This window comes from Achromobacter spanius, from assembly GCF_002812705.1.
GTDB lineage: Bacteria > Pseudomonadota > Gammaproteobacteria > Burkholderiales > Burkholderiaceae_B > Achromobacter > Achromobacter spanius.
On record NZ_CP025030.1, the window covers coordinates 3,816,717 to 3,932,059 of the forward strand.

Sequence of the window (115,343 nt, forward strand, 5' to 3'; positions counted from 1 at the left end):
GACGAAGGCACGCTGTTGCCCGAAGCGGCGCTTAACCAACTGCGCATGCAGGTGGGCATGGTGTTCCAGGGCTTCAACCTGTTCCCGCATTTGTCGGTGCTGGACAACGTGACCGTGGGGCCGCGCAAGCTGCGTGGCCTGGGCCGCGACGAAGCCAATGCGCTGGCCGAAGACCTGCTGAAAAAGGTGGGCTTGTCGCAGAAGGCGGCGGCCATGCCGGCCAGCCTGTCGGGTGGGCAAAAGCAGCGCGTGGCCATCGCCCGCGCGCTGGCCATGCAACCCAAGGTCATGCTGTTCGACGAGCCGACGTCTGCGCTGGATCCCGAGTTGGTGGGCGAGGTGCTGCAAGTGATGAAGCTCTTGGCCCGCGAAGGCATGACGATGATGGTCGTGACGCACGAAATGGGTTTCGCGCGTGATGTGGCTGACGTGGTGGCGGTGATGGACGGCGGGGTCATCCTGGAATCCGGCCCGCCCGAGGTGATCTTCACCGAGCCGCGCGAGCCGCGTACGCGGGAATTCCTGCAGGCCGTGCTGAGCAAGGGGGCGGCGACATGAGCGCGCCGCAACTGGATAAAAGCGTGTGGAAGGCGCGCGACGACAGCACCGAGCAGGGTGACACGCGCCGGCTGGCGCATATTGTCGAATCCGCCTCGGGCCAGGTGGAAGCAGGCGAAGCCGTGCTGTTGGGCTTTGCCTGCGATGCGGGCGTGGCGCGCAACCAGGGGCGCGTGGGTGCAGCCGAAGGCCCGGCCGGCATCCGCAAGTTCATGGCGGGGCTTCCCGCGCACGGCCTGACCCGACTGCTGGACGCCGGCGACGTCGTCTGCCAGGGCGACCAATTGGAAGCCGCGCAAGAGCAGCTTGGGCTGCGCGTGGCCGAGCTTCTGGGGCAGGGCGCCCGGCCCCTGGTGCTGGGCGGCGGCCACGAAATTGCCTGGGGCAGTTTCCAGGGCCTGGCCCGCTGGCTGGAAGCCCGGGGCGACACCGACCCGGTCCTGGTGCTGAACCTGGACGCGCACTTCGACCTGCGTACCGGCCGACCCGGCAGTTCCGGCACGCCGTTCGATCAGATCGCGCGCGACTGCGAAGCGCGGGGGCGGGCGTTGCAATACGCTTGCCTGGGCGTCTCGCGGCTGGCCAATACGCCGGCGCTGTACGCGCGGGCCGCCGAGGTGGGCGCCGTGTGGGTGGAAGATCGCGACATGCAGGAACGCCATCTGGACGCGCGCCTGGCCAACGTCGACGCCTTGCTTGCGCGCGTGCGCCACGTCTACCTGACGATCGACCTGGATGTGCTGCCGGCGGCGGTCATGCCGGGCGTGTCGGCGCCGGCGCCCTATGGCGTGCCGATGGCCGTCATTGAAGAAATCGTGTTGCGCGTCAAGGCCAGCGGCAAGCTGCGCCTGGCCGACATGGCGGAATACAGTCCGCGCTTTGACGTGGACGGCCATGGCGCGCGAGCCGCGGCCCGGTTGGCCTGGCATCTGATGACGCCTTGAAGCGGTGGCGCCTGGAGGGGGGGCATGAGCCCCCACACAGGGGCAAGCCGGGGAAACCGGGGAAAGCGGCAAAGCTGGCAAAGGCAGGGGCAGTTCTCTATCGAGAGTGCCCCTTTTTTCATCGGTGAGCGGCAAGGCTTTGCGCGGTGCCGCTTGCGGTCGCTCGAGGCTGGACGCTTCCGGTTTGGCGGCTTAGGATAGGTCAGTTTTCGAGCCGGGCTTGTGACCCGTACGGTATCCACCACAGAAATGCGTCCCCATTTAAAATATTTAGTATTTAAATGGGGACGCTATAGTTTTAGTGGATAAAATGGCGCAACTTTGTCAGGAGATCATGCTCATGTCTCACACTCCCACCCATGTCTTGCCGTCTTATCTGAATGCCGATGACCTCGGTCCTTGGGGTAATTACCTGCAACAAGTCGACCGGGTCACGCCGTATCTCGGCACCTTGGGTCGGTGGGTCGAGACGCTGAAGCGTCCGAAGCGCGCCTTGATCGTCGATGTGCCGATCGAACTGGACAACGGCACCATCGCCCACTTCGAAGGCTATCGCGTGCAGCACAACGTGTCGCGCGGCCCGGGCAAGGGCGGCGTGCGCTTCCACCAGGACGTGACCCTGTCCGAAGTCATGGCGCTGGCCGCGTGGATGTCGGTCAAGAACGCCGCGGTCAACCTGCCTTATGGCGGCGCCAAGGGCGGCATCCGCGTTGATCCGCGCACGTTGTCGCACTCCGAACTGGAACGCATGACCCGCCGCTACACCAGCGAAATCGGCGTCATCATCGGGCCGTCCAAGGACATTCCCGCCCCCGACGTCGGCACCAACGCCCAGACCATGGCCTGGATGATGGACACGTATTCCATGAACGAAGGCGCCACCGCCACCGGCGTGGTCACCGGCAAGCCGATCGCCCTGGGCGGCAGCCTGGGCCGCGTGGAAGCCACCGGCCGTGGCGTGTTCGTCGTGGCGTGTGAAGCCGCCCGCGACCTGAACATCGACGTCTCCAAGTCGCGCGTGGTGGTGCAGGGCTTTGGCAACGTGGGCGGCACCGCCGCCCGTCTGTTCCATGAAGCCGGCGCCAAGGTCATTGCCGCGCAAGACCATACCGGTACGGTGCACAACGCCGCCGGGCTGGACGTCCACAAGCTGCTGTCGCACGTGTCGCAACACGGCGGCGTGGGTGGTTTTTCGGGCGGCGAAGCGTTCGACAAGGACGAGTTCTGGACGCTGGAAACCGAATTCCTGATCCCGGCCGCGCTGGAAAGCCAGATCACCGCAGAGAACGCCACCAAGGTGCGCGCGAAGGTCGTGGTGGAAGGCGCCAACGGCCCGACCACCCCGGAAGCGGACGACATCCTGTTTGAACACGGCGTGTATGTGGTGCCGGATGTGCTGGCCAACGCCGGCGGCGTGACGGTGTCCTACTTTGAATGGGTGCAGGATTTCTCCAGCTTCTTCTGGAGCGAAGAAGAAATCAACCAGCGCCTGGAACGCATCATGCGCGAAGCCTACAGCGCCGTGTCGCAGGTGGCCAAGGAACACAAGGTGACGCTGCGCACGGCGGCGTTCATCGTGGCTTGCACGCGCATTCTGCAAGCACGCCAGGTGCGCGGCCTGTATCCGTGATGAAGACTCAGCGATGCGTTCCTGACGTATCGCCGAGGAGGCAGAGGTAGACAAAACCGGAGATCGCCCCGCAAGGGGCGATTTCCATTTGGGGGCAAACTGCGGCGAATTGCGGCGAAACAACGCTTGACCCCAACGACTGTGACAGCGCTGTGGCACGCGGCAATTCAGTGCTAATGTGGAACGCACGCCACAGCCGCGCTTTTTTATTGCCAACCGACACCCCGGCCGCCCGCGTATAAATTTCTGACACATTGCGTCCCTAGAATTCGTTTCTGCCATGCGCCACGCGCCGCTTGCGATGCAGGCACACCCGCCGCGCATGCATGTTCAATCTAAGGAATAGGTAATGAAAAAGACTCTGCTCGCAACCGCGCTGTTCGCCGCCGCTTCCGGCGTGGCACAAGCCGAAACCTCGGTGACCTTGTACGGTTTGATCGATACCGGTATCGGCTACCAGCGCATCAAGGGCGACGGCTATCACGAATCGAAGGTTGGCATGGCCAACGGCGTGTCGAGCGGCTCGCGTTGGGGCTTGCGCGGCGCCGAAGATCTGGGCGACGGCCTGAGCGCCGTGTTCACGCTGGAAAGCGGCTTCAATTCGGGTAACGGCACATCGGGCCAAAGCGGCCGCCTGTTCGGCCGCCAAGCCACCGTCGGCCTGAAGGCCGATTCCTGGGGCCTGCTGGAATTCGGCCGTCAGACCAACATCGCCTCCAAGTACCTGGCAGCCATCGATCCGTTCGGCGGCAGCTACGGCCAAGCCAACGTGGGCGTGGCCTTCAGCGCCGCCAACACCGTCCGCTACGACAACATGGTGCAGTACTCGACCCCGTCGTTCAGCGGCTTCCAGTTCGGTGTGGGCTACTCGTTCAACGCGTCTGACACGACCACCGCGCAGACCGGCTTCCGCACTGCCGACAACACGCGCGCCATCACCACCGGCCTGCGCTACGTCAACGGCCCGCTGAACGTGGCCGCCACCTACGACCAACTGAACCCCGCCAACCAGTTGAACAACGACGCCACGCCCAAGTCGTGGTCGATTGCCGCCGCCTATGACTTCGAAGTGGTCAAGCTGGCGTTGGGCTTCGGCCAGACGCGTGACGGCTGGTTCACCGGCCAAAGCATCAACGCGCTTGGCAGCGGCAGCCCCACGGCCAGCAGCTTCGGCACGAACGTTGCCGTGTCGGGCTTCAAGGCCAATTCGTACCTGGTGGGCCTGACCGTGCCGCTGGGCGCCAGCAGCATCATGGCGTCGTGGCAGCGTGCCGACCCCAACGGCAACCCGCTGACCGCCGGCAATGAGTCGACGATGAACGTCTACAGCATCGGCTACACGTACAACCTGTCCAAGCGCACCAACCTGTACGCGCTGGGTTCGTACGCCACCGACTTCGCGTTTGTTGACGGCGTCAAGAGCACCGTGGGCATCGTGGGTGTGCGCCACCGCTTCTAAGCGGGCAAGGCAGGTAGCCGGCGGCAAGCAAAACGCGCGCTGCCGGCGCTTTCATGCCGCGGTTGTACTGAGCGGACTGGGCGTCTTACCCGGCCACAGACGCGAAAAAAGCGGCCACCTCCCTAGCTCCATCCTCAGTCCGCTCACCTGAACCGTGGTCTTCAGCAGGCCCTGCGCCGCCCGGCGCAAGTAATGACCGGCAATGGGCTGCCGCCCGTCGCCGGTCATCCGGTGTCAAAAGGGTGGGTGCGGCGCCGCCTACGAGGGCAACAACAGCTCCGGCTTCAACACCCCGCGCAAGTCGGCGTAAGGAATGCTCAGCTCCGGTTCGCCGTGCGAATAGGGCGCGATGGCATAGGCGTCGTACTTCACCACCATGCCATCACGGGTCAGCGCGAAATTGTCGCTTTCCTGGAACGGCCACATCTTGTTGTAAGCGGTGGGATCACGCTTGGCGTCGGGGTTTTGCGCCAGCCATTTGGCATGGGCGGTTTTCAGCGCCGCCACATATTCCGCGCGGCGGCCCGGTATCAACGCTTCGTCCAGGCTCATCACGCGGCCGCGTGAACGTTCCCAGTTCAGATATTGCGTGGCCGGAATGCCGTGCGCGGCGCCGGTCAGGAACTGCTCGGTGTGCAGTTCGATCGCCACGATGTCGCCCACCGTATCCTTGACCGAGGCCTTGAAAAACGTCGCGTCGCGCGGGCGCGCCGTGGACCAGAAATACTGCGTGTATTCCGACAGCGTGTTGTAGGGGCCGCGGCGGTTGGCGTCGGTGCCGGTCATGTAGGCCAGCACGTGGTCCACCAGCGCGGTCAGTTTGGGGATGCCGGGAAACGCCACGCTGTCGATTTCAATGCGCGGGCAATCGCCTTCGCAACCCGGCTTGTTCGACGCCCACTTGATGCGTTCGGTGGACAGGTCTCCCACCTTTTCGGGCGTGGTCGAGGCGGGCTCGGCCAAGGTGATGTTGGCCGGCGGCGTACTGCCGCAGCCGGCCAGGGCCAACAGGGCGGCACCCAGGATCAAACCGCTTATCGCGCCTTGCGGCGTGAACGTGCGACGCATTGAACTACCTCCACAAAATCTGACGCTTGCCGTCAAGGCACCACACCTGTCCATTCCGGCGTGGAGAATTTCTCGTCGGCCTGTTGCTGGGCGCGCGCCAGCGTGTCGCTGCCGATTTGCCCCGGAGTCAGACGATGCAGGCCGGCAAAAGTTTCCAGCATGCGGTCGATGATGACTTCGCGCGCCAGGCCCGTTTGCGTGCGCAGCGGGTCGACACGCTTCTTGGCGCTGGTGGTGCCCTTGTCGGAAAGCTTCTCGCGGCCGATGCGCAAGACTTCGACCATTTTATCGGCGTCGATGTCGTAGGACATGGTCACGTGGTGCAGCACCGCGCCGGCGCGGCGGGCCTGCGCGGCGCCGCCGATCTTGCCGATGTCGGAGGCGATGTCGTTCAGGGGCTGGTACCACGCCTTGATGCCCAGCCCTTGCAGCGCGGTCAGCACCCAGGCGTCCAGGAAGGCATACGATTCCTGGAAGCTCATGCCGTGGACCAAGGCCTGTGGCGCGCTGAGCGAGTAGGTGATGGAGTTGCCCGGTTCGATGAACATGGCGCCGCCGCCACTGACGCGGCGCACGACTTCAATGCCGTGGCGCTGCGCGCCGTCGGGGTCGACTTCGTTTTTCAGGGATTGGAAACGGCCGATGACGACGGCGGGGGCGGCCCATTCCCAGATGCGCAGCGTGGGCGGGCGTTGGCCCGCGCCGACTTCGTCGGTAATGACGGCGTCAAGCGCCATGTGCAGCGACGGGGCCTGCGGGCCTTCGTGGATCAGTTGCCAGTCGTAGTCGTTCCAGTCAGTGCGGGTCATGCAAGCGCCCTCCGCAGCACCACGGCCACGGCCTCGGCCGAAAAGCCGAACAGTTCGGCGTCGGAGGGCAGGGCGGATTGCACGGCCACGGCCAGTTCCAGCTCGCCGGCGTCGGCCGGCATGCCGTTCAAGCCTTCATTGATGGCCTCCAACGCTTCGGGCGGCTCCAGAAAGAAGTCGCCGCTGATGCGGACGTTGGCCAGGCGGCCGTCCTGCACATCGAGATCCGCGACGACCAGTTTGCCGCCGGGGACTTTGTATTCACCATGCATGGGGGGCTCCTTGCGAAATCAATATCAAAAACTAGAGGCTGAGCTTCATGCCGTCGTGGCTGGCCTTGAAACCCAGGCTTTCATAGAACCGGCGCGCATCGGGGCGCGCGCGGTCGGTGGTCAGTTGAACCAGGCCACAGCCCTGGGCGCGGCATTGTTCAATGGCCCACTCGAACATGGCGCGCCCCAGGCCCTGGCCGCGCGCTGACGAGGCGATGCGCACGCTTTCGATCTGGCCGCGCCACAGGCCCAGCCGCGACAGGCCGGGTATGAACGATAACTGCAAACAGCCGACCAGGTCTTGGCCTTGCAGAACCACGGCAAGGAATTGATTGGAATCCTGGGCGATGGCGGCGAAGGCGGCCGTGTAGCGGGGGTTGAGCGGCACCGAGGTGTCTTCGCGCGCGGCGCCCAGCTCGTCGTCGGCCAACAGGGCGACGATGTGCGGCAAATCTTCTTGCCGCGCGCGGCGAAAGACCAATTGGGAGGCGGACATGGTCGGGCTCCTGCGGGTCAGCGCGCGATATTCTGCGCGGTTTGGCCGAACAGAATGCGGCGTGACTCGTCGTCGCTGATGGCAGGTGCTGTGTTGACGCTATCGGCCAGCGCATAGGCACGCTGCGTGGCGGGGCGCGCGGCAATGGCGTTGAACCAGCGCTGCAGGTGCGGGAAGTCGTTCAGGTCTTGCCCCTGCTTGGCGTGCGGCACGATCCAGGGGTAGGCCGCCATATCCGCGATGGAGTAGTCGCCCGCGACAAATTCGCGGTCCGCCAGGCGCTTGTTCAGCACGCCGTACAGGCGGTTGGTTTCCTTCACATAGCGGTCGACGGCGTAAGGAATGCGTTCCGGCGCGTAGCCGGAAAAATGGTGGTTCTGGCCGGCCATGGGGCCCAGGCCGCCCATCTGCCAGAAGAGCCATTGCGAGACCTCGGCGCGGCCGCGCACGTCGGCCGGCAGGAATTGGCCGGTCTTCTCGGCCAGGTACAAGAGGATGGCGCCGGACTCGAACAGCGGGATGGGCGCGCCGCCGTCGGTGGGCTGCGTGTCGACGATGGCGGGGATGCGGTTATTGGGCGCGATGGCCAAAAATTCGGGTTTGAATTGATCGCCGCGGCTGATGTTCACCGGGTGGATCTTGTAGGGCAGGCCGGCTTCTTCAAGGAACAGCGTGATCTTGTGGCCGTTGGGGGTGGTCCAGTAGTAGAGATCGATCATGGGGTGCGTCCAGGGAATCAAGGCGCCGCCGGCCGTGCCGGCGGGTGGAAAGCCATGATAGCGGCAGGTCTTGGCCATGCCCCCGAATAACCGGGGCCGGAAGCGGGTTTCTTCCCACTACGCGGCCCCGGCGCCGGGGCGGGGCCGCCCGGGCAGGCGCCACGTCCAGTTCAGGCTGACGCCCGCGGCGGCCAGGAAAATCATTGCCACGCCCACCACTTGCAGCGGTTCCATGCGCTGCCCGTAGACCACCAGGTCCAGCATGATGGCCACGGCCGGGTAGATGAAACTGAGCGCGGCGGTGGATGTCGTCGGCAGCTTTTGAATGGCCGAATACATCAGGATGTACATCAAGCAGGTGTGGATCAGCCCCAGCGCCACCAGATAGCTCCATTGCAAGGGGGCGGCGGGCAGCGCGTTGAAGTCCGCCATGGGCAGCAGCATGAAGGCGCCCAGCGTCACCTGTACCAGCGCCAGCACTTGCGGCGGGATGCCCTTCAAGTGCTTGACGATGACCGCGGTAACGCCATACAGCGCGGCCGCGCCCAGGCCCAGCAGCAGCCCCGACAGATACGCGCCGCCCGGTGCCTGCGCGTCCGTCAGGCGCAGCACCAGCAGCAGGCCGGCGAACGCCACCACCGACCAGGCCAGCTTGCCGCGTGACGGGCGCTCACCCAGAAACAGCACGCCCAGACCGATCAGGAAAAACGGCTGTACGTTGTAGACGGCGGTGGCCAGCGAGATGGACGCCAGCCGGTACGCGGAAAACAGCAGTACCCAATTCATGACTAGCGCGGCGCCGGCCACCAGCGCCAGGGCCAACGTCTTCCCGGTGAACAGGCCGGGCTTGAGCAGGCCGCGCGCCCAGCAATAGAGGAACAAGGACAGGGCGCCGAACACGCAGCGGAAGAAGACGACGTTCCAGGCGCTTTGGCCGGACTCCAGAACAAACACGCCTAGCGTGCCGGATAAGGTCATGGCGGCGGCCATTTGCGCCAGGCCAAGGCGTTCGGATGCGGGGGACATGGGGACTCTCCGAGGGGCCACGTGTGGATCACGATGTTGGCCACGATTTCGATGGAGAAATTATCCCAGGCGGATCAAGCCGGCTATATGATCATCATGTGGTGCTTTGATATCCACGCCTTCATTTTGGTGAAATTTATGCAAAATGACCTAAAAAACGAAAGCCCTGTCCTGGATGGCATTGACCGCCGCCTGGTGCAGACCCTGTCGGCCAACGCGCGCACCACCACGGCAGACCTGGCGCGGCAGGTGGGCATGTCGGCGCCCAGCGTGGCGGACCGGCTGCGGCGGCTAGAGGAATCGGGTGTGATCCGCGCCTACACGCTGGATGTGGACCCGGAAGCGCTGGGTTATACCTTGCAAGCCATCGTGCGCATCCGGCCCTTGCCGGGGCAATTGCGCCACGTGGAAGGGCTGATCAATGACATCCCGGAATTCGTCGAATGCGACAAGGTGACGGGCGATGACTGCTTCATCGCCCGGGTGGTGCTGCGGTCGATCTCGCACCTGGATGGCATTTTGGAACGGGTAACGGAGTTTGCCGAAACCAATACCGCTATCGTCAAGGCGCACACGGTGCGCCGCCGCCTGCCGCCTTTGCGCTAGCGATTGCGCTGCCGGGCAGCAGCGCTGCAACAGTGGGGCAACGTCAGACGGGTGCGGACAGTGCCTGCACCACGTCGTCTTTCAGGCCGGCCGGCGTGTCGGTGGGCCCGTAGCGCTTGATGACCTGGCCGTCGCGGCCAACCAGGAACTTGGTGAAGTTCCACTTGATGCCTTCGGTGCCGAAGACGCCGGGCTTTTCGCCCTTGAGCCAGCGGTACAGCGGATGCGCATCGGCGCCGTTGACGTCGATCTTGGCGAAAAGCGGGAAAGTGATGTCGTACTGCGTTGAGCAGAAATTGCGGATCTCGGCTTCGTCGCCCGGCTCTTGATGGCCGAACTGGTCGCACGGAAAGCCCAGCACCGTGAAGCCGTCGTCGCGCAGCGACCGGTAGAGTTCTTCCAGGCCCGCGTACTGAGGCGTGAAGCCGCATTTGGACGCCACGTTGACCACCAGCAGCACACGGCCGCGATAGGCGTTCAGAGCTTGGTCCGCACCCTGGATGTCGCGGGCGGAGAAATCGAAGATGGTGCTCATGCGGGCTCCTGTATTGGTCGGCTTTACGCGGGCGCGTCAGCGTGCCAATCAACCGGTGAGTGTAGCGCTACGGGTACCGCCTTGGCCCCTTGTTGTCGCGCCGATGTTTAATCCGGGCGGTCGATGGGGCTATTGCCGGGGCCGGCGTGTGTGCCGACCTATCATGGCCGGTTTGAAGGCATGCAAGCGTGAAGGCATGCAAGCGATAGGAGCGCAGTGATGGAAGGAATGATCGAACGCCTGGAGGCAATGCTGGCCAAGGGCACCGACAACATGTTGCTGCGGTTTTCGCTGGGCAAGGCCTATGCCGAACAGGACAGTTTCCCTGAAGCCGAAACCCATCTGCGCGCGGCGCTGGCTTTTGACCCCACCTATTCGGTGGCATGGAAATGGCTGGGCAAGGTGTGCCTGGGGCAGGGCGACCAGGACGGCGCGCGCGCCGCCTGGAACAGCGGCATGGCGGCGGCTCAGGCGCGTGGCGACAAGCAGGTGGAAAAGGAAATGCAGGTATTCATCCGGCGCCTGGATAAGCAGGCGCCGGCGGAATCCTGATGGCCCGCCAGGGGCCCGTTATCACGCAGCAGGCAAGTTCCCGAAGGCTTCCAGCGCCCGCAGCCGGCTTTGGCCCAGATCCACGATGGGCGACGGGTAAGCGGCCGCCGCGCGCTCCATGGGGCTGGGGTCGTGGATGGCCTTGTCGTCCAGGTGCGCCAGTTCAGGCAGCCATTCACGCAGGAACACGCCGCGCGCATCAAAGCGCTGGGATTGCGACAAGGGGTTGAACACCCGGAAGTACGGCACCGCGTCGGCGCCCGTGGATGCGCTCCATTGCCAGCCGCCGTTGTTGGCGGCCAGGTCGCCGTCCACCAGATGCGCCATGAACCAGGCTTCGCCCAGCCGCCAGTCAATCAGCAGATTCTTCGACAGGAACATGGCCGTCACCATGCGCAGCCGGTTATGCATCCAGCCCAGCGTCAGCAACTGGCGCATGGCCGCGTCAACGATCGGGATACCCGTCTTGCCTTCCTGCCAGGCGCGCAGGTCGTCAGGCGCGTCGCGCCACGGCACGGCGGCGGTTTCCGGCTTCATGGGCTGGTGCATGGACAGCGACGGGTAGGCGGCCAGCAGATGCTGGTAGAACTCGCGCCACAGCAGTTCGTTGATCCACGTGGCCGCGCCCGCCTTGCCGCTGTCCAGTTCGCCATGATTGGCCGCCAGCGCCGCGCGCAGCGCCTGGCCGGGCGACAGCACGCCCGACGCCAGATAGGGCGACAGGCAACTGGTGGCGGGCAGCGACGGAAAATCGCGTTCGTCCTTGTAGGCGTCGATGACGCCGTCGGCAAAGGCGTCCAGCCGGTCGCCGGCCGCCGCCTCGCCCGCGGGCCACAGTGCCCGCACCGCGTCGCTGGGCGGAGCAAAACCGTCGAAGGCGTCGGGCAAGGGGTCCGCCTGCCAGTCGGGCGGGGTCTGCGCGCGGGGGGCGGGCAGCGCGGCGATGGGCGCCGTGCGCAGGCGTTCACGGCAGGTGCGCGCATACGGCGTGTAGACGCGATAGCACTCGCCTTTGCCGGTTTGCACGGTGCCGGGCCGCAGCAGCGTTGCGCCATGATGCAGCGTCCAGTCCACGCCGATCGCGTCCAGCGCGCCCGCCACGGCCGCATCGCGGCGGCGTTCGTTGATGGCCCATTCGGTATTGGCGTGCACCTGGGCGATGTCGTGCGCCTGGCAGAAGGCGGCGATGGCGGCGGGCGCCTGGCTCCAGTCGGCTACGGTCAGCAGCTTCAGGGGAATGCCGCGCTCGCCCAGGCTGCGTGACAGTTCACGCAGGTTGCGCAGCCAGAAGTCCACCTTGGCGGGCGCGTCGCCATGCAGGCGCCATTGCTCGGGCGCGGCCAGGAACAGGGCGGTCACCGTGCCGTTTTCGGCGGCGGCGGCCAGCGCGGGGTTGTCGTGCATGCGCAGGTCGGTGCGCAGCCAGAGCAGCGTATTCATGGATGGCGGGTCCAGGGCAAAAAAAGGGCGGCCAGCACGGCTGACCGTCGAGGCTGGCATTCTATATTGGCCGACGGCCTGGAAGACGATGTAAAAACTACGAGTAGATGTGACGGCGCGGCGCGGCTGCCGCACCCGTCAGAGCTGCGATAGCGGTCAAACCGTGAAACACGCTGCCCCAAGTCTTGTATTGACGCGCTTGGGCCGCCGCCTTGTAATCAGTTCAACGACTAAGAAAAGTTGAACGCTATGGGAAATCTGATGGACCTTCGCCCGTCCTTTCTTCGAGGACGCACATCCGCCGGCACGACCTCCCGCGACGCCCTGCAGACATTGTGGCGTTCACTTGATTTGCCCGGCGAGTCGCTGGACCACGTGGCGCTGACCGGCGCCGATCCCGTGTTTCCGTCTTCTTTCGCGGTGGGGGCGGCCGCGCAAACCAGCATGGCGGCCGCGGCGCTGGCGGCTGCTGAACTCTGGTTTCTACGCGGCGGGACGCGCCAGCAGGTCAGCATCGACATGCTGCACGCCGCGCAGGAATGCCGCGGCCACTTCACGATCAACGGCGTCACGCCCAACATCTGGGACCCCATCAGCGGCTTGTACCGCTGTGGCGACGGGGGCTGGGTTCGCATCCATGCCAACTTTGCCCATCACCGCGACGGGGCGCTGGCGCTGCTGGGCTGCCCCACGGGCGAAGGCACCACGCGCGAAACGGTGGAAGCCGCGTTGGGCCGCTGGAAAGCGCTGGACTTTGAACAGGTGGCCGCCGATGCGGGGCTGGTGGTGTCCGCCATGCGCACCTTTGACGAATGGGACCGGCATCCGCAGGGCCAGGCCATTGCCGCCCAGCCCTTGTTGACGATCGAACGCATCGGCGAGGCCGACCCCCGGCCCTTGCCCAAGTACGGCCAGGGCGCGCGGCCGCTGAAAGACATCCGGGTGCTGGACCTGACGCGCATCATCGCCGGCCCCGTCTGTGGCCGCACGCTGGCCGCCTATGGCGCCGACGTGATGTTGGTGAATTCGCCGCAGTTGCCCAATATCGACAACATCATCGAAACCAGCCGGGGCAAGCTCTCGGTGCAGGCGGACCTGGATACCGCCGATGGCCGTATCGCCCTGGGCAACCTGCTGCGCAGCGCGCACGTGTTCGTGCAGGGCTATCGGCCCGGCGGCCTGGCCGCGTTGGGCTTTGGGCCGCAGGACGCCGCGCGTATCCGCCCGGGCATTGTGTATGTGTCGCTGACCGCGTATGGAAACGAGGGCCCCTGGGCCAACCGCCGTGGCTTCGATTCCCTGGTGCAAACCGCCACGGGCTTCAACCATGCCGAAGCCCAGGCAGCGGGCCAGGAAGCGCCCAAGCCCTTGCCGATGCAGATCCTGGACTATGCGTCGGGCTACCTGATGGCGTTTGGCGCGCAGGTGGCGCTGGCGCGCCAGGCGACCGAAGGCGGCAGTTGGCACGTTCGCGTATCGCTGGCGCAAACCGCGCATTGGCTGCGTGGCCTGGGCAGGGTGGATGGCGGACTCAACGGCCGCATGCCCGGCTTTGATGGCTTGTTGGATACGGAAGCATCGGGCTTTGGCGAATTGGTGGCCGTGCGCCATGCCGCCCGCTTTTCCGAAACGCCGGCCCGCTGGACGCGCCCGTCGAATCCCCCGGGGTCGCATCCCACGGTGTGGCCGTTCAATTAGGCCGGCCTATCGTTTCAATGACAAGGCGCCTTCGGGCGCCTTGTTTTTTGGATGCTTATTTTTTGGCGGCCTGTTCCTGACCGCTTATTGCTTGGCCTTCCAGTCCCGCAGCGCGCGCATGGTGTTGGCCACGTGCGATTCGGGGCTCATGTCCGTGAATTCATACAGGATCTTGCCTTCGGGCGAAATCACGTAGGACACGCGCTGTGCGTATTCCGGACGCTTGTCGTGCACGGCGTCATAGGCCTTCATGATCTTGCCGTCGCCGTCGGCCGCCACGGCGAACTTGCCACGGCATTCGCTGACCGAGAATTTGTTCAGCGTGTCGATGTTGTCGGTGGATACGCCGATGACGGTGGCGCCCAGCGACTTGTATTCGTCGGTGGCTTCGGCGAAGTTGTGCGCCTCGATGGTGCAGCCTTGCGTGAACGCGGCGGGAAAGAAATACAGCACGACCGGGCCTTGCTTGAGCGCGTCGTTCAGCTTGAACGTGAAGACCTTTCCGCCCAGCGAGGCCTGCGTGCTGAAGTCGGGGGCGGGCGCGCCGACATTCAAGGCGGCCTGGGCGGACGCGGCGGCGAGCAGGCCGCAGAACATCAGGCAAGGTACAAGGCGCTTCATGGGAGTCTCCAATCATCAGTGGGGCGCGCAGGCGGCGGCCGCAAGAGGCCTACTGTAGTGCGAGCGCGCCTGGGGGTCCAGTTCAGTCCCGGTTCGGGCCGCCGCCTCGGCCGTCGCCCCTGCCTTCGCCGCCGCCTTGCTGGCGCTGCTGGGGTTGTTCACGTGCTTGCTGCGGACGCGCTTGCGCCTGCTGTCGGGGCTGTTCGCGCGCTTGTTGCTGACGCGCCTGCTGCTCCCGGGCTTGGTGTTCCCGTGCCTGTTGCTGGCGTGCCTGCTGTTGCTGTTCGCGGCCTTGCTGCTGGCGTTGCTCGCGCTCCTGCTGTTGGCGTGCTTGCTGCTGTCGATCTTGTTGCTGCTGCTGACGAGCCTGCTGATCGCGCTGCTGTTGTTGGCGCGTTTGCTGCGACGCAGCCTGTTGATCGCGCTGCGGGTCACGCTGCTGCGGACCACGCGGTTGCTCACGTTGCTGTTGATCACGCTGCTGCGGGCCACGCTGTTGATCCCGCTGCGGTTGATCCCGCTGCGACACGTCGCGTCCTTGCGACGGCCCCGGGCCTCGGGCTTGATCGCCGCGACCCGGGTTGTTGCCGCGATCGGCATCGGGGCGCTTGTTGTCGCCACCGGGGCGTGGCCCTTGCGAAGGACGCCCATCGTCGCGATGGTCCACGAACGCTTGCGGCGGGCGGCCCTTGTTGTGGTCGTAGAACTGCGCGCGGTTGCTGCCGGCATCGCGTACGTAGCGGCGTTGCATGTCGGTGGGCGGCGCGTGGCGGTCCTTGCGCGCGGCCAGTTCGCGCGGGTCTGCCGCGCGTCGGATGCCGTTGGGGCCGCCGTGATAGCTGACACGTCGGTTATCGATGTTGTTGACGACCACGGTGTGGTTGTACACGTTGGTGACGCGGGTGACGTTCACGTTGGTCACCGAGCGGTTGTAGTAGAAGCGGTCGCGCTTCCAGTAGCCGCCCACGTACCCCAGCCCCACATAGCCGAAGCCGTAGTTGATGCCGCCATAAAAGCCGACGTGGGGGCCCCAATAGCCGGCGTTCCACACATACAGGCCATTGGTGAAGCCCCAGTAACCGGGCGTCCAGAGCGCGCCGGCGTAGGGGGCGAGCACCCAGGCGCCGGGCACCCAGAAAAAGCCGTACTGATTGCGGCTCCAGTAGCCGGGCACCCACATATAGCCATCGGCCGGCGCGGGCGGCTGCACGTAGACGGGCAGGGGCGGAGGTGGTTCGGGGCTGCGGTCCACCAAGGCAAGATTGGCGCTGGCGGGGTCGCCGCCGTCATAGGCGGGCGCCGCGGGCGCGGGGGGCGGCGCGTAGGTTTGCGCCATCGCGCCGGCGCATAGCGTCAGCAGCGCAACGGCGGCCACGGCGGGCCGAAACAGGGAGATCCGGATAGAGGGCGTCATGGCAGCTCCTGGGACACGTCGCACGGGGCGATCTATAACGCGACGGTCGATAACGCAACGATCAATACCGCAACGATCAACAACGCGACGGTCAATATCCACGGTAGTAATAATGCGGCGCGGGATACGCGGGGTAGTAGTAGTGCGGCGTGTAATAGACCGGCGCGGGGCGATAGTGGGCCGGGCGGGCGGGCACCACGACGCAACCGGTCAGCGAACTGGCCATCACCATCATCAACAGAAGGCTCTTTTTCATCTCATGACTCCCAACCAGCGCCAGGCGTGGCTTACGCCCTGGTGCGCTGGTAAGGATTAGGCCATACCGGATGACGGCGGTTCGCCTTTGTAATCGATCCGAAACAGCTTTCGCGTGACCGATGTTTGCGCCTGCGTGACGGCGCATGTCGTTGGTATCAATCTTTGCCGCAAAAGCAACGGGGCCGCGTGAGCGGCCCCGTGTTGCGTAACGCCACGTCATGCGGCGTTACGGCGATGGCGCATGGCGCGCCTGGCGTCAGTTCCAGCGGCCGCCGTTGCCGGCCAGGCTGAAACGGCCGGCGCCCATGAAGGCCAGCGCCAGCGCGGTGAACAGGAACATGCCTTGCAGTTCCAGCGCCCAGCCGCCGTTATTGGACAGGCTGGCCAGTTGGCCGGTATGCGCCAGCAAAATGGCGACCACCATGTTGATGGCGATGATCAAGGCGCCCAGGCGCGTGTAGACGCCAATGATGAGCAACACGGGCGCGATGATTTCGCCCACGTAGACGCCATAGGCCAGAAAGCCCGGCAGGCCATGCGAAGACAGCATGCCGCTGATGCCCGTTACGCCGCCGCCCATCAGTTTGGACAGGCCGTGAAGCAGAATCAGAATGCCAAGGGTCAGGCGCAGGATCAGCTTGCCGGTATCGTCGGACTTGATCATGGTGAGTTTCTCTTGTGATGGTTAATAAGGGACAAGGCTTCGTTGGAACCCACCGCGAACCATTGGTTCCAAGTCCACACCGTCTCGCGCCAAGCGTGGCGGCTGCGTCAAGCGGCGCCATTATTGCAAATGCCCAGCGAAATCATCAAGTTTTCGTCACGCTGACATCGCGAGGCGGCGCGCGACGTCAGCCCAAACGTATCCGGTCAACCCCAGGATCAGAATTCCTCAAGAAAGCGCATGCGGAAGCGTCGGCCCTTGATGTTGCTGTTGGACACCCGCGAAAACACCTGCTTGGCAATCTGGCGGTCCAGCGCCACGTAGGCGTTGAATTCCGTGATGTTGATCTTGCCCACCTGTTCAAACGTCAGCCCGCCGTCGCCGGTGAGCGCGCCCAGCAGGTCGCCCGGGCGCAGCTTGTCTTTCTTGCCGCCCTGGATGCACAGCGTCACCATGGGTGCGCGCAGAGGGCGGTCGGCCTTGGGCTTGAGCGATTTGATGTCGCCCCACTTCAACGGCGAGCCCTGGTATTGCTCAACCAGGTTTGCCCAGCGCATCTCGTCGGGCGAGCACAGGCTCAGCGCCAGGCCCTTCTGGTCGCCCCGGCCGCTGCGGCCGATGCGGTGCACGTGCACTTCGGTGTCTTTCGTGACGTCCACATTGATCACGGCGCCAAGGTTCTGGATGTCCAGGCCACGGGCGGCCACGTCGGTGGCCACCAGCACGGCACAGCTCTGGTTGGCGAACTGGATCAGGATTTCATCGCGTTCGCGTTGTTCCAGGTCGCCGTTCAGGGCTTGCGCGCTGATGCCGTCGGCCTGCAGGCGTTCAACCAGGTCGTGGCTGCGGACCTTGGTATTGCAAAAGGCCAAGGTGGATACCGGGCGGAAATGCGCCAGCAGGCGGGCCACGGCGTCCAGGCGGTCTTTGCCGTCGATCTCGTAGAAGATCTGTTCGATGCGGCTGGAATCGTGCTGCGCTTCCACCTTGACTTCGGCCGGGTTGCGCAGGAAACGCGCGCTGAGCTTGCGGATGTTGTCCGGGTAGGTGGCCGAAAACAGCAGCGTCTGGCGCTTGGTGGGGCAGTGCGAGGCAATGGCGACGATGTCGTCGTAGAAGCCCATGTCGACCATGCGGTCGGCTTCGTCCAGCACCAGCGTGGTCAGGCCGTTCAGGTCCAGGCTGCCGCGTTCCATTTCGACGGCAAGACCGACAGCTACGAAGTAGAGCACCGCATCCGTTGCAAGGACGGCAGCTACAAGTGGATCTGCAGCCGCGGCAAAGTGATCAGCCGGGACGCAACGGGCAGGGCGCTGCGGATGATGGGCACGACCACCGACATCAGCGCGGTGCGCGCCATGTCTGAAAGGCTCAAGCGCACGGCGGACCTGGTCGTCAACCTGACCGACGCCGTGCCTGGCCTGGTCTTCCAGTGTCGGGCCGTGCCCGAGGGCGGCTCGTGGTTCTCGTATGTCAGCGCGGGCATCTGGGACATGTTCGAGCTCACCGCCGAAGACACGCGCGCCAGCACTATCGCTATCGAACAGCGCATCCACCCCGAGGATCTGCCGGCCTATCGCGCGTCGCTGCATGCGGCGGCCGCCGCGCTGACGCCGTGGCATTTGGAATTCCGCGTCTGCCTCCCGCTACAGGGTGTGCGGTGGCGGCAGGGAGACGCCAGCCCGCGCCGCGACGCTGACAATGGCGTGGTGTGGCACGGGTTCGTCACCGACATCACCGACCGCAAGCGCGCTGAACTCGAATTGCGCGAGCTTGCCGCCACGGACGCGCTGACGACCTTGCCCAACCGCCGCCACTTCATGTCGCGCATCGCCGCGGAGCTCACGCGGATCAAGGGCCTGGGCGGCCTGGGTTCCGCGGTGCTGATGTGCGACTTGGACCACTTCAAGCATATCAACGACACCTGGGGCCACGCCATCGGCGATGGTGTGCTTCAGCATTTTGCGAACATGTTGCGCGCCCAGTTGCGCGACACCGACCTGGTGGGGCGCATCGGCGGCGAGGAGTTCGCCGTCGTGCTGCCCGATACCGACATCGAAAGCGCGCACCTGTTCGCCCGAAACGTGCAGCGCCAGATCGCTGATACGCCGTACTTGTTGGGTGAGCGGCACATACCGCTGACGGTCAGCATCGGCATTTCCGCGCTGCATACCAAGGACGACGACGCCGAGCTGGCGCTTAGCCGCAGTGACCGCGCGCTCTATTACGCCAAGCAACGGGGGCGCAATCGGATCGAATCGGTGCCGTTCAGATAGGAAAATCCGCTGCACCCTTCGTCCGCGTCAACCGCGTGCGTGCTTGCTTTGCCAACCCGTCCCGCAACAACTGCGCGGGCGCGCTCATGGCGCGGTCCCGCGACCACACCACCGCAAGGACCGGATCTTCCAGCGATAGCAAATGCCGCGCCACCAATCCCTGGCGCTCCGCATACTGCGCGCCAAGACTTTCCACGATGGCCACGCCCAAGCCTTGCGCCGCCAGCGCGCAGGCAGCCGATGACTGCGCCACTTCGATGATTGGCCGATACGGCAGCCCGCGCGCCTCGAGCGCCTGGCGCGTTGCGCGGCCGGCGGGCAGGGCGGGGGCCAGCACGATCGGGCCGGCGTCGGCCACCTGTTCAAGCGTCAGCGCCGACTGCCGCGCCCAGGGATGATCTTGTGCCATGACCGCGTGCAGGCTCAACGGCGCCAGCCGCAGGCTGCTGACGCGGTCGATGTCGGACGGTGCGCCGATGATGATGCCCAGATCGATGCGATGGTCGACCGCCATTTCGATGATTTCCAGCGCGGTGCCGGCGCGTACCGTTACGGCCACGGTCGGGTGTGCCTGTCGCATGCCGGCCAGGGCGGGGGGCAGCAGGCTGGAGGCCGCTATCGCAACCGCGCCCACGTCCAAGCGCGCCAACGCCCCTTGCCGGATGTCGACGGCCAGCCGGTCGACAGCTTCGATGCCGGCCAATGCGTTGAGCACTTCGGGTATCAGCGCGCGGCCCTGGCTGGTGAGGTGCAGCCGGCGGTTCTCGCGGCTGAACAGCGCGAAGCCCAGGCGGGTTTCCATGTCGCGCAGTAGTGCGCTGGCGGCGGGCTGCGTCATGTTGACGGAAGCGGCGGCGGCGGTGACGGTGTCGTGCCGGTACATGGCGCGCATCAGCAGGAGTTCTCGCCGATTGAACATATGAATTTCATATGGAAATAGTTGATTCATCTATTTGACCATATGAAGCGGGCGCCGCCAGAATAGCCAGATCGCATTTTGCTTCTTCAGCTATCGCCATGCCCGCCAACACCATCGTTTCCGTCACTTGCGTCCCCTTGCGCCTGCCGTTTCATCATTGGAGCCCGTCGCCGCTGTTCGCCGGCCGTCCGCGCGACAAGCTGGACAGCGCGCTGGTGCGCGTGCAGACGGAAGACGGCGTGGTGGCCTGGGGTGAGTCGTACTGTGTGGAGCCGCGCGCCTTGGTCGCGATTTTTGAGACCCTGATCGCGCCGCTGGCCTGCGGGCGTGACGCGGATGACGACACCTTGCTGCCGGGCATGCAGCGCACGCTGCACAACCTGGGGCGGTCCGGCCCGGTCGTGCATGCGCTGGCCGGCCTGGACATCGCGCTGTGGGACCTGCGCGCCAAACGCGCCGGCGTGCCCTTATATCAATTACTGGGCGGCAAGCGCCGCGATCGCGTGCGCGTCTATGCGTCGCTGCTTCAGTACTACGGCAACGCCGAACGCCTGGACGCGGTGACGACGCGCGCCTTGAATGAGGGCTATACCGAGATCAAGCTGCACGAGCGCACCGCCGATGCGCTGGCCGCCGTGCGCCGCAGCACGGGGGCGGGCGTGCCCATCATGGTGGACACGAACTGCGCCTGGCTGCCGGGCGAGGCCGAGGCCGCCATTGCCGCCATGCGTCCGCATGATCCGTTCTGGATCGAAGAGCCGCTGTGGCCGCCGGAGGACGACCGCGCGCTGGCTCGCTTGAAGCGCGCCTGCGGCGTCCCGCTGGCCGTGGGCGAGAACGCCAGCAGCGTCGCTGACCTGGAGCGGGTGGTGGACAACGAAGCCGCGCAGTACGTGCAGCCCAGCGTCATCAAGCTGGGCCTGAGCGGCGCGTGGCGCATCGCGCAGAAGTGCGCGGGAACGAACGTTGTCTGCGCGCCGCAGGTGGCATTTTTTGGACCCGGGTATCTGGCCAGCCTGCACCTGATCGCGGCGCAGCAGGCCGAGGTGTCGCTGGAACGCCTATACGTGGAACTCGCGCACGTGCCGTATGGGCGCAGCGTGCCCATTGCAGACGGTTGGGTGACCGTGCCGGACGGGCCCGGGCTGGGCGCGGACCCGGAAGCGGAACTTGCCGAAGGCCGGTTCAGCGCCTGACACGAAGACAACGCGAGCCCAAAGAGGCCGTATCAAACATAAACCTGGAGACAACAATATGCACCCATCGCGCAGAGCATTCTTGATCAACGGCACGGCCATGGCAGTGGGCGCGGCCGCATTGCCCTGGAGCTTCGCGGCACGCGCCGCGCAGTATCCGGACAAGGCGGTGCGCTTGTACATTCCCTATCCGCCGGGCGCGGCCACCGACACGCTGGGCCGCATGGCGGGGCAGGTCTACGCCGAAGCGCTGGGCCAGCCCTTCGTGGTCGAGAACCGGGGCGGGGGCGGCACCACGATCGGCACGCGCGCCTTGGCGGTGTCGGCGCCAGACGGCTACACCATCGGCATGGTCGACTCCACGTTCACCATCAACCCCGCGCTGCTGGGCGATCGCCAGCCGTACGACGCGATCAAGGACTTTGCGCCGATCTCGCTGATGGCGACCGCGCCGTTCGTCATGGTGGTGCATCCGTCCGTCAAGGCCACCGATGTTGCCTCGTTTGTTGCGCTGGCCAAGGCGCAGCCGGGCACGCTGTCGTTCGGGTCGGCGGGGGTGGGCAGCGGTCCGCATCTGGCGGGAGAGCAACTGCGCCAGCAGGCGGGCGTGGACGTGCTGCATGTGCCGTACCGGGGCGGCGGCACCGTCATCACCGATCTGCTGGGTGGTCAGGTGCAGTTTGCTTTCGCCACGGTTCCCACGCTGCTGGAACACATCAAGGCGGGGCGCCTGAAGGCCTTGGCGGTCACCAGCCCGAAACGCGTCAGCCAGTTGCCGGACGTGCCGACGTTTGCAGAAGCGGGTCTGCCGGGCGTGGACATCTCGCCGCTGTTCGGCCTGGTGGCGCCGGCCGGCGTGCCGGAACCGATCATCGCGCGTCTATCGACAACGCTGACTGAATCCGTGCGCAACGGTGCGCTGCGCGACAAGCTGGCGAGCTTGGGCTTTCAGCCGGTGGGCAGCACACCGGCGGAATTCGCGCAGCGGATAAAGGACGATGTGGCGAAGTGGACGGGCGTGATCCAGCGCGGGGGGATCAAGGCGGAGTAGGGCTTGCGGGCGGCTGGTGGCGATTGTCTTGGACGGCGATCCAAGTTATAAATGAGTGTTATTCCTATTAACATGCCTGTCGCCCACCCTCCATGGATTCCCCCGCGAACCAGAACGTCCACCGGCTTTACGCGGAACACCATGATTGGTTGCTGGGCTGGCTGATCCGGCGCGTGAACAATCGCGCCGACGCCGCCGACCTGACGCAGGACACCTTCTGCCGCGTACTGACGTCGGCCACCGCCACTCCCATCACCGAACCCCGTGCCTACCTGCTGACGTTGGCGCGCCGGCTGACCATCGACCTGTGGCGGGCACGCGACGTCGAAGCGCGCTACCTGGAAGCGCTGGCGCACGAGCAGGAACCGGTGGCCGTGTCGCCCGAAACGCTGCTCATGCTCAAGCAAGCCGTCATGGAAATCGACGCCTTGCTCGACGGCCTGCCCGTGCCGGTGAAGCATGCGTTCCTGCTGAACCGCCTTGACGGCATGACCCATCCCGCCATCGCGCAAACGATGGGCGTGTCGCTGGCCACGGTCGAGCGGCATGTGAAGCGAGCATTCCTGCATTGCCTTGCCGCGCGGCGGGTGGTGGATTCCCGATGAACACACCACCCGCAGGCGACGCGCTGACAGAGCGCGCGGTCGACTGGATCGTCTTGCTGACCTCGGGGCACGCCTGTGACCACGATCGCCAGCGCTTCGAGCATTGGCTCGCCAGCCATCCCGACCACGCACGGGTGTGGGCTGAAGTGGATGGCCTGATGCGCCAGCCCCTCTCCCGGCTACGCGCGGCAGCGGGCGATGCGCCCGGCCCGGCGCGGGCCGCCCGTGCCACCTTGCTGCAAACCTGCGGCCTGGATCGGCGCCGGGTGCTGAAGCTTGCGATGCTGATGGGCGGCATCGCCACCGGCGCGCTAGTCACCGACCGCTACATTCCGCTGGCCGGCCTGTCCGCCAGTTACGCCACACGGACCGGCAAGCGCCAGACCTATGCGCTGGCCGACGGCTCGGTGCTGACGCTGAACGCGCGCTCGGCTGTCGACGTGCATTACAACGACGCGCAGCGCACCGTCGTGCTGCGCCAAGGCGGCCTGTACGCCGAGGCGCGCGCAGGCGACCGGCCCTTCGTGGTGCGTACTCACCACGGCGACGTATCCGCCCACTCGACCCGGCTGGCGGTCAGCCAGTTTGACGACTACGCCGTCGCCAGCGCCATTGAGCATTCGTTGCTTGTGCGTCCGGCGCACGGTGCTCCCATGACCCTGCCGCAGTCCGCAACGGCGGCCTTCGATCAGGACCGGGCCTGGGGGCGCGAGGATGGCGCGCGGGATGCCTGGCGCAACGGCATTCTCAATGTGCGCGACGCGCGGCTGGACGAGGTCGTGGCTCAGGTGCGGGCTTATCAGCCTGGCCTGATACGGGTCTCGCAAAGGGTCGCCGCGTTGCGGGTGTTCGGTGTTTTTCCGCTGGACGACCCGGACCGGACACTCTTGGCGCTGAGCCAAACGCTGCCGATCCGGATGCAGCGCTTTGGGCCGTGGCTGACGCTTCTGGATGCGGCATGACAGGGCAATGAGGGGATTGGAGGCCGGTAGCCGTCATGACTAATGACGCAACCGACTTCTCTATCCGAAAAATCTCCCGCAACTATGAAATTTCCCCTGACTACCGCCGCGACGCTCGTCGCCGGCGCGCTGAACGCCAGCCTGCTGGCACCCTGCGCATACGCCCAGAACGCTCCCGTGGGCGCCGGGCAGCGGGCCGTCGTTGCTTACGACCTGCCTGCTGGTCCGTTGACGGACACCCTTAGCCGGATCTCGTTGCAAAGCGGCCAGACCATCTCCGCGGGCGCGGAGCTGGTGGCCGGCCGGCAAGCCGCGCCGGTGCGCGGCGTGCTGAGCGCCGAGGCGGCAGCCCGGCAGGCCCTGGCGGGAACCGGCCTGGAACTTGTCGTGACAAGCGCCGGCGTGCTGACCGTGCGCCCGCTGCCGGCCGCGGGCGCGGTGACGTCGCTTGAGCCGGTCCTGGTCACTGCCAGTGCCGTCATTCCACCCAGCGAAGGCAGCGGATCCTACACAACTCCGGAGTCCGCCTCGGCGACCCGAATGAGGCTGTCGATGCGAGAAACGCCGCAGTCAGTCAGCGTTATCACACGCCAGCAAATGGACGACCAGGGCATCGTCAACGTGGCGCAGGCGCTTGAGCAGACGCCGGGTATTACGGTCAGCCAGGACAACTCCGAGGGCTACAGTTTTTACTCGCGCGGCTTTCAGCTGTCGAATTTCCAGTTCGACGGCCTTCCCAGCCTGTCCAGCGACGGCGGCAACGTCCGCGATAACTACAGCATCACGAACTCGGTCATCTATGACCGCATCGAAGTGCTGAAGGGCGCCACGGGCCTGGTCAACGGGGCGGGCTATCCCTCGGGCGTGGTCAACTTCATTCGCAAGCGTCCCACGCAGGAATTCCAGGGCAGCCTGTCGGCGGGAGCCGGCTCGTGGGACCGCTACCGCAGCGAAATCGACCTGAGCGGCCCCTTGAGCGAAAGCGGCAAGCTACGGGGCCGCGTCGTGGGCGCCGCCGAGACCCACGGCAGCTTCATGGACCATGCCAAAGGCAAGGAGTCCATCGGCTACGGCATTATCGAAGCCGACCTGTCGCCCCGCACCACCGCGTCCTTCGGCGTGGACTACCAGCAGAACCGGAATGACGGCACCACCAACACTCACTTGCCTTCGCTGTTTTCGGACGGCTCGCAAGTGACGTTCTCGCGTTCGACCAACCCGGCCGATAAGTGGACATGGCGCAACCAGGACACCACGCGCCTGTTCGCGGACATCAGCCACAGGCTGGACAACGGTTGGAACTTCAAGCTGGCCGCCGCGCACCGTGACTACAAGTCGCGCGAGCTGATTTCGGGCATGGGCAGCGCGACGGTGAACGTGGTGGACCACAGCGTAAGCCACGGGTTCTATCCCGGCGGCGCCGCGCGTTTTGACACGGACTCGCGAGAAAACAGTATCGACTTCCAGGCGTCTGGCCCCTACACGCTGTTCGGCCGTCAGCACGACTTGGTGGTCGGCTACAACGCGGCGCGCACGCATGCGCAATCCCGCCGCGAGGACGGTGACACCGACCTCTGGATCAATGATGCGTTCAACTGGAACAACAATGCCACGGAGCCCGGCTCCTACGCCTGGTGGCTGACGCAAGACATGCAGGTCAACCAGAAGATCCTGTATGCCGCGACCGTGCTGCACCCGACGGACCGCTTTGCGTTCATCCTCGGCGGCCGGCTGACGGACTATTCCTGGAGCCAGGACATCCGGTATGCGAATGGCCGCTACGTTGGCTACTCGACGGACGTGAGCAGAAAGCTCATTCCCTACACGGGGGTTACCTACGATCTGGATGCGAACCACACGGTGTACGCCAGCTATACCGACGTGTTCAAGCCCCAGGCCTACAACTTCGATGCGAACAACCGCCAGCTTGACCCGCTGACGGGCAAGAGTGTCGAGCTTGGCGCCAAGGGCGAGTATCTGGATGGGCGCTTGAATGCCAGCGTCGCGCTGTTCCAGCTCAAGCAGGACAACGTGGCCGAGCCCGACCCCAGCGGTGCCTCGACGCCCACCGGCGGTGCGGCCTATATCGCGGTGCCCGGCGTAACCACCCGCGGCATCGAACTGGAAGTCTCCGGCGAAGTGTTGCCGGGCTGGCAAGTGAACGCGGGCTACACCTACAGCCGTTCGCGCGACCGCGACGGCCAGCGCGTCAGCACCACACAACCCGAGCATCTCTTCAAACTGGCGACGGCCTATCGCCTGCGGGGTGACTGGCACCGCCTGACCGTGGGCGGAAACGTGCACTGGCAAGGCAATACCTACTTCACGCAGGAAGTGGACGCGCGCAACCACCGCTTCACGCAGGACAGTTACGCCGTTTTTGGCCTGATGGCGGGATATGACTTCAGCAAGGACGTGCGCCTGACGGTGAACGTGAACAACGTGCTGGACAAGCACTATTACTCGGGCATGGGCAACTACAACTCGGTCTTCTACGGTGCACCGCGCAACGTGTTCGCGCAGTTGCGATACAAGTTCTGATATCAGGCTGACGGGACCTCAGGCGCCGCTGTAAGTTGCTGGAAGCGTTCGGCTCGCCCAACGCCTTCACCGGCGACCGCGGCCCGGTTGGTCTTGGCGTAGCCGGGCTACGTTCTGATCGATGCAGTGTTGGATCGTGCGCAAGGTGTCACGAGTAATGAGCTGTGGGTAGAGGTCGTCGGCAAGAATGGCGAACTGGCTTGCCACATCGCAAATGCGGTCAATCATTTTTCCGGCAAAGTCCTGTGGCACTTCGGCCTCGTTGGCAAGCCTGAGCATCTGCGCGCGGGAAATCGCCAGCGCCTCGCCCATCACGTCCATCTGATGATATCCACCAGGCCCCTCGCAGAACGTCACGTCGTAAGCGGGCGCCAGCCTCCAGTGACCCGCTTGCGACATGAGGTAGGCAAAGTTCTTGGGGTGATCGTCCCTGTTGTGGAATGCGACATTGAAGACTGCGCGCTCGAAAGCCATTGCCATCTGTCGCACGTCGTTGGTACACATCTGCGTCGCCCGAAAGAAGTTGACGTAGTCCAACACCCCCGGAGTGCGGTAATTGGCGCCCGTAAAGGCGGCGAGGCTCTGCATGGGTACGCGCAGCCCGTCTTGTCGGTCAAAACGCTTGCTGGCAAACGCCGCCGACCCCCCAGGCAGACTGAAGTACCGCGTGTCCGGCGTCTCGATGCCACACATGCGCAGGCACTCGGCGTAGACCATTTCGATCGCGCAGACCTCGGGATGTTCTTCTTTGGCGGGAAACTTGATCAACCACGCTTCAAATCCCGGTGTGACGGCAGTGGTAAACCCATCCGTTTCGGGATTCCGATAGACCAGGGCCTTAGGCCTTGCACCTTGAGGCGCGCCGCCCACCAGCAGCAATGTTTCCAGGAACTCGCCGCCTTCCCCTTGGAGCACTTGCTGCACGTCGGCGGCTAGCACTTCAAGCGGGATGTGGACTTTCGGTTCCTGTCCTTCTGGTGCAACGGGTTCAAACTTCATGGCGCCCATCGCATTGCTACCGATGTAGCCCAGTCGTTCCAGCGGGCCTATGCGAGCCGTGGACAGGCTGCGTCGCCTGAACATTCGGTCCATCAGCAACATGCCCCATCCGTCCGGCAACGAGTCATAGACAGGGCCTGGCAAGTCCAGCTGGTGGGCTGGAAAACCTCGGCGCAACTGGGGCCCCTCTAACGGCAGGGTGTAAGAGGACAGCTCCAAGCCCCTTTGCCTGGCGTCGTTGCTGTACTCGAAGACGATCGTTGGGCGACCGGTCAGGGTGGTTGTAGAGGCCAGGGTGCCCCAAAGCCATCGCTCACCCCAGCCTTCATAGAAGACGTTCACTTGCTCAAGCATTGCCGGGGTTCCTTTTCGCACGGAGACGATCCGCGCTGCTTTCGTAGCGCCGAATGTCTTCGATGCTGTTCAACTTGGGCAGGAACAGGCCCTCAAGTTCTTTGGCCCGACCAAGGGCCATCGCCACCCGGACCACGTTCTCGAACCCGACATTGCGCCCGGTTTCCAGGTTGGACACGGTGTTGGTGGCAATGCCGGCTCGCCCGGCCAAGTCGGCTTGTGTCATGCCCGACGCCAGACGCTCAGTGCGCAAACGTTGGCAGAGACGCTTGACGATCTCGCTCGGCGTGCTGAACCTTAAATCCAACATATTGTGTGTCCAGGCAGCTTCATGCCAGTTAATACCCCAAATTACAGGATTAACGATGGTTCGGATCTAGTCTCTGCTGCGCTTTTTCAGCGCATCCGGCCGATACCGCAGGGCTTCGATGACCAGCGCCAAGGCCGGGGAGATCTGTCGCCGGTTGGCATAGTAGAGATGGTAGCCAGGCAGCACCGGCCACCAGTCTTCCAGCACGGGCACCAGGCGGCCCTGTTCCACATAGGGCTGCACCAGGTCATAGGGCACATAGGCCAGGCCCATGCCATCGAGCGCGGCCTGGAGCATCAGAAAGGTGTTGTTGAAGATCGTCTGGCCCGCCACCCGGACGCTCAGCGCCTTCCCGCCTTTTGCAAAATCCCAGGCGTACAGGCCTCCATGCGTGGGCAGCCGTAGATTGACGCAGCAATGGTCCGTCAATTCTTGCGGGGTGCTGGGCGGACGCTTGCCGGCCAGATAAGCGGGCGAGGCCGCGACCGCCATCCGAAAATCGGGGGCGATGCGTACCGCGATCATGTCTTTGTCGATGCGATTTCCGCTGCGTACGCCGGCGTCGAACTGGTTTGCCGCGATGTCGGTGAACCCATAGTCCACACTGAATTCGACCTGGATGTCGGGATACTGCTGCAACAACGGCAACAGACGCGGCCAGAGCACCGTCTTGATGGCGTGGTCATGGGTGGTGATTCGGACCGTGCCGGCCGGCTTGTCGCGCATGGCGGTGAGCGACGCGAGTTCTTGTTCGATCTCGTTGAAGTGGGGGCTCAACACGCTTAGCAGTCTTTGCCCGGCTTCGGTCGTTGACACGCTCCGCGTGGTTCGGGTGAGCAGGCGCACGCCCAAGCGCGCTTCCAGCGCCAGCATTGCGTGGCTTAGTGCCGAGCGCGACAAGCCCAGTTGCGCCGCCGCGCGCGTGAAGCTTCGCGCCTGCGCAACAGCCACGAAGGTTTGAAGGTCGTTCAGATTTTCTTTAGCCATTAGTGAATACAGCACACCATGGCATGCTGATTTTCCAGTCTTCTCATCTAATCGACCCGATCATACAGTAGCGAAAAGCCGACGGTAAATGCGCGTTTTGCCGCCGGGAACCCTTTAAGGAACCGCTAATGATGGCCGTTGCACCGCACTTGAAAAAAGGTCGAACCACATGAAAACCCAGATCCCGACAATCGCTGCTTGCGCCGCGGTCTTGCAGATGGCGAGCGCCAATGCCGCTGAGCCGAAAGCTGAAACCTACACCGCAACCCAGGCGATCACACGCGCGGGCGAGCAAGCGTCAATCGCTGGCCCCAGCGAAACCTTCACGGGCCGGGTGCGGGTAGACCCGGTCTGGCCGAACGACGAGAACATCAATGCCTCGGGGGCGCTTGTCACCTTTGAACCCGGCGCGCGTTCAGCCTGGCACACCCATCCTGCGGGACAGCGCCTGGTGGTGACGTCGGGTGTGGGTCTGACCCAGGAGTGGGGCAAGCCCGTAGAAGTCATTCGCCCCGGCGATGTCGTTTGGTGCCCACCGGGCGTGAAGCACTGGCACGGCGCCGCACAAAGCACCGCCATGACCCATATGGCAGTCACCGCGACCGTGGATGGAAAGAACGTCAACTGGATGGAGAAGGTCAGCGATGAACAATACGACGCCCGTTAAGCAGGGCGATGCGCGCTTTCACCAGGGCAAGGCGCGCCAACATTCAAGTGCACTGGTCTTCGCCCTGAGCTTGGCTGCTGCATGGATTCAGCCCTCCCACGCACAGGAAACCCGACCAATGAACCCCGCACCGGCCAGCGCGCCCACCCCTTCCGAAACGCTCAACGCCCGCCAGCAGGCCATCGTGCCGATCGCCGCCTTTGCGGCGGCAGGCGACATGGCCAAGCTGAATATCGCGCTGAACCAAGGCCTGGACAACGGCATGACGGTAAGCGACGCCCGCGAGATCCTGGTGCAGTTGTATGCCTATGCCGGCTTTCCCCGCAGCCTGAACGCGCTGAGCGAACTGATGAAGGTGCTGGACGCTCGCAAGCAACGAGGCATCCAGGATGCGCCCGGCAATGCACCCACGCGCCCCATTCCGAAGGGGGATGCACTGCTGGCGGCAGGCACGGCCAACCAGACCAAGCTGTCGGGCGGGCCGGTGGAAGGGCCGCTATTCGACTTCGCGCCCGTCGCCAACGAATACCTGCGCAACCACTTGTTCGGCGATATCTTCGAGCGCGACAACCTCGATTGGCAGAGTCGCGAGTTGGCCACCGTCAGCATGCTGTCCGCGTTGCCTGGCGCCGAATCGCAATTGCAGGCGCACATGCGCATAAGCATGAACGTCGGCCTGACGGCGAACCAGTTGCGTCAGCTTGGCCAAGTGCTGGCGACGGGTGTGGATGCCGAGATGGGGCGTCGAGCAAGTGAAGCGTTGACGCGTCAACTGGCGGCCAAAGCGGCGAAGTGAGCAAGGCGTGGTCCGCCCGGCAGCAGCCAGGGTGGGCGGGCCATCACCGCCGCTTCTTTGCTGGCGGCTCTTGCGAACGCAGCGCATCAAGCACCAGGGAAAACGCCGGAGACGGCTGCCGCCGGCTGGGGTAATAAAGGTAGTAGCCGTCGAAAGGCGCGCACCAGTCCTCCAGCACCCGTACAAGACGCCCCTCGTCGATGTGGGGCGCGAATTCTTCCTCGGGCAGGAAGGCAATGCCCAGGCCTTCCAGCGCTGCCTGAACAATGTGCGGGGTGCTGTTCAGCGTGGCTTGCCCATCGACGCGAACGTTCAACTGCTTGCCCTTGCGCTCAAACTCCCAGACGTACAACCCGCCATGCGTGGGGAAGCGGATGTTGATGCAACGGTGCTTGGTCAGATCCTCCGGGCGCTTCGGCTTGGCATGCCTGGCGAAGTAGTCCGGCGTGGCGACGGCGGCCATACGCAATCTGGGGCTGATCGGCATTGCGATCATGTCCCGGTCAATGGTGTCACCCATGCGCACGCCCGCGTCAAAGCGGTCCGCGACGATGTCCCGGAATCCGTAGTTGACGTCGAACTCCACGTTGATGTCCGGATACTTGCGCAGCAGCGGCGCAATTTTCGGCAGCAGCGTGGTTTTCAGCACATGGTCGCCGCAGGTGATGCGGACCGTGCCTGCCGGCTTGTCGCGCAGTTCCGACAATTCATCCAGTTCCGCTTCGATCTCGTCAAAGCGATGCCCGATGGCCTGCAACAGCCTTTCCCCGGCGGCGGTGGGCGACACGCTGCGCGTGGTGCGCGTCAGCAGGCGGATGTCCAACCGGGCTTCCAGGCCGCTGATGGCTTGGCTTAGCGCCGATTGGGTCACTCCCAGCAACGCGGCCGCGCGCGTGAAGCTGCCTTCCCGCGCCACGGTCACGAATGAGAGGAGATCGTTAAGGTTTCGTCTGACCATGTCGAGAGTTTCCCACGGACTGTTGATTAGTAATGCTTATAAGCCTATTCAGTATTCATTAGCTAGTCATGGTGCGCCGAGAGCGGGAAAATCTGCCTCGTACCGATGGAAAGGCTCGCGGAAAGGAAACTCAGCATGAACGACAGACATCGAACCAGCAGTACCGATTTGTTCATCCATGGCGAATTGGCCCACTCCCGCAACTTCAGCGAAACCGCCTATGCGGCTGCCGCCCAGCCGAAAGAGCTGATGAGCATTCCGGGCGCCACGCACATTGATTTGTACGACCGGCTGGATGTGATTCCGTTCGACAAGCTGGCGGCATTCTTCACGCAGCACTTGGCTTGCACATGAGGGCTTGGAGCGGCGTATTCGCCATGTCGCTGTGCGTGTTCGCACTCGTGGCCTCTGAGTTCATGCCCGTCAGTCTGCTGACGCCAATCGCCGGCGAACTGGGAATAACGGAAGGGATGGCGGGGCAGGGCATCGCAATCTCCGGCGCCCTCGCGGTGTTGGCCAGCCTGACCATCTCGGTCGTGGCCGGCGCCATGGACCGCAAGACGCTGCTTCTGATCTTGACCGTCTTGATGGGCGTTTCCGGCGTCATCGTGGCGACAGCACCGAACTACGCGACGTACATGGCGGGCCGCGCGCTTATCGGCGTGGTGATCGGCGGCTTCTGGTCCATGTCGGCCGCCATGGCAATCCGCCTGGTGCCAGCCAGCCAGGTGCCCAAGGCCCTGGCCATCTTCAATGGCGGCAACGCGCTTGCGACGGTGATCGCCGCGCCCCTGGGCAGTTACTTGGGATCCATCATCGGATGGCGCGGTGCGTTTTTCGCGCTGGTGCCCGTGGCTGGGATCGCATTGGTCTGGCAATGGATCGCCTTGCCTTCCATGAAGCCGGCGACACGCGCGCCTGGGTCCGGCAACGTGTTCAACGTGCTTAAAAGCCGCACCATTCGTTATGGCATGGCAGCGTGCGGAATCTTCTTCCTGGGCCAGTTCGCGTTGTTTACCTACCTGCGCCCGTTTCTTGAAAAGGTCACGCAGGTAAACGTGCCCACGCTGTCGCTGATCCTGCTGGTGATCGGTGTGGCGGGCTTTGTTGGCACCACCCTGATTGGCGCCGTTCTCAAGCGTGGCTTGTACCGAACGCTGATCCTCATTCCGGCGTTGATGGCGGTCATTGCCTTGGCGCTGATCCCCTTCGGGACGTGGGTTGCCGCGGTGGTGGCGCTGCTGGGCCTGTGGGGCCTGATGGCGACATCCGCGCCCGTTGGCTGGTGGAGCTGGCTCGCCGAAGCCATGCCGGACAACGCCGAGGCGGGGGGCGGTCTGATGGTGGCGGTGATTCAGTTGTCCATCGCGCTAGGTTCGATCGTGGGTGGCCTGCTGTTCGATTCGGCGGGATATCGAAGCACCTTCGTGGCAAGTGCGGCGGCGCTGGTGATCGCGGCCTTTCTTGCTTTCCTGACGTCTCGTTCCCATCGTCGGCAAGCGGCCTGAGCCATGCAGCGCGCCACGCCGCCAAGCCCGGCGCTTCACGCCCGCCCATCGCAAGCCCGCCTATCGCCGCAGCCATGGCGGCGTCCCCTGACGGTGCTTCGTCTCCAGCGTGATGACATGTAACTCACACGGGAATACCAAGTTTCCGTGATGGGCCTTCTTGTTTCAAAAAAATATACTTTTCCGTTTTCCGCGGCAAAGGTGTCACCCATTTCTGTCGACGTGCGGCAGGAGGGACTGTCGCTACCCCGTGGACGTTGCAATCGACGGGGGGCAGGAAGAAGTATGAACAAGATTTATCGCGTGGTGTTCAACGAGGCGGTAGGTGTTTGGCAAGCGGTGGCCGAAGTGGGGGCTGCGCGGGGCAAGTCCTCGGGCAAATCTGCCGCGCAAAGCGTGGCGCGGGCGTCGGGGGTGTGCGGAAAGTCGGGCTTGTTTGCCTTGGGCCTGCTGTTGGCCGGCGGTGCCTGGGCCGATGGCGGCAATGGCAATCAGGCCAGCGTTTACCCATCCGCTCCGGGCGGCGCCGGGGGCACCAGTGCCAGCCCGGCAGGCGGCGACGGCACGGCCTGGACGTCGAGTTCGGGGGCCCAATATCCCGGACAAGGCGGCGGTGGCGGCGGTGGCGCCATGTACATCTCGGGTGCTAGCGCGGGCAACGGGGGGCGCGGCGGTAACGGCGGCAACGGCGGCGTTGGGGGGGCGGCGGGCGCTCGCAGCGGAAGCATTCTGACGATGTCGTCGACCATCAATGCCAACCGTTCCGGCGGCGCGGGTATCAATGGCGCCGATGCGCCCGCGAAAGCCAGCGGATCCAACGAGGCCGGCGGCGGTGGCGGTGGCGGCGGCGGCGGCGGCGCGGGTGCGGTCTCTTCCAATGGCACCTTGACCGTCAACAACGGGGTCCAGATCGCGGGCGGTGTGGGGGGGGCCGGGGGCGCGGCGGGTCAGCTCACGGCATCGGGGTGGGGCAACAGTGCCGGCGGAGGGGGAGGGCAAGGCGGTGCAGCCGTGTTGATCACTGCCGGCGCCGGCGGGGCGCTGACCAACAACGGCGGGATCCTGACCGGAGGCAACGCTGGTGCCGGTGGCAGCGGAAGTCTGAATGCCTCACAAGGTGGCTCCTACGGCGGGTTTGGCGGCGATGGCGGTACGGCGGTCCTCTTTTCCAATGCGAGCAGCGGCACCGTTGCGAACGGCGGCACGATAGCGGGGGGAGGCGGCGGTGCTGTTGGGGAAACTACTGCCGGCAGTGCTGGCGAGAGCGCTGGCAACGGTGGCGAGGGTCTCAGCGGCAACAACTTAAGCATCACCAATACCGGAACCATCAGAGGCGGTGTGGGTGGCGCCGGAGGCCGAGTCAGTATCGGCTTTGACCGCTACATGAACCCCGGTCAGGGCGGTGGCGCCATCGTGGGCAATGCGCTCACGATCAACAATAGCGGCACGATCAGCGGCGGCAACAGCGGTGCCATCTTCGGCGGCGACGCCTCGGTGGGAAAAGGCGGCGTCGCCATCACGGGCGCCAGCCTCAACGTCACCAACAGCGGCACGATCAGGGGAGGGCTGGGCGCAGATGGCGCGACGCGGGCGGATGCCATCGCCTTCACTGCGGGCGACAACACACTGCAGATCAACACGGGCTCGAACATCCAGGGCAATGTCGTCGGCGCCAGCGGCGCGGGGACCCACAATGCCTTGGACCTTGGCGGCACGGGCGCCAGCAGTTTTGCGGTCAGCGAGATCGGCGCCAAGTACCGCAACTTCGGCAGCTTCGGCAAGGTCGGCACGGGCACCTGGACGCTGAGCGGCTCGACTGCACTCCTCACGCCATGGACGGTCAGCGCGGGCACGCTGGCCATCAGCGGCGATGCCAGCCTCGGTGCTGATAGTGGTGGTCTCACACTCGACGGCGGCACGTTGCAGACGACGGCGACCCTGAACATGTCGCGCAATGTGGTGATTGGCAGCGCCGGCGCCACCCTGAACACGAACGCTTCAACCACGCTCGGGCTGACCAGCGTTGTTTCCGGGGGGGCGCTCGTCAAGACCGGGACCGGCATGCTCACGCTTTCGGGCAGCAACAGCTATGCCGGCGGCACTACGGTCCAGGGCGGCATCCTCTCCGTGGCGTCCGACGTCAATCTGGGCGCGGCGAGCGGCGCGCTGACGTTGAACGGCGGCCGCCTGCAAAGCACGGCCACCTTCAGCACGTCGCGGGCCATCGCTGCCGGTGCGGCCGGTGGCAGCTTCGATCCGAGCGCGGGGACGACGCTGACCTTGCGCGGCGTCCTCAGCGGAGCGGGTGCGCTGACCCAGGCCGGCGCGGGCACGCTGGTACTTTCCGGGAACAGCCTCGCGTATAGCGGGCCGGTCTACGTCAACGCAGGCACGCTGGCGGTGAACGGTGCCATCGGCGGCAATGTGCAGGTTGATGGCGGCACGCTCGGCGGCGTGGGCCGCATCGATGGCCGTGTGACTGTCGCCAGCGGCGGCACGCTGTCGCCGGGCAGCAGCCCCGGCACCTTGACCATCGGCGGCGCGCTCACGTTGGGCAGCGGCGCCACCAGCATCTTCCAACTGGGCCAGTCCGGTGCCGTGGGGGGCGTCAGCAATGACTTGGTGCAGGTGGGGGGGGATCTCGCTTTGGGCGGTACGCTGCGGGCGAGCGCATCGTCGGCGGGTTGGTACCGGCTATTCGAGTACGCGGGCGCGCTCTCCGGCCAGTTCGATACGCAGCAGGTCAGCAGCACGGGGGGAAGCTTCACGGTGGCCGGGCATCAACTGGACACCAGCCAGAGCGGCCAGATCAACCTGTCGGTGCAGGGCGCGGGCCAGACGCTGCAGTTCTGGCGCGGTGGCACGGGTGGCGTCTGGACCGGCTTCGCCGGCGCCTGGGTCAACGATGCACCGACGAACACGACACCGGCTGCATGGGTGGGCTCGGTGGCCGTGTTCGGCAGCGACGCGGGCGCCACGCCTGGCACGGTGACGGTGCAGGGCACGCAGAGCTTCGACACGTTACAGTTCTCGGCCAATGGCTACAACCTGGTGGCCGACAACAGCGGCGCTACGCCGGGGCGCCTTGTCATGGCGCCGGCCACGGGTACGCAGACCACGATCAATACCGATGCGGGCATCAGCGTCGGCATCTCGGCATCGATCGCCGATGGGGCGGGCAATGCGCTGGTCAAGGTCGGTGGCGGGACGTTGACGCTCTCGGGTGCCAATACCTATAGCGGTGGCACGCAGGTCAACGAAGGCCTGCTGGTGGCGGGCAGCCATGGCGCTTTGGGCAGCGGTGCAGTCACGGTGGACAACGGGGCAGGCCGGGGGGCAACGCTGGAAGTCGCCAGCGGAGTGACTCTCACCAACGCCGTCGTTCTGAACAACGGCGGCACGTTGGACAACTCGGGCACGCTCGCCGCAGCCGGCACCCCGGTGCGCGCGGTGACGGGAGCGGCCACGGTGTTCAACCGCGCGGGCGCGACGATCCAGGGCGATGTGACGCTCAACGCGGTCGGAGCGAATGCTGTCAGCTTGTTCAGCGGCAGCCAGATCCTGGGCGACCTGAACATCGGCAGCAATACGGCTGCAAGCTTCACGCTCGACGGCAGCGCGCCAAACCAGCTTTATTCTCAGGCAGTGACCGGTGGTACCACTTTCGCGGGTGAACTCGTGAAGAACGGCAGTGGCGGCTGGACCTTGGATCGGGCGCTTACTCCGGTGAGCACTACCGTCCATGGCGGCACGCTGGCGCTGCGCGGTGCGGGCGATCTGGGGGGCGGTGGCGTAGGCCTGCAGGCCAGTGGCGCTGCCTTCGACATCAGAGCGGCCAACGGCCATCGCGCCATCGCCTGGCTCTCGGGCGTGGCCGGCAGCAGCGTCGAGCTGGGTGCCCATGCGCTGACCTTCGGCGATGCGAGCAACCAGCGTTTTGCCGGCGCCATCGGCGGCACGGGCAGCCTGATCAAGCAAGGCACGGGCACACAGACCCTTGCGGGCGCCAGCACTTACAGCGGTGGCACGGAACTAAAGGCGGGGCGCATCGATCTGGGGCACAGCGAGGCGCTGGGCAGCGGCGTGCTGGCGATGGACGACGGCACCACGCTGGGCTTTGTCGCTGACGGCCTGATCGTCGCCAATGCCATCCGCATGACGGGCACCAATGATCCGTTTTTCGACACCGGCGCCTACAACGCCACCCTCATGGGCGGCATCAGCGGCAACGCAGATCTGACCAAGCAAGGCAGCGGCACGCTGATCCTGGGTGCGGCCAACAACACCTACAGTGGCGCCACCACCGTCGCCGAGGGCACGGTGCGCGCGGGCGTGGTCAACGCCTTCAGCCCAAGCAGCGCCATCACGGTCGCGCGCGGCGCCACGCTGGACCTGGCGGGCTACGACCAGCGCGTGGCCGGCATCAGCCACAGCGGCACCGTCAGCCTCATGGGCCGCGCGCCGGGCGCCGTCCTCACTGTCACCGGCCCCTGGGTCGGCCAGGGCGGCACCCTGGCCGTGGGCGCGACCCTGGGCGACAACCGCAGCGCGATGGACAAGGTGATGCTCAGCGGCGCCAGCGCCGTGGCCAGTGGCAACACCCAGGTCGCCGTCACCAACATTGGCGGCCTGGGAGGTCAGACCACGGGCAACGGCATCGAGATCGTCGGGACCCAGAACGGTGCCAGCATCCAGGGCGAGGTCTTCGCGTTGTCGGCACCGGTGCTGGCGGGTGCCTACGAGTACCAGCTCCACAACACGGCCAGCGGCGCGTACCTGAGCAGCACCACGACGGCGGGGCCGGGCCCGACGTCGTACCGCGCCGAAGTGCCCCTGTACGCCGCCCTGCCCGAGCAGTTGCGCGAGGCCAACCTGGCTATGCTCGCCACCCTGCACCGGCGCGTCGGCGATGCCGGTGTCGCGCAAGGCCAACGCCAAGCCTGGGCCCGCATCGTGAGCATCGACCGTGAGATGGGCCAGGGCGGTGCCGTCAGCCCGGACAGCAAGGGCCGCCTGACCGGTTTCCAGGCCGGCACGGACCTCTGGGCCGATGCCCGCTGGCGCGCGGGCCTCTATGTGGGCCAGCTCGACGGTGACATGAAGGTCACTGGCTTTGCGCGGGGCATCGACCGCTATGCCGCAGGTCGCAACGATCTGAAGAACCAGTACCTGGGTGGCTACGCCACCTACCGTCATGACGACGGCCTGTATGTCGACAGCGTGTTGCAGGTAGGTCGTCACCGGAGCACCATCGGGCCCGACGGTTTACCGTCCAGCCAGAACAAGGGTCACAGCTTGCTGGCCTCGGTCGAAGTGGGGCGCTCGTTCAACGTGGCGTCGAGCTGGCGCATCGAGCCGCAGCTTCAACTGGTGCACCAGCGCCTGAGCCTGAACGACAGCACCCTCGTCGGTGCCCGGGTGCAACAGGACCCCGCCAGCAGCTGGGCCGCCCGCATCGGCGTGCGCTTGAAGAGCAGCATCGTCACCACGGCGGGCACCGTGCACCCTTACGCGCGCATCGATGTGTGGCATTCGGGCAGTAACACGGACAGCGCGCGTTTCGTCGGCCCGGCGGCCTCCACCGACGTCTCGACGCCTACAGGCGGCACCCGCACGGAAGCTGCACTGGGCGGACATTGGCAGGTCAGTCCGAACGTTGGCGTGTATGGCGAACTGGGCCAGATGTGGGCTGCGGGCGGCAGCGTTAGGACCGAAGGCGGACCCAACGGGAGCGTGGGTGTGACGGTGCGCTGGTAGTTCGCCGCGGTTGCGTCGGGTGAGGGGCGGGCAGGGCCCGTGCCCGGCGTCGGTCGCGACGGCCTGCGCGGTGGAGGCCGTTTGCGTCACCGCAGCCCAGGGCACGCCGGTGGCCGCCTGCCCGATGCCGCGCCGTGGCGGCCGATACACAACGGGTCGCGCGTCTGATCATTCACCGCGAGTTAGTGCTTGATGCGATTGCCAAAGCAGTACGAAGCCGGCGCTCTCGAAATACCCTGATCCACTCAGATCAGGGAACGCAGTACGGCAGCGATGCCTGGCGGCGGTTCTGCAAGGCCAATCATCTAGAGTCGAGCATGAGCAGACGAGGAAACTGTTGGGACAATGCGGTGGCGGAGTCTTTCTTCAGCATGTTGAAGAAGGAGCGCATCAAGAAGCACATCTATGCTGACCAGGAAACCGCTGCGCTCGATCTGGCCGAATATATTGATAGTTTCTACAATCCAGTACGGCGGTGCAGGTATCTTGGCGGTGTCAGTCCGAACGAGTTCGAGGCTGCACACCGCAAGAAAAAATCAAGTGCCTACTAAATCCTGGTAACGCCACTCGCCAATCGGCACTGACCGACAGCAATCGACCCGTTGCAGTAGTTCGAGCTTCGCCAGTCTATGTCTGCTGCTGGAAGAGCGCCCAGTGAGAATCCGGGTCTGAACGGCCGAGCTACGTGAGTTGCGCTGAGAGTCTGCTCTTACAGCCAATATTCATCTTCATCAATTGAACCGAAGTCGCGAATCAGCCCCGACGTATTCAGGCCGCCTTTATAGGCAAGCTTGACGGTGCACTCGAACGAGGAGCGGGGGGGAGAAACGAGTGCAGGCAATTATGACAACCCGCAGCCCCTTACTGGTGTCGACTGCACGCATCGAAGACATGGCGCTATTACATAAGGAAAAACCTTTCTAAGTGCGAAGCTGCTCCAGCGCGATATTTGATATGTCACGCCGCAAGGCTTTATGGGTAAACTTGAGGCTTGTGCAAAATCTTTACTAAAAGTAATATTTAATTTTGTAGACTTGTGTGCTGACTGCTCATGCTTCTCCAGTTCTTCCTGCCATATATCATGTTTTGCCAATTGGCTTCGTGGGGATTGGCACAAAACTTTGAAGGTCTTGGGCTCTTTACCTACATGAACACTACGCCAATGCAGGTAGGAGACGCGCTGCTATATCCGCTAAATTTAAACCCGGCAGTGGGCGTTGCTGGGTTGACAATATTGCTATCCGGCATTCTTCTCCTTGTATTTTTTTTAAATATCCGTGCATGTTTTTACTTGAATAAGTGGGTCGGAACGACCGGAATTGTTCTTTGGTTAGCACCGGGTCTATGCAGCGTATTAGGTTTTGCGCCTAGCCTTCACGCGTTAGGTCCGGAAATATTCCGTTTTAACTCAGGTTTTTTAGGTAACGTCGAATCAGCTTTGGCCAACCTTCTCATGTGTTTGATTGGGGGGTGGTCCTTTATCCTGTTGATTGGCTCACGTTTTGGAAGAAATGAGTTCAAAAATTTCTACGATCACATTTGGTACACATTGGGACTGATGGCGGCGCTGTACTTCGTTGTTGATTCCGGCCTGTCTTCGTACCAAAAAGATCTGATAGAGAAAGATGATCGTCTGGTTCAGACTCTGGAGCTCTTTCGTGCAGGTGAAAAAAACCTCGAAATGCTGTGTGAGTTGCCGGAAGTTCGGGATATATCTCCCGCTCTATGTGCGCTTGCTTCGAAAATGGACTGGAACCTGCGCAACTATCTTGATTTCAAAACCGTTCTGCGCGCAAGAATAGAGCCGCCTGATTGGATTTCGACCTTGACCCACGATCCCGAGGTGGCTCTTGAGATCACAGCGCTAAATACAGCTGCGTGTGGACGCCAGGAACGGTTGACACAATGTCAAAAAATTTCTCCCGAACTAGCTGTGTCTATGCAGGACCTTGACTCGACATTTGTTTTTCCGCCGCCAGATTACGCGAAGGCAATTTCGAAAATCCACGCCTCCATGAGTCAAACTGACGATCGCATCCAACAGATTCATCGCGGTCACAATATGCGTTATTTCATTTTTCTTTTTGTGGCGATATTGGCTGGCGGGAAACTGGCTAATGCATCGCGCGCAATGGTTAAATACGATTCGATCAGCCCGCCATCGTGGACATTGCTCACGGTCAAGTATCTTATTAAAAAGATCGCGACTTTACTTGGGCTTGTGGCAATGTTCATGGGTTGCATGCGCCAAAAAATTTCTGGCCTGTTTAAAACACTAATAATGCGTCTTCGTAGAGCTAGGATCGTCGTTCTCGCCCGACGGAAAAGAGCTTCGCCCGAACGGCGATACGCTAAACGATAGCCGCGGCATAAAATCTCCCGGTCGAAAGTCGACACCTGCGTGACGCCGTCCTGTTTTGATGAACGTATATCTGGGCTCTGGCGTACAACGTTGACGTGATTTTCGCTAGCGGCATGGAAGCATGCACCGCAAGCTTGCATAGGAGGCCTTTCGCCTCTTAAATGCAATTCGAACATCAAAAGATGAGGCGCTCAAGCGCTCCTCACGGAAGCTGTTGTTCAGAGCGTCGACCTAGCAGTCGTGTTGCGTGCGGATCTCGAGTGGATCGATTGTCGGCCGTAAAAGGGCGGAGGCTGCCTGCTGGAATTCGCCGGATGGCATTCGCGGGGAAGGCAGCCAGGCTTCTCCGTTGTCCACTTCCGAAGCGGTGTAATGACCCAGCAGAACCTGCTCAGGTTAAGCGGCTAATGCAAATGCCTCAGCCGGGGTCTTCATGCCGAGCGCCTGGTGCGGGCGCCGGTGGTTATAAAAGCGTATCCAGTCCCCTACAACGCGGCTGGCGTGCTGGATGGTCTCGAAGCGATGCCGATGCGCGCATTGCTCTTTCAACGTGCGGATCACGCGTTCGACCATCCCGTTCTGTTGCGGGCAGTGCGGCGTGATGAACTCTTGGCGCAGCCCGTAGCCTCGCACCAACGCTGTATAGCTACGAGAGGTGAAGACCAACCCGTTGTCGGATCGCAGCAGGAATGGCACAGGCACGCGGCCCAGCGTTCCAAAGCGGGCGATCAGGGCATGTTCCAGTGCGCTTCCTGCGGTGCAGGCCTTGCCGCTGCGCGACAGATGCCAACCCAGCAACTCCCGGGTATGGCAGTCAATCACCAGCGCCAGCGTCGCCCAGCCATCCCGACCCGCCCAGACGCGGCACAGATCCGTCGACCAGCGCTCGTTAGGCCTCGTGGCCACCGACGGCAATGCCTGGATCCGGGGCCTGAAGCCGATGGGCCGCTTACGGACCTGCCAGCCCATCAACTGGAACACGCGCTGCACGGTGTTCTTGTTGAACCCCAACAGATGCGCCACCGTCGATAGCCAAACGACGGCGATTCTTCGATCAGCGCCTTGATGGGCGCGACAAACTGCGGATCGAGCTTTGGCGATGCCTTCACCGCCTTGTAGTAGACGGTGCGGCGAGGCACGTTGAACCAGCGGCACAGCTTGGCGATCGAGACGGTGATGCCGTCGGCTTGCAGTCCCTGGTGGATCGTCTCGATCACTTCTCGTCCTCGCCCAGCAGGGACTGCAATTTTTTTCTCGCGCGAAGCTCCAGCATCGCCTCGCCGTAGGCCTCTTGAAGGTCCTTGAGCTGGCGCTCGTACTGCTCGCGCACGTCCTGTGGATTGGCCCGCAAGGCATTCTCCATGCCCCGCTTGCCATCGTCGACCCACTGTTCGACCTCTGAGGGCGACAGGTCGTATTGGCGGCTGGCCTCGGCGACGGTGGTCTTGCCTTGAATGATGTCCAGCACTAGCGCGCTCTTGCGCTTGGCCGTCCAGCGTTTGATGTCGTCTTCCATCTTCATGCTCATCGTCAATTCCCTCGATTGTGACGTGAGCAGGTTTTCACTGGGTCATTACAGCCCTGCGTCCGATCTACGCTGCCGCCAGCGAACAAGCGGCCGAGCAGGCGCTGCAAACGTTCGCCGATGGACCCTGGGGGATCAAGTACCCAACGATCGTCCAGGCCTGGCAGCGGGCCTGGGAGAACGTCACGCCGTTCTTCGTCTTTCCGCCAGACATCAGACGCGTGATTTACACCACAAACGCCATTGAAAGTTTGAACATGCAGTTGCGCAAGATCATCAAGACGCGGGGGCACTTCCCCAACGATGAGGCCGCCATCAAGCTCCTATGGCTGGCGCTACGCAATGTGCTGGCCAAGTCCGTCAGGGCGACCTTCGACTGGAAAGCCGCCATGAACCAGTTTGCTATTCTGTTCGGTGAACGGTTTACTGCGGTGCGGGGATAACAACTTTTAAAACGCCTCGCCCACAAAAATACGGACAGGCCCCGAGTGGCTGACAACTCCGGTACAACCCAAAAGCAGACACACTTGGTCGACCGGTTTTGGCCGCGAACTATCGTCGTTGGCGAGCCACTTCCTACTCGCAGCCGACACCCGCAGTGTTCTGGCTACCGAACCGCCGCACATTCATCCAGTTGCCGCTCTCCGCCCGCGCTCATCCCGCCACCCTCAATACCGCCAGCGCAGGTTCAGCGACCCCGCATGTTCGCGGTTACCCCCGCCGTACTGCCCGCTGTAATTCAAGCCCACGGACGCATTCGTCGACACCGCCACTTCCGCGCCCAGCTCGGCAATGGCCGCGTTGCGCGCGATGGGTGAACCGGACACCGTGAACGCCTGGCCTCCATCAAACGCCATCGTGGATTGCGGTAGCACATCGCCAAACGCATGGCGCCAGCCCAGCGTGGCTTGCAGGCGGCCTTCGGCGCCATTCAGCGTGAAGTCCGTTTGCGCGCGCAGCCCCAAGGTGCTGCTGGTCTGCTTGTCGCTGCTGCTTTGGCCGTTCAACGCCGCCGAGCCCCCGGATTCCGAGAAGCTACGGCTTCGCAGGTCGCTCCAGGCCAGGCCCACGAAGGGTTCAAGCGTGGTGCGATCGGACAAGGGCATGGCATAGCCCAGTTCGGTGAAGAGCTGGGTGGTGCTGGCGCCGTAGTCGGCGGTGAGCTTTTGCGATGCGCCGGCCACGGTGGCGTAGCGTTCGGTGCTGACGTCGTGCCAGGTGTACGACGTGCCGACCAGCAGGTTCAGCTTGCCCGCGCCCGCGTCAAACGACTTGCCGCCATAAATGGCTGCGCTGTAGCCGGACACATCCGCGCTGGATGCGCGGTCATCCACGCGGATCTTGCTGTCGGTGTAGCCGACGGCCCCGCCCAGCCGCCAGCTGTTGCCCACGGCATGGTCGGCGCCAACGAAGACGCCGCCCGTGTGTTGGCGGACTTGCGCGGTATTGTCCGTGGCTTTCTGCGTTTGCCAGTTGCCGACAAGCTCGGCCCAGGCGGGCTGTGCGTTCGACGACGGCAAGGCGGACGCGGACAGCGTGCCGCCCGCTTGCGCCGTGGGCGCGCCCGGACGCATGCCCGCGTTCAGGTTGGCGCGCAGGTGCGACAGCGGCAGGGTGCGCGTGGTGCTGCTGGCACCCATCAGGCTGGACGCGACGCTGGCGTGCGCTTCGCCGGACAGGCTGTCGAAGGCGGCCGGCGGCGCGCCGTTGGGCAAGGTCAGGATGTATTCGTGCAGCGCATTGCCGGATGGCAGGCTGTCCAGCGCGTTGGCGACGGCGCGTTGGTTGGCGCTTTGGGCCGCGTCCGCGAAGCTGACAGGGCGGCTGGGCGCTACCTGCTTGCGTTCCAGTTGTAGCGTGACGTCCTGCGCGCCGTAGCGCAATGCCGGGTTCAGATAGGCATAGTTGGACAAGACGCTGTTGAATTGCCCGCTAATGGAGCCCGCCGTCAAAATGGTGTACTGGCGCATGCTGGTGAAGCCGCTTTCCGGTCCCACATGCACCACGGACCCAGCCAGATTGGCGGTGCCGCTGACCGCGACACGGGCGCTATCGGACGAAGCCGGGTCGGCCGCCACTTGATAGATGGCGCCCGGCAGGAAGGTCAGGTTGCCCGCCACGTTGAGCGTGCTGTTGACCGTGCCCGGCGCCAAGGTCGCGCCGCTTTGCAATGTGGTGGTGCCGACCTGGCCCGTGCCTTGCAGCAACGCGCCGTTGGCCAGCGTCAAGGTGCCGCCGAGCTTGCCCGTCGACGCAAGGTCCAGCGCGCCCGACTGCACCAGCGTGTTGCCGGTGTAGGCGCTGCTGTCTCCCGAGAGCCTGAGCACGCCCAGGCCACGCTTGGTCAGGTTGCCGTTTCCGGTGATCGTTCCGGTCAAGCCGAGCGTGGTATCCCGAGCCACGTCGATGCCGCTGGATTGCGACACGCTGACAACGCGGTTCGTGTCAAAGCTGGCCGTGGTGGCCAGCACGCCGCCGCTCAAGGTCAGACCACCCGACGCGGCACCCAGGTTGGCGTCCCTGGACACCGACAAGGTTCCCAACCGAACGTCGGTGCCACCGGTGTAGGTGTTGTCACCCGCCAGCACCAACGTGCCCGCGCCGGCCTTGGTCAGGGTCGTGCCGTTCCAGCCCGTGGCGGCATTGGCCATCTGGTCTTCAAGCGCCACGCCCAGATTGAAGCGGTCGGTGGACTGGGCCAGGGTGAATGTGCCGCTGCGGGAATTGGTGTTGGTGGTCCAGTTCAGGTCGTAGCGGGCGCGGTATTGCAGGTTGTTGGTGGACTTGCTTGTGTGGACGGTCAGGTAGTCCACTTGGCCCGTGACACCGCCCACGTTCACCGCGCTGAAATTGCCCTGGATGCCGTTTTGGGTATCGATAAGCACCGTTTCCAGCTGCGTGTTGTTGGCAATGCCAGTCAGGTTGAACACCGTGCCCGCGCCCAGGGAAACCGAGGCGGCCTGCAATGCGGGGCCGCCCGTGCCCGCCCCGAGTTCCAGGGTGGTGTTGTTGCCCAACACCACGTCGCCCGCTACCCGCAGGGTGGCAGGCGCGTGGACGGACAGTGTGCCAAGGTTGCCGGCAACAAACAGGTTGCCGGAGAGTTGGTTGGCGGCGCCGGTGGTGCCGTCGCCATACTGCAGCGTGCCGCCTGACACCTGGGCCGAGCCGCCCAGCTTGTCCAGCACCATCAGTTTGCCGCCCGACACCGTCGTCTTGCCCGTGAAACCGCTGCTGTCCCCCGTCAATATCGTTGTGCCGGCTAGTTGATTAAGCTGGTGCTGCCCGGTGCTCGCGCTCCGCAGGGCCGGCGCGAATTTGAGACCTGTGTCGGTGTGGTTGAAGTTCAGGCTGGCGACACCTGCGCCAAACTTGATCTCGGACGCCTTGAGCGTGCCGGCGCGCACCGCGGCCAAGCCGGTTTCGCTACCGATATTGATGGTGGCGATGCCGGCCAGGTACGGGAGCGTGTTGTTCACCATCTCCACGGCCTGTGTGCCTGCGACGCCGGCCGTGACGGTGCCACCATCCGCGATGGTCAAGGTGCCGTTGGCCTGCCCCACGGCCATGGATATCGGGCCCGCGCTGGACCATTCGGAACCTGCTCCGGAGACGGTCACCCGGCCGTTGCCTCCCCGGCTTCCTATCACGGCGCTGTTGTTGTTCACGACGCCGCCTGCCAGAACAGACAGACTGCCCTGACTAGTGAGGTCGCCCACGCGCAGATCGCCGTCGATATGCCAGGACGAGGCGGAACCTGTCACAGTCACGGAGCCGATGCCGCTTGCATCGCTGCCGAGATACGCGTCGGCGCTGAACAAACTACCGCCCGCCTCGACGAGTACGTTGCCGCGTCCGCCTTGCGTGCCGACGCTAAGCGCGTGGCTATTTCGCCAGACGGAATCTGCGCCCGACACCGTGACTCGCGCGGCGCCGTTATTCATAGCAGCGACCGTGCCAAGCAGGTTATTGACCTGGGCGCCATTGGTCACCGTCAATGCACCCGTGCTGGTCGTGCCGACGAACAGATTGCCCGTATTGGCCCAGACGGCATTCGGGCCATCCACAGTGACAGCCGCGGAGAATGCGAATGGCGAAACATGGTCAATGGTGGCGCCATTGGAACCCAGCTTGTCCAGAATCTGTAGCTCACCGCCGGTCACGTTGATTGCGCCAAGAAATCCGTGGCTGTTGGCGAGCAGGCTCGTGGTGCCGCTGTAGTGATTGAGTTGGTGGACGCCTGCGCCGTCACTTCTCAGGCTGGGAGCAAAACCAACAACCGTATTGGTATTGAAGTTCAGCTTGGCCGTGCCTGCGCCGAAGACGACCTCTTTCGCCCGCAGCGTGCCCAAGTCCGTGGGTGCCGCGCCAGGAGTCGCGCCGATGTTGATGGCGCCGATTGCGCCGGCCGCCGTGGCCAGCGACACGATTCCCGTGCCCAGGACTTGCGCTTGGCCAAGGTTAAAGAGGTTCAACGTGCCGGTACCTTCACCCCCGACTGAGAGCGCCTGATTCAGCAACCAGCGGCTACCTATCCCGGAAATATACGCTGTGCCGCTGGTGCCTGCGGCGTTGCCGATTATGCCGTTGGTGTTGTTCAGGCCCGCGCCACCGTCTATACGAAGTGTGCCGATAGCCGTGTTGCCGATGATCATGTTTTCGGCCGACCCCCAGTCTCCCGGGTGGCCAGGAAAAATATCGCCCGAGCCGACGATGGTTTGCGCCATCGCCGTCGGCATCCCGCAGCCGGCAAACAGCGCGGCTGTCGCAAGCATGCTGGGTAAGAACGCCCGTGTGTATCGCTGCGCGATGTCAGCGGCTGTGCTTCTTGTTGCGATCCTTCTGATGCGGTTTACCCGCCGGGGCTGCCCGCCGCTCTTGCCTTGTCCTTTTGCATGCTCACCCGCCACCTGCCATAAACCCGCGCTACGGTTGAAGATAATGCGATACGTACGGTTCATGGGCGGTTCTATCTGGTGCTTGTCCGCGGGAGGAATATCCCGCGGACAATAATTGATATTCACGCTGGGTTTTGAGGCCCAGCGCAGGACTATCAATTAGAAAGATCGCCCGTGAATTTGCCTATCCCTGATATTTGGTACTGATGCGTGTTTTATCAGGATGGTTAAAAAATGGCGCAAAGCGGTATTAAGGTTCGGCGACGTTGTTTTCCGTTTTCATTATTTCCCGTTTTCACTCACCAGCACCGGCTTGTCGCGATACTTCGCCGGAAACGTCTTCGCCAGATTCTCCACCTTCGGCACGTCATTCACCACGATGTACATGCTGTTCGGGTGGCGCACCAGATAGTCCTGGTGATACGCCTCGGCGGGATAAAACGCTTGCAGCGGTTCCACCGTGGTGGCCAGCTTCTTTGAATACACCCCCGTCTTGTTCAACTGCTCGATATACGCCTCGACCACCTTGCGCTGGTCTTCGTCCGCGGGAAACACCGTGGACCGATATTGCGTGCCGCGATCCGGGCCTTGGCGGTTCAGTTGCGTGGGGTCGTGGGCCACGGAAAAGTAGATTTGCAGCAGTTCTCCGTAGCTGACCTGCTTGGGGTCATACGTGATTTCAACCGCTTCGGCGTGGCCGGTGCGGCCGCCGCTGACGGCGTCGTAGTCGGCCGTCTTCGCCGTGCCGCCCGCGTAGCCGGATACGGCATTGCTGACGCCTTTGACGTGCTGGAACACGGCTTGCACGCCCCAGAAGCAGCCGCCGGCAATCACCGCTTTTGCTTGCGGTGCCGTGGCCGGGGTTTGGTCCACCGCCGGGGCAGGGATGATGAAGGCGGTTTCGGCGGATTGCGATGCGCCCGCACCCAGCAGGCCGCAGGCGGCGGCAAGGGCTGCGCAGAATTTTTTGGCTTGGAAGTTCATGGTCGGGATTCCTGATAAGGCGGGTGTTCGGTGCAGGCCGGGGGTAGCGCCGGGCGTATCAGTCTCGGGGCGGGTCAGCCCCGGGCGGGTCAGCCCCGTGGGACTCAGCCCTGTGCCGTAAACGTCATGGCGACGCCGTTCATGCAGTAACGCAGGCCGGTGGGGCGGGGGCCGTCGTCGAAGACATGGCCCAGGTGTCCGCCGCAGTTCGCGCAATGCACGGCGGTGCGGACCATGCCGAAGCCGGTGTCGCGGGTTTCACCGACGGCGTTGGCCAGGGGCTGCCAGAAGCTGGGCCAGCCGGTGCCGCTGTCGAATTTGGTGCTGGACGAAAACAGGTGCTGCTCGCAGCCCGCGCACGAGAACGTGCCGTTGCGGTGTTCGTCGTTCAAGGGGCTGGTGTAGGGCCGTTCGGTGCCGTCGCGGCGCAGCACCTGGTATTGCGCGGGCGTGAGGCGGGCGCGCCATTGCTCGTCGGTCAAGGCGTAGGGGTAGGTGGCGGCGGCTTTGGCGGCCGACGCGCTGCGCGAAGTCAGCCAGGGGGCCAGGCCGGCCGCCAGCGCGGCGCCGCCGCCCAGGGTCAGGAAATGTCTACGGTTCAAACTCATGGCGTGGCTCCTTCAAGAGGCGATAGGGAACAGGGCGCAAGCAGGCGGCGCGGCGGGATCGAACCTCCGACCCCCGCGCTTGCCCGGTGCTTGTTCCTTACTTCTTCATTCCATCCTTGGACATGGAATCTTTCGACATCGAATCCTTGGACATGGAATCCTTGGACATGGAATCCTTCGACATCGAATCCTTCTTCATACCGTCGTGCGCCATGCCGTCCTTGCTCATGCCGCTTTTCGCCATGCCGTCCTTGGCCATCCCGTCTTTCGACATACCGTCCTTGGACATCGAGCTCTTGCTCATGCCGTCTTTGCTCATGCTGTCCTTGCCCATGGTGTCGGCGGCATGCGCGGCCACGGCGCCAAAGGCCAGGCACAGGGAAAAAGCAGCGGTGGTGAGATTCTTCATGATGCGTTCCTTTGATGGATTGAGTAAGACAGGAGTTGCACCTAGCTTCCGCCGAACCAGTTGTAGCCCTGGTCCTCCCAGTAACCGCCTGGGTAGGTGTTGGTGACAAAAATTGCCTGTATGTGCTTGGGGTTCTTGTAGCCAAGCTTGGTAGGCATGCGCAGCTTCATGGGGAAGCCGTACTCGGGGGGCAAGGTCTTGCCGTCATAGGTCAGTGCCAGGATGGTCTGCGGATGCAGCGCCGTGGGCATGTCGATGCTGGTGTAATAGTCGTCGGAACACTTGAAGCCCACGTACTTGGCCGTCAGGTCCGCGCCAACGCGCTTGAGAAAGGTCGAAAACGGCACGCCGCCCCATTTGCCGATGGCGCTCCAGCCTTCCACGCAGATGTGGCGGGTAACCTGGTCCACCTGCGCCATGGCGCGCAGTTCTTCAAGCCGCCATTGGCGCTTGTCGGCCACCATGCCGGTGACTTCCAGCCGGAACGTTTCCTCGTCCACGTGGCGCACTTCGTCGATGCCGTAATAGGCATTGAAGGGAAAGGGCCGCGTGATCATGGATTCCGGGTAGGTGGGCGCCAGCTTGTTGGGGTCGAACAGCCAGCCCTGCACGCGGTCGTTGAAACGCGAGACGGACGACAGCGCCTTTTCCACGTTTTCATCGTCGGACAAGGAACACCCCGACAGCATCGCCACGCCGCCCAGCGTCAGGCTGTTGCGCAGAAAGGCGCGGCGGGAAGGTTGTTCGACGCGCCTGGTGATCAGGTTCTTGGCTTCTTTCAGAATGGCCGCGCCGTCCAGGCCCAGCAGCGACAAGCGTTTTTTCTGGCTCACGTTGGGCTCCTTATTTGCCGCGGATCATGGCGACGAGGCTACGGGGCACCAGCGCCACCATCACCAGGTGCACCGCCACGAAGGCCACCAGCAACGCCATGGCGAAGAAGTGGATGCGGCGTGCGAATTCATAACCGCCCATCAGCTCGCGCAGCAGGTCGAACTGCACGGACTTCCACAGCACCAGGCCGGACAGCACCAGCACCACGATGTCGACAATCACGAACAGGTAGGCCAGCTTTTGCACCTGGTTGTAGTGGCGCAGGTCGCCGTGGGATAGCTTGCCGCGCAAGGCCGCACCCAGGTCGGCGACCACGCCGCGCGGGCTTAAAGGGAAGAATTTGCGCCAGAGCCGGCCGGTGGCCAGGTTCAGCGCCAGATACAGCAGGCCGTTGGCGAACAGCAGCCACATGGCGGCAAAATGCCATTGCAGCGCGCCGCCCAGCCAGCCGCCCAGGGTGATGCCGTTGGGAAAGGTGAAATCAAAGAACGGGGCGGCGTTATAAATGCGCCAGCCGCTCATCACCATGATCACCACCGCCAGCGCGTTCAGCCAGTGCACAATGCGCAGCCAGCCGGGGTGGATGACGCCGGGGGGCCGGGCGGCGGCGGGGGGAATGTGACTGGCGGGGCTTGCCATCATGGCGGGTCTCCGGGGCGGGGTGCTGTCGTTGGAGCCATTCTTCCCCGGGGCCGATATCGAAGTCCTCACGCAAACTTAAAAAAATTGTGATAACTCGCCGCCCGCGGATTGGCGACAATGGCGGTATTCCCCTTGCCCGAGCCCCCCCATGGACACGCCCCGCCGCGTTTTGATAGTTGAAGACGACGCCCACATCGCCGAATTGCTGCGCCTGCATCTGCGCGACGAGGGCTATGAGGTGGAACACGCGGCCGACGGCAACGAGGGCATGCGCCGGCTGGAAGAGGGCAGTTGGGACGCGCTGGTGCTGGACCTGATGCTGCCCGGCATCGACGGCCTGGAAATCTGCAAGCGCGCGCGGGCCATGGCGCGCTACACGCCCATCATCATCACCAGCGCGCGGTCCAGTGAGGTGCACCGCATTCTGGGCCTGGAATTGGGCGCGGACGACTATCTGGCCAAGCCGTTTTCCATGCTGGAACTGGTGGCGCGGGTGCGGGCGCTGCTGCGCCGTAGCAACGCCATTGAGCGCAATGCGCGCATTGATGCCGGCAGCCTGGCCGTGCATGGCGTGTCCATCGACCCTATTGCGCGCACGGTGGATGTGGATGATCGCCGGCTGGACCTGACGCCGCGCGAATTCGATCTGCTGCATTTCTTTGCCCGCCATCCCGACAAGGTGTTTTCCAGGATGGACCTGCTGAACCACGTTTGGGGCTATCAGCACGAAGGCTATGAGCACACGGTCAACACGCATATCAACCGGCTGCGCACGAAGATCGAGGCCGATCCGTCCGACCCCCGCCGCATCCTGACCGTATGGGGCAGGGGCTATAAATTCGCCGCCGGTCCGGGCGCTGCCGGAGGCTCGACATGAAACGATTCACCTTGACCCAACGCCTGTCCGCCGTCTTTGCGCTGCTGTTGCTGGCCTGCTGCGGCGCGTCGGCCTGGTTGCAGATCGCCGCCAATTCACGCTACGAGCAGGAAGTGGTGCAGCGCCTGTCCAGCGGGCTGGCGCAGCATATTGCGGGCAGCACCGAGCTGATGGACGCCAACGGCTGGAAGCCCGATGCGGTGCGCTCGCTGTTCGACATGCTGATGGCGGTGAACCCCGCCGTGGAGGTCTATCTGCTGAACAACGATGGCCGCATCGTGGGCGATGCCGCGCCGGCCGGGCAGATCAAGCGGCGCCAGGTGGACTTGGCCCCGGTCAAGCGCCTGCTGGCGGGCGGCATGCTGCCCATTGTGGGCGACGACCCGCGCAGCGAGGATGCCCAGAAGGTGTTCAGCGCCGCGCCCGTGCGCGTGGGAACGTCGGACGCGGGCTATGTGTACGTGGTGCTGCAAGGGCAGGCGCATGATGCGCTGGCGATGTCGGTGTCGCGCAGTTCGGTGTTGCGCACCACGCTGTGGTCGATTGCCTTGGTGGCCTTGCTGGGGCTGGTGGCGGGCTTGACGGCGTTTGCGCTCATTACGCGGCCGCTGCGTGCCTTGACGCGGGCAGTCAGCGCGTTTGAAGGCGATGACGGCAAGGCGCTGGCCGCCTTGGCCCGGCCGGGCGACGCCACGGACCAGAGCTTGAATGAAATCTCGGTACTGCGTCGCAGCTTCGTGCAGATGGGCGGACGCATCTCGGACCAATGGCGCGAGCTGACGCGGCAAGACCAGCAGCGCCGCGACCTGGTCGCCAATATTTCGCACGACCTGCGCACGCCGCTGACGTCCCTGCATGGCTACCTGGAAACGCTGCGCCTGAAAGACGAAACGCTGGACGCCAGCGAGCGCCGCCGGTATCTGGACATTGCGCTGGCGCAAAGCCGCAAGGTGGGACGTTTGGCGCAAGAACTCTTTGAACTGGCGCGCCTGGAGTCGGGCTTGGTGCGGCTGGAACCGGAAACGTTTTCCCTGCCGGAACTGGTGCAGGACGTGATGCAGAAGTTTGAGCTGGCCGCCGAAGCCCGACAGCAGGAACTGACGACCGACATTCCCCAGGCCTTGCCCCTGGTGCGGGCCGACTTGGGCCTGATCGAGCGCGTGCTGACGAACCTGCTGGACAACGCCATTCGCCATAGCCCACCGGGCAGCCGGATTGACTTGCAGTTGGGCGTGGCGCAGAACCGCGTGCAGGTGCAGGTGAGCGATACGGGCAAGGGCATTCCGCCTGAACTGCGCAACGGTTTGTTCACGCGCGCCTCGGCGTTGAACCGAGGGCCGCGTGATGGCGGCGGGCTGGGTCTGGTGATTGTGCAGCGCATTCTGCAACTGCATCAAAGCGAGATCCGGCTGGTGGAACGGCCGGAACCGGGGGCGGTGTTTCAGTTTGATTTGTCGGCGGCGCGGTAGGCGAAGCTGGCCGCCGCCGACGGGTTTTATTTGCTTAAGCCACTTGAGCCACGTAGGCCACTTAGGCTAATTACGCCGCCGTCGGCATCTGTCCGTGCAGCAGATAGTCCATCAATTCGCGCACCGACCTCATGGCGCTGCCGAACGGCAGCTTGGACGCGCCCCGGAAGAACAGGCCACGGCTGACTTCACCACGTAGCGCCGCAGCCAGCTTCAAGTCGATGCAAAACTGCCCAAAGCGCGACAGGCCATCGCGCAGCCCGCATTGCGTCAGGCAGTCCATGCGCTGGCTGCAACGGCGCGGGTCGCAGCGCGTGCCGGCTTGCAGGGTGGCTTCCTGGCGCAGATAGCGCGTCAGCCACGGCGTGGCGACCGCGCGCGCGGGCAGGCCGGCCACGCTGGTGAATTCGGCCAGTTGGGCCGGGTCCGCATCCATCAGCACGCGCTTGAAGTTTTCATGGGCATCGCCTTCCCGGGTGACGGCGAACGCGGTGCCCACCTGCACGCCATCGGCGCCGTGGGCAAGCCAATGTCGCACTTGATCATGGCTGCCTACGCCGCCCGCCACGATCAGCTTGGGGGCGTCGCTGCCCAATTGCAGTTCATCGAACAGCGCATGGCAGTCGGCCAGCACGCGCTGGAAATCAAAGCGTTCGTCATGAATGTCGGTGATGCGCGCGGCGCCCAGATGGCCGCCCGCATGGCCGGGGTGTTCGATCACCACGGCGTCGGCCAGCCGGCCTTTTTTCATCCATTTCTTCAACACGACGGCCACGCCGCGCGCTTCGGACAAGATCGGTACCAACGCCACCTTGGGAAAGTCCGCCGTCATCTCGGGCAGGTCCATCGGCAGCCCCGCGCCCATCACAATGGCCTGCGCGCCGCTTTCGCAGGCTTGCCGCACCAGCGCGGGGTGGCCGCGCACGGCTTTCATGACGTTCACCGCCACCAGGCCCCGGCCTTGCGCCGTGTCCAGCGCGGCGCGCACTTCGCGGTCCAGGGCAAGCAGGTTGACGCTGTCGATCAGGTCGCGGTCATTGCACTTGTCGGTTCTTTCAAGCAGGTCGGGATGGTGGTGGCGCAAATCAATGCTGGCAATGGTGCCCACCGCGTTCTGGCTGGCCACGGCGCCCGCCAGCCGATGCGCCGACACGCCGACGCCCATGCCGCCCTGCACGATGGGCAGCAGCTCTCGGCCGCCCAGTTTGAGTGATTTGAACCACGTCATGTTGAAGCCTTTCCTCTGGTCAAGTGGACAGAGGCTAGAGCAAGGCATGACGGGTTGCCTTGCGCGGGATCAAGCGGCGGGGTGATGGGGCGCAGCGACGCAGCGACGCAGCGACTAAGGGGCGCGACGGGCGCGGCGGATGTGGCGGGCGCTGCCGGGGCGCCGCGCGTGACGAGCGCCGCGGGCCTTAGCCCACGCGGCCGGTCAGGCGCCGGGCTGCGTTTAGCACATGGCTCAGATGGTCGGGGTTGTAGCGGTGCACGGGCGCGGTCAGCGTCACGGCGGCGGCGAGGCCACCCGACAGCAAAAATACCGGCGCCGATATGCCCGCCACTTCGTTCAGGCGGTCGCCCATGGCGGCAAAGTAGCCGTCCTGGCGGATGCGCGTGTAAAGCGCTTGTTCGGGGCCGGGCGCCTTGCCCAGGATGTCATCGAAAGCCGTCAGCACGCGCCCACCGCTGCCGCGTTCCAGCGGCAGCAGGTCGCCCGCGCGGATATGGTCGCGCACCGGGTTGGGCGAGTCCACGCGGTACAGGCACAGGCGCGCGTCGCCCTGGCGCACGTGATAGGCGGCGCTTTCGCCGGTGGCGGCGACCAGGTCGCGCAACACCGGCACCACCACATGCTCAAGGGAAAACGAAGCGGAATAAATGCCGTGCAGGCGTGCAATTTCCGGGCCCAGCGCGTAGCGGCCGTCATCCAGCCGTTGGATCCATTGCGCGTGTTCAAGCGAAGCCAGCAGGCGCAGCACCGTGCTCTTGTACAGGCGCGTGCGTTCGGCCAATTCCCCCAGCGACAGGGTGCGGTCGTTGGGCGTGAACACGGCCATCAGGCTCATCGCGCGATCGACCGCGGCAACGCCACCGGCGGCGGCATCGGCGTCGGCAACAGATTCGGTGGCAGCTTTACGCGGCATGGTGGGTCCGCGTGGTGACGGCCAGGGCGCAGGCAATGCGAACGAGCAAGGGAAGGGCGATCGGCATATTCCATCCTTTAGAACGGCAGGCGCCGCCATTGTAGGCACAGCTTCGCGCCGCGCCGGTATTCGCGCTTGACAGCGAATTTCGCTTCGTCTTTAATTCTATAAGAAAGAACACAGTTCTAATAGATAGAATATAAGGAGACGCAGTCATGGCGGATATCGCGCCCAACCCGGGGCAGGTACTGATCAGCGAAGTGGGCCCGCGCGACGGCTTGCAGTCGGTGTCGTCCACCATGCCCACGCAGGGCAAATTCCGCTGGATCGACGCGCTGGTGGCGGCCGGCGTGCGCGAGATCGAGGTGGCGTCGTTCGTGCCGGCTCGCCTGTTGCCGCAGATGGCGGACGCGGCCGAGGTCGTGGCCTACGCCGCGCGCATCCCGGGTTTGACGGTGGTGGCGCTGGTGCCCAATCTGCGGGGGGCCGAGGCCGCACTGCGGGCAGGCGTGCACAAGCTGACCATGCCGGTATCCGCCAGCCCCGCGCATTCCCTGGCCAACGTCCGCAAGACCCCGGAAGACATGGTGGAGCAGGTGCGCGCCATTGCCACGCTGCGCGACGAACTTGCGCCCCACGTGAAGCTTGAAGCCGGCATTTCCACCGCGTTCGGCTGCACGCTGCAAGGCCTGGTGCCGGAGGACGACGTGATTCGGCTGGCGTTGATGTGCGTGGAGGCAGGCGCGGATGAATCGGGCTTGTCGGACACGGTCGGCCACGCCAACCCGGCGCAGGTGCGTCGCTTGTTCCGGCGCCTGCGCGCGGAATTGGGCGCAAAGGCCGGCGCCGCGCACATGCACAACACGCGCGGCCTGGGCCTGGCCAATTGCCTGGCCGCCTGGGACGAAGGGGTCCGCACGTTCGACAGTTCGCTGGGTGGCTTGGGCGGCTGCCCGTATGCGCCGGGTGCGTCGGGCAATGTCGTGACCGAAGACCTGGTCTTCATGTTTGAAGCCATGGGCGTGCGTACCGGCATCGACCTGGAAAAAATCGTCGCGGCGCGTCAGCCGCTAGCCGCCGGCCTGCCGGGCGAACCGCTGTACGGCATGACGCCGGACGCCGGCTTGCCCTTGGGCTTTGTCCAGGCCCGCTAGCGGCATCCGCTTCCCCCTTATTGCCACCAAGGTGCATCCCACATGACTAGCAGTGCAACGTCCCGCCTTCCGTATGAAGGCATCCGCGTCGTCGAGTTCACCCACATGGTGATGGGGCCGACATGCGGCATGCTGCTCGCGGACCTGGGCGCGGAAGTGATCAAGGTCGAACCCATAGGCGGCGACACCACCCGCCGCCTGCTGGGCTCCGGCGCGGGCTTCTTTCCCATGTTCAACCGCAACAAGAAAAGCATTGCGCTGGACCTGAAGCAGCCCGAAGGCGTGGAAGCCGCCTTGCGCCTGATCGACACGGCCGACGTCGTCAGTGAGAACTTCAAGGCCGGCGTGATGCAGAAGCTGGGCCTGGACTACGCCACCTTGAAGGCGCGCAACCCCCGGCTGATCTACGTCAGCCACAAAGGCTTTCTGCCTGGCCCGTACGACAATCGCACCGCCTTGGATGAGGTCGTGCAGATGATGGGCGGCCTGGCCTATATGACCGGCCGGGCGGGCGACCCGCTGCGCGCGGGGTCCAGCGTGAACGACATCATGGGCGGCATGTTCGGCGCGATGGGCACCATGGCCGCGCTGGCCCAGCGCGAACACACGGGCGTGGGCGCCGAGGTGCAAGCCTCGCTGTTCGAGAACAACGTGTTTCTGGTTGGGCAGCACATGATGCAGTACGCAGTGACCGGCCGCGCGCCCGCGCCGATGCCCACCCGCATATCCGCGTGGGCGGTGTACGACGTGTTCACCGTCAAGCATGGCGAGCAGATTTTCCTGGCGGTGGTCAGCGACAAGCAGTGGGACATTTTCTGCCGCGCCTTCGGCCTTGAAGAATGGCTGTCGGACCCGCGCCTTGCCACCAACAACGATCGGGTCCGCGCGCGAGATTGGCTTATGCCGCTGCTGCGTTCGCATCTGGCGGGACATAGCGCGGCGGAACTGGCCGCGCGCTTCGAAGCAGAAGGCTTGCCCTTCGCGCCCATCACCCGGCCCGAGCAACTGTTCGATGACCCGCATCTGAAAGCCACCGGCGGGCTGGCGCCGATCACGCTGCCGGATGGCACTGACAGCTTCGTGCCGCTGACCCCGTTGACGCTGGACGGGCGGCAACCCCCCATCCGTTTGCAGCCCCCGGCTGTGGGCGAACACACCGACGCGCTCTTGCGGGCGGTCGGCTATCGCGACGATGAGATCGCGGCCTTGAAAGCAAGGCGCATAACAGAAGGAGACACACCATCATGATCGCTTTGACCCGACGCTCGTTCCTGGGCGCAACCCTGTGCGCGGCGGCCTTGCCGTTGCGCCTGCATGCCGCATCCGCGTATCCCGACGGCCGGCCCATCCGGCTGATCGTGCCCTACACGCCGGGCGGCGGCACCGATTCGGTGGCGCGCGCCATCGCCGCCAAGATCACGGGGGCGGCAGGGTGGTCGGTAGTGGTGGAAAACCGCCCCGGCGCGGGCGGCAACATTGGCATGGACCAAGTGGCCAAGACCCGGCCCGACGGCTTCATGCTGGGCATGGGCCAAACCGCCAATCTGGCAATCAACCCCGCGCTGATGCCCAAGATGCCGTTCGATGCCGGCAAGGATTTCGCGGCGGTCGCCATGATTGCGTCGCTGCCCGTGGTGCTGGTGGTGAAGGCCAACGCGCGATGGAACACGCTGGCCGACCTGGTCAAAGAAGCGCGCGCGCAGCCCGGCGCCATCAAGCAGGCGCTTGCCGGTTCGGGCACGGTGGGCCACCTGGCGGGCGAGCTGCTGGCGTATCAGGCCAAGTTCCAGGTGCTGAATGTGCCGTACCGGGGCGCGGCGCCCGCGTTGAACGACCTGCTGGGCGAGAACACCGACTACATGTTCGCCACGCCGCAGGCCGCGCAGGAAATGCTGAAAGGAAAAGTGCTGCGCCCCTTGGCTGTCAGCGCTCGCGAGCGCCTGTCCATCCTGCCGGATGTGCCGACCGTGGCGGAATCCGGATTCGACGGTTTCGAGGCCTTGGACTGGAAGGCGCTGGTGGCGCCCGCCGGCACCCCGCCCGAGGTGATCGAGACGGTCAACAGCGTGGTGCAAAAGGTGCTGGCGGACCCGGCCACCATCGCCATGTTCACGGCGGAAGGCAGCAAGGCGATGGGCGGTTCGCCCCAAGTGGCGCAGCAATACATTCTGGACGAACAAAAGAAATGGGCGGCGCTGATCCGCGAAGCCGGCATCCAGACGGCGGCTTGAACCCGTTGGTGGGGCAAGTGATGAGCGACCCCGCCATGCATGGCGCGGCAAGGCGCGCGGCATCGTTCCATGCCGGCAGCACGGTCACCAATGTGGCAATACGCCCCGATGGCGGCTCCGTCGTGATGACGGAATCCGCAACCGGGGCGATTCTGGAAGCGCCGTTGCCAGCGTAGCGCGATCAGGCCATCAGCTTCACAATCGCCGGCACCGACAGCACGGCCGTGTAGTAACCCATGAACTGCACGCCCGTGTTGAAGCCGAAGCGGCGCGACAGCAGGCCGCCGAAGAGGCCCATCGTCAGAATGACCAGCAGGCCCAGAAACTGGCCTTCCCAGATGCTGATGACGATGATCAGGCCCACGAAGGTGGCGATGATGGCTTCGTGGCTGACGCGGCGCGACACGAACAGGGCGGCGCGGCGCGCGAAGTTCATGGCGAAGGGGTAAGACACCAGCGCCGCCAGCAGCACGGCCAGCATGCCGTAGCCCAGGAATTCCCAGTGGTTCAGCAGGTTGTGCAGGTTATGCGTCTGGCCGGTGGCGGCGTCCACCGTGAAGCGCGGCGGCGCGTTGAACAGCGGCGCGGCGGGGCCGGCGGCCACGGGGCTGAGCGGCAGGCCGAATGCGATCAGCGGAATCAGCGCCTCGGCAATGTAGGTGGCTTCGGTGACGCCGTTGCGCGCAGACAGCACCGTCGTCAGGCGATGGTACGCATGCTTGATGCGCGAACCCACCAGCTCGCCCAGCACCACGGTCATGGCGACGGGGCTGAACACGAAGGTGGCGCTGGAGATGGCGGCGGTGGCCAGCGTCCAGCGGGTCTGCACGCGGTCCATGACCTTGAGCGGGTTGGGGAAATAGCCCGACCAGCCCTTGACGTCGGGCGCCAGCGAGAACGTGCGGACCTTGTCGCGCATCATTGTCTTGCGCCCCACGGGCGACACCACGGTGAACAGATCCGCGATCAACGGGCCGATGGCGATGCCCAGGAAGTAGCTGATGCTGAGCTTGACGCCGTACTTGGCGGTCAGGCTTTGCAGGGCAATGATCACCACCACAAAGGGCACCAGCAGCGCGACCGCCGACCAGCGCCCGGCCGAGAAGTACGCGATGAGCACCGCGGCGGCCAGAAAGATCCAGGGCGCGGATTTGGTGATCGCCGCGCCAAACGGCGCCAGCAATACGGCGAACAGCACGGCCAGCGGCACCGCCACGAAGGCGGCCACGATGGCGCCGGACACCATCTTGCGCAAGGCAATGTGCGGCACGCCCAGTTTGCGCAGCATGTTCGCGTCTTGCAGCAGCGGCGTGGCCAGGGTGTCGCCCGGTATCCCCAGTAGCGCCGTGGGTACCGCGTGCGTCATGTGCTTGGCGACGGCGCCGGCCAGGAAGAAGGTGAAGACGCCGGCGGGCGGTACGCCCAGCAGCACCACCAGCAGGGTTAGCGGCGCAAGCGTGGTGGTTTCGTCGGTGCCGGACACCAGGCCGATGGCGGCAAACACCACCGCGCCCAGCAGGCCCATGGCGGCGGCCACCATGATTTGTTCAAGCAGGATGGGGTCGCTCATGCCAGCGCCTCCTTGGATGCGCCTTGCGGCAGGTCGGCGGACTGCGTTGTTGCGGCCTGCGGCTTCGGCGGCGCCTCGGCGAACAGCTCGTACAGGCCCAGTTCCTTCAGCTCACGCACCACGGGTTCGGGCAGGTCGGCCAGCGAACCCAGGCCGCCCGGCTGCTCGGCCAGTTCGGCCAGCACTTCGGCTCGCCAGGCGGGGTCATGCGTGGAGGTGTGCTCGACCACTTCGCGCTTGGGCGGGAACAGGCGCGCGCAGAGGATGCCCGCGATCACGCAGCCGGCAAGGCCGGCCAGCATGGCGTAGGCGTGCGCCAGTTCCGGCGACGCCACCACGCCGCGCAGCCAGCGGCTGGCGGCGAAGAAGCCGGTCACGCTGATGGCGATGCCGATGCCGATGGCCCACGCCAGTTGGCGCAGGTCCACCGTGTCGTTCCACACTTCTGCCAGGCGCCAGGACGGCGCTGGGGATTTTGGTTCCATGTCTCTCTCCGTTGTGGTGGGGCGATGCGGCCGTGCCTTGGCCGCATCGCCTCTGTTCTTATGTGGCCGGGGGCCAGGGCTTATTTCTTGGCGCGCAGTTCCTCCAGCAAGGCCAGCGCGCGGTCGGTGCGTACGTCTTTTTCTTCGGCCATGCGCTTGGCGACCGTATCGATCTCGGCGCCCACGGCGCCCGCCACCAGCGCGATGTTGCGCGCATGCAGGGCCATGTGGCCGCGTTGGATGCCTTCGGTAGCCAGGGCGCGCAGCGCGCCCAGATTCTGCGCCAAGCCCACGGCCACCGCCACTTCGCCCAGCTCTTGGGCCGAGCGCACGTCCATGATCTTCAGGGCCAGCCGCGCCAGCGGATGCGTCTTGGTGGCGCCGCCCACCAGGCCCACGGGCATGGGCATTTCGATGGTGCCCACCAAGGCGCCCGACGTGTCTTTTTCCCAGGTGGTCAGCGACGTGTAGCGGCCCGAGCGCGCGGCGTAGGCGTGCGCGCCGGCTTCCACCGCGCGCCAATCGTTGCCGGTGGCGACGATGACGGGGTCGATGCCGTTCATGATGCCCTTGTTGTGCGTGGCGGCGCGGTACGGGTCGACGGCGGCGAAGGTGTAGGCGTCCAGCACGCCTTCGATGATGTCGGCGCCGCTGCGTTCCTTGGTGTCCAGCACTTGCGGCGTCAGGCGCACGCGGGCGCGCGCCAGGCGCAGGTCGGCCAGGTTGGACAGGATGCGCAGGCGCACCGAGCCGCCGGTGATTTCTTCCACCAGCGGCGCCACCGCTTCGGCCATGGTGTTGACGGTGTTGGCGCCCATGGCGTCGCGCACGTCCACGATCAGGTGCAGCACGATCATCGGGCCGCGCGGCGTGTCGGCGAACACATGCACGTCGATGTCCTGGCAGCCGCCGCCCAGCTCGATCAGCACCTTGTCGCGGCTGTTGGCCAGCGTCAGGATGCGTTCGCGTTCGCGCAGCAGCGCCAGCCGCGCGCCATGCGGGTCGGTCAGGCCCAGCACCTGCACCTGCGCGCGCATCAGGGGGCGCGTGCTTGACGTTTCAAAGCCGCCGCATTCGCGCGCCAGCTTGGCCATGTAGGACGCCGCCGCCACCACCGACGGCTCTTCCACCGCCATCGGCACCAGCACGTCGCGGCCATTGACCTGGAAGTTGCCCGCCACGCCCAGCGGCAGTTCGAAGGCGCCGATAACGTTTTCGATCATGCCGTCGGCGCGGTCCAGTCCCAGCGCGCCGGGCTGGGCCAGCAATTGTTGTTCATCGGGGGTCAGCGTGGCGGCCTGGGCAATGGCGGCCAGGCGTTGTGCGGGGGTCAGCGCGCGGAAGTTGGGTAGGCGTGAATCGGCCACGATGGCAGGTCTCCGTATCGTTATTGAGTGGCCTGATTCTAGGTAAACTGTACCGCTATTGAGAGGTACAGTTTTGCCAAACAGTACCATCGCACTGCACCAATTTTGGCGGGCGCCCCGGGCGAAAAACACAGCATGAATGACCCCAGCAATACCGGTAAACGGCCGCGCGGCGCGCCTATCGCGGAAAGCCTGGCCAAGCTGATCGGCCAGCAGATTGCCGACGGCGTCTACCGCCCGGGCGACAAGCTGCCGTCGCTGCGCGAACTGTCGCAGTTGCACCGCTACGCCAAGAACACCGTGGTGGTGGCGTTTGAAATGCTGGTGGCCCAGGGGCTGGTTGAACCGCGCCGTGGCTCGGGTTTCTTCGTGCTGGACGGCGACTTCGCGCGCAAGGCGGCCGACGAGGAACCCGGCCAATTGAGCCGCGCCATGGACATCGTCTGGCTGATGCGCGAGCAGCTCAAGACGCAGCCCGACGCCGTCCAGGCGGGCGATGGTTTTCCGCCCGTGGAATGGCTGGCCGACATGCGCATGGACCGCTATCACCAGAAGGTGGTGCGCACCGGCCTGGGCGCGCTGTTTCGCTACGGCAGCCGCTTTGGCTACGCGCCGCTGCGCGAAAGCCTGGTGCGCAAGCTGGGCGATGTGGGCGTGAATGTGGCGCCGTCGCAGTTGGTGCTGACCCATGGCGCCAACGAGGCGATGGACCTGGTGATCCGCTACTTTGTGCCGCCGGGCGCGACCGTGCTGGTGGACGACCCGGGCTACTACCCGCTGTTTGGCAAGCTGAAGCTGGCGGGCGTGCGCATGCTGGGCGTGCCGCGCCTGTCGGATGGGCCGGACGTGGTCGCGCTGGAAGCCTTGTTGCAGCGCGAGAAGCCGCGCTTGTTTTTTACGCAGTCGCTGGCGCACAACCCGACCGGGTCGGACATCTCGCTGGCCAAGGCCTACAAGGTGCTGCAATTGTCCGAGCGCTACAACCTGATGATCGTGGAAAACGATGCGCTGGCGGATTTCAAGCCCACGTCCGCCGTGCGGCTGTCGGCGCTGGACCAGTTGGAACGCACGATCTACATCGGCAGTTTTTCTAAGTCGTTCTCGGCGGCGTTGCGCGTGGGCTTCATCGCCTGCAACGCGGCCCTGGCTAGTGACCTGGCCGACCTGAAGGCGCTGGTACACGTCAGCAGTTCGGAATACTGCGAGCGCATGGTGGACGTGATGCTGCGCGAAGGGCATTACGAGCGCCATCTGGCGCGCTTGCGCCAGCGGCTGGAGGCCGCCACCGGCCATGCCTTGCAGGTGTTGGATGCACTGGGGGCCGAGGTATTCGCGCGGCCGACCAGTTCGCTGTATCTATGGTCATCGTTTCCGGGCGTGGCGGACTCGTTGACGTTGGCAACGGATCTGATGCCCGAGAAGGTCATCATGGCGCCGGGCCGCGTGTTCAGCGTGGACCCCACGGCGGTGTCGCCATGGTCGCGGTGCAATGTGGGCGCGATTGGGTCGCCGCGTTTTCGGGCCACGTTGGAAGCGGCGCTGGCGGCGCGGCGTTAGGCGCGTGAGACCGCCGGCTCTTTCTGCTGCCTTCTTCCGCCGTTCTTTCGGTTCAGCGATAAGTGAATTCGTCGAACCACTGCGCCATGCTTGCCTGCGCCGGCGGACTCAGCATGCGCGCGGCGGGCAGGTTGGAAGCACCGCGCGCCGCCTGCACCGCAAAGCGCCGCACACCCCGGCGCGCCAGCGCTTGCGCCATCACCAGCAGCCGTTCCTCGGCCAGCCAATCAGGGTGCCAGGTGATGCGGCATTCAAAGTCCGTACCCGCCGACAGCAACTGCGTCAGGCACGCCATCGCGGGGCGATGGGAATCGCGGCGGCCGGTGATGTCGTCGTAGCCTTGCGCATCGGCCTTGATGTCCAGGCCCACCCAATCCAGATGGCGCAACACATCGGCCAGGCGCAAGGGGTAGATGCCGGCCGTATGCAGGCCCACGCGGTAGCCCATGCGCTTCACGTCGCGGATCAACGACGGCAGGCGGGGTTCGGACAGCGGCTCGCCGCCTGAAAACACCACCGCGTCCAGCAAGCCCGCGCGGTCTTTCAGAAAGGCGCGCGTATCGCGCCAGTCGTAGCGGGCGGCGCGGGTTTGCAGATCGGGGTTGTGGCAGTAGTGGCAGCGCCATGGGCAACCGGCAATAAAGACCACGGCCGCCAATTGGCCAGGCCAATCCACCGTTGAAAACGGAACCAGTCCGCCGATGGCGGGCGCATGCCGGGGCAGGGCTGTTGCCACGGGTAGCGGGGGCGCAGCGCGCGCGGGTCGGCGCGCAACGGGTTCAGTGTTGTTCGACGAAGAAGCGGCGTTCATGGAATTCGCCTTGTTTGCCGGTGTTGAAGGACGTCACGGGGCGGTGATAGCCCATGACGCGGGTCCAGACTTCGCAGCGCACCGGTTCGGGGGCGTTGCCCTCGACCTCGCATTTCGGGCAGACGTCGTGGTGCCCAGCCAGATACCCGTGGTGGGGGCAGATGGAAAACGTGGGTGTGACGGTGATGTAAGGCAGCCGGAAGTTAGTCAGCGCGCGACGCACCAATTCCTTGCATGCCTGGGCGGACGACACGGCCTCGTTCATGTACAGGTGCAGCACGGTGCCGCCCGTGTACTTGCCTTGCAGCGTTTCCTGCAATTGCAGCGCATGGAAGGGGTCGTCGGTATGGCCCACCGGCAATTGGCTGGAGTTGGTGTAGTAGGGTTGGGCGTCGCTACCCGCCTGCAAGATGCCGGGAAAGCGCTTGCGGTCTTCGCGCGCGAAGCGATAGGTGGTGCCTTCGGCGGGTGTGGCTTCCAGGTTGTACAGGTGCCCGGTCTGTTCCTGGAATTCGGTCATGCGCTCGCGCACGCGGTCCAACAGGCGCACCGCCAGCGCGTGGCCGGCCGGCGTGGTGACGTCGTCGGCGTCGTGCGTGAAGTTGCGGATCATCTCGTTGATGCCGTTCACGCCCAGCGTGCTGAAGTGGTTGCGCAAGGTGCCCAGGTAGCGGCGGGTGTAGGGGTACAGGCCTTGATCGATGTAGTGCTGCACCACGCGGCGCTTGGTTTCCAACACGTCACGACCGAGTTCCAGCAGGTGGTCCAGCCGTTGCATCAACCGGGCTTCGTCGCCTTGGCAGGTATGGCCCAGCCGCGCGCAGTTGATGGTGACCACGCCCACGGATCCGGTCTGCTCGGCCGAGCCGAACAAGCCGTTGCCGCGCTTGAGCAATTCGCGCAGGTCCAGTTGCAGGCGGCAGCACATGGACCGCACCATGTGCGGTTCCAGATCCGAATTCAAGAAGTTCTGAAAGTAGGGCAGGCCGTAGCGCGCCGTCATCTCGAACAGGCGCGTGGTGTTGGGGTGGCTCCAATCAAAATCCGGCGTGATGTTGTAGGTGGGTATCGGGAAAGTGAACACGCGGCCCCGGGCGTCGCCGGCCATCATCACTTCGATGTAGGCGCGGTTGATCACGTCCATTTCTGCTTGCAGCTCGCCATAGGCGAAGGGCATTTCCTCGCCGCCCACGTAGGGCACCTGTTCTTTCAGGTCGGCGGGGCAGGTCCAGTCGAAGGTCAGGTTGGTGAAGGGCGTTTGCGTGCCCCAGCGGCTGGGCACGTTCAGGTTGAAAATCAATTCCTGCATGGCCTGCTTCACGTCCGCGTAGGTCATGGCGTCGCGGCGGATGAAGGGGGCCATGTAGGTGTCGAACGAACTGAAGGCTTGCGCGCCCGCCCATTCGTTTTGCAGCGTGCCCAGGAAGTTGACGATCTGGCCGATGGCCGCCGACATATGTTTGGGCGGCGTGGATTCCACCTTGTTGGGCACGCCGTTGAAGCCTTCGGTCAGCAATTGGCGCAACGACCAGCCGGCGCAATAGCCGCTAAGCATGTCCAGGTCATGGATGTGGAGGTCGCCGTCGCGGTGCGCCTGGCCCGCCTCGGGTGTGAACACGTGCGATAGCCAATAGTTGGCCGTAACCTTGCCCGCCACGTTCAGGATCAGGCCGCCCAGGCTGTATCCCTGGTTGGCATTGGCGTTGACGCGCCAATCGCGTTGGTCCAGGTATTCCTCCATGGCGCTTTCCACGTCGACCAGCTTGTTGCGGTCGAAAGAGGCGGAGGGGATGTTGCGGGGGAGCGGGGGCTGTAGAAGCATGGCTGACACCATATGTAGTGGAGTGTCAAAACTCTATCACTACATATGGTGTGAGTGACTGCCCGTGGAAGGCGATGTCAGCCTGGCTTGATGCGGGTCAAACAAGGAAAAACGAAGGGGCAAATCGCAATGCGGCTTTGGCCTGGCGTCAGAAGCCGATGCCGATGCCCGCCAAGGAAATGGCCACGGCGAACGCGGCGGCGCGTGCGGCCGGACGGGGCGCCCACGACAGCATGCCGACCCATAGCAATGCGCCCGCCGACAGCCAGCCCAGCCACGCCACCACGCCTACCGTATTGCCCCACAGGCCCACGCAAGGCAGCAAGGCCAGCGCCAGCAGCAGCACGCCCGCGCCGCGCAGCACGCGCGTGTGACCGGCCGATGGGTCGCGATCCCACACCTGCTCGTAATGGCGCGGCATGGCCAGGCTCAGGCAGGCCATGCCCGAGTAGGTCAGCAGCAAAGCCACTGCAATGGCGAATACGTCGTTCAGGTTCATGCCGCTGCCTTTTGCGTCGCGCGGGGGGTGCGCTGGGCGGGCGCGGACTGGGGCTTCTTCCACATACGGATGGCCGCCCACGCGGATAGTACGCCAACGGCCACGGCGGTGAGTTCGACGCCCGCGCTTTCCCAGTCGCCGCGCGCCATCTGCGCCGCGGTGTGGTCGCCCAATGTGAAGAACGACAGCACCGGCAACAGCAGGCACAGCGCCGCCAGCAAGCCTAGCTGCGTGATCCACGCAAGCCGGGGACGACACAGCCAGGCATGCGCAAGCATCAGCGCCCACAGCCCGAAAAAGCAGCGCAGTTCCCACAACGCACGGTTTTCCAGCGCGACGGGCAGCAGGCGGTTGGCCCAGAAGTAGCCGATGCAAGCCACCGCCAGACCGGCCAGCGCCGCCACGTTCAGGCCTTCGAACAGGCGGTACATGCGCGCGGTGGCCGCGCCGAATTCGTTGCCCAGCTTGGCGCGCCGCTTCACCATGAACAGCACGGCGCCCGTGCCCATCATGGCGGCCCCGGCCAAGCCACACAGGAAGTACAGCCACTTCACGGCCAGCCCGCCAAACGGCGCCATGTGCAGGTCACCCATCACCTGGCGCGTGAGTGCCGGCGCGCCGCCGTTGACGCCGCCCGCCGGGCGCATGCGCAACAGGTCGCCCGTGGCCGCCGAGAATTCGGCCATGCCGGTGGTGGCGCTGATGTTGTGCAAGGCGTCGCTGGCTTCGTTCCAGCCGTAGACCGCAATGCGCATGGAACTGTCTTCCGGGTTCTGGATGACGATGGCGCGCGCGCTTTGGCCGATCATGGCTTCGGCGCGGGCCACCAGCGGTTCCAGCGGCGGCATGGCCAGCGGCTGGCCGGTGCGCACGGGCTTTTCTTCCCCCTGCATTTCGGCCAGGTACAGGCGGGTGGCTTCCATGCCGGCGCCGTACTGCGCCACGACCGGGGCGGGCATCAGTTGCGCGCTGGAAATCACGATGCCGGTGTAGGCAATCATGAACTGGAAGGGCAGCGTCAGCACCGCCACGGCGTTGTGCGCGTCCAGCCACGAACGCTGGCCTTTCTTGGCGCGGAAGGTGAAGAAGTCCTTGAAGATGCGCTTGTGCGTGACCACGCCCGAGATCAGCGCGACCAGCATCGCCATGGTGGCGAACGCCACGATCCACACGCCGAAACGGCTTTCGTGAAGCATGTAGTGGAAGTTCACGAAGTGCGTGCCGCCCATGGTGGCGCGGCCTGCTTCGTCATGATGATCGTCAAGTTCGGCGCCCGTGTCGGGGTCCAGTTCCGCGTCGGCGTACATGCCGTTCTTGTCGAACCAGTAGACCGACAAGCCATTGTCGTGATGCCGGTTAACGGGCCAGATCTCCCACATGCCCGCGCCCGGGTGATGGCGCGCCATGTAGTCCACGGCCAGGTCCAGACGGCGGGCGCGGTCCACGGGCGCGCCTTCCTGCGCCGCCGCCGCCGCCTCGGCCGCGTGGTGCTCGGGCGTCATCCAGTGGGTGATGGGTTCGGCGAAGAGGGCAAGCGAACCGGTCAGGAACACCGTGTACAGCAGCCACGAAAACCACAGGCCGACCCAGGTGTGCAACCAGGCCATGGATAGGCGGAAACCGGATTTCAGAGCGAGCCTCTTGTTGTGGGATTGCCGCGGTGAACGGGCGGGCAATTTTTGTTAATTGAGAATGGTTCCGAGTTTAAGCGAATTAGGGGCGTTGTCGGCGGGTGGGTGGGCATGGCGCTTGCTGAAGCTGCGCGTCATGCCGCCGGGTTTGCGAACGTAGGGCGCAACCGGCGAACCGACCCCGTAAACAAGGAGCCCCTGATGAAACGCAAAGCGGCAAACGCCAAACAAATCAACGAATTGCTGTACCAGGCGCTGGAGACTGAAATCGGCGGCTTGGCCGTGTACGAGACCGCCGTGTCCTGTGCCGTCAACGAAGACCTGAAAAAGGAATGGAAGGAATACCTGGAAGAAACGCGCACGCATCATCGTGTGCTTTTGACCGTGTTTGAACAACTGGGACTTGACCCCGCCAAGCAGACGCCGGGGCGCGAGGTGGTGCGCCATCTTGGCGATTCGATGGTGAAGGCCATGAAGATGGCCGTCAGCGCGGGCGATGCCGATGCCGCGCAGTTGGTGGCGACCGAATGCGTGGTGCTGGCCGAAACCAAGGACCACGCCAACTGGTCGCTGATCGGGCTGCTGGCCGAGCAGCATTCCGGCAAGGAAGCCGCGATTCTGAAACAGGCCCACGACGCGGTGGCGCAGGACGAAGACCACCACCTGTATCACACGCAAGGGTGGTCGCGCGAGCTGTGGGTGGAGTCGCTGGGCTTGCCCGCGGTGCTGCCCCCGCCTGAAGAAGTCAAACAAGTGAAAACCGCCATCGGCGCCTCGCGGGCCGAGCAGGCGCGCGGCGAAATGCTGAAACACTAGGAGAGATTCAATGGCAAGCAAGAAACCCGCAGCCAAGGGCGCCGCTGGCGCATTGCCCACTGCATACATGAACACCGACAGCGGCCCGGCCGCCGGTCCCGCTGGCAAGCCGACCGAGCCCGCGCTAAAGCGCGCGGCCGCCGTGGGCGCCACGGCTGCGTCCATGCCCCACAACGCCAACAAGGCCGCCGAATATGGTGAACAGGCCGCGCGCTGTCCTTACACCGGCGCGCAGACGACGCCGCCGGACCCCTCCGTGGGCGCAAGTTCCTTGTCGGAATCCGAATCCACCGCCAAGACCGGCGACGCCGCCGCGCCGGGGGTCAACGAGGTGCACGGGCGCCTGTCACGGGTGCGTTCGGACGGCAGCGGCCAGCAGTTGACGACTAACCAGGGCGTGCCGGTTGCAGACAACCAGCATTCGCTCAAGGCCGGTCTGCGCGGGCCGGCGCTGCTGAAAGACTTCATCCTGCGCGAAAAAATTACCCACTTCGATCACGAGCGCATTCCCGAGCGCATCGTGCACGCGCGCGGCTCGGCCGCCCACGGTTACTTCGAGTGCTACAAGCCCTTGACCGACCTGACCGCCGCGTCCCTGTTTGCAGAACAAGGCAAGCGCACGCCGGTGTTCGTGCGCTTTTCCACGGTGGCGGGCGAGCGGGGGTCCAAGGACACCGCGCGCGACGTGCGCGGTTTTGCCGTCAAGTTCTATACCGACGAAGGCAACTGGGATCTGGTCGGCAACAACATGCCTGTCTTCTTCATCCAGGACGCGATGAAATTTCCGGACCTGGTGCACGCGGTAAAGCCTGAACCGCACCATGGCATGCCGCAGGCCGCGTCGGCCCACGACACGTTCTGGGACTTTGTGTCCTTGATGCCGGAGTCCACCCACATGCTGATGTGGGTGATGTCCGACCGGGGCATTCCGCGCAGCTATCGGATGATGCAAGGCTTTGGCGTGCATACCTTCCGCTTCGTCAATGCCAGCGGGGAGTCGCGCCTGGTGAAGTTCCACTGGAACCCGGTGCTGGGCACGCATTCGCAGGTATGGGACGAAGCCGTCAAGGTATCGGGGGCCGACCCCGACTTCCACCGCCGCGATCTGTGGGAAGCCATTGACGCGGGCCACGGCCCGGAATGGGAACTGGGTGTGCAGATCTTCACCGAGGAAGACGCCGAGCGCTACAGCTTCGACGTGCTGGACGCCACCAAGATCGTGCCCGAGGAACTGGTGCCCATCACCCCCATCGGCCGCATGGTGCTGGACCGCAATCCCGACAACTTCTTCGCGGAAACCGAGCAGGTGGCCTTCTGTACGGCGCACGTGGTGCCGGGCATCGATTTCACGAACGACCCGCTGTTGGCCGGCCGCATCCATTCGTATGTGGACACGCAAATCTCGCGCTTGGGCGGCCCCAATTTCCATGAAATTCCCATCAACGCGCCGGTGGCGCCGGTCCATAACAACCAGCGCGATGGCATGCATCGCCAGGCCATCCATCGGGGCCGCGTGGCCTACGAACCGAATTCGCTGGCAGGCGGGTGTCCGTTCCAGGCGGGCATGCAGGGCTTTGTGCCGTTCCCCGAGCCGATCGCGGGCGATGAATTGCGCGGGCACCCCGAGAAGTTCGCCGAGCACTACAACCAGGCCGCGCTGTTCTACAACAGCCAGACTGATTGGGAAAAGCAGCACATCATTCACGCCTTCTCGTTTGAGCTGAGCAAGGTGACGGTGCCCGCCATCCGCCAACGCATGGTGGCGTCGCTGCGCAACGTGTCTGACGAACTGGCGCAGGGCGTGGCCGACCTGTTGGGCATGGTCTTGCCCGAACCGATGCCGCGCGCGGCGGCGCAACCGCCCAAGCCGGAAGTCGAGGTGTCACCCGCGTTGTCCCTGACTGCCAGGCCGGGCGATGGCGGCGTGGCCACGCGCAAGGTCGCCATCCTGGTCGCAGAAGGCGTGGACGGCGCGGCCGTGACGGCGGTGGCCGATGCGCTGATCCAGGCGGGCGTGGTGGTGCGCTTGGTGGGCCAACGCATTGGCCCCGTGCAGGCCGAAGGCGGCGGCATGTTCGACGCCGATGCATCGCTGGACAATCATCCGTCCGGGCTGTTCGACGGCGCGGTGGTGCCGGGCGGCGAAGGCGCGGTGACGCGCTTGCAGGCGGATGGCCGCGCGCTGGAGTTCTTGCGCGATGCGTTCCGGCACGGCAAGACCTTGCTGGGTTTGGGCCGGGGAGGGCAGTTGTTCGGGTCGGCCGGCATTGCGCCCAACGAGGCGGACAGCGGCCTGTTGATGGGCGGCGGCGCGCCGGCAAAAAGCGCGGCGGCGTTCATCCAGGCGCTGGCCATGCATCGGCACCCTGAGCGGGAAACGATGCCGCCGATGGTGTAAGGCAGTCTGACGTAAAACGCGCTTGGCCCCGGACGTTTGTAACGCGCTGGGGCCAAGCGTTTTTTTTGGGGGGCGGTTTTGACGCGCTGCTTTTCTGCGCCTTTTTCGCCGCTTACCCCCGCTGTATACCCGCCTACTATTCCAGCTTGATGTCGGCCCGCTTGGCCACGTCGCCAAACGTTTTCACTTCTTTCGCGATCTGGTCCTTGAGCGCCTGGCCCGGCAAATACACGGGTTCCAGCGCCAGGTCCGACACCGCCTTGCGCACTTGCGGGTCCTGCATGATTTTTTCCACCGCGCGGTTCAGCGTATCGATGACCGGCGCGGGCGTGCGCGCGGGGGCGGCCAGCGCGTACCAGCCCACGAACGACACCTGGGGAATGCCGGCTTCCGCGAAGGTGGGCACGTCCGGCAACTGCGGCATGCGGTGCTCGCCGGTGACGGCCAGCGCGCGCACCTTGCCCGCGCGCACCTGCGGCGCGGCGGACGACACGGTATCCACGCCCAGGGACACTTCGCCGCCGATCATCGCGGTGATCAACTGCGCGCTGCCCTTGTACGGCACGGGCATCATCTTCGCGCCGGCGGCCTCGGCGAACATTTCTCCGGCCAGATGCGGTGCGGAGCCCGGCCCAAAGGTGCCGTACATCAGCCCGCCCTTGCTGCTTTGCTGTTTGGCAAGTGCCGCGGCTTCCTGCACCGTGTTGGCCGCCAACCCGTTCTGCGCCAGCAGCACCACCGGCGCCATGGCGACGATGCCGATGTGTTCGAAGCTACGCAACGGGTCGTAGGGCAACGACGGTTTCAGCGCCGGCAGCACCGTGTACGTGGTGCTGCCCGATAGCAGCAAGGTGTAGCCGTCGGGTTGCGCGCGTGCCACCGCGTCGGCGCCGATCACCGTGGACGCGCCGGGGCGGTTCTCGACAATGACCGACTGGCCCAGGCTGCCCGACAGCTTGTTGGCCAAGAGCCGCGCCACCGCATCGGTGGCGCCGCCGGGCGTGAACGGCACGACGATCTTGATCGCCTGCTCGGGATAGGCGGCGTGGGCCTCGCCCGCATAGGCGGCGACGGCAAGGTTGAACGCCATCACGGCGGCACAAAATCTAGCGGTCATTGCAACGCTCTCGGTCAGTCAGAAAAAAAATCGGAATGCGGTCACGCCGCCGTGGCGGCCGCGATCTGGCACAGGCTTTGGCCTTGATCGCCCAGGTCCCAGTACAAACCCGCCATGATGGCCAGCCCTTCGCGCGCCACGCTGCCCAGCAGATGTTCGTTGGGCGCATGCTGCGCGCAGGCGGGGTAGGAATGCGGCACCCACAGCGTGGGCAGGCCCAGCAGGTCGGCAAAAATTTCATTGGGTAGCGAGCCACCCAGGTTCGGCAGCAGCGCGGGGCGCTTGCCGGTGGTGCGTTCCAGCGACGCGGCGGCCCAGCGCACCCAGGCGTTGTCGGGCGATAGACGGGTTGCGCCGCCCTGCATGCCGATGCGCACTTGCACGGCTTCAAACCCGCCTTGGCGCAGGTGTTCGCGCACATGGGTTTCCAGCGCGCGCCAATCGGTGCCGACCACAAAACGCAGTTGGCACCACGCCACGGCCTCTGGCGGAATCGCGTTGACCGGCTTGGCGGGGTCGCCCGCGCCAAAGGTCAGCACGTCCAGGCTGTTCCAGCCAAACACTTTTTCAGGCGCGGACAGGCCGGGTTCGCCCCACCAATGGTTGATTTCGGGGTCGTCTTCGCCACCGCCCACGTCCAGGTCGGCCAAGGCGGCGGCCACGGCGGCGGGGATGGGAGGCGGACGCAAGCCCGGCACGGTGATGCGGCCTTGCGCGTCCACCATCGTACCGATGGCGTGCATCAGCACGATGGCCGGGTTGGCCAGCAAGCCGCCCCAGTTGCCCGAGTGATAGCCGCGTTCGCGTGCGCGTAAGGACAGTTCAAAGTTCACCGCGCCGCGCGAGCCCATGAACAGGGTGGGGCGCGCCGCACGCAGGCGCGGGCCGTCGCTGGCAATGAAGACGTCGGCGGCCAAGGCATCGCGCTGCGCATCGCAGAACGCGGCCAAGCCGGGCGACCCGGCTTCCTCGCCGGTCTCGATCAGCCAGGTGGCGTTAAAGCCCAGCTTGCCGCCGCGTGCGGCGATCACGTGCCGCAACGCTTCCAGGTTGATGGAATGCTGACCCTTGTTGTCGGCGGTGCCGCGTCCATACCAGCGGTCGCCGTCCACTTGCAGGCGCCACGGGTCGCGCCCGGCTTCCCATTTGGCGGCATTGCCGCGCACCACGTCGCCATGCCCATACATCAGCACGGTCGGCAGCCCCGGCTGTTCCACGCGGCGCGCCACCAGAATGGGCAGGTCGACGCCGGCGGGGTTGGCGTGCACCTCACAGGTGAAGCCCAACTCGGTCAGCGTCGGAATCAAGTCCTGATTCAGGTAGGCGTGCTGGGTGGGCGCCTGGTCCGGCACCTCGCTTTCCGTGGCGTAGGCGACGCGGCGCGCCAGCGTGGATTCAAGGGTGCCATTGTCGAAGGCTTCGACGGCTTGCAGGACGGCTTGTTCGCGGTTCACGGCGGCTCTCGAGACGCAAGGATGCAAAAGAAGGCACAAAGTTATTACGCATCGGTACATGCCACAATTAGATAATTAGCACCTTTGCATTGCCTTTTTGGCATGCTTTGGAATCGCATGATGGAATTGCATGACGGGAAGGCAACATGATTTCACTGGGTCTACGGTATTTTCTGGAGGTGGCGCGCTGCGGCTCGATCGCGGGCGCGGCGGCGGCGCAGCATGTGGCTGCCTCCGCAGTCAGCCGCCAGATCGCCAAACTGGAAGACGGGCTGGGCATTGCGCTGTTCGAACGCCAGGCGCGCGGCATGGAGCTGAGCGAAGCCGGACGCCAGCTTGCCGCCTATGCCAACGCCGCGGCCCTGGAGGCCGAGCGCGTCACCACCGAAATCCGCCAGCGCAGCCACGTGGGCGACGTCACGATTCGGCTGGCGTGCACCGAAGGCTTCGCGCATCACTTCCTGCCGCTTTGCATGGCCGAGTTCAAACACATGCGGCCCGAGGCACGCTTCCATCTGCACGTGGAACGCCCGGAAGAGGTCAGCCGGCATATTCTGGAAGGCCTGGCGCAGATGGCCCTGCGCTACACCACCGCGCAGGACGACCGCCTGAAAACAGAATTGCTGACCCGCGCACCCGTCTACGCCGTGATGTGCCGCAAGCACCCGCTGGCCGGCCGCCGCAGCGTCAGCATGCGCGACCTGGTGAATTTTCCGCTGTCACTGGGCGACCAGGGCACCACGGTGCGGCAACTGTTCGACGCCGCCTGCGCCAACGCCGGCCTGCACATCGAACCCGCCTACGTCTCGAACCATTCCGCCGCGTTCCTGCCCATGCTGCCGGGCAGCCAGATCGTTGCCCTGTCCGGCTACCTGACGCTGATGGGGCAACTGGGTGTCGAAGGCGAGCTTGCGGCGGTGCCGTTCAGCAATCCGGAAATGCGGCAGCGAAGCATCCAGGTACTGACCTTGCAGGGCAGAACCCTGCCGCTGCTGGCGCGGGAGTTTTTGGCGTTCATGGCTGATCGTTTGACGGCTGCGCCGAGGTGGCCGGAGTAGCGCGCCCCACACCCCCCACCTTCAACCGCAGCCTTTCCAGCGCCAAATAAACAATCGGCGTCGTATACAGCGTCAAGAACTGGCTGATCATCAGGCCCCCCACGATGGCGATGCCCAGGGGGCGGCGCAGTTCCGAGCCTTCGCCCATGCCCAGCACCAGGGGCAGCGCGCCCAGCAGGCCGGCCAGGTTGGTCATGACGATGGGGCGCAGGCGCAGCATGGCGGCGCGGTGGATGGCTTGTTCGGGGGGCAGGCCTTCGCGGCGTTCCAGGCTGAGGGCGAAGTCGATCATCAGGATGGCGTTCTTCATCACGATGCCCACCAGCAGGAAAAGGCCCAGCAGCGCGATCAGCGTGAATTCGATGTTGGCGAGGCGCAAGGCCAGCAGCGCGCCCACGCCGGCAGACGGCAGGGTGGACAGGATGGTCAGCGGGTGCAACGGGCTTTCGTACAGAATGCCCAGCACCAGGTAGATGGCAATCAGCACGGCCAGGATCAGCCAGGGTTGGTCTTGCAGGCTTTGCTGGAAATTGCGGGCGTCGCCGCCCAGGCGCGTCTGGATGGTGGACGGCACCATCAAGCTGGCCAGCGTGGCGTCGATGGCGGCCAGGCCCTGTTCCAGCGACACGCCGGGCGCCAGCGAAAAGCCCACGCCCACGGCCGCGAACAGGCCATCGTGGAAGACGCGGTCGTTGACCAGGCCGTTTTCATACGTGGCGAAGGCGGTCAGCGGAATGCGGGTGCCGTCGGCCGCCACCACCTGCACCTGTTCCAGCACTTCGGGGTCTTCGGTGTAGCGCGGGTCCAGCTCCAGCACCACGCGGTACTGGTTCATGGCGTCGTACATCGTCGCCACCTGCCGTTGGCTGAATGAATTGCTCAAGACGCTGCTGATCGTATTCATGTCCACGCCCAGCCGTTGCGCCGCGCTGCGGTCGATGTTGATCACGACCTGCTGCGTGGCGCCGTCGCCTTCGGCATCCACGTCGCGCAGTTCGGGGATTTCCTGCATGGCCTTGGAGATCTTGCGTGACCATTGCCGCAGCGTGGGCACGTCGCTGGCCATGATGGCCAGTTCGTGGTCGCCGGAATTGCCGAAGCCGCCGGGCATGCGCAAGTCTTGATCGACGTTCAGGAAGAACATGCCGCCCGGCACGGCCGGCGCGTTGGTGCGCAGCCAGTTGATGACCTCGGTGGACGATTCCCCACGTTCGGCCACGGGTTTTAGCCGGATCAAAAACAGCGAATTGCTGATGCCCAGGTTGCCGCCGTTGTAGCCGATGACGTCTTGCACGGCGGGGTGCTTCAACACCAGTTGGCGGTACTGGTCGATTTTGGGTTGCATCACCTGGAACGAAAAGCCGTCATCGCCCCGCACGAAGCCCATCAGTTGGCCGGTGTCTTGCACCGGCAGAAAGCCCTTGGGCGCGTCGATGTACAGATACACGTTCAGGCCAACCACGGCGGCCAGCAGCACCAAAGTCAGGCGCGCATGGCCCAGCACGCGGGCGAGCGATCTGCCGTACCAATCATGCACGCGCGCAAAGGCGGCCTGCATGCGGGAAGGGCGCGGCGGGGCTGCGGTGGGGTCGGTGGGGTCGGGATGGGCGGCTGGCTTCAACCAGCGCGCGCACAAGGCCGGGATGATGGCCACCGACACCACCAGCGATATCACCGTGGCCGCGACCAGCGTGATGGAGAACTCGCGGAACAGGCGTTCCACCAGCCCGCCCATGAACAGGATGGACACGAAGACCACGCTCAGCGCCACCGTCATCGCCACCAGCGTGAAGCCCACTTCGCGCACGCCGCGCAGCGCGGCCTTGGTGGGCGACAGGCCGCGTTCGATGTGGCGTGAAATGTTTTCCAGAACCACGATGGCGTCATCCACCACCAGCCCGGCGGCCACGATCAGCGCCATCAGCGACAGGTTGTTCAGCGAAAACCCCCAGGCGTGCATGACGGCGAAGGTGGCGATCAGGCACACCGGAATCGCCACGCTGGGGATGGCCGCCGCGCGCGCGTTGCCCAGGAACAGCCAGACCACCAGGATGACCAGCCCGGTCGCCAGCCCCAGCGTGATGTGGGCTTCGCGCAGGGTGGCGTTGATGCCGGGCGAGCGGTCCAGCGCCACGGTCAGGTCCACGTCGGCGGGCATCAGCGCGCGCAGGCCGGGGAGGGCGTCGTTGATGGCGCCGATGGTTTCAATGATGTTTGCGCCGGTCTGGCGGCTGATGGTCAGCACTACGGCGGGGTTCTGGTTATGAAAACCGCTGCTGTAGCGGTTTTCGACGGAATCGCTGACGCGCGCCACTTGCGACAGGCGGATCACCGCGCCGTCTTCATGGCGCACGATCAGGCTGCCGTATTCCGGGGCGGTGCGCGGCTGTTCGGGCGTGCCCACTTCCCAGCGCTGGCCAGCCGAATCCAATTGGCCCAGCGGGCGCATGGGCGCGGCATCGGAGATGGCGTTGCGCACATCGTCCAGCGCCACGCCGTAGTGCGCCAGGGCGTTCGGGTTGACCTGCACGCGCACGGCGGGCAGCGAGCTGCCGCCCATCGTGACTTCGCCCACGCCGTTGATCTGCGACAGCTTTTGCGCCAGCACCGTCGATCCCAGGTCATAAAGCTGGCCGGCGGGGCGCGTGGCCGAACTGAGCGCCAGCGCCATAATGGGCGCTTGTGACGGGTTGACCTTGCGGTAGCTGGGGTTTTGCGGCATGCCCGCGGGCAGGTCGCCGCGCGACGCGTTGATGGCGGCTTGAACGTCGCGGGCGGCTTCGTTGATGTCGCGGTCCAGTTCAAACTGCAACTGCACGCGGGTGGCGCCCTGGTTGCTGGACGAGGTCATGGCGCTGACGCCGGCGATGCTGCCCAAGGCGCGCTCAAGCGGCGCGGCCACAGTGCTGGCCATGCTTTCCGGGCTGGCGCCGGGGAGTTCGGCGCGCACTTCAATCGTGGGGAAATCCACCTGCGGCAAGGGGGCAACGGGCAGCAGCCGCCACGCCACCGCGCCCAGCAAGGTCAGCGCCAACGCCAGAAAGATGCAGGCGATGGGGCGATGCAGCAGCGCGCGTATCATGGCTGCGGCCCGTCAGCCTTTGCCGGCGTGTTCGCCACGCCGCCGCGCCGCTGGCCCAGCCTGTGAAAGAACAGATAGACGGCGGGCGTGGTGAACAGCGTCAGCACCTGGCTGACCAGCAGCCCGCCCACCATCACCCAGCCCAGCGGCTGGCGCAGTTCGGCGCCCGAGCCCGTGGCCAGCATCAGCGGCAGCGCGCCGAACAGCGCGGCCAGCGTGGTCATCAAGATGGGCCGCAGGCGCAGCAGCGCGGCTTCACGGATGGCGTCTTGCGGCGCCAGGCCGCGCGAGCGCTCGGCTTCCAGCGCAAAGTCCACCATCATGATGCCGTTCTTTTTCACCAGCCCGATCAGCAGGATGATGCCGATGACGGCAATCAGGTCCAGCGGCCGTCCCGTGATCAGCAGCGCCAACAGCGCGCCGACGGTGGCCGACGGCAGGGTCGACAGAATGGTGATGGGATGGATGGCGCTTTCATACAGCATGCCCAGCACCAGATACATCGTGACCACCGCCGCCAGCATCAGCCACAGCGTGTTGGACAGCGAGGCCTGGAACGCAGACGCCGCGCCTTGCAGGCGCAGTTCCACGCTGGGCGGCATGGCGATGTCGGCCTTGGCGGTGTCGATGGCGGCAATGGCCTCGCCCAAGGACCCGCCGGGCGGCAGGTTGAACGACAGGTTCACCGCCGGAAACTGCGACAGGTGATTGATGGCCAGCGGCACGGCGCGTTCGCTGACCGTGGCCAGGGCCGACAGCGGAATCGCCTGCCCGTCTTCGGTTTGCAGGTGGATACGTTCCAGCGCGTCGGGGCTGAGCGCCAGCTTGCGGTCCACTTCCAGCACCACGCGGTACTGGTTGGACTGCGTGAACAGCGTGGCCACCTGGCGTTGGCCGAAGGCGTTGTACAGCGCCTGCACCACATCGTCCATCGTCACGCCCAGCCGCGCCGCCGTGTCGCGCGACACTTGCAGATAGGCTTGGCGGCCATTGCCTTGCAGGTCGGACGACACCTCGGCCAAGGCGGGCGATTGGGCCAGCCGCTGCATCAGCGCCTGGCTCCATTGCGCCAGCAGTGCGCTATCGGGCGAGGTCAGGGTGAATTGATACTGGCCCCGGCTGACGCGGTCTTCGATGTTCAGTTCCTGCACCGGCTGCAAGAACAGCGAGATGCCGTGGACCTGGCGGGCGCGCTCGTCCAGCCGCGCCATCACGTCCGCCAGCGGCGCGCTGCGCTCGCTCCAGGGCTTCAGGTTTATCAGCAAACGCCCCGTGTTCAGCGTGGTGTTCATGGCGTCGATGCCGATGAAGGACGACAGGCTTTGCACGTCCGGGTCGGCCAGCAGGCTTTCCGCCACGGCTTGCTGGCGGCGCGACATGGCCTCGAACGAGGTGCTTTGCGCCGACTGCGTCACGCCTTGCAGCACGCCGCCGTCCTGCACCGGAAAGAAGCCCTTGGGCACGGCCAGGTACAGCAGCCCGGTCAACACCACGGTGCCCACCATGACCAGCAGCGTCAGGCGCTGGTGGCGCAGCGTCACGTCCAGCCAACCCGCGTAGCGCGCCTGAACGCGGTCCAGGAAGCCGGGTTTGTCGGATGCCACATGTGCGGGCAACAGGCGCGCGCACATCATCGGCGTAAGCGTCAGCGACACCGCCAGCGATATCAGGATGGCCACCGCCAGCGTGATGGCGAATTCCCGAAACAGCCGGCCGACCACGTCTTCCATGAACAGCAGCGGGATCAGCACGGCAATCAAGGACAAGGTCAGCGACACAAGCGTGAAGCCGATCTGCCCGGCGCCTTTCAGCGCGGCGGCCATCGGGCTGTGCCCCTGCTCGCGATACCGCGCGATGTTCTCCAGCATGACGATGGCGTCGTCCACCACGAAGCCCGCGCCGATGGTCAGCGCCATCAAGGTCAGGTTGTTGGTGGAAAAGCCCGCCAGGTGCATGAAGCCGAAGGTGCCGATCAAGGACAGCGGCACGGCCAGGCTGGGTATCAGCGTGGCGGGCAGGTTGCGCAGGAACAGAAAGGTGACCAGCACCACCAGCCCCACGGCGAACACCAGTTCCCATTGCACGCCCCGCACCGACGCGCGAATGCTTTCGGTGCGGTCGGTCAGGATGCGCACCTGCGCGGCGGCCGGCAGGCTGGCCGTCAACTGGGGCAGCAGGGCTTTTACCTGGTCCGCCACCGCAATGACGTTGGCGCCCGGCTGACGCTGGATGTTGACCAGCACGGCGGGCTGCTTGTCGACCCAGGCGGCCAGGTAGCGGTCTTCGGCGCCGTCTTCAATGGTAGCGACCTGGCCCAGCCGCACCGGCGCGCCGTTCTTCCAGGCCACGATCAGTTCGCGGTATTCGTCGGCGCTTTGCAGTTGGTCGTTTGCGTCCATGATGACCGAGCGCACCGGCCCGTCGAAGCTGCCCTTGGGCTGGTTCGAGTTCGCCTTGGAGATGGCGTCCTGCACGTCGGACAATTGGAGTCCGCGCGCGGCCAGCGCCATCGGGTTGACCTGCACGCGCACGGCGGGCCGCTGGCCGCCGGCCAGGCTCACCATGCCCACGCCGGACAACTGCGACAGGCGCTGCGTCATGCGGGTGTCGACCAGGTCGTACACCGTGGGCAGCGGCAACGAATCAGAGGTCACCGCCAGCGTCAGGATGGGCACGTCGGCCGGGTTGACCTTGCGGTACACGGGCGGGGTGGGCAAGTCGGACGGCAGCAGCGAGCCGCTGGCGCTGATGGCCGCCTGCACTTCCTGCTCGGCCACGCCCAGCGAGACGTCCAACGAAAACTGCAAGGTGATCACCGAGATGCCACTGCCGCTGGTGGAAGACATCTGCTTCAAGCCCGGTATCTGCCCAAAGCGGCGCTCCAGCGGCGCCGTGACCGCGCGCGCCGTCACGGTGGGGCTGGCACCGGGATACTGCGTGGTGACCTGGATGATGGGGTAGTCCACCTGCGGCAGCGCGGCCACGGGCAGCATGCGCCACGCCAGGATGCCCGACAGCAGCAGGGCGATCATCAGGAAGGACGTCGCCACCGGACGCAGGATGAAGGGGCGTGACAGGCTCATGCGCGGTTCAAGTCAGGGGTTCTACGATCTGGACGTTGCGGCCATCATGCAGGCGGTCCACGCCTTCGACGACAACGCGCTCGGCCGGGGCCAGGCCCGCTTCCACCACGATCTGGCCGGCGTTGGCCGGACCCAGTTGCAGCACGCGGCGGGTGGCGCGGGCGTCGTCGCCGATGACGAAGACAAACGCGCCTTCCGACCCGTACTGCACGGCGGCCGACGGGATGGTGACGACGTTGTCCTGCTGCACCACAGCCAGGCGGATGTTCACGAACTGATTCGGAAACAGCGATTCATCGGCATTGTCGAAGCGGGCGCGCAAGCGCACGGTGCCGCTGCCGGTCTGGATGCGGTTGTCCAGCGCTTCCAGCGTGCCTTCGGCCAGGATGCGGCGGTCGTCGGCGTCCCAGGCTTGCACGCGCAGCACGGCGGTCTTGGCCTGCGCCTGGCGCAGCACGTCCAGCCGCGTTTCCGAAATGCTGAAGAGGGCGGATATGGGCGTGGTCTGCACCAGCGTGGTCAAGCCGTTGGCGTCATCGGCCCGCACGTGGTTGCCGGCGTCGACCCGGCGCAAACCAATGCGGCCATCCTGCGGCGCCACGATGCGGGTCAAGCCAAGCAGGCGCTTGGCATCGGCGACCCGCGCGCGGTTCAGTTCGCGCTGCGCGGTGTAGGCGCGCACCTGGGCTTCGGCGGTGTCCAGTTGCTGCCCCGCCACCGATTCCTGCCGCGCCAGCTTGCGGTAGCGCTGCAGGTCGGCCTGGGCGTTGTCCAGCAGCGCCTGGGTGCGTGCCAGTTCCCCTTCGGCCGAGGCCAGCGCGGTCTGATACGGGCGGGCGTCAATCTCGGCCAGCAGTTGGCCACGCACCACGGCCTGGCCCTCGGTGTAATGCACGCGCATCAGTTCGCCATCGACCTGGCTGCGCAGCACCACCTGGGACAGCGGCGTGATGGTGCCCAAGGCATGCAGGTCGCGTTGCAATGGGCCGACGCGCGCGGCCGCCACGGCGACGGCAACGGGAATCTGCCCGTACTGAGGCGGCGGTGGAGTGCTGGGGCCCTTGGCGCCCGCCAGCCAATAACCGATGCCGACCAGCACGGCCAGCAACAAGGCGGCGGCGGTCAGGATCAATCGTTTGCGTGAGGGGGCAGAGCCCGCAATGGGGGGCAGAGACATCGGGGCTGCCAATCTGGGGTGTTGCGGACAGCGGTGATTCTATATTAATAATAATGATTAGCGTTATTGACTTCGAATTTCAAGAGGGGTTTGCGCGTATGGTTTAGAGTGGCGGCTACTTTCATCAGCCGGTTTGCAAGGAGCAGGTCATGGGCGAGCATTCTCTAGAAACCCCGCGTCAGTTATTCGAGCGTCTACAAGCCCGGCTTGAGACGGAACAGGCGCGCTTGCAGCAGTGGCATGAGGTGGAAGACGAGTACCGGCGCAAGTACGCCGAAGGCCTCGCGCCGCTTGAAAAAAAGCTGCACGAACTGCGCATGAAGCTGGTGCTGTGCTTTGACCACGCGCACAAGAACATGGGATTGTCCAAGGCCGAACGCGAATTCGTGTCGGAACTGATCACCGAGTTTTCGGCGGAACTGCTGCTGCTGGACGCCAAGGGCGAGCTGCCGGCCGGTTGCGATGCCGAGCGCCTGAAGACCCTATATAAGAAGCACAACGGCGCCGACTACGACGAGGCCGCCGCTGAAGAAACCGAAGACGCCAGGGCCGAACTGATCGAGGCGCTGGAGCTGGACCCGGACACCGATCTGTCCACGTTCACGCCCACCCAGCTGCTGCGCATCATCCAAGACCAATTCGAGGACGACGACGCCGAAGAACTGCTGGCCCTGGCCCGCGCCGCGCTGCGCAACACGACTCCGAACGCGGCGGCGTGGCAGGCGATGCAGGACGAAGAACAGGCGCGTCGCCAGCAAGGCACGCCCGACCTGGGGCCGGTGGGCGAGGTGGCCGATAGCGGCCTGCCCGCCGCGAACGCCACGCTGCAAGCCCAACTGGACGAAGTGCTGCACCAGGCCAGCTATGCGGAAGAGGGTTTCAAGCTGCGTTACGACCTGGACCCCTTCGCGTCGTTCGACCCGGAAACGGTGCTGGAAGAACTGGATGCCGACATCGAAGACATCCAGGAATACATCGGCGAGCTCGAGCACGAAGTGAGGCAGTTTGCGGACGAGGGATCGCTCAAGTCCTGGCTCAAGGCAATGCGCCGCGAAGTCGCGGCGATTGAGCGCCGGGAAGGTCGGGCCTAAGACCCGGTCCGCGCCGCCGCTTCCACGCGAATGACCGGCGCTGCCGTCTTGGCGGCGTCGGCGCGCGGGCGAATCATCAGCGGAAAGAAGCGCCACAGGTACAAGCCCAGCGCCAGCACCCAGGCGAGCGTGGCGGCATGCAGCAAGCCGGTGGAGGCGGCGGTGGGCAACAAGGCGGCCAGCCGCAGCAGCGCCGCCAGTATCATCAGGACAAAACTGGCGACCATGGCGCGGTCGGTCTGCAATGGCCGTCCCAGGTGACCCAGCGCGGTGCGCGTCACCATGCCCAGAATCAACACTGAAAAGCCGGCTACCCCGATGACGTGGGCGGGCCAGGCGGGCCGGATCACGATCCCCAGCCAGGGGCTGTCTACCGGATTAACCAAAGGAATGGCCAAGGGATTGGCCAAGGGCATGGCTAAGGGACTAGCCAAATACGCTGCACCCACCAGCAGCCCGACGCCCAAGCCGAAATACCCCGCATACAGCACCCACAGCAGCGGCACGCGCCGCACTGCCCACGGTTTCCACGACACCCATTGCACCAGCGCGATCAGGCCGGTTGCGGCCAGCGCCGCCGCGGCCAGAGTCGGCAGGCCGGCCAGCAGGCAGGCAATCGCGGCCAGGCCGCTTGCCAGTTGCCAATGGCCGCTGCGCGTGTGCGCGGGAATGTTCAGGCCAGCCACGGCGCGTTGGGCGAAAAACGGCAGCACGCGACGGGCGATCAAGAGCGTCAGCACCGCCATGCACAGCAGGCCCGCATTGAAGTAACGCATCAGCGCCATGTAGTCGCCTTGAACGGCAGCCCACAGATACAGCGCGTTGGTAGCGGCCAACCCCAGCAGCAAAACAGGCACGCCCGCATTGCGCCGATTGCGGCTCAGCCAGACGACGCGCGCCAAGGCCGCGGCGCCCCACACGAAAAAGCCCGTGTCGGCCAGGCCGGCGATCAAGAACGCGGGGTGGCCCGGCACCAGATACGCCACGCGCGCCACCAGCCAAAGCAGACAAAGCATGGCCAAGGCGTTGCCGCGCAGCGGATTCTTGCCGGTCCAGTTGGCGCCGGCAGTCAGCAGAAAGCCCACTGCAATGGTGGCCACAAAGCCCCACAGCATTTCGTGCGCATGCCAGAACACGCCGCCCAACACGCCGGTGATGCGCGCGGGAGCGTGCACCCACAGCCATACGGACGCCAGCGCCCAGAAGCAGCCCGCCAGGTACAGCGGCCTGAATCCCATTTCAGTGAAGGCGCGCCATTGCGGACGAGGGCGGCGCGGGGCCGGGGGGCACGGGGCGATGGTTGGCAGTGGAGGCATGGCGGCGCTGATCGCTCTAAGATGGCTTTAAGATGTATTGAAAATGCATATTAAACCTCACCCGGGCGGACGACCAAGCTCCCCGCTTGATCCAGCGCAAACGCATGGCAGTCCTGTCCCGGATGCCCCCGGGGCGGCCTCCCGAAAGCGGGCAAATGCCCAGAACGCCGAGTCTTTGCTGGCATACTCGCCGCGGGCGGACGCGCGTTTGCCCGATGCGCTTTTGTCCCGGAAAGTCCCTTGTTATCGGAGCATGCATGAGCCCAGTTTTTGGTATCGCCGGCCGGTCCGGCAGCGGCAAGACGACCCTGATCGAGGCGATGCTGCCCCTGCTGGCGGCGCGCGGCCTGCGCGTCAATGTCATCAAGCACAGCCACCACGATTTTCAGATGGAGCCGCCGGGCAAGGACAGCGCGCGCTTCCGGCTGGCGGGCGCGCACGAAGTGATGGTGGCATCGCCGTTTCGCTACGCCATCGTGCACGAACTGCGCGGCACACCCGAGCCGACGCTGGAAGAACAAGTGGCGCGCTTGTCGCCCGCTGACCTGGTGCTGGTGGAAGGTTTCAAACATGCGGCGATTGCGCGCATCGAGGTGTACCGCCCGGCGCTGGGCAAGCCGCCGTTGCATGCGGAAGACAGCGGCTTTCTGGCGGTGGTGACTGATGCGCCGTTGGACACCGCCTTGCCTTGTCTGCCCTTGAATGATCCCGAGCGCGTGGTGGATTTTCTGTGTGACGCGCTTGGACTGGCCTGAAAGCGCATGCTGTTTGGTCAACACAGCTTTTATTTCTATGCTGAATGACAGTGGCGTCATTAAATAATGACGTCGTTGAAATATCAGGCCTAAGACGAAAACCGATACTAGTACGACAATAAAACTTCGGTTTTTACTTTTTATTTAAATCAGATCTCAAGCGTACCGCTTGCCGAATCCTTTTCGGTATCGCGTCGCGCCGTGCTGGAATATGTCTGCCGATCGCTTCGCTTTCCGGCCTTCCAGCGGTGTGTCACAACACTCTCCCGATTATCTCCAAGCCCTTTCACATCTGCGTGCAAGGGCTCTTTCTGTCATGGGCGCGCAGGGGGTTTCACTGCAATTCAGTTTAGTTATCGGATTAATAAGATGGTATTCATATTGGCTTTCACGGTATTGCGACAAAACACATTTCGGAATAATCGCATTCACTAGCATTCCTAACAGAAATGTCTGAATTCGATGGGAAAAAGTCCTCTGATTCTTACTAAATGGAATCAGCGTCGCGTTACTGGTTGCGGGTTGCAAAAATTCGTCAATGGAGAGTGGCCGTGAATAAAATCTATAACCTCGTGTGGAACCAGATCATCGGTGCGTGGGTAGCTGTGTCCGAATTGACGAAAACCCGCGGAAAATCCAATCGAGGGGCACGGCAAGCCGCGCTGCGCAGGGCCGGGGGAATCGCGGCGCCATTGATGTTGGCCGCGGCGGTGGGGGGCACGGCCTGGGCGGGCACCGCCATCCAGGGAATCATCGTCAACCCCATCACCACCGGCGGTTTGACGCCGGCCTCGGTCGATGCAAACTCCATTGCCATTGGCGGCGGATTCGGCGCTACGGCAACGAACGTCAGCGTGGCGATTGGGGACGCGTCGGTTGCCACCGGTACCAACTCGGTCGCCGTGGGCCGCCTGGCCATCGTGACCGGCAACAACGCCACGGGCGTGGGGTCGTCGTCAACGGCCAGCGGCATTGGCGCCACCGCTTTTGGCTCCAACGCCACGGCAAGCGCCAACAACACCGTGGCGGTGGGCGCATCGGCGTCCGCTTCCAACACCAGCGCCACGGCGGTGGGCCAGGGCGCTTCCGCGTCAGGCAACAGTTCGTCGGCGTTCGGCACGGGCGCGTCGGCACTGGGGGCCAGTTCCGTGGCGCTGGGACAGAACTCAACGTCGGCCGGCAACAGCTCTATTGCATTGGGCCAATTGTCCAGCACGTCCGCCGGTAACGCGGTGTCTATCGGCGTGTCGTCAACCGCGACGGCGACGGGCGCGGTGGCGGTGGGTTCTTCCGCCGAAGCACGTGGAATTTCGGCGTTTGCCGGGGGTATCAATGCGCAGGCCCTGAACCAGAACTCGTTGGCCATCGGGTCCAGCGCCGTCGCGGGCGCCTTGGTGGGGGCGCCCATCAACGACACGGCCTTGGGCAACAACGCGCTGGCAAGCGGCGGCAGTTCGTTGGCGGCGGGCAATGGCGCGCGTGCCACCGCGGCGGGCGCCGTCGGGTTGGGCGGTAACTCCACCAGCGGCGCGTCGGCGGCGGCCATCAACGCCGTGGCGATAGGCGGGCAGTCGTCGGTGACGGCGGCGGCAACATCGGGCATCGCCATCGGGCGCGATGCGCGCGCCATCGGCGCGTTCGGCATCGCAGTGGGCGATGGGTCCAGGTCCAACGCCACCGGCCAGAACGTGGCGATTGGTTCGTCGGGCACCGCTGCCAACGCGGCCACGGCAACGGGCGGCGCGGTGGCCATTGGACGGCAACAGACCGCCACGGGCGATGGCGCGGTGGCCATCGGCGACCCTAACGTCGCCACCGGCACCGGCGCGGTTGCCGTGGGCGCCGACAACACCGCGACGGCAGCAGGCGCCGTGGCTATCGGCAATACCAACTCGGCGGTAACGCCCGGGGCGGTGGCCTTGGGCTCGGGCTCGCAGGCCAGCGGGGGCAACGGGGCGTTTGGGGCCGGCTTTTCGTCGAATGCAGCCGGCCGTGGCGCCGTCTCCATCGGCAACACCAACCCGGCAACCGGGCAAGGCGCGGTCGCCATCGGTGACCTGAACACGGCGTCCGGGCTGGCGTCCATCGCCATCGGCTCGGGCTCATTGGCGACATCGGGCAGCACCATCGCGTTGGGCTATCAGGCCGCCGCCACGGCGGGGCAGGCCGTCGCCATCGGCTATCAAAGCGTCACCGGTGGCACCAACAGCGTCACGGTGGGCTATCAAAGTGCGGCCGCCGGGTCGAACTCGGTGGCGATGGGGGCCAACGCCATTGCCTCGGGCACGTCGTCGGTCGCGATCGGCCGGGGGGCCATTGCCCAGGGGCTTGAAGACACCTTCATCGGGGTCGGCGCCGGCACGGGCACCCTCGCAAGCCGTGGCCAGAACACGGCAATCGGCGCCTACGCCGGAACGCTGGCCACGGGCGAAGGCACCACCGCCATTGGCCAGGACGCGGGCCAGAACGTGTCGGGTGACGACAACCTGGCGGCAGGGCGTGGGGCGGGCAGCAACGTCACGGTGGACCGCACCGTGGCCTTGGGCTATCTGGCCAATACCAACATCGCGAACTCGGTGGCGCTGGGTAGCAACTCATCCACCACGGCGGCGCTTTCCACCAGCACGGCCGGTACGACGTCCTATGGCAGCGCGACCATCAGCGGCAATACCTACAACTTCGGAGGCGGCCAGGGCACGCCCACGGGTGTCGTCAGCGTGGGCGACGCCGGATCGACGCGCCGCATCCAGCGCGTGGCCACCGGCTTGCTCAGCTCGAACAGCACGGACGCGGTCAACGGCTCGCAGCTTTTCGCGGTGGCGCAGCAAGTGGCGTCCATTTCGCCTACCCCGACGAATTACTTCAACGCCAACTCCACCGTAACGGGGGTAGGCAGCAACACGCGGGCCAACTCGGGGGCAACGGGCACGGACGCCATTGCCATTGGCGGCAGCGCCGCCGCGGCGGGCCTGAATGCCACGGCAATCGGCAGGACGGCAACGGCGTCGGGCGGGGGGTCCATTGCCCTGGGCGACGCGGCGCAGACATCCGCGATCAACGCCATTGCGTTGGGTACTGGAGCAACCTCCGGCGTGCCTGGCGCGGTGGCCCTGGGCGCGGGATCGGCAGGTGCAGCCAACGTGGTGACCAGCGGCGTGGTGTCACCCAGCTCGGCGGGCCCCATCGCGGGAGTTGCGTTCAATAACACGGCCAACATGGCGACTGGCGCGATATCAGTCGGTACGCCCAGCGCCAAGCGCCAGATCAAGAACGTGGCTGACGGCTCGGATTCCAATGACGCCGTGACAGTGCGGCAGATGACGGCCGTGGCCAGCGCCGCGAACTCGGGCATGAACAACCTGGGCACCAGCGTCGCCACCAACCTGGGCGGCGGCGCGACCTACACCGCCGCCTCGGGCACCATCGGCACGCCCACCTACAGCGTGCAGGGCACGTCCTTCACCAACGTGGGCACGGCGGTAGGCGGTTTGGATTCGGCGGTGACCGACCTGGTCACCGGCAAGATCGGTCCATTCGTGTCGGACAACAGCGTGACGACGGTGCAGGCGGTGTCGTCGGGCGCGAGCGCGGCGGCGGGCGGCTTTGGATCGTCGGCCACGGGCGCGGCGTCCACGGTCCTGGGCAACCAGTCCACCGACAACGGCGTCGCCAACTCCACCATCTTGGGACAAGGCGCGTCGGTGGTCGCGGGGCTTACGGGGTCCAACGTGGTGCTGGGCCAGGGCTCGAGCGCGTCGCTGGGCGCTCAGACGGGCTATACCGCATTCGGCCTGTCTGCGCCGCAGAACGCCAACGGTGAAGTCTCGGTGGGTTCGGGGGCCATCCGCCGCCAGATCACCAACGTGGCGGCGGGCAGCGCGCTGACGGATGCCGTCAACGTGGGGCAACTGAGCGGCGCCGCGTCCAACCTGGGCGCAAGCATTGCCACCGGCCTGGGAGGCGGTGCGACCTACAACGCTGCTTCAGGTGCGATCAGCGCGCCGTCATATACCGTGCAAGGCATGGCGTACGACGATGTCGGCGCGGCGCTGGAAAGCGCGGATGAGGCCATCAACAATCTGGTGGCGGGCGAGTCGGGGCCGTTCGTTTCGGACAACAGCGTCACCGCCACGCAGGCCGTGGCGTCGGGCGCAAACGCCAGCGCGGGCGGCTTTGGCGCGTCGGCCACGGGCGCCGCCTCGACCGTCGTGGGCAACCAGGCCAGGGACAACGCGGTCGCCAACTCGACTGTCGTGGGGCAGGGCGCGTCCATCGCCACGGGGCTCTCGGGAGCCAACGTTGCCCTGGGTCAAGGCTCCGAGGCGGCCACGAGGTCGCAGACGGGCTATACGGCGTTTGGCTTGACCATGCCGCAGAACTCGGGCGGCGAAGTGTCGGTGGGCTCGGCCTCCGTCCGCCGCAAGATCACGAACGTGGCGGCCGGCCTTGCGCCGACCGACGCCGTGAACGTGGGGCAGTTGAGCGGGGCGGCGTTCAACCTGGGCACCGCCATGGCGGCCCGCCTGGGAGGCGGGGCCATTTACGACGGCGCGGCAGGAACGATCAGCGCGCCCAGCTACACCATTCAAGGCACGGCGTACACCGATGTGGGCGCGGCATTTGGCGGCGCGGACACGGCAATCTCCAATTTGCTGGCGGGCGAGGCGGGCCCGTTCGTATCGGATCACAGCGTCACCATGGCGCAAGCGGTGGCCTCCGGCGCCAACGCCAGCGCGGGCGGTTTTGGCGCCATCGCCTCGGGCCCGGGTTCCACGGTGTACGGCAATCAGGCCAATGACAACGGCGTGGCCGGCTCGTCGATATTGGGCCAGGGCGCGTTCGTCGACGCTGGCGTGACGGGTTCGAACGTGGTCTTGGGCCAGGATTCGTCGGCCGTGGTGGGCGCGCAAGGCGGCTACACCGCCTTCGGCTTGTCGGGGGCGCAGACCTCCATCGGCGAAGTGTCGGTGGGCACCGCCGCCGGCCGGCGCCAGATCACCAACGTGGCGGCCGGCAGCGCGGCGACCGATGCGGTCAACGTGGCGCAACTGACGGGTGTGTCCTCTGCCGCAACAACGGGCCTCGGTACCTTGGGTTCCAGCGTGGCGTCCAACCTCGGCGGTGGATCGGTCTTCGATCCGGCGACGGGCACGGTTAGTGCGCCGACTTACGGTGTGCAGGGAACCACCCACTCGAACCTGGGCAGCGCGATCGGCGGCCTGGATACGGCAGTGACCGGCCTTAGCACCGGTAAGACAGGCCCGTCCGTATCGGACAACAGCGTGACGACGGTGCAAGCCGTTGCCTCTGGCGCGGATGCATCGGCGGGCGGTTTCGGTGCGTCGGCGACGGGTGCGGCGTCGACTGTCATTGGCAACCAGGCAAGCGACAACGGCGTTGCGGATTCGACGGTGCTTGGACAAGGCGCAACGATCACGGCGGGCCTGACCGGTTCTAACGTGGCGCTGGGTCAAGGCTCGGTGGCGGCGGTTGGTGCTGAAACCGGCTACACGGCTATCGGATTGTCGGCGGCGCAGAATTCCAGCGGCGAAGTGTCGTTGGGATCGGCGGCCGCAGAACGCAAGATCACGAATCTTGCTGCTGGCAGCGCGGCGACCGATGCGGTCAACGTGAGCCAACTGACGGGGGTGGCCAATGCGGCAACAACCGGCTTGAGCACTTTGGGTTCCAGCGTGGCGTCCAACCTGGGCGGCGGATCGGCGTTTGATCCGGCAACCGGCACCGTCACGGCACCAAGCTACGGTGTGCAAGGCACGACCCATTCAAACCTGGGCGGCGCTATCGGTGGCCTGGATACGGCGGTGACCGACCTTAGCACCGGTAAGACTGGCGCGTTCGTATCGGACAACAGCGTGACGGCGGCACAAGCCGTTGCGTCTGGCGCTGATGCGTCGGCAGGTGGCTTCGGCGCGTTGGCGACGGGTGCGGCGTCGACCGTCGTCGGCAACCAGGCAACGGATAACGGCGTTGCGGATTCGACGGTGCTGGGCCAGGGCGCGACGATCACGGCGGGCCTCACCGGTTCCAACGTGGCGTTGGGTCAAGGCTCGGTGGCGGCAGTCGGTGCTGAAAGCGGCTATACCGCAATCGGATTGGCGGCGGCGCAAAATTCCAGCGGCGAAGTGTCGTTGGGATCGGCGGGCACCGAACGCAAGATCACGAATCTTGCCGCCGGGAGCGCGGCGACCGATGCAGTCAACGTCGGGCAACTGGCGGGTGTCGCCAATGCCGCAGCAACCGGGCTGAGCACGCTGGGTTCCAGCGTGGCGACCAATCTGGGTGGTGGATCGGCGTTCGATCCGGCGACTGGTACGGTCACTGCGCCGACGTACGGTGTGCAGGGAACGACCCACTCCAACCTGGGCAGCGCCATCGGCGGTTTGGACACGGCGGTCACCAGCATCAGCAGCGGCAAGTCCGGCCCATTCGTATCGGACAACAGCGTGACGACGGTGCAGGCCGTTGCCTCTGGCGCGGATGCGTCGGCGGGCGGGTTCGGCGCGTCGGCGACGGGTGCGGGGTCGACTGTCATTGGTAATCAGGCAAGCGACAACGGCGTTGCCAATTCCACGGCGCTGGGCCAGGGAGCGACGATCACGGCGGGCCTGACCGGTTCCAACGTGGCGTTGGGTCAGGGCTCGGTCGCGGCAGTCGGTGCTGAAACCGGTTACACCGCAATCGGCCTGTCGGCGGCGCAAAATTCCAGCGGCGAAGTGTCGTTGGGATCGGCGGCCGCAGAACGCAAGATCACGAATCTTGCCGCCGGCAGCGCGGCGACCGATGCGGTCAACGTGGGCCAACTGGCGGGGGTGGCCACTGCAGCAACAACCGGCTTGAGCACTTTGGGTTCCAGCGTGGCGACCAATCTGGGTGGTGGATCGGCGTTCGATCCGGCGACGGGCACGGTTACCGCGCCGACTTACGGTGTGCAGGGAACCACCCACTCGAACCTGGGCAGCGCGATCGGCGGCCTGGATACGGCAGTCACGAGCATCAGCAGCGGCAAGTCCGGCCCATTCGTATCGGACAACAGCGTGACGACGGTGCAGGCCGTTGCCTCTGGCGCGGATGCGTCGGCGGGCGGTTTCGGTGCGTCGGCAACGGGTGCGGCGTCGACGGTGATCGGCAATCAGGCAACGGATAACGGCGTTGCGGATGCGACGGTGCTCGGCCAGGGTGCGACGATCACGGCGGGCCTGACGGGTTCTAACGTGGCGTTGGGTCAAGGCTCGGTCGCGGCAGTTGGTGCTGAAACCGGCTACACGGCTATCGGATTGTCGGCGGCGCAAAATTCCAGCGGTGAAGTGTCGCTGGGATCGGCGGGCGCCGAACGCAAGATCACGAATCTTGCCGCCGGTAGCGCCGCCACCGACGCGGTCAACGTGGGTCAACTGACTGGTGTTGCTACTACGGCAACGACGGGCCTGAGCACCTTGGGTTCCAGCGTGGCGACCAATCTGGGCGGCGGAGCTGCCTTCGACCCTGCGACGGGCACGGTCTCCGCGCCGACCTACGGCGTGCAAGGCGCCACCTACTCGAACCTGGGCAGCGCGATCGGCGGCCTGGACTCGGCGGTCACCAGCATCAGCAGCGGCAAGTCCGGCCCATTCGTATCGGATAACAGCGTATCGACGGCGCAAGCCGTTGCCTCTGGCGCGGATGCGTCGGCGGGCGGCTTTGGTGCGTCGGCAACAGGTGCGGCGTCGACTGTCATTGGTAATCAGGCAAGCGACAACGGCGTTGCCGACTCCACGGCACTGGGCCAAGGCGCGATGATCACGGCGGGCCTGAGTGGTTCTAACGTGGCGTTGGGTCAAGGCTCGGTCGCAGCCGTCGGTTCTGAAACCGGCTACACGGCTATCGGATTGTCGGCGGCGCAAAATTCCAGCGGCGAAGTGTCGCTGGGATCAACCGGCGCCGAACGCAAGATCACGAATCTTGCCGCCGGCAGCGCCGCAACCGATGCGGTCAACGTCGGGCAACTGACGGGTGTTGCCAATGCCGCAACAACCGGGCTGAGCACGTTGGGTATCAGCGTGGCGTCCAATCTGGGCGGCGGATCGGCGTTCGATCCGGCGACTGGCACGGTTACTGCCCCGACTTACGGCGTGCAAGGCGCCACCCATTCGAATCTGGGCAGCGCCATCGGCGGCCTCGATACGGCGGTGACCGGCCTTAGCACCGGTAAGACTGGCCCGTCCGTATCGGACAACAGCGTGACGACGGTGCAGGCCGTTGCGTCTGGCGCGGATGCATCGGCAGGCGGGTTCGGTGCGTCGGCGACGGGTGCGGCGTCGACTGTCATTGGCAACCAGGCCACTGACAACGGCGTCGCCAACTCCACCGCGCTGGGCCAAGGCGCAACGATCACGGCGGGCCTGACCGGTTCGAACGTGGCGCTGGGTCAAGGGTCAGTCGCAGCCGTCGGTTCCGAAACCGGCTACACGGCTATCGGATTGTCGGCGGCGCAAAATTCCAGCGGTGAAGTGTCGCTGGGATCCGCAGGCGCCGAACGCAAGATCACGAATCTTGCCGCCGGCAGCGCAGCCACCGACGCCGTCAACGTCGCCCAATTGACCGGCGTCGCCAATGCCGCAACAACGGGCCTCGGCACCTTGGGTTCCAGCGTGGCGTCGAACCTTGGCGGTGGCGCTGCCTTCGACCCTGCGACGGGCACGGTCTCCGCGCCGACCTACGGCGTGCAAGGCGCCACCTACTCGAACCTGGGCAGCGCGATCGGCGGCCTGGACTCGGCGGTCAGCACGATCGCCAGCGGCAAGGGTGGACCGTTCGTCTCGGACAACAGCGTCACCACTACGCAGGCGCTGGCGTCGGGGGCGGACAGCGCGGCGGGTGGTTTCGGGGCGTCAGCAACGGGCGTGGCGTCGACCGTTGTCGGCAATCAAGCCATGGATAACAGCGTCGCCAACTCCACGGTGCTGGGCCAGGGCGCCACGATCACGGCGGGCCTGACCGGTTCCAACGTGGCCTTGGGCCAGGGTTCCGCCGCGACGCTGGGCGCGCAAAGCAACTATGCCGCCTTCGGCCTGTCCACCACGCAAAGCTCGGCGGGTGAAGTGTCGCTGGGCGCGGCGGGGGCCGAGCGCAAGATCACCAACCTGGCGGCCGGCAGCGTCGCGACCGATGCCGTGAACGTGGCGCAGTTGCAGGGTTCGGCGGCATTGCTGGGCGCCAGCGTGGCTGCCGGCCTGGGCGGCGGCTCGGCGTACGACCCGACCACGGGCCTGGTGTCCGGGCCCAGCTATACCGTGCAAGGCAATACGTACACCAGCCTGAGCACGGCGATTGTCGGGCTGGATACGGTGGTATCCCACATCAGCAGCGGCAAATCGGGCCCCTTCGTGGCGGACACCACGGTGACGTCCGCGCAGCCCCTGGCGGCGGGTGCGAATAGCGCGGCGGGTGGTTTCGGCGCGTCGGCCAGCGGCGCGGCGTCTGTGGTGCTGGGCAATCAAGCCACCGATAACGGCGTGGCGAATTCCACGGCCTTGGGCCAGGGCGCCAGGATCACGGCGGGGCTGACCGGCTCCAACGTGGCCTTGGGCCAGGGTTCGGTGGCCTCGGTTGGCGCGCAAACCGCTTACGTTGCCTTCGGCCTGGCGGGCACGGCAGATTCTGTCGGCGAAGTGTCCGTGGGGTCTGCCGGCGGCTTGCGCAAGCTGACCAACCTGGCGCCGGGTAGCGACATGACGGACGCCGTCAACGTCCGCCAATTGCAGCAGGTGAGCACGCGCTTGGGCGAGGTGGGTACCGACGCGCTGATGTGGGACCCCACGGCCAATGGCGGTGTCGGTGCGTATACCGCCGCGCACGGCAGCATCGGCGGACCCAGCATCATCACCAGCGTTGCGCCGGGCGTGCTCAGTGCAACAAGCTGGGACGCCGTGAACGGCGCGCAATTGTTCGCCACCAACGAAGCGATGGCGCAGTTGGCCAGCACGGTGAACGGCTACACCGGCACGTTGGATCCGGCTGTCAATGGCCAGGGATCTCGCTATGAGCGGACCAACGACACTGGGATGACGCCCGGCAATGCACATGCCAGGGGGCAGGGCGCGACCGCCATCGGCTACAACGCGCAGGCCGACGGCGCGGGCAGCCTGGCCTTGGGCGCCGACACGCAAGTCACCGTGGATGGCGGCGTCGCCATTGGCCAGGGCTCGGTCTCTGATCGCGCCACCGTGGTTCGCACCGGCAAGCGCGCCGTGGCACCGGGGGCGTTCTCGGTGGGCGCGCCAGGCATGGAACGCCAGATCATCAACGTGGCCGACGGCACGCAGGCACAGGACGCGGTGACGGTACGCCAGTTGCAAGGCGCCATCGCATCGGTCGCGGTGACGGGCACCCAGTACTTCCACGCGAACAGCGCCCGGGTGGATTCACTGGCAGTGGGCTCGGATGCGATCGCGGTCGGCGCTGAAACCGTGGTGAACGGCGACGCGGGCATCGGCATGGGGCTGGCCGCGCAAGTGGACAGCACCGCCATCAATGGCATCGCCATCGGATCATCCGCGCGCTCGGCGCTGGATTCGGCCATTGCCTTGGGCTCGTCGTCGTTGGCCGCCGGCTCGCAATCGATGGCATTCGGGGCCTCGGCGAGCGCCGCGGGTGATCGCAGTGTGGCGATGGGCGCAAGCGCCAGCGCCGCCGCGGCCAATTCCGTGGCGCTGGGCTCGGGAGCGCAGGCCTTGCAAGCGGGCGACGTGGCGCTGGGCGCCGGGGCTATTGCCGACATGGGCGCGGCGCCGGCCTACACCGGCAAGTACTCGGGGGCGTCCAACAGCGTCGCCGGCACGGTGTCAGTGGGAACGGCTGGCGCCGAGCGCACCGTCAGCAATGTGGGGGATGCGAAGAACGCCACCGACGCCGTGAACCTGCGGCAATTGGATGGCGCGGTCACGCAGGCCAACCGCTATACGGACCAGCAGATCGCCGCGATCAACAGCGGCCTGACTCAGGGCGGCAGCGGAATGTTCCAGGTGAGTCAGACCAGCCCGACGACCGCGCCCACGGCCACCGGCGCGAACGCCACGGCGGGCGGCGCGGGCGCGGTGGCCTCGGCCAACAACAGTACGGCGCTGGGTAACGCGGCGGAATCTCGTGGCGACAACTCGGTGGCCTTGGGTGCGGGCAGTTCGGATGGCGGGCGCTCGAACGTCGTGTCCGTCGGCGCGGCCGGCAAGGAACGCCAAGTGACGAACGTGGCGGCCGGCACCGCGCAGACGGATGCGGTCAACGTGCAGCAGTTGAACGCCGCCAAACAGGGCTCGGTGCAGTACGCCACCAAGCCCGGCACCAACACGGTGGACTACAGCCGGGTCACGCTGGGCAACGGCGGCGCGCCGGTCACGCTGAGCAATGTCGCGGCCGGGGTCGAGAACACCGACGCCGTCAACGTGCGGCAGCTTAACGAGGGTCTGGGCGGCGCGGTGCAGCAGTCCAACGCCTACACCGACGGCAAGTTCCGGAACCTGCGCAACGACGTGGATCGCTATCGGCGCGACGCGGCGGGCGGCACGGCCACGGCGCTGGCAGTGGCCGGCCTGGCGCAAGCGTATCTGCCGGGCCGGGGCATGTTCTCGATCGCGGGCAGCACGTACGACGGCCAGCAAGGCTTCGCGATGGGCTTGTCGACGGTGTCGGGCAATGGCAAGTGGGTCTACAAGATGTCGGGTTCCACCAACACGCGCGGCACCGTCGGCGCGGTGATCGGGGCAGGCTACCAGTGGTAAGGCCGCGCCGGCCCGCGGGCTTGGAGTCTGCGGGCCGGCGCTTGTGCCCATGCAGTGATTTTTTCCGCAGTGCTTTTTTTCAGTGATTTTTGCAGTGCGACTTGAAGTGCTACTTGCAGTGCTACCTATATATAGCGAGGACTTATGCAACACACGACTCTGATCTCCCGCGGCGCGCGCGCCGGCCTTTTGTGCGGCGCCATCCTGTTCGCCGCGCCAGCACTGGCGGACCCGTCGCTGGACAGCGCGGTGACGGCGGCCAAGCAATGGGCGTCGATGTCGGACTCCGGCTCCACGGACAAGATGTGGGGCGCTAGCAGCGACATCATGAAACAGCGCATCGACAAGCAGGGCTGGTCGGATTACCTGAGTCAGTTGCGCGCCGAGGTGGGCCGCAACGCCGGGCGCGAATGGTTGCAGGTGGTGCGCGTGTCGGACCCTGCCGACCTGCCGCAAGGGCAGTATGTGAACGTCATCTTCAGCACCCAGTTCCGCAACATGCCGGCCACCGAGACGGTATCGATGGTGGCCAGCAAGAACCGCTGGGTGCCGATGGGCTACGTGGTGCGCAAGGTGGCGCCCGACGGCCAGACCATCACGCAATAAGCCTGACTAAGGGTTTTCCCCTCATTAGGGCAGGTAATCTGGAAGATAAGAAATAAGAATTTTTCTTATGGTGGGGCCGGGGCTATAACGACTGGCTGATTAGCCTCAACCACCTTAAGAGAGACAAGCATGAGGGGAAAACCTGCGACGGGGCACCAGCCGGTGCGCGCGTCTACCGCCGCCTTTGTCGGCACCATGATCGAGTGGTACGACTTCTACATTTACGCCACCGCGGCCGCGCTGGTGTTCGGCAAGTTGTTCTTCCCGTCGGCCACGGGTTTTTACGGAACGCTTGCCGCCTTCGGCACGTTCGCGGTGGGCTTTTTCGCGCGGCCCTTGGGCGGCGCCATCTTCGGCCACATCGGCGACAAGATCGGCCGCAAGAAATCGCTGGTGATCACCTTGGTGATGATGGGCACGGTAACCGTGCTGATCGGCCTGTTGCCCACCCACGCTTCCATTGGCGTGTGGGCGCCCGTGCTGCTGATCCTGCTGCGCATCGTGCAAGGCATCGCGGTGGGTGGCGAATGGGGCGGCGCGGTGCTGATGGCGGGCGAACACTCGCCGGACAAAAGCAAGAGAACGTTCTTCGCGTCCTTCGCGCAACTGGGCAGTCCGGCGGGCCTGATTCTGTCGATGCTGATGTTCAAGCTGGTGACCGGTCTGGACGACGAGGCCTTTCTGAGCTGGGGCTGGCGCGTGCCGTTCCTGTTTTCGGCCGTGTTGCTGGTAGTGGGTTTCGTGATCCGCCTGAGCGTCAACGAATCGCCCGATTTCATCGCTGAAAAAGCGGCCCGTTTGCAGCGCGCCAAGCCCGCCCAGGCGCCGCTTGCCCAAGTGCTGCGCGGCGCGCCGGGCTTGCTGGCGCTGGCGGTCGGCGCCAACGTGCTGGGCATTGCCGGCTTCTATTTCACCAATACCTTCATGATTGCCTACACCACGCAGTACGTGGGCTTGAACCGGGCGGTGATCCTGGACTGCCTGCTGCTGGTGTCCATCATGCAGTTCCTGATTACGCCGCTGTCGGCCTACATCGCCAGCCGCGTGGGCAACCTGCGCTTTCTGGGCGCCATGGCCTTCGTGTCGATCTTCACGCCGTACGCCATGTTCAACCTGGTCGACCAGGGCTCGCTTACCAGTATTACGCTGGGGGTCGGCGTGGCGGTACTCTTCATGGGCGCCTACTACGCGGTCATCGCGGGCTATGTCAGCGATAGCTTCCCGACGGGCATCCGCTACACCGGCATCTCGATGGCCTACCAGTTGTCAGGCGCCATCTTCGGCGGCCTGACGCCCTTGCTGGGCACGGTGCTGGCCGAGAATTTCAAGGGGCAGTGGTGGCCGTTGGCGCTGCTGTTCTCGGCGATTTCGTTGCTTTCCCTGGTTTCTGTTTTGCTGCTGGGCAATGTCGGCCAGCGCACCGAGCAACTTCACCTGAAGGATCAGCAAGCATGAAGGCTTTTTTTCACGACGAGCAGAAGCTGCATCATCCGCAGACCTATTTTTCACGCGGCAAGATGCGCACCCCGCAGGAAGTGCCGGCGCGTCTGGACGGGCTGGTGCAGGCGGCCCGCAAGCTGGGCTTTGACGTGCAGGCGCCTGAAGACCAGGGCGCGGGCGCTATTTCTGCCGTGCACAGCCTGGATTACCTGCGCTTTCTGCAAAGCGCCCATGAAGACTGGATGAAGCTGCCGGGCGATTGGGGCGGCGAAGTGGTGTCGAACGTCTTCGTGCGTGAACCCAACGCCTTGCGCGGCGTGCTGGCCAAGGCGGGGCGTTATCTGGCCGATGGCAGTTGCCCGGTCGGGCCGCAAACCTGGCAGTCGGCCTATTGGTCGGCGCAGTGCGCGGTGTCGGGCGCCGACGCCTTGCTGGCCGGCGACCAACACGCCTACGCCATTTGCCGTCCGCCCGGCCACCACGCCCGGCGCGACGCGGCCGGCGGGTTCTGTTACCTGAACAACGCCGCTATCGCCGCGCAGCGGCTCACGTCCCAGTTTCCGCGCGTGGCCATCCTGGACACCGACATGCATCATGGCCAGGGCATCCAGGAAATTTTCTACGAACGCAGCGACGTGCTGTACGTCTCGATCCACGGCGACCCTGAAAACTTCTACCCGGTGGTTGCCGGGTTCGAAGACGAGCGCGGCGCGGGCGAGGGCTACGGCTACAACATCAACCTGCCGATGCCGCACGGCTCGCCGGAATCCGTGTTCTTTGACCGCTTGGCGCAAGCGCGCCGCGCCATTGAACTGTTCCAGCCCGATGCCCTGGTGCTGTCCTTGGGATTCGATATTTTCGAGAAGGACCCGCAAGCCATGGTCAGCGTGACCGAAGACGGCTTCGAACGGCTGGGCCGCGAGGTGGGCGGCCTGCGCCTGCCGACGCTGATCGTTCAGGAAGGCGGCTACTATATCGACGGATTGGAATCCAATGCGTCGCGCTTCTTCGCGGGGCTGACCGGCGTTTGAAGCGTCGGGCATCGGCCGGGCCGGCGTGGATTCCACCCGGCCTTTTTTTCGACCCCGTCCGCCACGCCATGCCCGAAACGCCTGTCCGCACTCCGCCGTCGCTGCCGCTTGCCCCCGAACGCATGGACTGGAACCTGCTGCGCACGTTCATGTTCGTCGTGCAAGAGCGCGGCGTGGGCCGCGCGGCGCAGGCGCTGCACCTGAGCCAGCCGGCGGTCAGCCAGGCGCTGAAACGTCTTGAAGACGCAGTGGGCGGCCTGCTGCTGCACCGGCGCAACGGCGAATTCCGCCTGACGGGCCTGGGCGACGAAATCTACGCCATCGCCCGCGACATGTACGGCACGATGGCGCGCATTGAAAACGCCGCCACCCAGGACCGGGCCGAAATTGCCGGCACCTTGCGGCTGCTGGTGATGAGCAAGGTGCAAAGCCCGGCCTACGACGACTTTCTGGCGCAATTTCATCGGCGCTATCCCAAGATTGAATTCCACGTTGACGTGCTGCCCAGCGCCGCCATTCTGGACGCGCTGGCCAAGCGCGTGCCCGCCTTGGGCATCTGCCTGTGCCGCAAGCCGGTCGACGCGCTGGAGCGCCGGCTGTTCCTGCGGCACCACTACGCCGTGGTCTGCGGCCGCCATCACCCGCTGTTTTCAAAGCCGCGCGTCAGCCTTGAAGACCTGATGGACCAGAACTTTGTATGCTTCGCCAGCGACCAGATTGGCGATACGCTGTCGCCCTTGACGATCTTTCGCGATCAGCAGGGGTTTACGGGACGCATCGTGGGCACGTCGCCGAACATCGAAGAGATACGCCGCATGGTGGTGGCGGGCATCGGCCTGAGCTTTCTGCCGGAGCACCTGATCCGCCAGGACGTGATGGGCGGCGACCTGCGCCGGCTGCCGCCCGCCGAGTCGGTGGCCGAGATCGATGTGTTCCTGACCTGGCACAAACAGCGCAAGCTGACGGCGGTGGAAGTGGCCTATCTAAGCGCGTTTGATCGTTTCCTGAACCGCACGCCGCTGGATTCGCGCGCGGGTTGAAGCCTTGAATTCAAAAACAGGCGGGGCAGGTGATCCACACCAACCCCGCCATCACGACACTTTCTGGAGAGACAAATGACTGAACCGAAGAAGCCCAATTGGCGTTTGGAAACCGTGGCCGTGCATGGCGGCTACCGCCCGGATCCGACGACGCGCGCCGTGGCCGTGCCCATCTACCAGACCGTGGCCTACGCTTTCGACGACACGCAGCATGGCGCTGATCTGTTTGACCTGAAGGTGCCGGGCAACATCTATACCCGCATCATGAACCCCACGACCGACGTGCTGGAGCAGCGCGTGGCGGCCCTGGAAGGCGGCATCGCGGCGCTGGCGCTGGCCTCGGGCCAGTCGGCCGTCACCTACGCCATCATGACCATCGCCGAAGCGGGCGACAACATCGTGTCGTCCAGCACGCTGTACGGCGGCACCTACAACCTGTTTGCGCACACGCTGCCGCAATACGGCATCACCACGCGCTTTGCCAACCCCAGCGACCTGGCCGCCTTTGAAGCGCAGATCGATGAGCGCACCAAGGCCATCTTCGCGGAATCGGTCGGCAACCCGCTGGGCAACATCACCGACATCGCCGCGCTGGCTGAACTGGCGCACCGCCACGGCCTGCCGCTGATCGTGGACAACACCGTGCCGTCGCCGTACCTGCTGCGCCCCATCGAACATGGCGCGGACATCGTGGTGCAGTCGCTGACCAAGTACCTGGGTGGCCACGGCACCAGCCTGGGCGGCGCCATCATTGATTCGGGCAAGTTCCCGTGGGCCGAGCACAAGGCCCGCTTCAAGCGCCTGAACGAACCGGACATCAGCTACCACGGCGTGGTCTACACCGAGGCCTTCGGCGCGGCCGCCTACATTGGCCGCGCGCGCGTCGTGCCGCTGCGCAACACGGGTGCTGCGATTTCACCGTTCAACTCGTTCCAGATTCTGCAAGGCATCGAAACGCTGGCGCTGCGCGTGGACCGTATCGTTGAAAACGCCGTGAAGGTCGCGAACTTCCTGCGGGAACACCCGAAGGTGGAATGGGTCAACTACGCCGGCCTGCCGGACCACCCCGACCACGCCCTGGCGCAGAAGTACCTGGGCGGCAAGGTGCCGGGCTTGTTCACGTTTGGCGTGAAGGGCGGCCGCGATGCCGGCGCGCGCTTCCAGGATGCGCTGCAACTGTTCACGCGCCTGGTCAACATTGGGGATTCGAAGTCGCTGGCCACGCATCCGGCGTCCACCACGCACCGCCAACTGAACCCGGAAGAGCTGCAAAAGGCCGGCGTGCGCGAAGAGACCGTGCGCTTGTCGATCGGCATTGAGCACATTGATGACCTGATCGCCGACCTGGAGCAGGCGCTGGCGCAAGTCTGATCGGGCTTATTTTCTGGCGTTCTTACCCGGCGTGGGGCAGACCACGGCGCGCAGCTTGCGCTGAACGGGGTCCCGCGCGACGGGGGCATTGTGGATGCCCGCCACCGGAATGGATTCCACCAAGGCGCCGGTGGCGTCGTTGCCGGCGTAGTGCCGGGTTTCGGTGACCGTATAGGTGTCGGCGCTGCAGTTCAAGGTGATGGGTTGCGCGACCGATCCATAGCTTTGGCCCGTGGTTTCAGACACCCGGTGCTGCGCATAAAACCATGCGACCGTCACGGTCATGACCATGGGCTTTTCGGACACGCGCGCAATTGACGCGCTGTCATAGAACACGCCGGGCATGGATTGGGGGTCTAGCGGTGTCCACAAGACATCGGGCGGAGCCGCCTGCACCGACGGTACGCAGGCGGCGGCACCCAGCAGAGCCAGGGCGATGGTAAGCAGTGCGTGCCTTGCGATCATGTCGGGGTTCCGTGGGTGGCCGGTGCAGCGTAAGAGTATGTCACGCCAGTATAGAGAACGTCGGCCAACACGCTATAGTTTCGCCCATTCCCTTTAAAAGATACCCGCCAAACGGCGGGTGCGCGTGCATCAAAAGCCCTTCCTCCATGAACCTTAGACTGCTGGCCAGCGGTGTTGCGATTGCCGTCGCGGGGGTGATCGGGTATGGCATCTACCAACTGGTTCCGCTGGGCCAGCCGCTGGCGCGCAGCGAAATCATCGGCGAACTCAATGGCCCGGCGCTGGCCTCGTCGTCCCGGGTGGTGCTGCAACGCTACGGCGAACGGCAGTTGCTGATTGGGCAGCGCCTGGTGTCCGCCCAGGACATGGCGGCGCTGGACACGGCGCCCGTGCTGGACGCGCTGGTGCCAGCCTTGAGCACGCGCCAGCCCAACCCCTGGCTGGTGGCCGACACGCGCAACCTGATTTACGGCGGCCACGGCACGGGCGCGTTTACCTTGCTGGGTTCGATCAGCGGGGATGCGGGCGTCAGCCTGATCGGGTCGCCGCAAGGGCGAGAGCTGTACCTGGTGACCGCCGCTGAACGCCGCGCCGACCCGGACGAGGTGCCCGCCACCTGGGAAATTTTGCAGTCCAACGACCTGGGCAAGACCTGGACGCTGGCGCCGGACGTGGTGCTGGGCCCGCCGCTGCGGCATACGGTGTTTCTGACGTCGGACCGCGTCATTGCCCTGGAACGGCATGACGGGCGCCAACGCCTGATGATCAGCCAGGACGGCGCGCGCCATTGGTCAGCCACTTTGCTGGATGAGCAGGTCTGGCCGGACGCGGCGGCGTTTGAACGCGGGTTTCGCGAACGCCTGGCCAAGGCCGGCGGCGCGGGCGCGGAAGACCAGCTGGCCTATGACTGGTCGCTGTATCCGCTGGACGAGCACCGCGCCGTGGGGTGGAGCTGGCGCACGCGGATCAGCCTGGATGCCTCGGCCGGGAACCAGGTTCTGGAAACGCGGCGCTTTGAAGTCGAGCTGCAAAGTGGGGCATCGCCCGCGTTCCGCATCACGCAAGACGTGCCAGCGGTGCCGGCGCAGGCGGCCGAGGCCAGCGTCACGCGCGACCAGGCGGTGTTCGAGATCTGGGGCGATGCCATCTACGAACTGGACAAGGCCGAGCAAACCTGGCAGCGGCGCGCGGCCTCGCCGACGGTGCAGGGCAAGCCTAGCTGGATCGACGATGCCTGGTTCGGGCCGAATGCGTGGGTCATCAAGACCTACGCCGACCATCTGTTTTCGTTCAACGAATACACCAAGACCTATTTCTACACGCGCGACCAGGGCAAGACGTGGCGCCCGTTCCAGATACCGCAGGACGTGGAGATCGGCCTGCTGGGCCTGGACGCCACGGGCGACGCGCTGCTGTCGCTGGCCGAGCGCGACGGCAAGACGGTGATTCGGCGGTACCCGCTGGATTGAAGCGCGACCAGGAAGCGCCGACAGGTGGCGCCAACAGAAAGCGCCAACGGGAAGCGCCATACGGGTAGCGCCAGCGGATGCCGCCGTGTTGCCCGCGTCAGACCACCAGCACCGGGCAGGGCGCGTGCGCGATGATCCGGCTGCTGACGGACCCCATCAACGCATTCATCAGCGGGCTGCGGTGATGGGAACCCAGCACGATGGCGGTGGCCTTGACCCGAGTCGCGTAGTCGACGATTTTTCCGGGCGTGAAGCCGGTCATCTCGTGGCATTCGAAGTTCACGTTGCCGTGGCGCAGGATGTCCGCCACCGAGCGCATCGCCTTGTCGCTTTCTTCGTGGTGCCAGGCATCGACTTCGTCCTTGCCGATGAATGACACGACATCCCCCCGAACCTCGGGCTCGCAATGCACCACATGCACGATGAAATCGCGGTTCAGCAATGGGGTGGCGACCAGGTAGCGGGCCGCCTCATCGCTATACGTCGATCCGTCGGTGGCAAGAATGATCGTGTTCATGGCTGCTCTCCGGTTTGGGGCTTCTTCACTTCGTTGCGGTTGGCAGTGCCTTTCCGCTTTGGCCGGGCCAGGCTGGCGCCAATCGAGGCCGCCAGAACCAGCCCGATAATGCCTAGCGACCAATGCACCGGCACGTGCATCCACTGTGCCGCCAGCATCTTGGCGCCGATAATCATCAGTACCACAGCCAAGCCGTACTTCAGGTAATGAAAGCGGTCCACCATGTCGGCCAGCAGGAAGTAGAGCGCCCGCAAGCCCATGATGGCGAAGATATTGGACGTGAAAACGATGTAGGGGTCGGTGGTGATCGCGAAGATGGCGGGAATGCTGTCCACCGCGAAGACCACGTCCGTCGCTTCGATCATCAGCAGCACCACGAACATTGGGGTCGCGTAGCGCAGCCCGTCGATTCGCACGAAGAAGGCCTGGCCGTGATAGTCCTTGGTGATCCGCATGGTGGCCCGCATGAACCGCACCAAGGGGTTCTGGGCGATGTCGGGCTGACGGCCGGCCACGGCCAGCATCCTGGCGCCGCTCAGCACCAGGAAGGCGCCCAGCACATAGAACATCCACACGAACTGGGTCAGCAGCCACACACCCGCAAGTATCATCCCGATGCGCATGAAGATGGCGCCCAGCACGCCGTACAGCAACACCCGCCGCTGTAATTCGGCGGGCACGGCGAAGTAGGTGAAGATCAGGGAAAACACGAACATGTTGTCCGCGGACAGGGACAGTTCGATGAGATAGCCGGTGAAGAATTCCAGCGTTTTTTGATTGGCCACCGCGCGGCTCATGCTGGCGTCCAGAAACCACCACATCAGCAGGCCGAACAGCGTCGCCAACGACGACCAGGCCAGCACCCAGCACAGCGCTTCCCGAGACGACACGCGGTGCGCCTGGCGGCCGCCCAGCGCATACAGATCAAGCGCCAGCACGGCCACCACGAAAACGATGAACCCCACCCACATCGGCAGGGTGGCAAACGTTTCTACCTGGCTCATACGTCGCCTCCACAAATACGAGGCCAGTCTAGAGCGGCTCTATTCTTCGGACAATTCGCATAACATGAACCCATAGTCAGATTTTTTGGAATGATCGCCATGGTCACTCTCAACTACAAACATCTGCGCTATTTCTGGGTAGTCGCCAAGGCTGGCAGCATTGCCCGCGCGGCACAGCAATTGCAGCGCACGCCTCAATCGATCAGCGGCCAATTGCAAGATTTGGAAGACGCGCTGGGGTCCGCGCTGTTCCGACGGGTGGGGCGGGGGCTTGAACTCACGGACATCGGCCGCCGCACACTGCAATACGCGGATCGCATCTTCACCCTGGGCGACGAATTGCTGGACGATCTGCGTAACCGCCCCGCGCGGCAAACCCTGGATTTCAGGCTGGGCATTGCCGAAGGCGTACCCAAATCGCTGGTGTACCGGATGATCGAGCCGGTGTTGCAGTTGGAAGAGAACGTGCGGCTGATCTGCCGTGAAGGGCGGCTGGCCTTTTTGCTGGCGGACCTGGCGGTACACCGTTACGACATGGTGATTGCCGACCGCCCGATGCCGAGTCATCTGAACGTGCGCGGTTTTAGCCACTTGCTGGGCGAAAGCAGCCTGACGTTCTTTGGCGCGCCCGCCTTGCTGGAACAGTTGCCGGGCCGCTTTCCGAAGATGCTGGACCAGGCGCCTTTCCTGTTGCCGGGCGAAGACGCGGCGATTCGCCTGCGGCTGCTGCAATGGTTTGACGAACACAATATCCGCCCGCGCATCGTGGGCGAATTTGATGACAGCGCCTTGCTGAATGCCTTCGGCCAAACCGGGGTGGGCCTGTTCGCCGCGCCGACCGCCACGGCCGCCTTTCTGGTCAAGCAGTACCGGGTGCGCTCCATCGGCAGCGCCCGCGCCGTCAAGGAACAGCTTTACGCGCTGACCACCGAACGGCAGTTGCAGCACCCGGCCATCATTGCGCTGCGCAAGGCGGCGCAGGAGGACATCTTCGGCGCGTCAACGCCGGGGCGTGGGTAAACGCAAGCACGTAGGCAAAACGTCAGCGCGTGGGCGCCGGCGGGTCAGGCAGCCAACACGTAGTCGGGGTAGCGTTTGCAGATCTCGGCCACCTGGCTCAAGGTGCCGGACAGATGTTCGCGCAGCACCTGCTGCGCCCGCGCGGGCTCTTGCGCCCGGATCGCATCCAGCAAGCGTTGATGGTCGTCCATGATGCGTTCGGCCTTGCCGGCTTCGGGCAGATGCAGCCGGCGCAGGCGGTCCAGATGGCCACTGTAGCGCTGCTCAAGCTCCCATAGGCTCGTCACACCCGCGGCAATGTGCATGTCGCGGTGAAAGGCCTGGTCGGCGTCGATGAACTGCTGGTATTCGCCATTGGCGTGGCTGATGCGTTGCAGGTCGATGCTGGTTTGCAGGCGCTTGTGCAAGGCCGCGTCGGACTGCTGCGCCAGCAAGTGCACGATTTCCAGCTCCAGCGATTGCCGCAGAAAGTGCGCCTGGCGCGCGGCGGGAATGTCGATGCGGCTGACCACCGTGGTGTGCTGCGGGTAGATCTCGACCAGCGCCTCTTCGGCCAGCCGCATCAGCGCGTCGCGGATGGGGGTTTGGCTCAGGCCATAGCTTTCAGCCAGCGTCACGCGCGACAGCGGGGCGCCGGGCGCGAGTTCCAGCGATACGATCTGTTCGCGTAGATGTTCGAAGACCTGGGGCGCGGCGTGGCGCGAGCGGTCCAGTCTGAGCTTGGGGCTTTGCATCAGGGGGCCTGACGGGAGTACGGTAGGAAAGCCCGCAGTGTAGCGGGTTTTCACCTAGCTGACGCACTAATGTATTAGTGTTTAAATGGCTCCATTCCACCCTGTCATTGCTCCCAATTCCCCCATACCCCCTATGAAACGTACCTACGAAAGTCTGCGCAGCGCCGCCTGGATGGCCAAGGACGACCTGCGTTCGTTCGGCCATCGGTCCCGCATGATGCAAATGGGCTATGCCCCGGACGATTGGGTCGGCCGGCCTATCATCGCCATCATCAACACCTGGTCCGACCTGAACCCCTGTCACAGCCACTTCAAGCAGCGCGTGGAAGACGTGAAGCGCGGCGTGTTCCAGGCGGGCGGGTTTCCGGTGGAGCTGCCGGCGATTTCGGTGTCGGAATCGTTCGTGAAACCCACCACCATGCTTTATCGCAACTTCCTGGCCATGGAAACCGAAGAGCTGCTGCGCAGCCATCCGGTGGATGGCGCGGTGCTGATGGGCGGTTGCGACAAGACCACGCCGGGCCTGCTCATGGGCGCCATCAGCGCCGGGCTGCCGTGCGTGTACGTGCCCGCCGGCCCCATGCTGCGCGGCAACTGGAAGGGCAAGATCCTCGGCTCGGGCTCTGATGCCTGGAAGCTTTGGGACGAGCGCCGCGCCGGCAAGATCACCCAGGAACAATGGACCGAAGTGGAAGGGGGCATTGCCCGCAGCTACGGCACCTGCATGACGATGGGCACGGCCAGCACCATGACCGCCATCGCCGAATCCATCGGCATGACGCTGCCGGGCGCCTCCTCGATACCGGCTGCCGACGTCGGCCACATGCGCATGTCCGCCGAATGCGGCCGCCGCGTGGTGGAAATGGTCTGGGACGACCTGACCCCCCAGCGCATCCTGAGCATGGCTTCGTTCAAGAACGCCATCAACGTGGCCATGGCCATGGGCTGTTCCACCAACGCCATCATTCACCTGGTGGCCATGTCGCGCCGCGCCGGCCATGCCGTGGGCCTGGAAGATTTCGATGCCGCCAGCCGCAAGGTGCCGGTCATTGCGAACATCCGGCCCAGCGGTGACACCTATCTGATGGAAGACTTCTATTACGCGGGCGGCTTGCCGGCGTTGATGACGCGCCTGGAAGGCCACCTGGACCTGTCGGCCATGACCGTGACCGGCAAGACGCTGGGCGAGAACATCGCCGGCGCCGAGGTCTATAACGACGACGTGATCCGCAAGCTGGACACCGCCATCTACGACGAAGGCGCGCTGGCCGTGCTGCGCGGCAATATCGCGCCGGACGGCTGCGTCATCAAGCCCAGCGCCTGCGCGCCGCAGTTCTTGCAGCACACCGGCCCGGCGCTGGTGTTCGACGACTACCCCAGCATGAAGGCCGCGGTGGACGACGAAAACCTGGACGTCACGCCGGAACACATCATGATCCTGCGCAACGCCGGGCCGCAAGGCGGCCCCGGCATGCCGGAGTGGGGCATGCTGCCGATTCCCACCAAGCTGGTGAAGCAGGGCGTGCGCGACATGCTGCGCCTGTCCGACGCCCGCATGAGCGGCACCAGCTACGGCGCCTGCATTCTGCATGCCGCGCCCGAATCGTATGTGGGCGGACCGCTGGCGTTCGTCAAGACGGGTGACCTGATCACGGTCGATGTGCCGGCCCGCAGCATCCACCTGAACATCAGCGACGAAGAACTCGCCGCTCGCCGCGCCGCCTGGACGCCGCCGCCCAAGCGCTACGAGCGCGGCTACGGCTGGATGTATTCCAAGCACATCCTGCAAGCCAACGACGGCTGCGATTTCGATTTTCTGGAAACCGAGTTTGGCGCACCCGTGCCCGAGCCCGAGATTTTCTAAGCCTGGTTTCTTATTCCTTGTTCCTTGCCTATTGCCCGGAGCCATCGTGTCCCAAATGAATCCCGAAACCCGTGCCCGCCTGTCAGGCATCAGCACGGCCACCCTGTGCACCGCCTTGTTCAAGCGCGGCCTGCGCAACCAGTTCATCCAGGACGTGCGTCCGCTGAACGCCAATCTGCCCAATATGGTCGGCCCGGCGTTCACCCTGCGCTACATCCCGGCCCGCGAAGACCTGAACACCATCAAGGTGTTTGAAGACCGCTCGCATCCGCAGCGCGTGGCCGTCGAAACCTGCCCGGAAGGCGCGGTGCTGGTCATGGACAGCCGCAAGGACGCGCGCGCCGCGTCCGCCGGTTCCATCCTGATCACGCGCCTGATGAAGCGCGGCGTGGCGGGCGTGGTCACTGACGGCGGCTTTCGCGATTCCCCGGAGATCGCCGAACTCGGCTTCGCTGCCTATCACCAGCGCCCGTCGGCCCCCACCAACCTGACCTTGCATCAGGCGCTGGACATCAACGAACCCATTGGCTGCGGCGACGTGGCGGTGTGGCCCGGCGACATCGTCGTGGGCGACCGTGAAGGCGTGGTGGTGATTCCGGCGCATCTGGCCGACGAGATCTCGATCGAAGCGGTGGAGATGACCGCCTTCGAAGACTTCGTGACCAGCCAGGTGCAGCAGGGCGCGTCCATCCTGGGCCTGTACCCGCCCACCGACCCGGGCACCAAAGACAAATTCGCCGCCTGGCGCAAAGAACAAGGCCGTTGAGCTTTGCCGCCGGCCGCCCGGCCGGCGATCCATACCTATAAGTCTATAAATCAAGGCAGGAGACAATCCATGAATACGCAACGACGCAGCGCGTTGTGCGCGCTGCTGGCCGGCGCCCTGTGCGCACTGGCCATGCCCGCCAGCGCCGCCGACTGGCCCGCGCAAAAGCCCATTTCCTATGTGGTGCCGTTTACCGTGGGCGGTTCCACCGACGTGGTCGGCCGCGTGCTGGCTCAGAAGCTGGGCGACCGCCTGCACCAGAACGTCATCGTTGAAAACAAGCCCGGCGCGGCCGGCGGCATCGGCGCCACCTACGTGGCCAAGGCCGCGCCCGACGGCTACACGCTGTTTGGCGGCACCATCAGCACGCACGCCATCAACGCCAGCCTGTACAAGAATCTGAAGTACGACCCGGTCAAGGATTTCGAGCCGGTGTCGCTGATTGCCTACCTGCCCAACGTGCTGCTGGTGGACCCGAACCTGGGCGTGAATTCGGTGGCTGACTTGATCGCGCTGCTCAAGCGCGACCCCAACAAGCGCACCTTCGCGTCGTCTGGCGCGGGCACGTCCACGCACCTGGCCGGTGAGTTGTTTTCCAGCATGATCGGCGTGCCGCTCACGCACGTGCCGTACAAGGGTACGCCGCCCGCCATGGTGGACGTGTCGTCCGGCTCGGTCACTTTCATGTTCGACCAGATGACGGCCGCGCTGCCGCTGCTGCAAACCGGCAAGCTGAAACTGCTGGCCGTCACCACCAAGGACCGTATCGCGCTGGCGCCTGAGGTGCCCACGATGCAGGAAGCCGGCGTGCCGGGCTTCCAGATGGCGTCCTGGCAGGCCGTCTACGCGCCCAAGGGCACGCCCAAGCCGATCCTGGACAAGCTGGCGGCCGAAATTGCCGTCATCCTGAAAGAGCCGGACGTGCAGGAGAAACTGGGCAAGACCATGGGCATGGAACTCGTGGGCAGTACGCCCGACCAACTGCGCGCGCTGATGGCCACCGAAATTCCGCGCTGGGCGGAAGTGGTGAAAAAGTCCGGGGCAACGGTGGAGTAATCCATGGTGGCATGAGCAAGGTTGGAATAACTTCTGCTTAAGGCATGGCAAAACGCCCACGTGCACGCAAGTGCGACGTGGGCGTTTTTACATGGGAGGCCAGGTCTTAATTGACCTTGATGTTCCGTTCCTTCACCAGCGTCTTCCACTGCGCCGTTTCCTTGGCCAGATGATCGCGCAGGGCCTCCGGCGAGCCGCCGATGGATTCCGCGCCGATTGAATCCAGTGTGGCGCGGACCTTGGGCTCGGCCAGCGCCACGCGCATGGCTTCGTTCAGCTTGGCCACCACTTCCGGTGGCGTGCCGGCGGGGGCGAAGGCCGCGAACCAGGGCATCAGCTCGTAGCCCGCCACGCCGGCTTCCTGCATGGTGGGCACGTCGGGCAGGGCGGCGGAGCGCTTGGCGGTGGTCACGCCCAGCGCGCGCAGCTTGCCCGTGGCAATGTGCGGCTTGGCCGACGTGATGCTATCGAACATGTAGTCCACCTGCCCGCCCAAGAGGTCGGCCACGGCGGGGCCGCTGCCCTTGTAGGGCACGTGCAGCATCTCCACGCCCGTCATGGACACGAACAATTCGCCCGCCAGGTGGATGGACGTGCCGACGCCCGCCGAGGCGTAGGTGTAGTGATTGGGCTGGGCCTTCGCCTTGGCAATGACGTCCGCCACGCTGGTGGCGCCGGTGCGCTGGGGGTTGGTGACCAGCACGTTGGGCACCACGGCCAGCAGCGAGATCGGGGCGAAGTCCTTGATGGGGTCGTAGTTCAGGTCGGCGTACAAGGCCGGGTTCACGGCCATGCCGTTGGCCACGATCAGGATCGTGTAGCCGTCGGGCTTGGAGCGCGCCACGCTGGCCGCGCCGATGTTGCCGCCCGCGCCCGCGCGGTTTTCCACGATGAACGAGGTGTTGAGTTGCTTGCTCATGGATTCGCTCAACGTGCGGGCGATGCTGTCCATGGCGCCGCCGGGCGGGAAGGGCACTACCCACTTGACCGGGCGGTCTGGATAGCTATCGGCCAGCGCGGCGGACGCGCCGCCCAGCAAGGACATGGCCAAAATGGCGCGGGCAAAGGGTTTGATCACATGGCGCAGGCGCATGGTTGTCTCCGTGGTGCTTGATAGTGGGTGGGCGCGCTCTTGGCGGCGCGGGCCCGTCTTGCCGGGTAGTGGGGCGTTATCCGTTATCCGCTAACGGTGCTTAGTGTTTGGTGGTGATCGGTAGTGGTCGATAGGGGGCGATAGGGGTCGATAGTGGCCATCAGCGGTCGCGACGATAGAACTTGAGTTTGTCTTCGTCCAACGTCAACCCCAGACCGGGGCCGTCGGGCAGTTCCAATTCAAAGTCGGCGTAGCGCGGCGGGTTGGCCACGATGTCGTCCTTCAGCAGCAGGGGGCCGAACAGTTCCGTGCCCCAGGACAGGCGGGGCAGGCAGGCAAAGCCGTGCGCCGACGCCACGGACCCCACCGAGCCTTCCAGCATGGTGCCGCCATACAGCGACATGCCGGCCGCGTCGCCCACGGCCGCCGTGCGCAGCATTTCATACAGGCCGCCGGACTTGGCGATCTTCAAGGCCAGTACATCGGCCGCGCCCTGGCGCGCGATGTCCAGCGCATCTTCCGGGCCGTTGACGGCTTCGTCCGCCATGATGGGCACCACAAAGCGCGCCGCCAGCCGCGCCATGCCGGCCAGGTTGGCGCGCGGAATGGGTTGTTCGATCAGGTCCACCCCCGCGGCTTCCAGCCGGGCGATGGCGCCGGCCGCATCGGCTTCGTTCCAGGCCTGGTTCACGTCCACCGTGACGCGGGCGCGGTCGCCCAGCGCCTGCTTGATGCGCGACACATGCGCCACGTCTTCAGACACGGCGCGGCGTCCCACCTTCAGCTTGAAGGTGTTGTGACGGCGGCTTTGCAGCAGCGACTCGGCTTCCTCGATATCGCGCGCGGTGTCGCCGCTGGCCAGGGTCCACAGCACGGGCATGCGCTTGCGTACCGCGCCGCCCAGCAGGGTGGACACCGGCACGTTCAGGCGCTTGCCTTGCGCGTCCAGCAGCGCGGTTTCCAGTGCCGACTTGGCAAAGCGATTGCCGCGCGCCACCTTGTCCAGCCGCTGCATGGCGGCGTGGATGTTGGTGGCGTCGCCGCCCGCCAGCGCGGGCGCCAGGTAGGTATCGATGGCCAGCTTGATGCCTTCGGGGCTTTCTTCTCCGTAGGACAGGCCGCCGATGGTGGTGGCCTCGCCGATGCCTTCGATGCCGTCGCTGCACGTCAGCCGCACAATCACCAGCGTCTGGCGCTGCATGACCGCCATGGCCAGTTGATGGGCGCGGATGGTGGGCAGGTCCACCAGAATGGCCTGGACCGAAAGAATGCTTGCCGGATTCATACTTTTAATGCCAAGGGTTGAGCGATTGATCGCAGTATGGCTTGCGCTTTCCGATCGCGTCCAAGACTATATGGGTTTCGATTAATACCTTTAAGGTCTATATCAGCCATGGAACTCAGGCACCTGCGGTATTTCCAGGCCGTGGCGGAAGAGGGTAGTTTTACGCGCGCCGCCGCCCGCTTGCACATCGCCCAGCCGCCGCTCAGCCGGCAGATACGCCAGCTTGAGGAAGAGCTGGGCGTGCTGCTGTTTGAACGCACCACGCGGGCACTGCGCCTGACCGAGGCCGGGAGGTTTCTATTGGAGCAGTCCCGCTTGCTGACGGCGCGGCTGGAAGAGGTGCTGGAAGGCACGCGCAGGCTGGGGCAGACCCAGCGCCGCTGGTTCGGCATCGGTTTCGTGCCGTCGACGCTGTACGGCTTCGTGCCCGAACTGATCCGGCAACTACGCAGCGCCGACCCCCAGGTGGAAGTGGGCTTGATGGAAATGACGACCCTGCCGCAGTTGGAAGCGCTGAAGGCCGGGCGCATTGACCTGGGCATCGGCCGGATCCTGCTGGATGACCCGGCCATTGAACGGCAGGTGCTGATGACGGAAGCCCTGGTGGCCGCCGTGCCCTTGCATCACCCCTTGGCGGGCGCGCCCAGTGTGTCGGTGGAGCGCCTGGCGCAAGAGCCCTTTGTGCTGTACCCGGCGCGGCCCCGACCGAACTTCGCGGACCACGTGCTGGGGCTGTTCCGCGCGGCCGGTTATTCGTTGCAAGTGGTGCAAGAGGCCAATGAATTGCAAACGGCGATTGGCCTGGTGGCGGCGGGCTTGGGCGTGACGGTGGTGCCGGCATCCGTGCAGCGCTTGCAGCGTCAGGACGTGGCGCATGTGCGGATCGAGGGCGATGGGTTTGTGTCGCCGGTGATTGCCAGCTACCGC

At 65.1% G+C, this 115,343-nt stretch carries 90 protein-coding genes and 4 pseudogenes (2 of these 94 cut by a window edge); 45 read left to right on the plus strand and 49 right to left on the minus strand.

Features of this window, described 5'->3' with window-relative positions; genetic code table 11:
- The 4 genes from CVS48_RS17330 to CVS48_RS17345 form a co-directional block, all read left to right on the plus strand.
- Window positions 1-558, plus strand: partial view of an amino acid ABC transporter ATP-binding protein gene (locus CVS48_RS17330; protein ID WP_100855509.1) — the 3' portion only. The gene continues 225 nt to the left of window position 1, outside the view; 558 of the gene's 783 nt are visible here — the last part of the coding sequence; the start codon falls outside the window, past its left edge; the stop codon is at window positions 556-558.
- Complete coding sequence (gene hutG / locus CVS48_RS17335; protein WP_100855510.1) at window positions 555-1,502, plus strand: formimidoylglutamase; 948 nt, start codon at window positions 555-557, stop codon at window positions 1,500-1,502. Before CVS48_RS17330 ends, hutG begins: the two co-directional genes overlap by 4 nt.
- Before the next feature lie 340 nt (window positions 1,503-1,842).
- Window positions 1,843-3,132 (plus strand): Glu/Leu/Phe/Val family dehydrogenase, encoded by a 1,290-nt coding sequence (locus tag CVS48_RS17340; RefSeq protein ID WP_100855511.1) that lies wholly within the window; start codon window positions 1,843-1,845, stop codon window positions 3,130-3,132.
- 349 nt (window positions 3,133-3,481) lie between these two features.
- A complete protein-coding gene (locus tag CVS48_RS17345) occupies window positions 3,482-4,591 on the plus strand; it encodes a porin (RefSeq protein WP_100855512.1) in 1,110 nt (369 codons plus the stop codon).
- 258 nt (window positions 4,592-4,849) lie between these two features.
- Here the strand turns inward: CVS48_RS17345 and CVS48_RS17350 are convergent, their stop codons facing one another.
- The 6 genes from CVS48_RS17350 to CVS48_RS17375 form a co-directional block, all read right to left on the minus strand.
- Entirely contained in the window at window positions 4,850-5,659 is an 810-nt protein-coding gene (locus CVS48_RS17350) for an RsiV family protein (protein WP_100855513.1), read from the minus strand.
- A 32-nt stretch (window positions 5,660-5,691) separates the two neighbouring features.
- Window positions 5,692-6,468: a lipoate--protein ligase family protein gene (locus CVS48_RS17355; protein WP_100855514.1), complete on the minus strand. Its 777-nt coding sequence runs from the start codon at window positions 6,466-6,468 to the stop codon at window positions 5,692-5,694.
- Complete coding sequence (lplB, locus tag CVS48_RS17360) at window positions 6,465-6,740, minus strand: lipoate-protein ligase small subunit (RefSeq protein ID WP_100855515.1); 276 nt, start codon at window positions 6,738-6,740, stop codon at window positions 6,465-6,467. The genes CVS48_RS17355 and lplB overlap by 4 nt, the downstream gene beginning before the upstream one ends.
- Window positions 6,741-6,771: 31 nt before the next feature.
- Window positions 6,772-7,236: a GNAT family N-acetyltransferase gene (locus tag CVS48_RS17365; RefSeq protein WP_100855516.1), complete on the minus strand. Its 465-nt coding sequence runs from the start codon at window positions 7,234-7,236 to the stop codon at window positions 6,772-6,774.
- 17 nt (window positions 7,237-7,253) lie between these two features.
- Window positions 7,254-7,955 carry a glutathione binding-like protein gene (locus CVS48_RS17370; RefSeq protein WP_100857712.1) on the minus strand — a complete coding sequence of 234 codons (702 nt, stop codon included), beginning with the start codon at window positions 7,953-7,955 and terminating at the stop codon, window positions 7,254-7,256.
- A gap of 117 nt (window positions 7,956-8,072) precedes the next feature.
- On the minus strand, window positions 8,073-8,981 hold the full coding sequence (locus CVS48_RS17375; protein WP_100855517.1) for a DMT family transporter: 909 nt from the start codon (window positions 8,979-8,981) through the stop codon (window positions 8,073-8,075).
- 138 nt (window positions 8,982-9,119) lie between these two features.
- On the opposite strand from CVS48_RS17375, the gene CVS48_RS17380 reads away from it, so the two are divergent.
- Entirely contained in the window at window positions 9,120-9,587 is a 468-nt protein-coding gene (locus CVS48_RS17380) for an Lrp/AsnC family transcriptional regulator (RefSeq protein ID WP_100857713.1), read from the plus strand.
- 43 nt (window positions 9,588-9,630) lie between these two features.
- On the opposite strand, the gene CVS48_RS17385 is transcribed toward CVS48_RS17380, so the two are convergent.
- A complete protein-coding gene (locus tag CVS48_RS17385; protein ID WP_100855518.1) occupies window positions 9,631-10,122 on the minus strand; it encodes a glutathione peroxidase in 492 nt (163 codons plus the stop codon).
- A gap of 219 nt (window positions 10,123-10,341) precedes the next feature.
- Between CVS48_RS17385 and CVS48_RS17390 the strand changes: the two genes are divergently transcribed.
- Window positions 10,342-10,674: a tetratricopeptide repeat protein gene (locus CVS48_RS17390; RefSeq protein WP_100855519.1), complete on the plus strand. Its 333-nt coding sequence runs from the start codon at window positions 10,342-10,344 to the stop codon at window positions 10,672-10,674.
- A gap of 21 nt (window positions 10,675-10,695) precedes the next feature.
- Here CVS48_RS17390 and phrB read toward each other — a convergent pair whose 3' ends face one another.
- On the minus strand, window positions 10,696-12,114 hold the full coding sequence (gene phrB, locus CVS48_RS17395) for a deoxyribodipyrimidine photo-lyase (protein WP_100855520.1): 1,419 nt from the start codon (window positions 12,112-12,114) through the stop codon (window positions 10,696-10,698).
- 249 nt (window positions 12,115-12,363) lie between these two features.
- Between phrB and CVS48_RS17400 the strand changes: the two genes are divergently transcribed.
- Window positions 12,364-13,812 carry a CoA transferase gene (locus CVS48_RS17400; RefSeq protein WP_100855521.1) on the plus strand — a complete coding sequence of 483 codons (1,449 nt, stop codon included), beginning with the start codon at window positions 12,364-12,366 and terminating at the stop codon, window positions 13,810-13,812.
- A gap of 84 nt (window positions 13,813-13,896) precedes the next feature.
- Here the strand turns inward: CVS48_RS17400 and CVS48_RS17405 are convergent, their stop codons facing one another.
- From CVS48_RS17405 to CVS48_RS17420, 5 genes and pseudogenes are all read right to left on the minus strand, one after another.
- The gene (locus tag CVS48_RS17405; protein WP_100855522.1) at window positions 13,897-14,433 is read right to left on the minus strand and encodes a peroxiredoxin; all 537 of its coding nucleotides are present in this window, start codon (window positions 14,431-14,433) and stop codon (window positions 13,897-13,899) included.
- Between the two features lie 82 nt (window positions 14,434-14,515).
- Window positions 14,516-15,847 carry a BcpO-related WXXGXW repeat protein gene (locus CVS48_RS17410; RefSeq protein WP_100855523.1) on the minus strand — a complete coding sequence of 444 codons (1,332 nt, stop codon included), beginning with the start codon at window positions 15,845-15,847 and terminating at the stop codon, window positions 14,516-14,518.
- Between the two features lie 91 nt (window positions 15,848-15,938).
- On the minus strand, window positions 15,939-16,103 hold the full coding sequence (locus tag CVS48_RS29400) for a hypothetical protein (protein WP_164741246.1): 165 nt from the start codon (window positions 16,101-16,103) through the stop codon (window positions 15,939-15,941).
- 258 nt (window positions 16,104-16,361) lie between these two features.
- Window positions 16,362-16,769: a DoxX family protein gene (locus tag CVS48_RS17415; RefSeq protein WP_100855524.1), complete on the minus strand. Its 408-nt coding sequence runs from the start codon at window positions 16,767-16,769 to the stop codon at window positions 16,362-16,364.
- A 218-nt stretch (window positions 16,770-16,987) separates the two neighbouring features.
- A pseudogene (locus tag CVS48_RS17420) lies at window positions 16,988-17,965 on the minus strand (helicase-related protein); the annotation flags it as partial.
- A 123-nt stretch (window positions 17,966-18,088) separates the two neighbouring features.
- Here CVS48_RS17420 and CVS48_RS17425 point away from each other — a divergent pair.
- Window positions 18,089-19,045, plus strand: coding sequence for a GGDEF domain-containing protein (locus CVS48_RS17425; protein ID WP_242001455.1), 957 nt, complete (start codon window positions 18,089-18,091; stop codon window positions 19,043-19,045).
- Here the strand turns inward: CVS48_RS17425 and CVS48_RS17430 are convergent.
- A complete protein-coding gene (locus CVS48_RS17430; protein WP_100855525.1) occupies window positions 19,038-19,964 on the minus strand; it encodes a LysR family transcriptional regulator in 927 nt (308 codons plus the stop codon). The genes CVS48_RS17425 and CVS48_RS17430 overlap by 8 nt on opposite strands.
- Before the next feature lie 98 nt (window positions 19,965-20,062).
- Here CVS48_RS17430 and CVS48_RS17435 point away from each other — a divergent pair, with 98 nt between their 5' ends.
- The 5 genes from CVS48_RS17435 to CVS48_RS17455 all read left to right on the plus strand — a co-directional run bounded on the left by CVS48_RS17435 (window position 20,063) and on the right by CVS48_RS17455 (window position 26,319).
- The gene (locus CVS48_RS17435; protein ID WP_100855526.1) at window positions 20,063-21,160 is read left to right on the plus strand and encodes a mandelate racemase/muconate lactonizing enzyme family protein; all 1,098 of its coding nucleotides are present in this window, start codon (window positions 20,063-20,065) and stop codon (window positions 21,158-21,160) included.
- A gap of 58 nt (window positions 21,161-21,218) precedes the next feature.
- A complete protein-coding gene (locus CVS48_RS17440; protein WP_100855527.1) occupies window positions 21,219-22,211 on the plus strand; it encodes a Bug family tripartite tricarboxylate transporter substrate binding protein in 993 nt (330 codons plus the stop codon).
- 92 nt (window positions 22,212-22,303) lie between these two features.
- Entirely contained in the window at window positions 22,304-22,816 is a 513-nt protein-coding gene (locus tag CVS48_RS17445; protein WP_100855528.1) for a sigma-70 family RNA polymerase sigma factor, read from the plus strand.
- Window positions 22,813-23,778 (plus strand): FecR family protein, encoded by a 966-nt coding sequence (locus CVS48_RS17450; RefSeq protein WP_100855529.1) that lies wholly within the window; start codon window positions 22,813-22,815, stop codon window positions 23,776-23,778. Before CVS48_RS17445 ends, CVS48_RS17450 begins: the two co-directional genes overlap by 4 nt.
- A gap of 84 nt (window positions 23,779-23,862) precedes the next feature.
- Window positions 23,863-26,319: a TonB-dependent siderophore receptor gene (locus tag CVS48_RS17455; RefSeq protein WP_100855530.1), complete on the plus strand. Its 2,457-nt coding sequence runs from the start codon at window positions 23,863-23,865 to the stop codon at window positions 26,317-26,319.
- 66 nt (window positions 26,320-26,385) lie between these two features.
- On the opposite strand, the gene CVS48_RS17460 is transcribed toward CVS48_RS17455, so the two are convergent.
- The 3 genes from CVS48_RS17460 to CVS48_RS17470 all read right to left on the minus strand — a co-directional run bounded on the left by CVS48_RS17460 (window position 26,386) and on the right by CVS48_RS17470 (window position 28,969).
- Window positions 26,386-27,672 (minus strand): type II toxin-antitoxin system HipA family toxin, encoded by a 1,287-nt coding sequence (locus tag CVS48_RS17460; protein ID WP_100855531.1) that lies wholly within the window; start codon window positions 27,670-27,672, stop codon window positions 26,386-26,388.
- On the minus strand, window positions 27,665-27,982 hold the full coding sequence (locus CVS48_RS17465) for a helix-turn-helix domain-containing protein (RefSeq protein WP_100855532.1): 318 nt from the start codon (window positions 27,980-27,982) through the stop codon (window positions 27,665-27,667). The genes CVS48_RS17460 and CVS48_RS17465 overlap by 8 nt, the downstream gene beginning before the upstream one ends.
- A gap of 66 nt (window positions 27,983-28,048) precedes the next feature.
- A complete protein-coding gene (locus tag CVS48_RS17470; RefSeq protein ID WP_100855533.1) occupies window positions 28,049-28,969 on the minus strand; it encodes a LysR family transcriptional regulator in 921 nt (306 codons plus the stop codon).
- Window positions 28,970-29,138: 169 nt separating this feature from the next.
- Here CVS48_RS17470 and CVS48_RS17475 point away from each other — a divergent pair, with 169 nt between their 5' ends.
- Entirely contained in the window at window positions 29,139-29,636 is a 498-nt protein-coding gene (locus CVS48_RS17475) for a (R)-mandelonitrile lyase (protein WP_172616189.1), read from the plus strand.
- A gap of 118 nt (window positions 29,637-29,754) precedes the next feature.
- On the plus strand, window positions 29,755-30,432 hold the full coding sequence (locus CVS48_RS17480) for a carboxymuconolactone decarboxylase family protein (RefSeq protein WP_100855534.1): 678 nt from the start codon (window positions 29,755-29,757) through the stop codon (window positions 30,430-30,432).
- 43 nt (window positions 30,433-30,475) lie between these two features.
- Here the strand turns inward: CVS48_RS17480 and CVS48_RS17485 are convergent, their stop codons facing one another.
- Complete coding sequence (locus tag CVS48_RS17485; protein ID WP_100855535.1) at window positions 30,476-31,390, minus strand: LysR family transcriptional regulator; 915 nt, start codon at window positions 31,388-31,390, stop codon at window positions 30,476-30,478.
- Between the two features lie 135 nt (window positions 31,391-31,525).
- Between CVS48_RS17485 and CVS48_RS17490 the strand changes: the two genes are divergently transcribed.
- From CVS48_RS17490 to CVS48_RS17510, 5 genes and pseudogenes are all read left to right on the plus strand, one after another.
- Window positions 31,526-31,744 (plus strand): alpha/beta hydrolase, encoded by a 219-nt coding sequence (locus tag CVS48_RS17490; RefSeq protein WP_419191438.1) that lies wholly within the window; start codon window positions 31,526-31,528, stop codon window positions 31,742-31,744.
- Window positions 31,741-32,898 (plus strand): MFS transporter, encoded by a 1,158-nt coding sequence (locus CVS48_RS17495; protein WP_242001244.1) that lies wholly within the window; start codon window positions 31,741-31,743, stop codon window positions 32,896-32,898. The genes CVS48_RS17490 and CVS48_RS17495 overlap by 4 nt, the downstream gene beginning before the upstream one ends.
- A 285-nt stretch (window positions 32,899-33,183) precedes the next feature.
- Window positions 33,184-38,655, plus strand: coding sequence for an autotransporter outer membrane beta-barrel domain-containing protein (locus tag CVS48_RS17500; protein WP_167401014.1), 5,472 nt, complete (start codon window positions 33,184-33,186; stop codon window positions 38,653-38,655).
- A gap of 170 nt (window positions 38,656-38,825) precedes the next feature.
- Window positions 38,826-39,206 (plus strand): annotated as a pseudogene (locus CVS48_RS17505) (DDE-type integrase/transposase/recombinase); the annotation flags it as partial.
- A gap of 500 nt (window positions 39,207-39,706) precedes the next feature.
- Window positions 39,707-41,017 carry a hypothetical protein gene (locus CVS48_RS17510; RefSeq protein ID WP_126376143.1) on the plus strand — a complete coding sequence of 437 codons (1,311 nt, stop codon included), beginning with the start codon at window positions 39,707-39,709 and terminating at the stop codon, window positions 41,015-41,017.
- Window positions 41,018-41,413: 396 nt separating this feature from the next.
- Here the strand turns inward: CVS48_RS17510 and CVS48_RS17515 are convergent, their stop codons facing one another.
- The 3 genes from CVS48_RS17515 to CVS48_RS17520 are packed head-to-tail and all read right to left on the minus strand — an operon-like array spanning window position 41,414 to window position 42,545.
- Complete coding sequence (locus CVS48_RS17515; protein WP_082875259.1) at window positions 41,414-42,040, minus strand: IS3 family transposase; 627 nt, start codon at window positions 42,038-42,040, stop codon at window positions 41,414-41,416.
- Window positions 41,986-42,234, minus strand: a complete 249-nt coding sequence (locus CVS48_RS29680) for a hypothetical protein (RefSeq protein WP_242001243.1) — start codon at window positions 42,232-42,234, stop codon at window positions 41,986-41,988. The genes CVS48_RS17515 and CVS48_RS29680 overlap by 55 nt, the downstream gene beginning before the upstream one ends.
- Entirely contained in the window at window positions 42,231-42,545 is a 315-nt protein-coding gene (locus CVS48_RS17520) for a DUF1153 domain-containing protein (RefSeq protein WP_033535077.1), read from the minus strand. The genes CVS48_RS29680 and CVS48_RS17520 overlap by 4 nt, the downstream gene beginning before the upstream one ends.
- 47 nt (window positions 42,546-42,592) lie before the next feature.
- Here CVS48_RS17520 and CVS48_RS17525 point away from each other — a divergent pair.
- Window positions 42,593-42,985 (plus strand): annotated as a pseudogene (locus tag CVS48_RS17525) (transposase); the annotation flags it as partial.
- Window positions 42,986-43,210: 225 nt separating this feature from the next.
- Here CVS48_RS17525 and CVS48_RS17530 read toward each other — a convergent pair.
- The 7 genes and pseudogenes from CVS48_RS17530 to CVS48_RS17555 form a co-directional block, all read right to left on the minus strand.
- Entirely contained in the window at window positions 43,211-47,317 is a 4,107-nt protein-coding gene (locus CVS48_RS17530; protein ID WP_242001242.1) for an autotransporter domain-containing protein, read from the minus strand.
- Window positions 47,318-47,407: 90 nt separating this feature from the next.
- Window positions 47,408-47,503 (minus strand): annotated as a pseudogene (locus tag CVS48_RS29885) (ESPR domain-containing protein); the annotation flags it as partial.
- Between the two features lie 219 nt (window positions 47,504-47,722).
- Window positions 47,723-48,424, minus strand: a complete 702-nt coding sequence (gene msrA / locus CVS48_RS17535) for a peptide-methionine (S)-S-oxide reductase MsrA (protein WP_100855540.1) — start codon at window positions 48,422-48,424, stop codon at window positions 47,723-47,725.
- A 104-nt stretch (window positions 48,425-48,528) separates the two neighbouring features.
- A complete protein-coding gene (msrB, locus tag CVS48_RS17540) occupies window positions 48,529-49,032 on the minus strand; it encodes a peptide-methionine (R)-S-oxide reductase MsrB (RefSeq protein WP_100855541.1) in 504 nt (167 codons plus the stop codon).
- 97 nt (window positions 49,033-49,129) lie between these two features.
- Complete coding sequence (locus CVS48_RS17545) at window positions 49,130-49,441, minus strand: pentapeptide MXKDX repeat protein (RefSeq protein WP_100855542.1); 312 nt, start codon at window positions 49,439-49,441, stop codon at window positions 49,130-49,132.
- A gap of 41 nt (window positions 49,442-49,482) precedes the next feature.
- Window positions 49,483-50,274, minus strand: coding sequence for a molybdopterin-dependent oxidoreductase (locus CVS48_RS17550; protein WP_050450258.1), 792 nt, complete (start codon window positions 50,272-50,274; stop codon window positions 49,483-49,485).
- 10 nt (window positions 50,275-50,284) lie between these two features.
- Window positions 50,285-50,917, minus strand: coding sequence for a cytochrome b/b6 domain-containing protein (locus CVS48_RS17555; RefSeq protein ID WP_100855543.1), 633 nt, complete (start codon window positions 50,915-50,917; stop codon window positions 50,285-50,287).
- Window positions 50,918-51,065: 148 nt separating this feature from the next.
- Between CVS48_RS17555 and CVS48_RS17560 the strand changes: the two genes are divergently transcribed.
- Window positions 51,066-51,794 (plus strand): response regulator transcription factor, encoded by a 729-nt coding sequence (locus CVS48_RS17560; RefSeq protein WP_100855544.1) that lies wholly within the window; start codon window positions 51,066-51,068, stop codon window positions 51,792-51,794.
- Entirely contained in the window at window positions 51,791-53,263 is a 1,473-nt protein-coding gene (locus CVS48_RS17565; protein WP_100855545.1) for a sensor histidine kinase, read from the plus strand. Before CVS48_RS17560 ends, CVS48_RS17565 begins: the two co-directional genes overlap by 4 nt.
- Window positions 53,264-53,333: 70 nt before the next feature.
- Here the strand turns inward: CVS48_RS17565 and CVS48_RS17570 are convergent, their stop codons facing one another.
- Both CVS48_RS17570 and CVS48_RS17575 read right to left on the minus strand, forming a co-directional pair.
- Window positions 53,334-54,491, minus strand: coding sequence for an NAD(P)H-dependent flavin oxidoreductase (locus CVS48_RS17570; RefSeq protein ID WP_100855546.1), 1,158 nt, complete (start codon window positions 54,489-54,491; stop codon window positions 53,334-53,336).
- 187 nt (window positions 54,492-54,678) lie between these two features.
- Complete coding sequence (locus CVS48_RS17575; protein ID WP_100855547.1) at window positions 54,679-55,407, minus strand: IclR family transcriptional regulator; 729 nt, start codon at window positions 55,405-55,407, stop codon at window positions 54,679-54,681.
- A gap of 215 nt (window positions 55,408-55,622) precedes the next feature.
- On the opposite strand from CVS48_RS17575, the gene CVS48_RS17580 reads away from it, so the two are divergent.
- The 4 genes from CVS48_RS17580 to CVS48_RS29500 are packed head-to-tail and all read left to right on the plus strand — an operon-like array spanning window position 55,623 to window position 58,968.
- The gene (locus CVS48_RS17580) at window positions 55,623-56,561 is read left to right on the plus strand and encodes a hydroxymethylglutaryl-CoA lyase (RefSeq protein WP_100855548.1); all 939 of its coding nucleotides are present in this window, start codon (window positions 55,623-55,625) and stop codon (window positions 56,559-56,561) included.
- 42 nt (window positions 56,562-56,603) lie between these two features.
- A complete protein-coding gene (locus CVS48_RS17585; protein WP_100855549.1) occupies window positions 56,604-57,809 on the plus strand; it encodes a CaiB/BaiF CoA transferase family protein in 1,206 nt (401 codons plus the stop codon).
- Complete coding sequence (locus CVS48_RS17590) at window positions 57,806-58,792, plus strand: Bug family tripartite tricarboxylate transporter substrate binding protein (RefSeq protein ID WP_100855550.1); 987 nt, start codon at window positions 57,806-57,808, stop codon at window positions 58,790-58,792. The genes CVS48_RS17585 and CVS48_RS17590 overlap by 4 nt, the downstream gene beginning before the upstream one ends.
- Window positions 58,793-58,812: 20 nt before the next feature.
- Complete coding sequence (locus tag CVS48_RS29500; RefSeq protein ID WP_175121076.1) at window positions 58,813-58,968, plus strand: hypothetical protein; 156 nt, start codon at window positions 58,813-58,815, stop codon at window positions 58,966-58,968.
- A 5-nt stretch (window positions 58,969-58,973) separates the two neighbouring features.
- On the opposite strand, the gene CVS48_RS17600 is transcribed toward CVS48_RS29500, so the two are convergent.
- The 3 genes from CVS48_RS17600 to CVS48_RS17610 form a co-directional block, all read right to left on the minus strand.
- Window positions 58,974-60,362, minus strand: a complete 1,389-nt coding sequence (locus CVS48_RS17600) for a tripartite tricarboxylate transporter permease (RefSeq protein WP_100855551.1) — start codon at window positions 60,360-60,362, stop codon at window positions 58,974-58,976.
- Entirely contained in the window at window positions 60,359-60,847 is a 489-nt protein-coding gene (locus CVS48_RS17605) for a hypothetical protein (protein WP_100855552.1), read from the minus strand. Before CVS48_RS17605 ends, CVS48_RS17600 begins: the two co-directional genes overlap by 4 nt.
- Before the next feature lie 80 nt (window positions 60,848-60,927).
- Complete coding sequence (locus tag CVS48_RS17610; protein ID WP_100857715.1) at window positions 60,928-62,217, minus strand: hydroxymethylglutaryl-CoA reductase, degradative; 1,290 nt, start codon at window positions 62,215-62,217, stop codon at window positions 60,928-60,930.
- A gap of 132 nt (window positions 62,218-62,349) precedes the next feature.
- On the opposite strand from CVS48_RS17610, the gene CVS48_RS17615 reads away from it, so the two are divergent.
- Complete coding sequence (locus CVS48_RS17615; protein WP_100857716.1) at window positions 62,350-63,771, plus strand: aminotransferase-like domain-containing protein; 1,422 nt, start codon at window positions 62,350-62,352, stop codon at window positions 63,769-63,771.
- 52 nt (window positions 63,772-63,823) lie between these two features.
- Here CVS48_RS17615 and CVS48_RS17620 read toward each other — a convergent pair whose 3' ends face one another.
- From CVS48_RS17620 to CVS48_RS17635, 4 genes are all read right to left on the minus strand, one after another.
- Window positions 63,824-64,582 (minus strand): anaerobic ribonucleoside-triphosphate reductase activating protein, encoded by a 759-nt coding sequence (locus tag CVS48_RS17620; protein ID WP_100855553.1) that lies wholly within the window; start codon window positions 64,580-64,582, stop codon window positions 63,824-63,826.
- The gene (locus tag CVS48_RS17625; protein ID WP_425265764.1) at window positions 64,551-66,416 is read right to left on the minus strand and encodes a ribonucleoside triphosphate reductase; all 1,866 of its coding nucleotides are present in this window, start codon (window positions 66,414-66,416) and stop codon (window positions 64,551-64,553) included. Before CVS48_RS17625 ends, CVS48_RS17620 begins: the two co-directional genes overlap by 32 nt.
- Window positions 66,417-66,552: 136 nt before the next feature.
- Window positions 66,553-66,903 carry a DUF3325 domain-containing protein gene (locus CVS48_RS17630; protein WP_100855554.1) on the minus strand — a complete coding sequence of 117 codons (351 nt, stop codon included), beginning with the start codon at window positions 66,901-66,903 and terminating at the stop codon, window positions 66,553-66,555.
- On the minus strand, window positions 66,900-68,510 hold the full coding sequence (locus tag CVS48_RS17635; protein WP_100855555.1) for a PepSY-associated TM helix domain-containing protein: 1,611 nt from the start codon (window positions 68,508-68,510) through the stop codon (window positions 66,900-66,902). Before CVS48_RS17635 ends, CVS48_RS17630 begins: the two co-directional genes overlap by 4 nt.
- A gap of 225 nt (window positions 68,511-68,735) precedes the next feature.
- On the opposite strand from CVS48_RS17635, the gene CVS48_RS17640 reads away from it, so the two are divergent.
- Together CVS48_RS17640 and CVS48_RS17645 are read left to right on the plus strand one after the other, a co-directional pair.
- A complete protein-coding gene (locus CVS48_RS17640) occupies window positions 68,736-69,350 on the plus strand; it encodes a hypothetical protein (protein ID WP_100855556.1) in 615 nt (204 codons plus the stop codon).
- Window positions 69,351-69,360: 10 nt separating this feature from the next.
- On the plus strand, window positions 69,361-71,748 hold the full coding sequence (locus tag CVS48_RS17645; RefSeq protein WP_100855557.1) for a catalase: 2,388 nt from the start codon (window positions 69,361-69,363) through the stop codon (window positions 71,746-71,748).
- A gap of 136 nt (window positions 71,749-71,884) precedes the next feature.
- Here the strand turns inward: CVS48_RS17645 and CVS48_RS17650 are convergent, their stop codons facing one another.
- A complete protein-coding gene (locus CVS48_RS17650; protein WP_100855558.1) occupies window positions 71,885-72,865 on the minus strand; it encodes a Bug family tripartite tricarboxylate transporter substrate binding protein in 981 nt (326 codons plus the stop codon).
- Window positions 72,866-72,906: 41 nt separating this feature from the next.
- On the minus strand, window positions 72,907-74,319 hold the full coding sequence (locus CVS48_RS17655; protein ID WP_100855559.1) for a M20 family metallopeptidase: 1,413 nt from the start codon (window positions 74,317-74,319) through the stop codon (window positions 72,907-72,909).
- Between the two features lie 146 nt (window positions 74,320-74,465).
- Between CVS48_RS17655 and CVS48_RS17660 the strand changes: the two genes are divergently transcribed.
- On the plus strand, window positions 74,466-75,377 hold the full coding sequence (locus tag CVS48_RS17660) for a LysR family transcriptional regulator (protein WP_100855560.1): 912 nt from the start codon (window positions 74,466-74,468) through the stop codon (window positions 75,375-75,377).
- On the opposite strand, the gene CVS48_RS17665 is transcribed toward CVS48_RS17660, so the two are convergent.
- Genes CVS48_RS17665 through CVS48_RS17675 form a run of 3 tightly spaced genes read right to left on the minus strand, consistent with a single transcriptional unit; the run spans window position 75,334 to window position 82,719 of the window.
- Complete coding sequence (locus tag CVS48_RS17665) at window positions 75,334-78,459, minus strand: efflux RND transporter permease subunit (RefSeq protein WP_100855561.1); 3,126 nt, start codon at window positions 78,457-78,459, stop codon at window positions 75,334-75,336. The genes CVS48_RS17660 and CVS48_RS17665 overlap by 44 nt on opposite strands.
- On the minus strand, window positions 78,456-81,542 hold the full coding sequence (locus tag CVS48_RS17670) for a multidrug efflux RND transporter permease subunit (protein WP_100855562.1): 3,087 nt from the start codon (window positions 81,540-81,542) through the stop codon (window positions 78,456-78,458). Before CVS48_RS17670 ends, CVS48_RS17665 begins: the two co-directional genes overlap by 4 nt.
- 7 nt (window positions 81,543-81,549) lie before the next feature.
- The gene (locus CVS48_RS17675; protein ID WP_100855563.1) at window positions 81,550-82,719 is read right to left on the minus strand and encodes an efflux RND transporter periplasmic adaptor subunit; all 1,170 of its coding nucleotides are present in this window, start codon (window positions 82,717-82,719) and stop codon (window positions 81,550-81,552) included.
- 149 nt (window positions 82,720-82,868) lie between these two features.
- Here CVS48_RS17675 and CVS48_RS17680 point away from each other — a divergent pair, with 149 nt between their 5' ends.
- Entirely contained in the window at window positions 82,869-83,810 is a 942-nt protein-coding gene (locus CVS48_RS17680; protein ID WP_100855564.1) for a molecular chaperone DnaJ, read from the plus strand.
- Here the strand turns inward: CVS48_RS17680 and CVS48_RS17685 are convergent.
- Window positions 83,807-85,126 (minus strand): NnrS family protein, encoded by a 1,320-nt coding sequence (locus tag CVS48_RS17685; RefSeq protein ID WP_100855565.1) that lies wholly within the window; start codon window positions 85,124-85,126, stop codon window positions 83,807-83,809. The two genes, CVS48_RS17680 and CVS48_RS17685, sit on opposite strands and share 4 nt — an antisense overlap.
- Before the next feature lie 257 nt (window positions 85,127-85,383).
- On the opposite strand from CVS48_RS17685, the gene mobB reads away from it, so the two are divergent.
- The 7 genes from mobB (at window position 85,384) to CVS48_RS17720 (ending at window position 103,143) form a co-directional block, all read left to right on the plus strand.
- Entirely contained in the window at window positions 85,384-85,881 is a 498-nt protein-coding gene (gene mobB, locus CVS48_RS17690) for a molybdopterin-guanine dinucleotide biosynthesis protein B (RefSeq protein ID WP_100855566.1), read from the plus strand.
- Window positions 85,882-86,432: 551 nt separating this feature from the next.
- Complete coding sequence (locus CVS48_RS17695; protein ID WP_167401015.1) at window positions 86,433-97,655, plus strand: ESPR-type extended signal peptide-containing protein; 11,223 nt, start codon at window positions 86,433-86,435, stop codon at window positions 97,653-97,655.
- 144 nt (window positions 97,656-97,799) lie between these two features.
- Complete coding sequence (locus tag CVS48_RS17700; protein WP_100855568.1) at window positions 97,800-98,261, plus strand: DUF4019 domain-containing protein; 462 nt, start codon at window positions 97,800-97,802, stop codon at window positions 98,259-98,261.
- A 129-nt stretch (window positions 98,262-98,390) separates the two neighbouring features.
- Window positions 98,391-99,716: an MFS transporter gene (locus tag CVS48_RS17705; RefSeq protein ID WP_100855569.1), complete on the plus strand. Its 1,326-nt coding sequence runs from the start codon at window positions 98,391-98,393 to the stop codon at window positions 99,714-99,716.
- Window positions 99,713-100,732, plus strand: a complete 1,020-nt coding sequence (locus CVS48_RS17710) for a histone deacetylase family protein (RefSeq protein WP_100855570.1) — start codon at window positions 99,713-99,715, stop codon at window positions 100,730-100,732. The genes CVS48_RS17705 and CVS48_RS17710 overlap by 4 nt, the downstream gene beginning before the upstream one ends.
- A gap of 68 nt (window positions 100,733-100,800) precedes the next feature.
- Window positions 100,801-101,772, plus strand: a complete 972-nt coding sequence (locus CVS48_RS17715; RefSeq protein WP_100855571.1) for a LysR family transcriptional regulator — start codon at window positions 100,801-100,803, stop codon at window positions 101,770-101,772.
- Between the two features lie 75 nt (window positions 101,773-101,847).
- A complete protein-coding gene (locus tag CVS48_RS17720) occupies window positions 101,848-103,143 on the plus strand; it encodes an O-acetylhomoserine aminocarboxypropyltransferase/cysteine synthase family protein (protein ID WP_100855572.1) in 1,296 nt (431 codons plus the stop codon).
- Between the two features lie 6 nt (window positions 103,144-103,149).
- On the opposite strand, the gene CVS48_RS17725 is transcribed toward CVS48_RS17720, so the two are convergent.
- The gene (locus CVS48_RS17725) at window positions 103,150-103,608 is read right to left on the minus strand and encodes a surface-adhesin E family protein (protein ID WP_100855573.1); all 459 of its coding nucleotides are present in this window, start codon (window positions 103,606-103,608) and stop codon (window positions 103,150-103,152) included.
- 146 nt (window positions 103,609-103,754) lie between these two features.
- Here CVS48_RS17725 and CVS48_RS17730 point away from each other — a divergent pair, with 146 nt between their 5' ends.
- Window positions 103,755-105,077 (plus strand): beta propeller repeat protein, encoded by a 1,323-nt coding sequence (locus CVS48_RS17730; RefSeq protein ID WP_100855574.1) that lies wholly within the window; start codon window positions 103,755-103,757, stop codon window positions 105,075-105,077.
- 97 nt (window positions 105,078-105,174) lie between these two features.
- Here the strand turns inward: CVS48_RS17730 and CVS48_RS17735 are convergent, their stop codons facing one another.
- On the minus strand, window positions 105,175-105,594 hold the full coding sequence (locus CVS48_RS17735; protein ID WP_100855575.1) for a universal stress protein: 420 nt from the start codon (window positions 105,592-105,594) through the stop codon (window positions 105,175-105,177).
- Window positions 105,591-106,598, minus strand: coding sequence for a TerC family protein (locus tag CVS48_RS17740; protein ID WP_100855576.1), 1,008 nt, complete (start codon window positions 106,596-106,598; stop codon window positions 105,591-105,593). The genes CVS48_RS17735 and CVS48_RS17740 overlap by 4 nt, the downstream gene beginning before the upstream one ends.
- A 99-nt stretch (window positions 106,599-106,697) precedes the next feature.
- Between CVS48_RS17740 and nhaR the strand changes: the two genes are divergently transcribed.
- Window positions 106,698-107,618, plus strand: coding sequence for a transcriptional activator NhaR (gene nhaR / locus CVS48_RS17745; RefSeq protein WP_100857718.1), 921 nt, complete (start codon window positions 106,698-106,700; stop codon window positions 107,616-107,618).
- A 44-nt stretch (window positions 107,619-107,662) separates the two neighbouring features.
- Here the strand turns inward: nhaR and CVS48_RS17750 are convergent, their stop codons facing one another.
- A complete protein-coding gene (locus tag CVS48_RS17750; protein ID WP_100855577.1) occupies window positions 107,663-108,352 on the minus strand; it encodes a GntR family transcriptional regulator in 690 nt (229 codons plus the stop codon).
- A 133-nt stretch (window positions 108,353-108,485) separates the two neighbouring features.
- Here CVS48_RS17750 and araD point away from each other — a divergent pair, with 133 nt between their 5' ends.
- From araD to CVS48_RS17765, 3 genes are all read left to right on the plus strand, one after another.
- A complete protein-coding gene (araD, locus tag CVS48_RS17755; protein ID WP_100855578.1) occupies window positions 108,486-110,216 on the plus strand; it encodes an L-arabinonate dehydratase in 1,731 nt (576 codons plus the stop codon).
- Window positions 110,217-110,271: 55 nt separating this feature from the next.
- Complete coding sequence (locus tag CVS48_RS17760; RefSeq protein ID WP_100855579.1) at window positions 110,272-110,982, plus strand: ribonuclease activity regulator RraA; 711 nt, start codon at window positions 110,272-110,274, stop codon at window positions 110,980-110,982.
- Between the two features lie 69 nt (window positions 110,983-111,051).
- A complete protein-coding gene (locus tag CVS48_RS17765; protein WP_100855580.1) occupies window positions 111,052-112,038 on the plus strand; it encodes a Bug family tripartite tricarboxylate transporter substrate binding protein in 987 nt (328 codons plus the stop codon).
- Between the two features lie 106 nt (window positions 112,039-112,144).
- Here CVS48_RS17765 and CVS48_RS17770 read toward each other — a convergent pair whose 3' ends face one another.
- Together CVS48_RS17770 and CVS48_RS17775 are read right to left on the minus strand one after the other, a co-directional pair.
- A complete protein-coding gene (locus tag CVS48_RS17770) occupies window positions 112,145-113,131 on the minus strand; it encodes a tripartite tricarboxylate transporter substrate binding protein (protein ID WP_100855581.1) in 987 nt (328 codons plus the stop codon).
- Window positions 113,132-113,291: 160 nt separating this feature from the next.
- Complete coding sequence (locus CVS48_RS17775) at window positions 113,292-114,416, minus strand: muconate/chloromuconate family cycloisomerase (protein WP_100855582.1); 1,125 nt, start codon at window positions 114,414-114,416, stop codon at window positions 113,292-113,294.
- A gap of 108 nt (window positions 114,417-114,524) precedes the next feature.
- Between CVS48_RS17775 and CVS48_RS17780 the strand changes: the two genes are divergently transcribed.
- Window positions 114,525-115,343 carry the 5' portion of a LysR family transcriptional regulator gene (locus CVS48_RS17780; protein ID WP_100855583.1) on the plus strand. The gene runs 81 nt beyond the window's last position, so the window shows 819 of its 900 coding nt (coding positions 1-819); the start codon lies at window positions 114,525-114,527; its stop codon lies off the right edge, out of view.

Excerpts from the sequence above, each read along its gene's own strand:
- CVS48_RS17605 (WP_100855552.1), bottom strand. The coding sequence starts at position 60,847 with ATGGAACCAAAATCCCCAGCGCCGTCCTGGCGCCTGGCAGAAGTGTGG.
- CVS48_RS17645 (WP_100855557.1), top strand. The coding sequence starts at position 69,361 with ATGGCAAGCAAGAAACCCGCAGCCAAGGGCGCCGCTGGCGCATTGCCC.
- CVS48_RS17590 (WP_100855550.1), top strand. The coding sequence starts at position 57,806 with ATGATCGCTTTGACCCGACGCTCGTTCCTGGGCGCAACCCTGTGCGCG.
- CVS48_RS17485 (WP_100855535.1), bottom strand. The coding sequence starts at position 31,390 with ATGGTCAGACGAAACCTTAACGATCTCCTCTCATTCGTGACCGTGGCG.
- CVS48_RS17665 (WP_100855561.1), bottom strand. The coding sequence starts at position 78,459 with ATGATACGCGCGCTGCTGCATCGCCCCATCGCCTGCATCTTTCTGGCG.
- CVS48_RS17490 (WP_419191438.1), top strand. The coding sequence starts at position 31,526 with ATGAACGACAGACATCGAACCAGCAGTACCGATTTGTTCATCCATGGC.
- hutG (WP_100855510.1), top strand. The coding sequence starts at position 555 with ATGAGCGCGCCGCAACTGGATAAAAGCGTGTGGAAGGCGCGCGACGAC.
- CVS48_RS17440 (WP_100855527.1), top strand. The coding sequence starts at position 21,219 with ATGCACCCATCGCGCAGAGCATTCTTGATCAACGGCACGGCCATGGCA.
- CVS48_RS17460 (WP_100855531.1), bottom strand. The coding sequence starts at position 27,672 with ATGCTTGAGCAAGTGAACGTCTTCTATGAAGGCTGGGGTGAGCGATGG.
- CVS48_RS17630 (WP_100855554.1), bottom strand. The coding sequence starts at position 66,903 with ATGAACCTGAACGACGTATTCGCCATTGCAGTGGCTTTGCTGCTGACC.
- CVS48_RS17400 (WP_100855521.1), top strand. The coding sequence starts at position 12,364 with ATGGGAAATCTGATGGACCTTCGCCCGTCCTTTCTTCGAGGACGCACA.
- CVS48_RS17435 (WP_100855526.1), top strand. The coding sequence starts at position 20,063 with ATGCCCGCCAACACCATCGTTTCCGTCACTTGCGTCCCCTTGCGCCTG.
- CVS48_RS17585 (WP_100855549.1), top strand. The coding sequence starts at position 56,604 with ATGACTAGCAGTGCAACGTCCCGCCTTCCGTATGAAGGCATCCGCGTC.
- CVS48_RS17640 (WP_100855556.1), top strand. The coding sequence starts at position 68,736 with ATGAAACGCAAAGCGGCAAACGCCAAACAAATCAACGAATTGCTGTAC.
- CVS48_RS17625 (WP_425265764.1), bottom strand. The coding sequence starts at position 66,416 with ATGGTGTCAGCCATGCTTCTACAGCCCCCGCTCCCCCGCAACATCCCC.
- CVS48_RS17510 (WP_126376143.1), top strand. The coding sequence starts at position 39,707 with ATGCTTCTCCAGTTCTTCCTGCCATATATCATGTTTTGCCAATTGGCT.
- CVS48_RS17465 (WP_100855532.1), bottom strand. The coding sequence starts at position 27,982 with ATGTTGGATTTAAGGTTCAGCACGCCGAGCGAGATCGTCAAGCGTCTC.
- CVS48_RS17455 (WP_100855530.1), top strand. The coding sequence starts at position 23,863 with ATGAAATTTCCCCTGACTACCGCCGCGACGCTCGTCGCCGGCGCGCTG.
- CVS48_RS17760 (WP_100855579.1), top strand. The coding sequence starts at position 110,272 with ATGAATCCCGAAACCCGTGCCCGCCTGTCAGGCATCAGCACGGCCACC.
- CVS48_RS17660 (WP_100855560.1), top strand. The coding sequence starts at position 74,466 with ATGATTTCACTGGGTCTACGGTATTTTCTGGAGGTGGCGCGCTGCGGC.
- CVS48_RS17735 (WP_100855575.1), bottom strand. The coding sequence starts at position 105,594 with ATGAACACGATCATTCTTGCCACCGACGGATCGACGTATAGCGATGAG.
- nhaR (WP_100857718.1), top strand. The coding sequence starts at position 106,698 with ATGGTCACTCTCAACTACAAACATCTGCGCTATTTCTGGGTAGTCGCC.
- msrB (WP_100855541.1), bottom strand. The coding sequence starts at position 49,032 with ATGAGTTTGAACCGTAGACATTTCCTGACCCTGGGCGGCGGCGCCGCG.
- CVS48_RS17565 (WP_100855545.1), top strand. The coding sequence starts at position 51,791 with ATGAAACGATTCACCTTGACCCAACGCCTGTCCGCCGTCTTTGCGCTG.
- CVS48_RS17615 (WP_100857716.1), top strand. The coding sequence starts at position 62,350 with ATGAATGACCCCAGCAATACCGGTAAACGGCCGCGCGGCGCGCCTATC.
- CVS48_RS29400 (WP_164741246.1), bottom strand. The coding sequence starts at position 16,103 with ATGAAAAAGAGCCTTCTGTTGATGATGGTGATGGCCAGTTCGCTGACC.
- CVS48_RS17715 (WP_100855571.1), top strand. The coding sequence starts at position 100,801 with ATGCCCGAAACGCCTGTCCGCACTCCGCCGTCGCTGCCGCTTGCCCCC.
- CVS48_RS17480 (WP_100855534.1), top strand. The coding sequence starts at position 29,755 with ATGAACCCCGCACCGGCCAGCGCGCCCACCCCTTCCGAAACGCTCAAC.
- CVS48_RS17385 (WP_100855518.1), bottom strand. The coding sequence starts at position 10,122 with ATGAGCACCATCTTCGATTTCTCCGCCCGCGACATCCAGGGTGCGGAC.
- CVS48_RS17495 (WP_242001244.1), top strand. The coding sequence starts at position 31,741 with ATGAGGGCTTGGAGCGGCGTATTCGCCATGTCGCTGTGCGTGTTCGCA.
- CVS48_RS17390 (WP_100855519.1), top strand. The coding sequence starts at position 10,342 with ATGGAAGGAATGATCGAACGCCTGGAGGCAATGCTGGCCAAGGGCACC.
- CVS48_RS17710 (WP_100855570.1), top strand. The coding sequence starts at position 99,713 with ATGAAGGCTTTTTTTCACGACGAGCAGAAGCTGCATCATCCGCAGACC.
- CVS48_RS17570 (WP_100855546.1), bottom strand. The coding sequence starts at position 54,491 with ATGACGTGGTTCAAATCACTCAAACTGGGCGGCCGAGAGCTGCTGCCC.
- mobB (WP_100855566.1), top strand. The coding sequence starts at position 85,384 with ATGAGCCCAGTTTTTGGTATCGCCGGCCGGTCCGGCAGCGGCAAGACG.
- CVS48_RS17370 (WP_100857712.1), bottom strand. The coding sequence starts at position 7,955 with ATGATCGATCTCTACTACTGGACCACCCCCAACGGCCACAAGATCACG.
- CVS48_RS17700 (WP_100855568.1), top strand. The coding sequence starts at position 97,800 with ATGCAACACACGACTCTGATCTCCCGCGGCGCGCGCGCCGGCCTTTTG.
- CVS48_RS17450 (WP_100855529.1), top strand. The coding sequence starts at position 22,813 with ATGAACACACCACCCGCAGGCGACGCGCTGACAGAGCGCGCGGTCGAC.
- CVS48_RS17340 (WP_100855511.1), top strand. The coding sequence starts at position 1,843 with ATGTCTCACACTCCCACCCATGTCTTGCCGTCTTATCTGAATGCCGAT.
- CVS48_RS17415 (WP_100855524.1), bottom strand. The coding sequence starts at position 16,769 with ATGATCAAGTCCGACGATACCGGCAAGCTGATCCTGCGCCTGACCCTT.
- CVS48_RS17380 (WP_100857713.1), top strand. The coding sequence starts at position 9,120 with ATGCAAAATGACCTAAAAAACGAAAGCCCTGTCCTGGATGGCATTGAC.
- CVS48_RS17740 (WP_100855576.1), bottom strand. The coding sequence starts at position 106,598 with ATGAGCCAGGTAGAAACGTTTGCCACCCTGCCGATGTGGGTGGGGTTC.
- CVS48_RS17770 (WP_100855581.1), bottom strand. The coding sequence starts at position 113,131 with ATGCGCCTGCGCCATGTGATCAAACCCTTTGCCCGCGCCATTTTGGCC.
- CVS48_RS17475 (WP_172616189.1), top strand. The coding sequence starts at position 29,139 with ATGAAAACCCAGATCCCGACAATCGCTGCTTGCGCCGCGGTCTTGCAG.
- CVS48_RS17775 (WP_100855582.1), bottom strand. The coding sequence starts at position 114,416 with ATGAATCCGGCAAGCATTCTTTCGGTCCAGGCCATTCTGGTGGACCTG.
- CVS48_RS17410 (WP_100855523.1), bottom strand. The coding sequence starts at position 15,847 with ATGACGCCCTCTATCCGGATCTCCCTGTTTCGGCCCGCCGTGGCCGCC.
- CVS48_RS17520 (WP_033535077.1), bottom strand. The coding sequence starts at position 42,545 with ATGAGCATGAAGATGGAAGACGACATCAAACGCTGGACGGCCAAGCGC.
- CVS48_RS17375 (WP_100855517.1), bottom strand. The coding sequence starts at position 8,981 with ATGTCCCCCGCATCCGAACGCCTTGGCCTGGCGCAAATGGCCGCCGCC.
- CVS48_RS17345 (WP_100855512.1), top strand. The coding sequence starts at position 3,482 with ATGAAAAAGACTCTGCTCGCAACCGCGCTGTTCGCCGCCGCTTCCGGC.
- CVS48_RS17765 (WP_100855580.1), top strand. The coding sequence starts at position 111,052 with ATGAATACGCAACGACGCAGCGCGTTGTGCGCGCTGCTGGCCGGCGCC.
- CVS48_RS17675 (WP_100855563.1), bottom strand. The coding sequence starts at position 82,719 with ATGTCTCTGCCCCCCATTGCGGGCTCTGCCCCCTCACGCAAACGATTG.
- CVS48_RS17635 (WP_100855555.1), bottom strand. The coding sequence starts at position 68,510 with ATGGCCTGGTTGCACACCTGGGTCGGCCTGTGGTTTTCGTGGCTGCTG.
- CVS48_RS29500 (WP_175121076.1), top strand. The coding sequence starts at position 58,813 with ATGAGCGACCCCGCCATGCATGGCGCGGCAAGGCGCGCGGCATCGTTC.
- CVS48_RS17680 (WP_100855564.1), top strand. The coding sequence starts at position 82,869 with ATGGGCGAGCATTCTCTAGAAACCCCGCGTCAGTTATTCGAGCGTCTA.
- araD (WP_100855578.1), top strand. The coding sequence starts at position 108,486 with ATGAAACGTACCTACGAAAGTCTGCGCAGCGCCGCCTGGATGGCCAAG.
- CVS48_RS17730 (WP_100855574.1), top strand. The coding sequence starts at position 103,755 with ATGAACCTTAGACTGCTGGCCAGCGGTGTTGCGATTGCCGTCGCGGGG.
- CVS48_RS17720 (WP_100855572.1), top strand. The coding sequence starts at position 101,848 with ATGACTGAACCGAAGAAGCCCAATTGGCGTTTGGAAACCGTGGCCGTG.
- phrB (WP_100855520.1), bottom strand. The coding sequence starts at position 12,114 with ATGAATACGCTGCTCTGGCTGCGCACCGACCTGCGCATGCACGACAAC.
- CVS48_RS17355 (WP_100855514.1), bottom strand. The coding sequence starts at position 6,468 with ATGACCCGCACTGACTGGAACGACTACGACTGGCAACTGATCCACGAA.
- CVS48_RS17500 (WP_167401014.1), top strand. The coding sequence starts at position 33,184 with ATGAACAAGATTTATCGCGTGGTGTTCAACGAGGCGGTAGGTGTTTGG.
- CVS48_RS17705 (WP_100855569.1), top strand. The coding sequence starts at position 98,391 with ATGAGGGGAAAACCTGCGACGGGGCACCAGCCGGTGCGCGCGTCTACC.
- CVS48_RS17560 (WP_100855544.1), top strand. The coding sequence starts at position 51,066 with ATGGACACGCCCCGCCGCGTTTTGATAGTTGAAGACGACGCCCACATC.
- CVS48_RS17445 (WP_100855528.1), top strand. The coding sequence starts at position 22,304 with ATGGATTCCCCCGCGAACCAGAACGTCCACCGGCTTTACGCGGAACAC.
- CVS48_RS17365 (WP_100855516.1), bottom strand. The coding sequence starts at position 7,236 with ATGTCCGCCTCCCAATTGGTCTTTCGCCGCGCGCGGCAAGAAGATTTG.
- CVS48_RS17405 (WP_100855522.1), bottom strand. The coding sequence starts at position 14,433 with ATGAAGCGCCTTGTACCTTGCCTGATGTTCTGCGGCCTGCTCGCCGCC.
- CVS48_RS17545 (WP_100855542.1), bottom strand. The coding sequence starts at position 49,441 with ATGAAGAATCTCACCACCGCTGCTTTTTCCCTGTGCCTGGCCTTTGGC.
- CVS48_RS17555 (WP_100855543.1), bottom strand. The coding sequence starts at position 50,917 with ATGATGGCAAGCCCCGCCAGTCACATTCCCCCCGCCGCCGCCCGGCCC.
- CVS48_RS17580 (WP_100855548.1), top strand. The coding sequence starts at position 55,623 with ATGGCGGATATCGCGCCCAACCCGGGGCAGGTACTGATCAGCGAAGTG.
- CVS48_RS17425 (WP_242001455.1), top strand. The coding sequence starts at position 18,089 with ATGATGGGCACGACCACCGACATCAGCGCGGTGCGCGCCATGTCTGAA.
- CVS48_RS17530 (WP_242001242.1), bottom strand. The coding sequence starts at position 47,317 with ATGCTTGCGACAGCCGCGCTGTTTGCCGGCTGCGGGATGCCGACGGCG.
- CVS48_RS17750 (WP_100855577.1), bottom strand. The coding sequence starts at position 108,352 with ATGCAAAGCCCCAAGCTCAGACTGGACCGCTCGCGCCACGCCGCGCCC.
- CVS48_RS17685 (WP_100855565.1), bottom strand. The coding sequence starts at position 85,126 with ATGCCTCCACTGCCAACCATCGCCCCGTGCCCCCCGGCCCCGCGCCGC.
- CVS48_RS17650 (WP_100855558.1), bottom strand. The coding sequence starts at position 72,865 with ATGACCGCTAGATTTTGTGCCGCCGTGATGGCGTTCAACCTTGCCGTC.
- lplB (WP_100855515.1), bottom strand. The coding sequence starts at position 6,740 with ATGCATGGTGAATACAAAGTCCCCGGCGGCAAACTGGTCGTCGCGGAT.
- CVS48_RS17575 (WP_100855547.1), bottom strand. The coding sequence starts at position 55,407 with ATGCCGCGTAAAGCTGCCACCGAATCTGTTGCCGACGCCGATGCCGCC.
- CVS48_RS17470 (WP_100855533.1), bottom strand. The coding sequence starts at position 28,969 with ATGGCTAAAGAAAATCTGAACGACCTTCAAACCTTCGTGGCTGTTGCG.
- msrA (WP_100855540.1), bottom strand. The coding sequence starts at position 48,424 with ATGAACTTCCAAGCCAAAAAATTCTGCGCAGCCCTTGCCGCCGCCTGC.
- CVS48_RS17430 (WP_100855525.1), bottom strand. The coding sequence starts at position 19,964 with ATGTTCAATCGGCGAGAACTCCTGCTGATGCGCGCCATGTACCGGCAC.
- CVS48_RS17350 (WP_100855513.1), bottom strand. The coding sequence starts at position 5,659 with ATGCGTCGCACGTTCACGCCGCAAGGCGCGATAAGCGGTTTGATCCTG.
- CVS48_RS17600 (WP_100855551.1), bottom strand. The coding sequence starts at position 60,362 with ATGAGCGACCCCATCCTGCTTGAACAAATCATGGTGGCCGCCGCCATG.
- CVS48_RS17620 (WP_100855553.1), bottom strand. The coding sequence starts at position 64,582 with ATGAACGCCGCTTCTTCGTCGAACAACACTGAACCCGTTGCGCGCCGA.
- CVS48_RS17725 (WP_100855573.1), bottom strand. The coding sequence starts at position 103,608 with ATGATCGCAAGGCACGCACTGCTTACCATCGCCCTGGCTCTGCTGGGT.
- CVS48_RS17670 (WP_100855562.1), bottom strand. The coding sequence starts at position 81,542 with ATGAGCCTGTCACGCCCCTTCATCCTGCGTCCGGTGGCGACGTCCTTC.